The 115,343-nt window shown below is 59.8% G+C and carries 93 protein-coding genes and 15 pseudogenes (1 of these 108 running past the window's edge); 58 read left to right on the forward strand and 50 right to left on the reverse strand.

What is annotated here, in order from left to right; genetic code table 11:
• Together ACNHGR_RS24080 and ACNHGR_RS24085 are read right to left on the reverse strand one after the other, a co-directional pair.
• Positions 1 to 553: alpha/beta hydrolase fold domain-containing protein (locus tag ACNHGR_RS24080; protein WP_475289524.1), on the reverse strand; the 553-nt coding region annotated here is incomplete at its 3' end.
• Positions 550 to 1,740 carry a serine hydrolase domain-containing protein gene (locus tag ACNHGR_RS24085; RefSeq protein WP_449470402.1) on the reverse strand — a complete coding sequence of 397 codons (1,191 nt, stop codon included), beginning with the start codon at positions 1,738 to 1,740 and terminating at the stop codon, positions 550 to 552. The genes ACNHGR_RS24080 and ACNHGR_RS24085, both read right to left, overlap by 4 nt.
• A gap of 112 nt (positions 1,741 to 1,852) precedes the next feature.
• On the opposite strand from ACNHGR_RS24085, the gene ACNHGR_RS24090 reads away from it, so the two are divergent.
• The 3 genes from ACNHGR_RS24090 to ACNHGR_RS24100 all read left to right on the forward strand — a co-directional run bounded on the left by ACNHGR_RS24090 (position 1,853) and on the right by ACNHGR_RS24100 (position 6,787).
• Entirely contained in the window at positions 1,853 to 3,301 is a 1,449-nt protein-coding gene (locus tag ACNHGR_RS24090) for an MFS transporter (RefSeq protein WP_449470404.1), read from the forward strand.
• A gap of 97 nt (positions 3,302 to 3,398) precedes the next feature.
• Positions 3,399 to 5,090, forward strand: a complete 1,692-nt coding sequence (locus tag ACNHGR_RS24095) for an acyl-CoA dehydrogenase family protein (protein WP_449470406.1) — start codon at positions 3,399 to 3,401, stop codon at positions 5,088 to 5,090.
• 95 nt (positions 5,091 to 5,185) lie between these two features.
• Positions 5,186 to 6,787 carry a fatty acid--CoA ligase gene (locus ACNHGR_RS24100; protein ID WP_475289527.1) on the forward strand — a complete coding sequence of 534 codons (1,602 nt, stop codon included), beginning with the start codon at positions 5,186 to 5,188 and terminating at the stop codon, positions 6,785 to 6,787.
• 110 nt (positions 6,788 to 6,897) lie between these two features.
• Here ACNHGR_RS24100 and ACNHGR_RS24105 read toward each other — a convergent pair whose 3' ends face one another.
• From ACNHGR_RS24105 to ACNHGR_RS24115, 3 genes are all read right to left on the reverse strand, one after another.
• Entirely contained in the window at positions 6,898 to 7,659 is a 762-nt protein-coding gene (locus tag ACNHGR_RS24105; protein WP_475289529.1) for an SDR family NAD(P)-dependent oxidoreductase, read from the reverse strand.
• A 135-nt stretch (positions 7,660 to 7,794) separates the two neighbouring features.
• Positions 7,795 to 9,450, reverse strand: a complete 1,656-nt coding sequence (locus ACNHGR_RS24110) for an AMP-binding protein (RefSeq protein WP_475289530.1) — start codon at positions 9,448 to 9,450, stop codon at positions 7,795 to 7,797.
• Positions 9,451 to 9,621: 171 nt separating this feature from the next.
• Complete coding sequence (locus ACNHGR_RS24115; RefSeq protein WP_475289532.1) at positions 9,622 to 11,757, reverse strand: TonB-dependent receptor; 2,136 nt, start codon at positions 11,755 to 11,757, stop codon at positions 9,622 to 9,624.
• Between the two features lie 340 nt (positions 11,758 to 12,097).
• On the opposite strand from ACNHGR_RS24115, the gene ACNHGR_RS24120 reads away from it, so the two are divergent.
• The 3 genes from ACNHGR_RS24120 (at position 12,098) to ACNHGR_RS24130 (ending at position 15,740) form a co-directional block, all read left to right on the forward strand.
• Complete coding sequence (locus ACNHGR_RS24120; protein WP_475289534.1) at positions 12,098 to 13,795, forward strand: AMP-binding protein; 1,698 nt, start codon at positions 12,098 to 12,100, stop codon at positions 13,793 to 13,795.
• Between the two features lie 469 nt (positions 13,796 to 14,264).
• Positions 14,265 to 15,344, forward strand: a complete 1,080-nt coding sequence (locus tag ACNHGR_RS24125) for an IS630 family transposase (protein WP_475289536.1) — start codon at positions 14,265 to 14,267, stop codon at positions 15,342 to 15,344.
• Between the two features lie 45 nt (positions 15,345 to 15,389).
• Positions 15,390 to 15,740, forward strand: a complete 351-nt coding sequence (locus tag ACNHGR_RS24130; RefSeq protein WP_449470414.1) for a hypothetical protein — start codon at positions 15,390 to 15,392, stop codon at positions 15,738 to 15,740.
• A 628-nt stretch (positions 15,741 to 16,368) separates the two neighbouring features.
• On the opposite strand, the gene ACNHGR_RS24135 is transcribed toward ACNHGR_RS24130, so the two are convergent.
• Both ACNHGR_RS24135 and ACNHGR_RS24140 read right to left on the reverse strand, forming a co-directional pair.
• Positions 16,369 to 17,129, reverse strand: a protein-coding gene (locus ACNHGR_RS24135; RefSeq protein WP_464778755.1) for an IS5 family transposase whose coding sequence is annotated in 2 segments (ribosomal slippage) — positions 16,369 to 16,793 and positions 16,793 to 17,129 — 762 coding nt in all. Because the reading frame shifts where the segments join, the coding sequence is not laid out codon by codon here.
• Between the two features lie 483 nt (positions 17,130 to 17,612).
• The gene (locus ACNHGR_RS24140) at positions 17,613 to 19,013 is read right to left on the reverse strand and encodes an NAD-dependent succinate-semialdehyde dehydrogenase (protein WP_460989841.1); all 1,401 of its coding nucleotides are present in this window, start codon (positions 19,011 to 19,013) and stop codon (positions 17,613 to 17,615) included.
• Between the two features lie 332 nt (positions 19,014 to 19,345).
• On the opposite strand from ACNHGR_RS24140, the gene ACNHGR_RS24145 reads away from it, so the two are divergent.
• From ACNHGR_RS24145 to ACNHGR_RS24155, 3 genes are all read left to right on the forward strand, one after another.
• Positions 19,346 to 19,753 carry a carboxymuconolactone decarboxylase family protein gene (locus ACNHGR_RS24145; protein WP_449470418.1) on the forward strand — a complete coding sequence of 136 codons (408 nt, stop codon included), beginning with the start codon at positions 19,346 to 19,348 and terminating at the stop codon, positions 19,751 to 19,753.
• Positions 19,746 to 20,639, forward strand: a complete 894-nt coding sequence (locus ACNHGR_RS24150; protein ID WP_449470419.1) for an NAD(P)-dependent oxidoreductase — start codon at positions 19,746 to 19,748, stop codon at positions 20,637 to 20,639. The genes ACNHGR_RS24145 and ACNHGR_RS24150 overlap by 8 nt, the downstream gene beginning before the upstream one ends.
• 154 nt (positions 20,640 to 20,793) lie before the next feature.
• Positions 20,794 to 21,447: a GntR family transcriptional regulator gene (locus ACNHGR_RS24155; RefSeq protein ID WP_449470420.1), complete on the forward strand. Its 654-nt coding sequence runs from the start codon at positions 20,794 to 20,796 to the stop codon at positions 21,445 to 21,447.
• Between the two features lie 58 nt (positions 21,448 to 21,505).
• Here ACNHGR_RS24155 and ACNHGR_RS24160 read toward each other — a convergent pair.
• Positions 21,506 to 21,736, reverse strand: a pseudogene (locus ACNHGR_RS24160) (integrase core domain-containing protein); the annotation flags it as partial.
• A 478-nt stretch (positions 21,737 to 22,214) separates the two neighbouring features.
• Between ACNHGR_RS24160 and ACNHGR_RS24165 the strand changes: the two are divergent.
• Both ACNHGR_RS24165 and ACNHGR_RS24170 read left to right on the forward strand, forming a co-directional pair.
• Positions 22,215 to 24,506, forward strand: a complete 2,292-nt coding sequence (locus ACNHGR_RS24165; RefSeq protein ID WP_475289538.1) for a TonB-dependent receptor — start codon at positions 22,215 to 22,217, stop codon at positions 24,504 to 24,506.
• A gap of 257 nt (positions 24,507 to 24,763) precedes the next feature.
• A pseudogene (locus ACNHGR_RS24170) lies at positions 24,764 to 25,350 on the forward strand (IS701 family transposase); the annotation flags it as partial.
• A 312-nt stretch (positions 25,351 to 25,662) separates the two neighbouring features.
• On the opposite strand, the gene ACNHGR_RS24175 reads toward ACNHGR_RS24170, so the two are convergent.
• Positions 25,663 to 27,807 (reverse strand): TonB-dependent receptor, encoded by a 2,145-nt coding sequence (locus tag ACNHGR_RS24175; RefSeq protein ID WP_475289540.1) that lies wholly within the window; start codon positions 27,805 to 27,807, stop codon positions 25,663 to 25,665.
• Positions 27,808 to 28,666: 859 nt separating this feature from the next.
• On the opposite strand from ACNHGR_RS24175, the pseudogene ACNHGR_RS24180 reads away from it, so the two are divergent.
• The 4 genes and pseudogenes from ACNHGR_RS24180 to ACNHGR_RS24195 all read left to right on the forward strand — a co-directional run.
• Positions 28,667 to 28,805: pseudogene (locus ACNHGR_RS24180) on the forward strand (IS3 family transposase); the annotation flags it as partial.
• A gap of 13 nt (positions 28,806 to 28,818) precedes the next feature.
• Positions 28,819 to 29,058: pseudogene (locus ACNHGR_RS24185) on the forward strand (transposase); the annotation flags it as partial.
• Positions 29,059 to 29,599: 541 nt separating this feature from the next.
• Positions 29,600 to 29,800, forward strand: a pseudogene (locus ACNHGR_RS24190) (Hsp70 family protein); the annotation flags it as partial.
• Between the two features lie 513 nt (positions 29,801 to 30,313).
• Positions 30,314 to 31,561 carry an SGNH/GDSL hydrolase family protein gene (locus tag ACNHGR_RS24195; protein ID WP_449470424.1) on the forward strand — a complete coding sequence of 416 codons (1,248 nt, stop codon included), beginning with the start codon at positions 30,314 to 30,316 and terminating at the stop codon, positions 31,559 to 31,561.
• A gap of 489 nt (positions 31,562 to 32,050) precedes the next feature.
• Here the strand turns inward: ACNHGR_RS24195 and ACNHGR_RS24200 are convergent, their stop codons facing one another.
• The 6 genes and pseudogenes from ACNHGR_RS24200 to ACNHGR_RS24225 all read right to left on the reverse strand — a co-directional run bounded on the left by ACNHGR_RS24200 (position 32,051) and on the right by ACNHGR_RS24225 (position 37,976).
• On the reverse strand, positions 32,051 to 33,454 hold the full coding sequence (locus ACNHGR_RS24200) for an aminotransferase (RefSeq protein ID WP_475289542.1): 1,404 nt from the start codon (positions 33,452 to 33,454) through the stop codon (positions 32,051 to 32,053).
• Positions 33,455 to 33,800: 346 nt separating this feature from the next.
• Positions 33,801 to 34,868 carry a hypothetical protein gene (locus ACNHGR_RS24205; RefSeq protein ID WP_449470428.1) on the reverse strand — a complete coding sequence of 356 codons (1,068 nt, stop codon included), beginning with the start codon at positions 34,866 to 34,868 and terminating at the stop codon, positions 33,801 to 33,803.
• Positions 34,869 to 35,051: 183 nt separating this feature from the next.
• A complete protein-coding gene (locus ACNHGR_RS24210; protein ID WP_449470430.1) occupies positions 35,052 to 35,600 on the reverse strand; it encodes a cupin domain-containing protein in 549 nt (182 codons plus the stop codon).
• Positions 35,601 to 35,893: 293 nt separating this feature from the next.
• Positions 35,894 to 36,340: pseudogene (locus ACNHGR_RS24215) on the reverse strand (potassium-transporting ATPase subunit KdpA); the annotation flags it as partial.
• A gap of 591 nt (positions 36,341 to 36,931) precedes the next feature.
• Positions 36,932 to 37,426 carry a hypothetical protein gene (locus ACNHGR_RS24220; protein WP_475289544.1) on the reverse strand — a complete coding sequence of 165 codons (495 nt, stop codon included), beginning with the start codon at positions 37,424 to 37,426 and terminating at the stop codon, positions 36,932 to 36,934.
• Positions 37,427 to 37,673: 247 nt separating this feature from the next.
• Positions 37,674 to 37,976: a hypothetical protein gene (locus ACNHGR_RS24225; RefSeq protein ID WP_449470319.1), complete on the reverse strand. Its 303-nt coding sequence runs from the start codon at positions 37,974 to 37,976 to the stop codon at positions 37,674 to 37,676.
• Positions 37,977 to 38,511: 535 nt separating this feature from the next.
• Here ACNHGR_RS24225 and ACNHGR_RS24230 point away from each other — a divergent pair.
• Together ACNHGR_RS24230 and ACNHGR_RS24235 are read left to right on the forward strand one after the other, a co-directional pair.
• Positions 38,512 to 39,543, forward strand: coding sequence for an IS110 family RNA-guided transposase (locus tag ACNHGR_RS24230; RefSeq protein ID WP_475289546.1), 1,032 nt, complete (start codon positions 38,512 to 38,514; stop codon positions 39,541 to 39,543).
• Positions 39,544 to 39,855: 312 nt separating this feature from the next.
• Positions 39,856 to 40,715: pseudogene (locus ACNHGR_RS24235) on the forward strand (IS3 family transposase); the annotation flags it as partial.
• A gap of 7 nt (positions 40,716 to 40,722) precedes the next feature.
• Here ACNHGR_RS24235 and ACNHGR_RS24240 read toward each other — a convergent pair.
• Positions 40,723 to 42,126, reverse strand: a pseudogene (locus ACNHGR_RS24240) (IS30 family transposase).
• Between the two features lie 46 nt (positions 42,127 to 42,172).
• Between ACNHGR_RS24240 and ACNHGR_RS24245 the strand changes: the two are divergent.
• A pseudogene (locus tag ACNHGR_RS24245) lies at positions 42,173 to 42,445 on the forward strand (IS3 family transposase); the annotation flags it as partial.
• Positions 42,446 to 42,729: 284 nt separating this feature from the next.
• Here ACNHGR_RS24245 and ACNHGR_RS24250 read toward each other — a convergent pair.
• Both ACNHGR_RS24250 and ACNHGR_RS24255 read right to left on the reverse strand, forming a co-directional pair.
• Entirely contained in the window at positions 42,730 to 43,761 is a 1,032-nt protein-coding gene (locus tag ACNHGR_RS24250; protein ID WP_475289546.1) for an IS110 family RNA-guided transposase, read from the reverse strand.
• Positions 43,762 to 43,970: 209 nt separating this feature from the next.
• Positions 43,971 to 44,096, reverse strand: a pseudogene (locus tag ACNHGR_RS24255) (DDE-type integrase/transposase/recombinase); the annotation flags it as partial.
• 177 nt (positions 44,097 to 44,273) lie between these two features.
• Here ACNHGR_RS24255 and ACNHGR_RS24260 point away from each other — a divergent pair.
• Positions 44,274 to 44,972 (forward strand): annotated as a pseudogene (locus tag ACNHGR_RS24260) (IS5 family transposase); the annotation flags it as partial.
• Between the two features lie 203 nt (positions 44,973 to 45,175).
• Positions 45,176 to 46,591 (forward strand): ISNCY family transposase, encoded by a 1,416-nt coding sequence (locus tag ACNHGR_RS24265; protein WP_475289678.1) that lies wholly within the window; start codon positions 45,176 to 45,178, stop codon positions 46,589 to 46,591.
• 352 nt (positions 46,592 to 46,943) lie between these two features.
• On the opposite strand, the gene ACNHGR_RS24270 is transcribed toward ACNHGR_RS24265, so the two are convergent.
• Both ACNHGR_RS24270 and ACNHGR_RS24275 read right to left on the reverse strand, forming a co-directional pair.
• Complete coding sequence (locus ACNHGR_RS24270) at positions 46,944 to 48,128, reverse strand: Fic family protein (protein ID WP_449470390.1); 1,185 nt, start codon at positions 48,126 to 48,128, stop codon at positions 46,944 to 46,946.
• 120 nt (positions 48,129 to 48,248) lie between these two features.
• Positions 48,249 to 48,707, reverse strand: coding sequence for an RES family NAD+ phosphorylase (locus ACNHGR_RS24275; RefSeq protein WP_475289548.1), 459 nt, complete (start codon positions 48,705 to 48,707; stop codon positions 48,249 to 48,251).
• A 45-nt stretch (positions 48,708 to 48,752) separates the two neighbouring features.
• Here ACNHGR_RS24275 and istA (ACNHGR_RS24280) point away from each other — a divergent pair, with 45 nt between their 5' ends.
• The 3 genes from istA (ACNHGR_RS24280) to ACNHGR_RS24290 all read left to right on the forward strand — a co-directional run bounded on the left by istA (ACNHGR_RS24280) (position 48,753) and on the right by ACNHGR_RS24290 (position 51,527).
• Entirely contained in the window at positions 48,753 to 50,246 is a 1,494-nt protein-coding gene (gene istA, locus ACNHGR_RS24280) for an IS21 family transposase (RefSeq protein ID WP_011950768.1), read from the forward strand.
• Positions 50,243 to 51,010: an IS21-like element ISSsp5 family helper ATPase IstB gene (gene istB / locus ACNHGR_RS24285; protein ID WP_063142326.1), complete on the forward strand. Its 768-nt coding sequence runs from the start codon at positions 50,243 to 50,245 to the stop codon at positions 51,008 to 51,010. The genes istA (ACNHGR_RS24280) and istB (ACNHGR_RS24285) overlap by 4 nt, the downstream gene beginning before the upstream one ends.
• Positions 51,011 to 51,200: 190 nt before the next feature.
• Positions 51,201 to 51,527 carry a hypothetical protein gene (locus tag ACNHGR_RS24290; protein WP_475289550.1) on the forward strand — a complete coding sequence of 109 codons (327 nt, stop codon included), beginning with the start codon at positions 51,201 to 51,203 and terminating at the stop codon, positions 51,525 to 51,527.
• Positions 51,528 to 51,603: 76 nt separating this feature from the next.
• Here ACNHGR_RS24290 and ACNHGR_RS24295 read toward each other — a convergent pair whose 3' ends face one another.
• Positions 51,604 to 51,966 carry a hypothetical protein gene (locus ACNHGR_RS24295; protein WP_475289552.1) on the reverse strand — a complete coding sequence of 121 codons (363 nt, stop codon included), beginning with the start codon at positions 51,964 to 51,966 and terminating at the stop codon, positions 51,604 to 51,606.
• 15 nt (positions 51,967 to 51,981) lie between these two features.
• On the opposite strand from ACNHGR_RS24295, the gene ACNHGR_RS24300 reads away from it, so the two are divergent.
• Together ACNHGR_RS24300 and ACNHGR_RS24305 are read left to right on the forward strand one after the other, a co-directional pair.
• On the forward strand, positions 51,982 to 52,545 hold the full coding sequence (locus ACNHGR_RS24300; RefSeq protein ID WP_475289553.1) for a hypothetical protein: 564 nt from the start codon (positions 51,982 to 51,984) through the stop codon (positions 52,543 to 52,545).
• A 220-nt stretch (positions 52,546 to 52,765) separates the two neighbouring features.
• Positions 52,766 to 53,305, forward strand: a complete 540-nt coding sequence (locus tag ACNHGR_RS24305; RefSeq protein WP_475289555.1) for a hypothetical protein — start codon at positions 52,766 to 52,768, stop codon at positions 53,303 to 53,305.
• A 732-nt stretch (positions 53,306 to 54,037) separates the two neighbouring features.
• On the opposite strand, the gene yaaA is transcribed toward ACNHGR_RS24305, so the two are convergent.
• A complete protein-coding gene (yaaA, locus tag ACNHGR_RS24310; RefSeq protein WP_475289557.1) occupies positions 54,038 to 54,790 on the reverse strand; it encodes a peroxide stress protein YaaA in 753 nt (250 codons plus the stop codon).
• Positions 54,791 to 55,101: 311 nt separating this feature from the next.
• On the opposite strand from yaaA, the gene ACNHGR_RS24315 reads away from it, so the two are divergent.
• The 5 genes from ACNHGR_RS24315 to ACNHGR_RS24335 all read left to right on the forward strand — a co-directional run bounded on the left by ACNHGR_RS24315 (position 55,102) and on the right by ACNHGR_RS24335 (position 60,349).
• Positions 55,102 to 55,644 (forward strand): RNA polymerase sigma factor, encoded by a 543-nt coding sequence (locus ACNHGR_RS24315; RefSeq protein WP_475289558.1) that lies wholly within the window; start codon positions 55,102 to 55,104, stop codon positions 55,642 to 55,644.
• A gap of 98 nt (positions 55,645 to 55,742) precedes the next feature.
• Positions 55,743 to 57,464 carry a vWA domain-containing protein gene (locus ACNHGR_RS24320; protein ID WP_475289560.1) on the forward strand — a complete coding sequence of 574 codons (1,722 nt, stop codon included), beginning with the start codon at positions 55,743 to 55,745 and terminating at the stop codon, positions 57,462 to 57,464.
• 140 nt (positions 57,465 to 57,604) lie between these two features.
• On the forward strand, positions 57,605 to 58,687 hold the full coding sequence (locus ACNHGR_RS24325; RefSeq protein WP_475289562.1) for a tetratricopeptide repeat protein: 1,083 nt from the start codon (positions 57,605 to 57,607) through the stop codon (positions 58,685 to 58,687).
• Positions 58,688 to 58,993: 306 nt separating this feature from the next.
• Positions 58,994 to 59,398 (forward strand): hypothetical protein, encoded by a 405-nt coding sequence (locus ACNHGR_RS24330; protein ID WP_475289563.1) that lies wholly within the window; start codon positions 58,994 to 58,996, stop codon positions 59,396 to 59,398.
• Positions 59,399 to 59,611: 213 nt separating this feature from the next.
• Positions 59,612 to 60,349 carry an SIMPL domain-containing protein gene (locus ACNHGR_RS24335; protein WP_475289565.1) on the forward strand — a complete coding sequence of 246 codons (738 nt, stop codon included), beginning with the start codon at positions 59,612 to 59,614 and terminating at the stop codon, positions 60,347 to 60,349.
• A gap of 343 nt (positions 60,350 to 60,692) precedes the next feature.
• Here the strand turns inward: ACNHGR_RS24335 and ACNHGR_RS24340 are convergent, their stop codons facing one another.
• On the reverse strand, positions 60,693 to 61,670 hold the full coding sequence (locus ACNHGR_RS24340) for an App1 family protein (RefSeq protein WP_475289567.1): 978 nt from the start codon (positions 61,668 to 61,670) through the stop codon (positions 60,693 to 60,695).
• A 367-nt stretch (positions 61,671 to 62,037) separates the two neighbouring features.
• Between ACNHGR_RS24340 and ACNHGR_RS24345 the strand changes: the two genes are divergently transcribed.
• The gene (locus ACNHGR_RS24345; RefSeq protein ID WP_475289569.1) at positions 62,038 to 62,721 is read left to right on the forward strand and encodes a hypothetical protein; all 684 of its coding nucleotides are present in this window, start codon (positions 62,038 to 62,040) and stop codon (positions 62,719 to 62,721) included.
• A gap of 12 nt (positions 62,722 to 62,733) precedes the next feature.
• On the opposite strand, the pseudogene ACNHGR_RS24350 reads toward ACNHGR_RS24345, so the two are convergent.
• Positions 62,734 to 63,672: pseudogene (locus tag ACNHGR_RS24350) on the reverse strand (IS630 family transposase).
• A gap of 378 nt (positions 63,673 to 64,050) precedes the next feature.
• On the opposite strand from ACNHGR_RS24350, the gene ACNHGR_RS24355 reads away from it, so the two are divergent.
• Positions 64,051 to 64,893, forward strand: a complete 843-nt coding sequence (locus tag ACNHGR_RS24355; protein WP_475289679.1) for an oxygenase MpaB family protein — start codon at positions 64,051 to 64,053, stop codon at positions 64,891 to 64,893.
• Between the two features lie 649 nt (positions 64,894 to 65,542).
• Here the strand turns inward: ACNHGR_RS24355 and ACNHGR_RS24360 are convergent.
• From ACNHGR_RS24360 to ACNHGR_RS24370, 3 genes are all read right to left on the reverse strand, one after another.
• Positions 65,543 to 66,115 (reverse strand): DUF4231 domain-containing protein, encoded by a 573-nt coding sequence (locus ACNHGR_RS24360; RefSeq protein WP_475289571.1) that lies wholly within the window; start codon positions 66,113 to 66,115, stop codon positions 65,543 to 65,545.
• A complete protein-coding gene (locus ACNHGR_RS24365) occupies positions 66,096 to 66,977 on the reverse strand; it encodes an SMODS domain-containing nucleotidyltransferase (RefSeq protein WP_475289572.1) in 882 nt (293 codons plus the stop codon). The genes ACNHGR_RS24360 and ACNHGR_RS24365 overlap by 20 nt, the downstream gene beginning before the upstream one ends.
• Before the next feature lie 78 nt (positions 66,978 to 67,055).
• Positions 67,056 to 67,967, reverse strand: coding sequence for a hypothetical protein (locus ACNHGR_RS24370; protein WP_475289574.1), 912 nt, complete (start codon positions 67,965 to 67,967; stop codon positions 67,056 to 67,058).
• Positions 67,968 to 68,567: 600 nt separating this feature from the next.
• Between ACNHGR_RS24370 and ACNHGR_RS24375 the strand changes: the two genes are divergently transcribed.
• From ACNHGR_RS24375 to ACNHGR_RS24390, 4 genes are read left to right on the forward strand one after another with little or no spacing between them, the layout of a single operon-like run.
• The gene (locus ACNHGR_RS24375) at positions 68,568 to 70,001 is read left to right on the forward strand and encodes a DUF2235 domain-containing protein (protein WP_475289576.1); all 1,434 of its coding nucleotides are present in this window, start codon (positions 68,568 to 68,570) and stop codon (positions 69,999 to 70,001) included.
• Positions 69,998 to 70,822, forward strand: coding sequence for a DNA/RNA non-specific endonuclease (locus tag ACNHGR_RS24380; protein WP_475289578.1), 825 nt, complete (start codon positions 69,998 to 70,000; stop codon positions 70,820 to 70,822). The genes ACNHGR_RS24375 and ACNHGR_RS24380 overlap by 4 nt, the downstream gene beginning before the upstream one ends.
• Positions 70,810 to 71,709, forward strand: a complete 900-nt coding sequence (locus ACNHGR_RS24385; protein ID WP_475289580.1) for a hypothetical protein — start codon at positions 70,810 to 70,812, stop codon at positions 71,707 to 71,709. The genes ACNHGR_RS24380 and ACNHGR_RS24385 overlap by 13 nt, the downstream gene beginning before the upstream one ends.
• A complete protein-coding gene (locus ACNHGR_RS24390) occupies positions 71,706 to 72,068 on the forward strand; it encodes a hypothetical protein (RefSeq protein ID WP_475289581.1) in 363 nt (120 codons plus the stop codon). The genes ACNHGR_RS24385 and ACNHGR_RS24390 overlap by 4 nt, the downstream gene beginning before the upstream one ends.
• Before the next feature lie 525 nt (positions 72,069 to 72,593).
• On the opposite strand, the gene ACNHGR_RS24395 is transcribed toward ACNHGR_RS24390, so the two are convergent.
• The 14 genes from ACNHGR_RS24395 to ACNHGR_RS24460 all read right to left on the reverse strand — a co-directional run bounded on the left by ACNHGR_RS24395 (position 72,594) and on the right by ACNHGR_RS24460 (position 85,674).
• On the reverse strand, positions 72,594 to 73,031 hold the full coding sequence (locus ACNHGR_RS24395) for a hypothetical protein (protein WP_475289582.1): 438 nt from the start codon (positions 73,029 to 73,031) through the stop codon (positions 72,594 to 72,596).
• Positions 73,031 to 73,294 (reverse strand): type II toxin-antitoxin system Phd/YefM family antitoxin, encoded by a 264-nt coding sequence (locus ACNHGR_RS24400; protein WP_475289584.1) that lies wholly within the window; start codon positions 73,292 to 73,294, stop codon positions 73,031 to 73,033. Before ACNHGR_RS24400 ends, ACNHGR_RS24395 begins: the two co-directional genes overlap by 1 nt.
• A 92-nt stretch (positions 73,295 to 73,386) precedes the next feature.
• A complete protein-coding gene (locus ACNHGR_RS24405; protein WP_475289585.1) occupies positions 73,387 to 74,481 on the reverse strand; it encodes a relaxase/mobilization nuclease domain-containing protein in 1,095 nt (364 codons plus the stop codon).
• The gene (locus tag ACNHGR_RS24410) at positions 74,481 to 75,041 is read right to left on the reverse strand and encodes a hypothetical protein (protein WP_475289587.1); all 561 of its coding nucleotides are present in this window, start codon (positions 75,039 to 75,041) and stop codon (positions 74,481 to 74,483) included. The genes ACNHGR_RS24405 and ACNHGR_RS24410 overlap by 1 nt, the downstream gene beginning before the upstream one ends.
• Before the next feature lie 164 nt (positions 75,042 to 75,205).
• Positions 75,206 to 76,090, reverse strand: a complete 885-nt coding sequence (locus tag ACNHGR_RS24415; protein WP_475289589.1) for a ParB/RepB/Spo0J family partition protein — start codon at positions 76,088 to 76,090, stop codon at positions 75,206 to 75,208.
• The gene (locus ACNHGR_RS24420; RefSeq protein WP_475289591.1) at positions 76,090 to 76,824 is read right to left on the reverse strand and encodes a ParA family protein; all 735 of its coding nucleotides are present in this window, start codon (positions 76,822 to 76,824) and stop codon (positions 76,090 to 76,092) included. The genes ACNHGR_RS24415 and ACNHGR_RS24420 overlap by 1 nt, the downstream gene beginning before the upstream one ends.
• Positions 76,821 to 76,976 carry a hypothetical protein gene (locus tag ACNHGR_RS24425; RefSeq protein WP_475289593.1) on the reverse strand — a complete coding sequence of 52 codons (156 nt, stop codon included), beginning with the start codon at positions 76,974 to 76,976 and terminating at the stop codon, positions 76,821 to 76,823. The genes ACNHGR_RS24420 and ACNHGR_RS24425 overlap by 4 nt, the downstream gene beginning before the upstream one ends.
• Positions 76,977 to 77,193: 217 nt before the next feature.
• The gene (locus ACNHGR_RS24430; protein ID WP_426387897.1) at positions 77,194 to 77,517 is read right to left on the reverse strand and encodes a single-stranded DNA-binding protein; all 324 of its coding nucleotides are present in this window, start codon (positions 77,515 to 77,517) and stop codon (positions 77,194 to 77,196) included.
• A 458-nt stretch (positions 77,518 to 77,975) separates the two neighbouring features.
• A complete protein-coding gene (locus tag ACNHGR_RS24435; protein ID WP_475289595.1) occupies positions 77,976 to 78,293 on the reverse strand; it encodes a hypothetical protein in 318 nt (105 codons plus the stop codon).
• Between the two features lie 362 nt (positions 78,294 to 78,655).
• A complete protein-coding gene (locus ACNHGR_RS24440) occupies positions 78,656 to 80,587 on the reverse strand; it encodes a ParB/RepB/Spo0J family partition protein (RefSeq protein ID WP_475289596.1) in 1,932 nt (643 codons plus the stop codon).
• Positions 80,588 to 81,397: 810 nt separating this feature from the next.
• The gene (locus tag ACNHGR_RS24445) at positions 81,398 to 81,802 is read right to left on the reverse strand and encodes a hypothetical protein (protein ID WP_475289598.1); all 405 of its coding nucleotides are present in this window, start codon (positions 81,800 to 81,802) and stop codon (positions 81,398 to 81,400) included.
• 352 nt (positions 81,803 to 82,154) lie between these two features.
• Entirely contained in the window at positions 82,155 to 82,661 is a 507-nt protein-coding gene (locus tag ACNHGR_RS24450; RefSeq protein ID WP_475289600.1) for a zincin-like metallopeptidase domain-containing protein, read from the reverse strand.
• A 44-nt stretch (positions 82,662 to 82,705) separates the two neighbouring features.
• Positions 82,706 to 84,535, reverse strand: a complete 1,830-nt coding sequence (locus ACNHGR_RS24455; protein ID WP_475289602.1) for a reverse transcriptase/maturase family protein — start codon at positions 84,533 to 84,535, stop codon at positions 82,706 to 82,708.
• Between the two features lie 713 nt (positions 84,536 to 85,248).
• The gene (locus tag ACNHGR_RS24460) at positions 85,249 to 85,674 is read right to left on the reverse strand and encodes an ArdC-like ssDNA-binding domain-containing protein (RefSeq protein WP_475289604.1); all 426 of its coding nucleotides are present in this window, start codon (positions 85,672 to 85,674) and stop codon (positions 85,249 to 85,251) included.
• A gap of 315 nt (positions 85,675 to 85,989) precedes the next feature.
• Here ACNHGR_RS24460 and ACNHGR_RS24465 point away from each other — a divergent pair, with 315 nt between their 5' ends.
• Positions 85,990 to 86,340 (forward strand): hypothetical protein, encoded by a 351-nt coding sequence (locus tag ACNHGR_RS24465; RefSeq protein WP_475289606.1) that lies wholly within the window; start codon positions 85,990 to 85,992, stop codon positions 86,338 to 86,340.
• Positions 86,341 to 86,466: 126 nt separating this feature from the next.
• Here ACNHGR_RS24465 and ACNHGR_RS24470 read toward each other — a convergent pair whose 3' ends face one another.
• Complete coding sequence (locus tag ACNHGR_RS24470) at positions 86,467 to 86,856, reverse strand: DUF3768 domain-containing protein (RefSeq protein WP_475289608.1); 390 nt, start codon at positions 86,854 to 86,856, stop codon at positions 86,467 to 86,469.
• 421 nt (positions 86,857 to 87,277) lie between these two features.
• Complete coding sequence (locus tag ACNHGR_RS24475; RefSeq protein WP_475289610.1) at positions 87,278 to 88,528, reverse strand: DUF4942 domain-containing protein; 1,251 nt, start codon at positions 88,526 to 88,528, stop codon at positions 87,278 to 87,280.
• Positions 88,529 to 89,688: 1,160 nt separating this feature from the next.
• On the opposite strand from ACNHGR_RS24475, the gene ACNHGR_RS24480 reads away from it, so the two are divergent.
• From ACNHGR_RS24480 to ACNHGR_RS24490, 3 genes are all read left to right on the forward strand, one after another.
• Positions 89,689 to 90,768, forward strand: coding sequence for a RepB family plasmid replication initiator protein (locus tag ACNHGR_RS24480; RefSeq protein ID WP_475289680.1), 1,080 nt, complete (start codon positions 89,689 to 89,691; stop codon positions 90,766 to 90,768).
• 165 nt (positions 90,769 to 90,933) lie between these two features.
• Positions 90,934 to 92,136, forward strand: coding sequence for an AAA family ATPase (locus tag ACNHGR_RS24485; RefSeq protein ID WP_475289612.1), 1,203 nt, complete (start codon positions 90,934 to 90,936; stop codon positions 92,134 to 92,136).
• Between the two features lie 79 nt (positions 92,137 to 92,215).
• Positions 92,216 to 93,229 (forward strand): ParB/RepB/Spo0J family partition protein, encoded by a 1,014-nt coding sequence (locus tag ACNHGR_RS24490; RefSeq protein WP_475289614.1) that lies wholly within the window; start codon positions 92,216 to 92,218, stop codon positions 93,227 to 93,229.
• Between the two features lie 185 nt (positions 93,230 to 93,414).
• On the opposite strand, the gene ACNHGR_RS24495 is transcribed toward ACNHGR_RS24490, so the two are convergent.
• Positions 93,415 to 93,660 carry a hypothetical protein gene (locus ACNHGR_RS24495; RefSeq protein WP_475289616.1) on the reverse strand — a complete coding sequence of 82 codons (246 nt, stop codon included), beginning with the start codon at positions 93,658 to 93,660 and terminating at the stop codon, positions 93,415 to 93,417.
• The gene (locus ACNHGR_RS24500; protein WP_475289617.1) at positions 93,599 to 94,282 is read right to left on the reverse strand and encodes a hypothetical protein; all 684 of its coding nucleotides are present in this window, start codon (positions 94,280 to 94,282) and stop codon (positions 93,599 to 93,601) included. The genes ACNHGR_RS24495 and ACNHGR_RS24500 overlap by 62 nt, the downstream gene beginning before the upstream one ends.
• A 100-nt stretch (positions 94,283 to 94,382) precedes the next feature.
• On the opposite strand from ACNHGR_RS24500, the gene ACNHGR_RS24505 reads away from it, so the two are divergent.
• A complete protein-coding gene (locus ACNHGR_RS24505; RefSeq protein WP_475289619.1) occupies positions 94,383 to 94,919 on the forward strand; it encodes a hypothetical protein in 537 nt (178 codons plus the stop codon).
• A gap of 287 nt (positions 94,920 to 95,206) precedes the next feature.
• Here the strand turns inward: ACNHGR_RS24505 and ACNHGR_RS24510 are convergent, their stop codons facing one another.
• Positions 95,207 to 96,394: a hypothetical protein gene (locus ACNHGR_RS24510; RefSeq protein ID WP_475289620.1), complete on the reverse strand. Its 1,188-nt coding sequence runs from the start codon at positions 96,392 to 96,394 to the stop codon at positions 95,207 to 95,209.
• A gap of 303 nt (positions 96,395 to 96,697) precedes the next feature.
• On the opposite strand from ACNHGR_RS24510, the gene ACNHGR_RS24515 reads away from it, so the two are divergent.
• From ACNHGR_RS24515 to tnpC, 7 genes are all read left to right on the forward strand, one after another.
• Positions 96,698 to 97,990: a site-specific integrase gene (locus ACNHGR_RS24515; protein WP_460989874.1), complete on the forward strand. Its 1,293-nt coding sequence runs from the start codon at positions 96,698 to 96,700 to the stop codon at positions 97,988 to 97,990.
• A complete protein-coding gene (locus ACNHGR_RS24520; RefSeq protein ID WP_475289622.1) occupies positions 97,987 to 98,517 on the forward strand; it encodes a site-specific integrase in 531 nt (176 codons plus the stop codon). Before ACNHGR_RS24515 ends, ACNHGR_RS24520 begins: the two co-directional genes overlap by 4 nt.
• 124 nt (positions 98,518 to 98,641) lie before the next feature.
• Entirely contained in the window at positions 98,642 to 99,343 is a 702-nt protein-coding gene (locus ACNHGR_RS24525) for a DUF4158 domain-containing protein (protein WP_475289624.1), read from the forward strand.
• On the forward strand, positions 99,337 to 100,962 hold the full coding sequence (locus ACNHGR_RS24530) for a Tn3 family transposase (protein WP_475289626.1): 1,626 nt from the start codon (positions 99,337 to 99,339) through the stop codon (positions 100,960 to 100,962). The genes ACNHGR_RS24525 and ACNHGR_RS24530 overlap by 7 nt, the downstream gene beginning before the upstream one ends.
• Positions 100,919 to 101,329 carry a transposase gene (locus tag ACNHGR_RS24535; protein ID WP_449470492.1) on the forward strand — a complete coding sequence of 137 codons (411 nt, stop codon included), beginning with the start codon at positions 100,919 to 100,921 and terminating at the stop codon, positions 101,327 to 101,329. Before ACNHGR_RS24530 ends, ACNHGR_RS24535 begins: the two co-directional genes overlap by 44 nt.
• The gene (gene tnpB / locus ACNHGR_RS24540; protein WP_449470443.1) at positions 101,326 to 101,682 is read left to right on the forward strand and encodes an IS66 family insertion sequence element accessory protein TnpB; all 357 of its coding nucleotides are present in this window, start codon (positions 101,326 to 101,328) and stop codon (positions 101,680 to 101,682) included. Before ACNHGR_RS24535 ends, tnpB begins: the two co-directional genes overlap by 4 nt.
• 31 nt (positions 101,683 to 101,713) lie before the next feature.
• Complete coding sequence (gene tnpC, locus ACNHGR_RS24545) at positions 101,714 to 103,237, forward strand: IS66 family transposase (protein WP_438860449.1); 1,524 nt, start codon at positions 101,714 to 101,716, stop codon at positions 103,235 to 103,237.
• A 12-nt stretch (positions 103,238 to 103,249) separates the two neighbouring features.
• Here tnpC and ACNHGR_RS24550 read toward each other — a convergent pair.
• Both ACNHGR_RS24550 and ACNHGR_RS24555 read right to left on the reverse strand, forming a co-directional pair.
• A pseudogene (locus ACNHGR_RS24550) lies at positions 103,250 to 103,393 on the reverse strand (IS110 family transposase); the annotation flags it as partial.
• Positions 103,394 to 103,503: 110 nt separating this feature from the next.
• Positions 103,504 to 104,055, reverse strand: coding sequence for a cupin domain-containing protein (locus ACNHGR_RS24555; RefSeq protein ID WP_449470490.1), 552 nt, complete (start codon positions 104,053 to 104,055; stop codon positions 103,504 to 103,506).
• Positions 104,056 to 104,205: 150 nt separating this feature from the next.
• Between ACNHGR_RS24555 and aptA the strand changes: the two genes are divergently transcribed.
• The 3 genes from aptA to ACNHGR_RS24570 are packed head-to-tail and all read left to right on the forward strand — an operon-like array spanning position 104,206 to position 106,833.
• A complete protein-coding gene (gene aptA / locus ACNHGR_RS24560; protein ID WP_475289630.1) occupies positions 104,206 to 105,525 on the forward strand; it encodes an omega-aminotransferase AptA in 1,320 nt (439 codons plus the stop codon).
• Positions 105,526 to 105,576: 51 nt separating this feature from the next.
• On the forward strand, positions 105,577 to 106,623 hold the full coding sequence (locus tag ACNHGR_RS24565) for a hypothetical protein (protein WP_475289632.1): 1,047 nt from the start codon (positions 105,577 to 105,579) through the stop codon (positions 106,621 to 106,623).
• Between the two features lie 51 nt (positions 106,624 to 106,674).
• Positions 106,675 to 106,833, forward strand: coding sequence for a hypothetical protein (locus tag ACNHGR_RS24570; protein ID WP_475289634.1), 159 nt, complete (start codon positions 106,675 to 106,677; stop codon positions 106,831 to 106,833).
• Between the two features lie 83 nt (positions 106,834 to 106,916).
• Here ACNHGR_RS24570 and istB (ACNHGR_RS24575) read toward each other — a convergent pair whose 3' ends face one another.
• Both istB (ACNHGR_RS24575) and istA (ACNHGR_RS24580) read right to left on the reverse strand, forming a co-directional pair.
• Positions 106,917 to 107,684, reverse strand: coding sequence for an IS21-like element ISSsp5 family helper ATPase IstB (istB, locus tag ACNHGR_RS24575; RefSeq protein ID WP_063142326.1), 768 nt, complete (start codon positions 107,682 to 107,684; stop codon positions 106,917 to 106,919).
• The gene (gene istA / locus ACNHGR_RS24580) at positions 107,681 to 109,174 is read right to left on the reverse strand and encodes an IS21 family transposase (RefSeq protein WP_011950768.1); all 1,494 of its coding nucleotides are present in this window, start codon (positions 109,172 to 109,174) and stop codon (positions 107,681 to 107,683) included. The genes istB (ACNHGR_RS24575) and istA (ACNHGR_RS24580) overlap by 4 nt, the downstream gene beginning before the upstream one ends.
• A 146-nt stretch (positions 109,175 to 109,320) precedes the next feature.
• Here istA (ACNHGR_RS24580) and ACNHGR_RS24585 point away from each other — a divergent pair, with 146 nt between their 5' ends.
• The 7 genes and pseudogenes from ACNHGR_RS24585 to ACNHGR_RS24615 all read left to right on the forward strand — a co-directional run.
• Positions 109,321 to 109,584: a hypothetical protein gene (locus ACNHGR_RS24585; protein WP_475289636.1), complete on the forward strand. Its 264-nt coding sequence runs from the start codon at positions 109,321 to 109,323 to the stop codon at positions 109,582 to 109,584.
• A 182-nt stretch (positions 109,585 to 109,766) separates the two neighbouring features.
• Positions 109,767 to 109,985, forward strand: a complete 219-nt coding sequence (locus ACNHGR_RS24590) for an aldehyde dehydrogenase family protein (protein WP_449470526.1) — start codon at positions 109,767 to 109,769, stop codon at positions 109,983 to 109,985.
• Positions 109,986 to 109,990: 5 nt separating this feature from the next.
• Positions 109,991 to 111,358 carry an MmgE/PrpD family protein gene (locus tag ACNHGR_RS24595; RefSeq protein ID WP_449470476.1) on the forward strand — a complete coding sequence of 456 codons (1,368 nt, stop codon included), beginning with the start codon at positions 109,991 to 109,993 and terminating at the stop codon, positions 111,356 to 111,358.
• A gap of 214 nt (positions 111,359 to 111,572) precedes the next feature.
• A pseudogene (locus ACNHGR_RS24600) lies at positions 111,573 to 112,633 on the forward strand (IS630 family transposase).
• 218 nt (positions 112,634 to 112,851) lie between these two features.
• Positions 112,852 to 113,154, forward strand: a pseudogene (locus tag ACNHGR_RS24605) (integrase core domain-containing protein); the annotation flags it as partial.
• A 224-nt stretch (positions 113,155 to 113,378) separates the two neighbouring features.
• On the forward strand, positions 113,379 to 114,248 hold the full coding sequence (locus tag ACNHGR_RS24610) for a MurR/RpiR family transcriptional regulator (RefSeq protein ID WP_475289637.1): 870 nt from the start codon (positions 113,379 to 113,381) through the stop codon (positions 114,246 to 114,248).
• A 71-nt stretch (positions 114,249 to 114,319) separates the two neighbouring features.
• Positions 114,320 to 115,343, forward strand: partial view of a serine hydrolase domain-containing protein gene (locus tag ACNHGR_RS24615; RefSeq protein WP_475289639.1) — the 5' portion only. The gene runs 317 nt beyond the window's last position; 1,024 of the gene's 1,341 nt are visible here — the first part of the coding sequence; the start codon lies at positions 114,320 to 114,322; its stop codon lies off the right edge, out of view.

Below are 115,343 nucleotides of genomic sequence, written 5' to 3' on the forward strand. Positions count from 1 at the left end.
CCTTGAGCGGGTGGGGACCTGTCTCGCCTCTTTCCCTTGCCGCGTCACGCAAGCCGATGGCCGTCGTCGCGGCCAGATTGCCCCCCGCGCTATCGCCTGCGATCACGACCTGCCGGACATCGCCGCCAAGGGCATCGACATTGTCGAGAACCCACTGCGCGGCGGCAAGCGAGTCCTCATAGGCGGCAGGGAAAGGATGTTCGGGGGCGAGGCGGTAGGTGCTCGACACGATTACCGCGGGCAGCGCTTCGCACAGATAACGGATCGTATGGTCCACCGTGTCGAGATCGCCGATCGTCCAGCCGCCGCCGTGGATGTAGTGCAGGGTGATCGTCGTCGGTTTGGTCGGGCGATAGATGCGCAGGGGCACCGGGCCGCCCGGTCCGTCGATGTTCCGCGCGTCCACCCCCGCGACCTCCGTAATGGGTGCCGGACCTAAGATCAGAGGCAGCAGTGATGCGGCATTCGCACGTTGGCCGGGCCAGTCGATCGGCAGTTCCACTTCCGATGGGATGGCCTTCAATATCTCGGCCAGAACGGGGTCCAATGTCATGCCTTGATCCTTTCATCGAGAATATCGTCAAGCGCCTTCACCACGGCATAGACTTCAGGATCTTCGACCCCGCCAGCCGCCATGCCATTGCGAACATAGGCGAAGCCAACTTCTCGCTCCGGCGACGCGAAAGCGAGACTGCCGCCCATACCGTCGTGCCCGAAGCTGGATCCGCCGAGCATGGGCTGCACGCGCCAGGGGATCATGAGCCCTGCGCCCCATGCCGGGCCTTCTTCTTCCAGACCGAATTGCTTGCCGGTCGAGACGGGACGGATCGCATCGGCGATGACCTCGTCGGACAGAAGGCGGATGCCGTCGATCGGGGCGAGGCAGGCCGCGTAAAATGTCGCCAGCGACCGGGCATCAGCCACAAGCGCTGCCCCTGCAAGCTCCATCGACTGCACATGCGGGTCGTTCAGGCTGCCTTTGCCGAAATCCGCCGCGAATGACAGGGCTCCGTTGATCGTCATCACCTGCCACGGCAGCGAGCCGGGCGCCATGCTAGCCTCTATCACGGCGGCTGCCTGCGCGGGATCGCGATGAACGAGCCTCGCGACGCGCTGCTGGTCGGCGCGGGGCACGCCGAAATAGAGCGACAGGTCGAGCGGGGTCGCGACATTGTCGGCGAGCCATTGGCCGACCGTTTGACCCGTCACCCTTCGGACAAGTTCGCTGGTGAACCAGCCGACCGTGACCGCATGATAGATATGCACCGACCCCGGCTCGAACATCGGGGGCTGGGCGGCCAGTCGGGCGGCCATATGCTCGACATCGCCGATCTGCTCCGCGCTGACATCGCCATCGATGAAGGGCACGCCGGCTCGATGCGCCAATGCGTTGCGAACCGTGAGGGCTCCCTTGCCGGCCTGGGCGAATTCCGGCCAGTAACGCGCGACCGGCGCATCGAGATCGATCAGGCCCTGACTCACTAGATGCAGCACGCAGACGGCAGCCACGCCCTTCGACACCGAAAAGACAGGAACGATAGTATCGGCTCTCCATGCAGCGCCACTATCCGCGTCGGCGACACCGCCCCAAAGATCAACGACGGTTTCGCCCTTCACGCGGATCGAACAAGCAGCGCCGACCTCCGCGCCGCCTCGCAGTCCAGTGGCAAAAGCGTCCCGGCAACGTTCGAAACCTGGCGCCACCGTGCCGCTGATCCTCGCAACCTTCTCGCTCTTCATGACCTCTCCTAAACCACCGTGCTGTCGGCTGTGGGCCCTTGCATAGCGGCAAAGCCACTGTTATGCAATGGATTGCAAGAACATCCAGCAAGGCCGCTGGAGAGAGGATTTCATGAGCTCCAGCGCATCTTGCGGCACCGTAAATGTACGGTTGCCGATTCGAACCAAACTCCTGTTCGGGTGTGGTCAGGGCGTGGAAGTATCGGCCACATTCGTCGCCAACACATTCCTCCTGTTCTACCTCACCAGTGTAGCTGGAATTTCGCCCGCAGTGGCGGGCGCAATCATCTTTGCATCCCTCGTCATAGATGCGATCGCGGATCCCCTGATCGGATCCTGGTCGGATCGCTCCCACTCGCGCTGGGGCCGCCGCCTGCCGTTCATGGTGTTCGGACTGCCGGTGATCTGCATCGCTTCGATAGCGTTGTTCGGCATAGCGGTATCGGGAGACACGGTGGCCGCCATCAGCGTCGCCCTCCTTCTCAACGTTTCGCTTCGGGTCGGAACATCGCTCTATGCGCTTCCCTATTCGGCGCTCACCGCCGAATTGACGAGTGACTACGACGAGCGGTCGAGCGTCACTGCTTATCGGATGATTTTCGGGTTCATCGGCACGGTCCTCACCATCGCGCCGGCCTTCGGACTCATCTTCGCGACAAAGGAAGCCTATGCGTCGCGCACTGCCTATATGCAGCTGGGGCTGCTGCTGTCAGCCGTAGTCCTGGTGATGGGACTCATCTGCATCCTTGGCGTGCGTCGGGCGGTTGCTGCGAGCCCAGTCGAGCACCTCACGCCCGCCGCGACGTCCAAGTCCTTTGTCGAAGACCTGCGCGATCTTCTGCGCAACAGGTCGTTTGTCGTTCTGTTCACGTCGGCCCTGATTGCTCTGGCCATAGGTGGCAGCATGAACGCCTTAAACCTCTATGCGTACAGCTATTTCTGGAAGCTGCCCGCTTCGCTTAATCAGGTTCCCATAATGGGATTCCAGATCGGCCTGCTTCTGGGTATTCCCGTCACCGCGCTGTTGCTCAAGCACATGGAAAAGCGCGATGTCGTGATCCTGGGACTCTGCACGATCGCGTTCGGCCAGACCGCTTCCGTCCTGATTGCCCATCAGTTTCTAGGGCCTTTGCCTAACCCGGCGGCCACGGCAGTCCTGGTGGGAGCGAGCGGGCTGTTCGGCGCCTGCAATTCCCTCTTCTTCATCGGATTTCAGTCAATGATAGCCGATGCGGTCGATGAGCATGAAGCCAGGTTCGGCCAGCGGTGCGAAGGGCTATATTATAGTGCGCTTGTCTTCTCGGCCAAGGCGGCAGTCGGAATCGGATCCCTCGCCGCCGGTTCCGTCCTGTCGATGGTTGGCCTCAAAGCCAATGCCGGCGCAGGCGCTGCGCAAATTGCCGATCAGTCCGCAACGTTTCTAGGGCTATTGTGGGGAGCTGGCCATGGCCTAGCCTTCCTCATAGTGCTCCCGTTAATCCTCACATATCGGCTGGATCGGGAACGCCACCGGCAACTTATTCGTGAGCTGGACACCCAGAGGGCTGTCGCGCCAGCCTGAGTTTCGGGCGCTTGCCTAGAAGGGAGTCGCTCAAGAAGTCCTGTAAATTCTCATCACGCCCATCGCCGGACGGGCGTGAAACCGCAAGGGAACCATAATGACCTTTACCAGCCTGATCGCTGAGCAACGCTTTGTCCTCCGCACCTTGGCAGACATTGACAGGCTGAAAATCGAACAAGATGTTATCGACGCGGTCCTTGAAGGTGTCGCCCAGCTTGCCGCAGGTGAGTGGGCGCCACTTCGACGCGTCGGTGACACGATCGGTGCAAAGTGGAGCGAAGCAGGGGTATGTTTGCCTGAGGGCTTTGCCGCAGCCTACCGCGCCTATGTGGAGGGCGGATGGGGCGGCATCGCCGCTCCCCAGGGTTTTGGCGGTCAGAACTTGCCATTCGCGCTGCAGATGGCGGTTCTGGAAACATTGGGAGTGGCGAATTTCGCCTTCGCCTTGCTGCCCATCCTCACCACAGGGTCGATAGAAGCGCTGATCCATCACGGCAGCGAGGAGCAGAAGCGACTCTATTTGCCGCGACTGACATCGGGCGAGTGGGCTGGCACGATGAACCTTACCGAACCGCAAGCAGGTTCGGATGTCGGGGCGCTCCGGACGAGGGCCACACCTCGCCAGGACGGTCGGTGGAACATCACGGGTCAAAAGATATTCATCTCGTTCGGAGATCACGACCTTACGGAAAACATCATCCATCTCGTGCTTGCCCGGACGCCGGATGCGCCGGAGGGAACGCGCGGCATCTCGCTGTTTTTGGTGCCGAAATATCGCCTTGACGAAAGCGGAGCGCCGAGCATCTTCAATGATGTGCGCGCTGTATCGATCGAGCATAAGATGGGCCTTCATGCCTCACCCACCTGCATGCTTTCCTTTGGCGATAACTGCGAGTGTGTAGGGGAACTGATCGGCGCAATCGGCGGCGGCATGCCTGCAATGTTCACCGTGATGAACAATGCCCGGCTGAACATAGGCTTGCAAGGCGTCCAGATCGCCGAAGCAGCGACGGACAAGGCGAGTGCATTTGCCGCTGAGCGTATCCAGTCTGCTCGCGCGGGGAGTGCAAACCGCGCGCCGGTGCCGATCGCCGAGCATCCCGACGTGCGGCGCATGCTGCTGCGCATGAAAGCGCAAACACAGGCTGCTCGCGCACTAGTCTATTATGCGGCTAGTATGGTCGATCGTTCGGCTGGCGGTGACCAGGACGCTCAGATGCGGCTCGAACTGCTTACACCGCTGGCAAAGGCGCATGCGACCGATATCGGGTGCGAGGTCGCGTCCCTTTGCATGCAGGTGCATGGCGGCGTCGGCTATGTTGAGGAAACAGGCGTCGCCCAGTTCTTGCGTGACGTGCGAATAGCGCGAATCTACGAAGGCACGAACGGCATCCAGGCGGCCGACCTGGTCGGACGCAAGCTCGGCCTCGACAATGGCGGGGTTCTTCTCAGCCTGATCAATGATATGCGTCGCGATGCGGAAGGTGCTCCGCTATGCGACCTGATTGCGGTTTGCGACGAAATCGGTCGAGGGATGGCCGGTCTGGGGCATGACGACCGTCTTGCAGCGAGCTATCCTTACCTCACTATGCTGTCGACCGCCGTCTGCGGCTGGCTGATGGAGCGGGAAGCGCGTGCCGCTGCCGACGATGCGTTCGGGCGGACGAAGAAGGTCGTGTGCCGCTTCTACCTCGAACAGGTTCTTCCCGAAGCGATGGGGCTTCGCGCCGCCGCAACGGCGAGTGCGGACCTGCTATATGCTCTAGACGCTGATGCACTAAGGGCCTGACCATGACTGAATTCCGTGATCATATAGCGAGACCTGCATCCTTCATTACCGGTGTAAGGCGGATCGAGCGGACTCCGTCGGCCCATGGCGGTCCCTTGCTGATCAAGCTATTGCTGCAATCCGCCATGGCCCATGCGCCCGACCAGGAGATCGTGTACCGCGACACGGTCCGGCACAGCTATCGCGATTTCAACCGCCGCGTCGCGCAACTGGCGAATGTCCTTACCGATCTGGGCGTCACGCCGGGCCAGACGGTGGGCGTGCTTGACTGGGACAGTCACCGCTATCTCGAAAGCTATTTCGCCGTCCCCGGCATCGGCGCGGTGCTCCATATGGTGAACGTCAGGTTGTCGCCCGAACAGATATTGTTCACGATCAATCACGCCCGCGACGACGTGCTGCTCGTCCACGCGGATTTCCTGCCGCTGATCGAGTCGCTGTGGGATCGGCTGGAGACCGTCGGCACCTTGATCCTGCTCGCCAATGCCGGGGCGTCCCCTGTTACCGCGCTTCCCTCCGCGGGGGAGTATGAGGAGCTGATCACAGCGGCATCTCCCTCCTTCCTCTTCCCGGACTTTGATGAGGATGCCTGCGCGACGACTTTCTACACGACTGGCACGACAGGTTTGCCCAAGGGCGTGTCCTTCAGTCATCGCCAATTGGTCCTGCATAGTCTGGCGGCTGCCACTGCGCTGGGCTCCGCTGCCGATCAGGGACGGCTTCACCGCGGCGACGTCTACATGCCGATCACGCCGATGTTTCACGTCCATGCCTGGGGCTTGCCCTTCGTCGCTACCATGTTGGGGCTAAAGCAGGTGTATCCGGGGCGCTATGAGGCGGAAACGCTGCTCATGCTGCGCCGAAAGGAAGGCGTCACTTTCTCGCACTGCGTGCCGACGTTGCTCCAGATGCTTCTCTCCTGTCCGGACAGCAGCGAAACGGACCTTGGCGGATGGAAGATCGTCATCGGCGGTTCTGCTCTTTCGGCAGGACTTGCGCGCACGGCAATTGAGCGGGGCATCGACATCTTCACCGGTTATGGCATGAGTGAGACCTGCCCGATCCTCAGTCTGGCGCAATTGGGGACCGATATGATGGAGGAGGGGCTAGCGGCGCAGATTGTCGCCCGAACAAAAGCTGGCCGCCCAGTTCCGCTCGTGGAACTCGCCATCATCGACGAGTCCTGCAATTCTCTCCCGCATGATGGAGAACAGTCGGGCGAGATCGTGGCCCGCGCCCCTTGGCTCACTCAGGCCTATGTTGGCGACGCCGCCGCCTCGGAACGGCTATGGGCCACCGGCTACCTGCATACCGGCGATGTTGGGATGATCGACCCCGGCGGTTGGCTGCGGATTACCGATCGGATGAAGGATGTGATCAAGTCGGGCGGCGAGTGGGTGTCATCCCTTGAAATAGAAGACCTGATCTCGCAGCACTGCGACGTTCGCGAGGTCGCAGTGATCGGCATTCCTGACGCCCGTTGGGGCGAGCGTCCACTGGCGCTCATCGTCGCGGCAAGTGAAGCATCATCGGCGATCACCACCGAAGCCATAGCGGCCCATCTGCAACCCTATTGTGACCAGGGGATCATCTCCAAATGGGCGATCCCGGAGGTCATTCAGGTCGATGCCCTTGCCAAGACGAGTGTCGGCAAACTCGACAAAAAGACCCTCCGCGCGCGTTTCGGGCAACTTTGATATTTTGTCCCGCATCTAAGGAGGTCAGTGGTTATCCGGCGGTCGCGCAGTACTGGAGAATAAGATGTCGGGCATGCCACGTGGCGCGCCTTGATGTCGTTTTTCTGCCATTATCGCGGTGCCATTCGGATGGCGCCATCAAGACGTATGACTTCGCCATTGAGCATCGGGTTACGGACGATTGCTTCGACCATTTGAGCATATTCCTCGGGGCGTCCCAACCGGCTGGGGTGAGGAACCTGCGCGCCAAGGGAAACCTGGGCGGGCTGCGGCAGTCCCATCAGCATAGGGGTCAGGAACAGACCCGGCGCGATGCTCATCACCCGGATACGATGCTGGGCAAGGTCGCGAGCAGCGGAAAGGGTGAGCCCTACCACACCGCCCTTTGAAGAGGCGTAGGCGGCTTGCCCAATCTGTCCGTCATAGGCTGCGACGGAGGCTGTGTTGACGATTACGCCTGCCTCCTCCCCTTCTATGTCTGCGGCGATCAGGCGCGCGGCGACCTTCGACAGTATGTTGAAGGTGCCTACCAAGTTGATCTCTACGGCCTTGCGGTAGGTGGACAATGAGTGGGGCTGACCCAGCCTGTCCACAATACGCATCGCAGGAGCGATCCCGGCGCAGTTGACCAGGATACGGACCGTGCCATGGGATGATTCCGCCATCGCAAGGGCCTCCGCCACGCCCTCGTCATCGGTCACATCGACCGGGAGGAATATGCCGCCGATCTCATTCGCAGTGGCAGAGCCGACATCGGCGTTAAGGTCAAAGATGGCGACCCGTGCACCCGATGCCGCTAGCAAGCGCGCGGTCGCGCCTCCCAAACCCGAAGCTCCACCGGTAACGATGGCAGCGCAGCCGTTGATGTCCATGATCAAAATGCTCCTTCAATTCATTTGATAGCGACCGTGATGGCTTAGCCTCGTCGATCCCATGGTCGGGTCGAGCCGGCAATTGACGCGATGAGATTGACCTTCCGATCAGGTGAGGAACACCTTACGCGCCCCTTAACGCTGCTTGGCGATTTCCTCGTTGCGCAGCAGGAAGCGCTGCACCTTGCCGCTGGGCGTCTTGGGCAGTGATTCCACGAACGCGACTTCGCGCGGATAGGCATGAGCGGATAGGCGCGTCTTGACGTAGCGCTGGATCGATGATGCCAGATCCGGCTGGTCCGCACTATAGCCCTGGTTCAGTACGATGAACGCCTTGATGATCTCGGTACGCTCCGGGTCCGGTTTTCCGATCACCGCGGATTCCATCACTGCTTCATGTTCGAGCAGCGCGCTTTCGACATCGAACGGGCCGACGCGATAGCCCGACGTCGTGATGACGTCGTCGGCGCGGCCGATGAAAGAAATGCTGCCGTCCTCATTCTGCTCGACCGTGTCGCCGCTCAAATAATAATCACCGACGAACGCTTTGGTTTCCCGCTCCAGATAGCCCGAAAACCACATCATCGGCGATGCCTTGCGATCCAGCGCGAGTATGCCCGGCTCCCCTTGAGGCAGTTCCTCCCCTTCTGGCGAGATGACAACTACGCGATGACCAGGGGACGCGAAGCCGGCCGAGCCGACATGGATGGAATGATCGATCCCATGATGGTTGCACAGCACCATGCCGAGTTCGGTCTGCCCGTAATGATCATAGATCGGCGCGTTCAAATGCTCGTCAAACCAGCGTATGATCTCAGGATTAAGTGGCTCGCCTGCGCTACTGACGGCGCGAAGCTGGCCCTTGATGCGCGCGGCCTTCTCCGCCCCTCCCGCCAACAGCAACCGATAGGCCGTCGGCGATCCTGCAAGATTTGTGATCCCCAGTTCGGCAATCGTGTCATAAGCGTCGTCAACATCGAACCCGCGCTGGTTGAAGGTCGTCGTCATGCCAAGCGCCAGAGGACCGGTTACCGCATAATATAGGCCATAGGCCCAGCCGGGGTCGGCCAAATTCCAGAATTGGTCGTCACTGCACAGGCCCACAGCATCGCGCATGTAGGCAGCGAATGCCGCAATCGCCTTGATCGGCACCAGCAGCGGCTTGGCGGGCCCGGTGGTTCCGGAGGTGAACATGATGAGGAACGGATCGTCCAGGCCGCAAGGCACTGCCAAATGGCCGTCTTCCTCGCTTTCGATCATGAGCCAGAAGTCCCGCTGGCCGTTGTCCTTATCTGCGCCCACGATGATCTGCTCGACCGACGAAGGGAGATCGGCGATCTTGGGACAATTATCCTGATCCGTTACGATCACGCGGGTGTCCGCCTCTGTCAGGCGATATTCGATCGCCTTCGATCCAAAGGCGGTAAACAAGGGCTGGTAAACCGCTCCCAGCCGCCAGGTGGCGAGGATTAAAATCAGGAGTTCGGGCGAGCGGGGCAGCAAACCGGCGACCCGGTCACCCTTGACCACACCCAAAGACGCCAGCACTGTCGCCAGCCGCGCGCTATCATGGACGAGACGGGCAAAGGTCCATTCCCGCGTCGCCCCATCAAGCCCGCGATGACGCAATGCCACGCGTTCCCGATCAGCAGCATGCCGGTCGCCACACAATATAGCCGCGTTGGTGTGCCCGCTATCGTCGAGATCGAGACAAGAGAGGGCCGCCTTCAGGTCGAACATGGAGACGGCACTGTTATCGTCGCCGCCGCCCCGCGAACATGTACCGTCCATGCCTTCCCACTCCGATTCACAAATGCGCGATCGATGCATTTTACAGCTTCGAATGTCGCTTAAGTTCAAATCATCTTCCCTGCCCAGCGCATGTTCGGCAGAGAGGAAGCCCCGGCACCGGATCGTCCGGTGTCGGGGAACCAAGTGACCGCGCTTCGCTGGCGCAGCTAATCAGAAACCCTTGCGGATCCTGACACCGATCGTACGGGGAACCGGACCGTTGAGAGCGGTAGGCACGAAATAATCCGTCGGTCCTCGCTCGTCTGTCAGGTTTTCGCCAAACAGCGCAATTTCGTAAGGACCTCGCCGGATACCCAGCGTCGCTCCCAACAGATCATAACGGCCTGCCGTGACACCCCCAATCGTGGGACGTGATCCCGTCTCGCTAAAGTTCACGTTGCTGAAAAGTTCGAGATTATTGCTGATCTCGCGAGTGTAGCTGGCGTCGATGCGAAAGTTATAACCTGCAGAATTTACCAGGCGGCGACCTTCGGCCAAGCGAGGAAGTTGAGCCGTAACCTGCGGGTCTACCTCATCATATTTGCTGGAATTGATGTTGGCGACCGCTCCCAATGTCAAACCGGGCACGGGCGTGCGCCAATTTACATCGATATCGATGCCAGTAGAGTGAGCCCGCCCGATGTTCAGGAAACCGCCGATACCCGCAGATGTATTATAGCTCGATTGCAGCCCGTCGAATTTGATGTGGTAGACGTTGGCCGCCAGAGTTAACGTGCGATTGAAGAGCCGTACCCTGGTGCCGAGTTCGTAATTGGTCAACGACAAGGGATCCAGCAAGATCTTGGCTGGGAAGCCATCGGCCTCCAGCAATTGCACCTGAAGCGCGGACTGAATCGTGTTGACACGGAAGCCCGTTGATACAGTGGCGAATGCCGAAATATCGTCATTCGGGAAATATGACAGGTTTGCGCGCCAAGTGGTCTTCTTCAGCGTTGCGGGCAGGCTGGATGTCGCGTCCTCATATTTGCGGCGATCATGATAGTAGCGGACACCAAGAAGCGGCACGAGCTTTCCACCGAACAGATCATAACTGATTTCGCCAAAACCGGCCCAATTTTTGGTCACCGCATTGTTATCGGCTACCTGCTGGACCACCACAAAGTCCAGAGCGTTACGCTGCGGGCCTTCGCCGGCGCTATAGGCGCCGCCTACAACCCAATGGAATGGCCCTGCACCGGTAGATCTCGCTCGAATTTCCTGATTGAAGTTTTTCGGATCGAAGAAGGAGTCGAATTTCCCTCCAGGAATACCCAGCACTCCCAGCGGTGTGCGGTAACCAAACGACCCTTTCAGGTAACTGGTAGAACTCGTTATCGCGACGCCGCCCAGGTCGAGGTCACCGGTCAGGCTGTAAAGCGTATATTTGGATCTGGTGAAACTATCGATACCCGCCGTATTCTCGTAGGTATATGGATCGACACCGCTGTAAATGGATTGAAAACCCTGGGTTGGCCTGAACTGCCAGACTTGCGCGCGGAGCGTGAACCTGTCGGAGGGCTTGAACAAAACCGCGATCCGCCAGTCCCGATTTATTTGGTGATTGACGTCCTTTTCATCGGGCGTGCCGTCATTGGCTCCGTAATAAACGTCGGCATAGCCCTGCTGGCGCGAAATGCCGCCACTCACTCTTATCGCCAGCACGTCCTTGATAATCGGTACCGACAGGGCGCCCGCAACACCCCAGTTCAGGCCGGACGCATCCTTTGTGGACGAGGCGGAGGCTTCGCCCAGCACCTGGACCGCCGATAGATCAGGGTCGCGGGTGCGGAAGATGATAGTGCCGCCTGCCGAACCTTGCCCGTAGAGCGTGCCCTGAGGGCCACGAAGAACCTCAACCCGTTCCAGATCAAGAAACTTGATGGGAGGAGCGATGCCGAAATTTGGAACGACAAAGGGTACATCGTCCAGATAATAGCCGATGGGGGTTTCACCGTTGGTCCCACCGACGCCGACGCCGCGAATATTATAGGATTTGATACCGGCAGCAGTCTCCTGCGCGATGGACGCGCCGGGAATGGCAGTGATCAGGTTGTTGACGTCCTGAACATTCTTTTCCTTGAGGCTTTCGCCTGAGAATGCCTGGATCGCCAAAGGCGTTTTTTGCAGTGACTGCGGCCCGGTTTTGGACGCGGTCACGACGATGTCGGGGACAGAGCTCTGCGTGGCCGATGATTGCGCTGCGACAGTGCTGCTCGCGTCGCCCGATTGCGATGCCGTCTGCCCGTAGGCTTGCCCGCTCAGCGCGTACAACGATACGCACGTCACGAGCGACATTCTTACCTTCATGATCATTCTCCCCACAACAGCAGCCGTCTAATCCGGGCTTGCAATGGTTTGCAAATTAGTCCACCTTGCAATCCATTGCAAGAAAGAATTTTTGGCTGATTTGGAGGGGCGGTAACATCCGCAATGCTCCAGGAGGGCCACGCCATCGCCGGGGGTTGCAAATGGGATGTGCCAAAAGCGGAAGGCGTTGGAAGGACGAGACGGCAGTGCGGGACGGGGTCGGCGGCGGGACCTGACCGCAGTCTACTATACGTGCGTCGCTCGAACCTGAGCAGGATCGCTGGCCTCATGCTGCGGCCAGCAAAGGACAATGTAGATGCAAGAAAAGCAGGATAGGATAATGGAGCAGGATCTTTTCAGTCACGTCGTGGGATCCAGCGAGCGTCCGCTCCTGGACTGGACTGTAGGCCAGGCTCTTGACCACGCGGCGGAGTGTTGGCCTGATGAAACCGCCTTGATCTCGCGCCATCAGGGCCTCCATTTCAGTTGGGCGGCGTTGAGGGATGCCGCGCATGATTTCGCGCTGGGACTGACCGCGCTGGGGCTGGGGCCGGGTGACCGGGTCGGAGTGTGGGCGCCCAATTGCGCCGAATGGATCATCGCACAGTTCGCCACGGCGGTAGTGGGCATCATTCAGGTCAACATCAATCCCGCCTATAGGCTCAGCGAGTTGGAATATACGCTGCACAAGGTGGGCGTTAAAGCCCTCATCTGCGCCGACAGTTTTAAAACCAGCGATTATCTCGCCATGGTGGAGGAACTGGTGCCCGAACTGAGTCAGCATACCGGAAAGATCGCGTCATCCCGGCTCCCCCTTCTGGAGCATGTCATCAAGATTGGCGGCGGGCCGCGACCGGGATGGCTTGATTTTGACACCGTCATGCAGAGCGGCAGCGAGTTGCCGCGCGAGCGGATCGAGGCGATCGGCTCCGCGCTGCGCCCACATGACCCCATCAATATCCAGTTCACCAGTGGCACGACTGGCCTGCCCAAAGGCGCGACGCTTTCCCACCACAATGTCCTCAATAATGCCTATTTTTGCGGGCTGGCTATGGGCCTGACGGCGGGCGACCGGCTTTGCGTGCCGGTGCCGCTCTATCACTGCTTTGGCATGGTGATGAGCAACCTTGCCTGCCTCGTTCATGGGACTACGATCGTCTACCCCTCTGCAGGCTTTGATCCGCTGGTGGTTCTGGAAGCGGTGGAGGCAGAACGCTGCACCGCATTACACGGCGTGCCAACCATGTTCATTGCGGAACTGGAGCATCCGCAATTTTCACGCTTCGACCTCAGCTCCCTGCGCACTGGGCTGATGGCAGGCGCACCTTGCCCTATCGAAATCATTAATCGGGTTATGACGGAAATGCATATGCGCGATGTTGGCGTCGCCTATGGCATGACGGAGACAAGCCCGGTCAGCTTCCAGACATCGGTAACCGATCCGGTCGAGCGCCGCGTTTCCACGATCGGCCATGTCCAGCCTCATCTGGAAGCCAAAGTCATCGATCCCGTGACGGGCAAAATCCTTCCGCGCGGCACGCCCGGAGAATTATGCACGCGCGGCTATTCCGTGATGCTGGGCTACTGGGACGAACCGGAGCGGACCGCTGATGCGATCCGTGATGGTTGGATGCACACGGGTGATCTGGGCATTATCGACGATGAAGGCTATGGCCGGGTGGTAGGCCGCGCGAAGGATATGATCATCAGGGGCGGCGAAAACATCTATCCGCGAGAGATTGAGGAGTTTCTCATCCGTCACGACGCGATAGAGGATGTACAGGTCGTAGGCGTTCCGAGCGAGCGCTTCGGTGAAGAGGTATGCGCCTGCGTCCGCCTGCGTGCTGGCATGCAAATCACTGTGGATGACCTGATTGCCTCCTGTCGCGGCCAGATCGCCCATTACAAGATTCCGCGCTACGTCCGCTTCATGGAAGCCTTCCCTATGACCGTGACGGGCAAGGTGCAGAAGAACTTGCTGCGCGATGTGACGGTAAGCTGGCTGAAGAATGAAGGCACTGACAATCTACCGGACTGATCATGCTGTACTGGACTGCGAGGCTACCCCACCGTACCAATACTTCAACTCTTCGTTAAAGATCATCCATCGAACTGTCGTTACGTATGCGCGCTTTCCGCTCAGTGTAAGGAATTAAAGTCAGTGCTGCGGAATCGACATCAGCCCTGAGCAGGGCCGAGTGCTTAAGGGGGGGGCAGGTGCTGAAAATGCCACTTGCCTCATCAGTTACGAATGTCCGCCAGTCCCGATTCCTGTACTTCGTGATAGTCTCGATGCAGTGGGTCATTGCCATCCACAGGCACATCGCATGGCCGCCGATCCGGCTGCGACGGCGCATCGGGGGGCTCACGGAAGGCAGGATTATCAGTTCTGCAGCGCAAGTTGCCGAACCAAGTTCATTGTCGACCCTAATCGCTAGTGGATTGATCGGAACGAATGAGTCCGTTTGAGGGATTCCCATGCTGTCGGCGGCGTGCGACGATAGAGCATGAGAACGGGTATTGAGATCGAGGTCACTGCGCCGGACACGAAGCGGCTTGAGGCGATCGTCGCGGCGCGCGGTTCGCCGCAGAAGCATGTCTGGCGGGCGCGGATCATTCTCTTGACGGCTCAGGGCTTGGGCACCCAAGCGATCATGGCGGCGACCGGAAAATCGAAGACATGTGTTTGGCGCTGGCAGGAACGGTTCATGGTCGAAGGCGTGGATGGATTGCTGCGCGACAAGACCCGGCCTCCGGGGATCGCACCTCTCGATGCGGCTTTGGTCGACAAGGTCGTGGCGCTGACGCTGGAACCGCCCAGCCACGAGGCCACGCATTGGACGGTGCGTGCGATGGCCAAAACCATTGGTATCGCGGCGTCATCGGTTGTGAAAATCTGGCACGACCACGGTCTGGCGCCCCATCGGTGGCGCAGCTTCAAGCTATCGAACGACAAGGCGTTCGCCGAGAAGCTGCACGATGTTGTCGGGCTCTATGTCTCGCCGCCTGCCCACGCCATCGTGTTGTCAGTCGACGAAAAGAGCCAGATCCAGGCGCTCGACCGCACCCAACCGGGCTTGCCGCTGAAGCCGGGGCGCGGGGCAACCATGACGCACGACTACAAGCGTAACGGGACCACAACCTTGTTCGCCGCGCTCAATGTCCTGGATGGTTCCGTGATCGGCCGCAATATGCAGCGGCACCGGCATCAGGAGTTCATCCGCTTCCTGAACGCCATCGAAGCCGAGATGCCCACGGACAAGGCCATCCACGTCATTCTCGACAATTACGCGACCCACAAGCAGCCCAAGGTCCGTGCCTGGTTGGCCAGACATCCGCGCTGGACCTTTCACTTTGTTCCGACGTCCTGCTCGTGGCTCAATGCCGTCGAGGGCTTCTTCGCCAAGCTCACACGGCGGCGCTTGAAGAACGGCGTCTTTCATTCCGTCGTTGATCTACAGGCTGCTATCAATCGCTTCATCAAGGAACATAACCAGGACCCGCGCCCCTTCGTCTGGAAGGCCGATCCGGACGAAATTATCGCCGCCGTGCGGCGCGGGCACCAAGTGTTGGAATCAATCCACTAGTTCCGCGCCAACGCCGCCGCTCCGGGTGCGATGTGGACCTGCCCGATGCAACCGGAGGTGAGGCAGGATCATCTTGGCCCCTGTCCGATTTGCGGCCTGGCGCTGGAGCCGGAAATGGTCACTGCGAAGACTGGTCCAAACGCCGAGCTCATCGACATGACCCGGCGCTTCTGGATTGCCTGGGCGATAACGATACCGGTGTTCCTGCTGGAAATGGGCAGCCACTTGTTTCCCGCGATTCACCGGGTAGATCCGTCCGCGCTTACGGGTCATCGTGGGCAGGATGGAAAGTTTTGGCTCGCCGCGCAAGCCGGGGCCGGTGCGGGGATAAAGAGGGGATGGCCCGAACTGCAGGGTCCGTTAAGGTCGATGACGATCCCGTGCGGGCGCTGCTGACGCGGCGGTGTCGGTTTTTGGGCCTTCCCGGAACGGAGGGATGGGCGGTACTCCCCTCTGACCTCTTCCGGGCAGCGAGCGATGGCTATGGGCAGGTGACCAGCCGCTAGGGCAGAGATTTGTCGCCGCGCCTCCCGCCGCCGACGTCCCCCTTGTAAAGAATATCCCAGCCCGCCGGCTCTGCGTGGCGCTGATCTCCCTACGCGGGTGCTTGTAATTATTGCCCTTGCCGACCGAAAACACACAGGTCCCCAGGTTCGGCACACGCAGCGGGAGTCTTCCGCTGAACTTTCCGCCATGATGGGTACCGACCATATAGGCCGCCGTCGACATGAAGATGCTGACTCGGAGCATGGCATATGGCGCGTCGCCCACGAGGAGCGTGTCCCGCGCCTGCCCATTTAAGTTCACTTCCCGATCGGAGTCTATACACCGTTCGTCCGTGCGTTGTTTACCTACCGTCTTGGTTTTCATCTGGATCAGGTAAATTTTGACTACCGTGATCATGAACTACTCAACCTTTTCCTCGGTGTGCCAGGCCCCAAATCAAAATGGGTAGTTGCCGGTCTCGCGCGTAACGTGCTGAACCAGAAGCGGATCACCAATATCTCACTAGCGCGTAGACCCATTACGCGTTGCACCAGAGGCGAACGCAGATGAGCTTGATGGCGGCGAGGAAGTTGGCCGGGTCTTTGTCGTAGCGGGTCGCGATGCCGCGGTACTGTTTGATGCGATTGAAGAAGCGCTCGACGAGGTTTCGCTGTTTGTAGAGCCATGGCGAGAAAGCGAAGCGTTGCGTGCGGTTGGATCGATTGGGAATGTTGGCCCAAACGTTCCTGGCGGCAGCGGCCTCACGGATGGCATTGCTGTCATATCCCTTGTCGCCCAGCAGGGTTGCGCCTTCGGGGATGGCCTCGATCAGCGCCTCGGCTTCACAGGCGTCGTGGACCTGCCCGCCTGTCAGTCTCAGGCTGACAGGGCGTCCGTCAGCATCGACAAGAGCATGGAGTTTGCTGGTAAGGCCGCCCCGGGAACGTCCCATGCCACGATCGCAGCCTCCCCCTTTTTGCCCGTCGCACCATTCTGGTGGACGCGCATGCAGGTGGAATCGATCATCACCAGTTCGCCATTATATCCGGCAGAAACCGCTGCCAGCAGCCGGTCCCACACCCCGGCTTTGCGCCAGCGGACGAACCGATTGTAGCAGGTTGTCGAAGGCCCATAGCGCTCGGGCACTTCGGCCCACGTCGCTCCCGAGCGAAAGCGCCACATGATCCCGTTGATAACTCGACGGTCATCCACCCGGGCCACGCCGCGCGACTTGTTGGGAAGCAAGGGCTCGATAATCGCCCATTCCCGATCTGTCAGTTCATACCGCCGCCGTGCCATCAAACCCTCCAAATCTGGAGGCCCCTGAATCATGCAAATGGCCAATCCTCAAGCCATTTTATGAGTTTACGACCTAAGCGGAGGCGGAAAGGGGGCGAAGTCTGTGGAGGGCTCCGCAATCCTTCGTTCGGTCGGCGAGCGCGGGACGTGCGCAGGCACGACATAGAGAAGGCGGGCGCTGGCCCGCCTTCTTCATTTTTGGCCCCGGCGTGGTCGATGCGGACAGACGGCCACTGCATCCTGCGTCCAAGGTGAACGACGTTACTGACGTATGGGTGACGCCGGAGACGGGGCAACTCGGATTCGTCGCGCGTCGGCTCGATCAGTCCAGTCCATTTCTCCGTCCACTCGCAAAATGGTTCGGGTCCTCAGGCTGCGGCCCGGTAGTGATCGCCAGATCGCAACACTGCAAAAATGATCCGTGCGTCCTTATTGGCGATCGCAACGATGAGTTCATGGGGGTTGGGCGACTACAGCAGGCTCTTAATGCCGGTTGATCCAGACGATCTGCGCGTTGGTGAATTCGCGAACGCCGAAGTGCGACAGCTCACGACCATAGCCGCTCTTCTTCACGCCGCCGATTGGAGTGCGCGGGTCGGAAGCGGCGAAGCCGTTGATGAACACGCCCCCGCTTTCGATACGGCGAGCATATTTGCGCGCCTTTGCGACGTTCGCCGTCCAGATCGCTCCCGAGAGGCCGAACTCGCTTTGGTTAGCGAGACGGATCGCGTCTTCGGCATCCTCCGCGATGGTAATCGAGGCGACAGGACCGAACGTCTCCTCCTCAAACGCCGCCATGCCTGGCTCGACGCCCGACAGGATCACCGGCTTGAAGAAGGCCGTGCCATCCGCGCCATCTTGCGGTCCGCCCTCAAGTAGGACCTTGGCGCCTTTCTCGACCGTCCGCTTGACCTGGTCTGCGAGCTCCGCCCGCAGGTCGATACGCGCCATCGGGCCGATGTAGGTATCTTCCTCCTCCGGGTTGCCCACCTTGAGATCTTTCACAGCGGCGACGAAGCGCGTGGAGAATTCCTCTGCGATCGACTCTTCCACGATGATGCGCTTGGCGGCGATGCAGATCTGACCGGAATTCTGGAAACGGGCAAGCACGGCGGCGGGGACGGCGCGATCGAGGTCGGCGTCGGCGAGGACGATGAACGGATCGGAACCACCCAGCTCGAGCAGGGTCTTCTTGATCGCGCGACCTGCCTGCGACGCAACCGCGGAACCCGCGCGCACGCTGCCGGTGAGGGAGACCGCAGCAACCCGATCGTCGTTAATGATCGCTTCGATGTCCTCTTGGGCGACGTTCAGGACCGAGATCAGGCCTTTGGGCACGCCAGCCCCCTCGAAGACCGAAGCGACATTGTAGGCGGTAGCTATACAGTTCGGCGCGTGCTTCAGGATGAACGCGTTGCCCGCAAGAACGACCGGAACAATGCCGCGCATGGCCTGCCAGAACGGGAAATTCCACGGCATGATGCCGAGGATCGAACCGAGCGGCAGATAGGAAACATAAGCGGCCTGCCCCTCAATCTCGGTGGGCTCATCGTCGAGCAGCGAAGCGCCTTTGGCGGCCGCCCACTCACACAGCGTTGCGCACTTTTCGATCTCGGCCTTCGCCTGCGTGATCGGCTTGCCCATTTCACGGGTCATGGCAATCGCGAATTCGTCGGTTCGCTTGCGCAGGACACCGGCGAGCTTGCCGAAGAGCCTCCCCCGTTCCGCCGGCTCCACGTCTCGCCAGATCCTGAACGCAGCGATCGACTGGTCCAGCAGGATCTGAACCTCATCGGGGGTCTGGTGGGGATAGCGGGTGAGCACTTTACCTGTAGCCGGGTTGATCGCGGCTGACTCATTCGGGGCTACTTTGGACTGAGCCATCTCTGCTTTCCTTCTGGCGTTCGCAGCAAATTGCTGCGGAATCGATGAGTAGTCTATGGACCTTCTCGGCGCGCAAGACAGAGCTGGTTTAGCCTCCGCCGCTTCGATCATCCGCCTTCTATATTCACGCTTAACTAGCGGTCAAGCGGATTGACGGACAACTATCGAAGCCCTAGGTCGTTCAGGTGAGGTGCCTTGCACCTCAGGTATCAATCGTTCAGCCGCACGCCGCGGTTGCTTCGGGCGCCACATAGCTGGGCTGGCTTCAGCAAGGCGCTCGTGCATTCGCTGCCTGGGCCCGATCGCCCGTTCAATAAGGAAAGGATCCAAGAGTGATTGATTTGTTCAAGGACGCAGGACCGCAGTTTGAAAAGGGCCTTGTAATCCGCAAGGCGGTGCTGGGCGATGCCTATGTGGAAAATTCGCTTAACGCCGCGACACCCTTCAACATGGAAATCCAGAAGCTCGCGACGGAATATTGCTGGGGCGACATCTGGTCGCGTCCGGGCATTGATCGCAAGGCACGCAGCATGGTCAACTTGGCCATGCTTACGGCGCTGAACCGTCACCACGAATTCAAGGTCCACGTCCGCGGCGCCATCAACAACGGCGTGACCGCGGACGAGATCAAGGAAATCCTCCTCCAGAGCGCGATCTATGTCGGTCTGCCGGCATCGCTCGAACATTTTCGTCTCGCCGCCGAGGTGCTCGTTGAGATGGGCTTGATCAGCAATGACTGACAGCCCGAAAATCGCAGCACCCGCGATCGTCGGATTTGTCGGACTGGGCGCGATGGGCCTGCCCATGGCGACGCGCCTCATCAAGGCAGGCTATCTGGTCCAGGGTTTCGACCTATCCGAAGGCGCCCGCAAGAAGCTTGAGGAAACCGGTGGCAGGGCATGCGAAAGGGCGGAGCTGACAGCGCATGGGGCACAAGCCGTCATTACGATGCTGCCGAACTCAGCGATCGTGAACGAGGTGGCACTGGGCTCGCTGGCCGACCATCTGGACGGCGCGGTGCTGATCGACATGTCTTCATCAAGTCCCACCGACACTCGTAAACTCGGCAAGGAACTCGACAAGCGCGGGTTGCAGATGGTCGACGCCCCGGTTTCCGGTGGCGTTAAACGTGCAGCCGAAGGCTCTTTGGCGATCATGGTTGGCGGCGATACCGCACATGTGGCTCGCGTAAGACCCGTCCTGGAAGCTTTGGGCCAATCCATCTTCGAGACAGGGCCGCTCGGTTCAGGTCACGCCATGAAGGCATTGAACAATTTTGTGTCGGCTGCCGGCCTGACAGCCACGTGCGAGGCGATCGTAGTCGGTAAGAAGTTCGGACTCGACCCCGAGCAGATGGTCGACATTCTCAACGCCTCCACCGGGCGCAACAACAGCACCGAAAACAAGATCAAGCCCTTCATCCTGTCAGGCACCTACCAAGGCGGTTTCTCGCTCGCACTGATGGCGAAGGATCTCGGCGTCGCGGCCGGTTTGTCGGACGCAATGGAGTCCCGTTCGCCCACTTTGCACCTCATGGCTTCGCTCTGGGCCGCCGCTCGAGAGCAGCTTCAGGATGGTGCCGATCATACTGAGATCAATCGGTACTTGGCGACACTCAAGGGCTGACCGGCAACCGAGTGATGAACGTTGACTGTTCAACAGCAGATGGTGCATCGGCATTTATCGGATTGTCTGCAACTATGGCGTGAAGGAAGAGGGGAAAGGCGTGGCGGAACCTAAGACGTTTTTCGGGAGTGGCGCTCCCCGTCGGGTTGAGCCTATGCCGGTACGCCGGCAAGTCGAGGATGCGCTCCGGGACGCGATTGTGACTGGTCATTATCCGCCGGGCACGCACCTGTCTGACCGCGCCCTTATGGAGACGTTTGGAACTAGCAGGCAGATCATCCGAGAGGCAATCCGGCTGCTGGAGGCGGAGGGCCTGGTCGAGCAGCGTCCGCACCGCGGGCCGATTGTTGCGATGTTGACAGCCGACGAAGCCGAGGACGTCTACGCAGTTCGCGCCCAGCTTGAGGGCTTGGTGGTACATGAGTTCGCGCGCAAAGCGATCGAAAGCGATCGAGCGGTGCTGCGCGCAGTGTTCGAAAGGCTCTCTCGCTCAGGGGCAACCGACAACAAAGAGGCGCTCTTGGCCATCAAGCAGCAGATCTACGATGTCCTGCTCGTCGGTTGTGGGAACAGCTACGCGTCACAGATGCTGACGACGATCCTTCATCGCATTCGACAGCTTCGCGCTTACTCGCTTTCGGCACCGGGGCGGCTCAAGCATACGATCGAAGAGGTGCGTGCAATCGTCGATGCGATCGAACGCAGGGATGCTGAAGGCGCCGCCGCTGCGTGCCGACTGCATGTGCAAAAAGCGGCCGAGGCTGCACTTCCTATTTTGCGGGCTCAGGAAACAGAGCAAGCGAGGTAGTCCGAATGGAAAAGGCGGACCTGGACTTGTACCGGTTTTGTGCCGGTCACCTATCTCATTAAGCCACCTTGGCTTCGGAGGCGAGCGGGCTGATGCCGCCTAGATATGAATGGCGGCGACGGGTGTCGTAGAAACCATTGATGTACTGGAATATGGCAGCTTTCGCCTGATGCCGCGTTGGCCAGCGCTGCCGCCAGATGAGTTCCGCTTTCAGGGATTTGAAAAACATCTCGACGGAGGCATTGTCGTAACAATTACCCTTGCCGATCATCGATGGACGCAGGCCATGGGCTGAGGCTGAGGCTATACTGTTCCCGGCGCCGATGCCTGCTGTAATCTCTTGTTCCAGTCTTATTTCGGTAATTCGACATCCTCGTTTCCATCAAATAGCGCGCGTTGCCGGCCTGTGCCACTTGCACTTCTCCGAGTTGCACATCGAGCCTGTCTCGCCCAGACGACCATCGATCTCGTGTAGAATGTAAATTCCTACTATGTGGTTATATGCAATAACGCTTTCATATAAAGAGCAACCTACCCCGGTGGCCCTTGCGCCTTACTCGATTGATCTAATCAATGGGTGGACCTTACCCGAGGCGGGTGTCGATGCGGCATATTGCTTATTGGGGAATATATTTACCATCGTGCCATGGTCAAGTGATTGAATGCGGCGGCAGCCTGCCGGTAACATGAAATCCATTCCATCGAATATGTTGACAGAAACTAAATTCCATTGTATGATAATCTGGTATAAAAGTGGGAGAGGGTTTATGAGATTGCGCACTAGCATCTTATGCGCTGCCGCGGCTGGCACGTTGCTGCCGACTTTTGCAATGGCTGAGCCAATATCTTCGAGTACGGAGGGCGGGGCTTCAGAAGGCCAAGCAGCTACCGCAGCTGAAAATTCCCGCCCGTCTAGTGCAGACATCATCGTGACGGCAAACAGGAGGTCGGAGAGGCTTCAGGACGTTCCGATCACCGTCACCGCCGTCGCCGGCGAGACGCTTCGCGAGCGCGGCGTCAAGAATCCGGAAGATCTGAGCCGCATTTCGCCCAGCCTCGTTACCCAGAATAACGCAGCGAATGCCCAAGGGACCAACTTTTCCATACGCGGTGTCGGCACCTCCAGCTTCCAGAGGTCAGTTGAGCCCAGCGTCGCTGTCGTCTTGGACGATGTGACCCTGATCCGTTCGGAACTGGGTGTCATTAATTTCACCGATCTTGCTCAAGTTGAAGTCCTGAACGGACCGCAAGGCTTTCTATTTGGCAAGAATGCATCCGCGGGGCTTATCAACATCCGAACCAATGATCCGGTGATCGGGACCAATTCTGGCCGCATCTTTTCGGAATATGGCCAGCTGGATAACGCCAACGACACATCATTATTCCGTGTGCAGGGCATAGCCAACCTGGCGCTGTCTGACGACGCGGCGGCAAGAATCAACGGCTTCTACGTCAAGAATTCATCGCTTCAGAAGAATGTCGTGCCCAATTCCGACTTCGATGGTGGCCTGCGGCAGGTCGGCGGATCTGCGAAGCTGTTGTGGAAGCCTACGGATCGCCTGACCGTGCTGCTGGCGGGCGACTATCTGGATTCCCGCGGTGCGGGTGGCGGCGTCGCGAGTTTCCGCAGTGTCGCGTCCGCCAGTCCTCTGGCTCAATTGCTTCCCACGCTCGGCATCACGCCCGGCACCAACAATTCCAAGAGCGCCTATGATGGACCGACCTTCTACAACCTAAAGGTCGGCGGGGTTCAAGCCAAGATTTCCTATGAACTGGATAGCGGCCTGACTATCACGAACATCGCGGCCTACCGTGGGTTCAAGACGTCCCAGCAGTTTGACGCCGACTATAGCCCTTTGCCCCTGGTACAGGTATTCGGCGGCGGCATCACTACCGATCAATTTTCCAACGAACTGCGCCTCGCTTCCCCCGCGGGAGGAAAATTCGACTATCAGGCCGGACTGTTTCTGCTTAAGGCGCGAGTGCGGGAGGACAATCTGCTCGCGGCATCTTTGGGTCAAACGCCACCCCCAGGCTTCGCGACCGTGCTGGGAAGCGATAGCTTCTGGCGCCAGAAGCTTGGCAGTTATGCCGTCTATGGCCAGGGCACCTATCGCTTCACGGACAGGCTGCGCCTGACCGCAGGCGCTCGTCTGACCCATGAAACCATCAATATGCGCTATGAAAATACAGCAGGCGGTGGCGCGTTATCCTTGTATCCGGTCGCTCCTGATCGCCAGCAGGCCCGTAGTGAAACCAACTTGTCGGGGCGCGCAACGCTGCAATATGACTTGAACAACGACTGGATGATCTATGGCACCGCCGCGCGCGGATATAAGGGGCCAGGTTATGCGCAATATTCCTTCTCCTACGTGCGGCCCGAAATTTCGACTCATTTCGAAATCGGGTCGAAGGCCCAGTTTTTCGATCGCAAGTTGACGGTCAACCTGTCAGCATACAATACGGACTTTAAGGATTTCCAGGCCCAGAGCATCGATTTCACGACGCTGTCGTTCCTGTTGCAGAATGCGGGTAAGTTGCGCACGCGGGGCGCGGAAATACAGGTCATCGCACGGCCGACATCCCGCCTTACGTTCAACGCCAGCGTCGCCTATACAGATGCCCGCTTCATCTCCTTCAAGGGGGACACCTGCTATGTGGGACAAGTCGATTGCGTGAATGGCGCGACCGACTCCTCTGGTCGTAGACTGCCGAACGCGCCAAAGTGGAAAGCAATCGCAGACATAAGCTACGAACAACCATTGGGTGACAACTTCGCCGCCATCTTCAATGTTGGCGTGACATCGCAATCCTCCTATAATTTCCTGTCGAACGCAGATCCCAGTTCGATACAGAAAGGCTATACGGCGCTTGATCTGGGCCTGACCCTGACGCCGACCGCGCGCAACTGGAGCCTCCGTGCTTTCTGCCGCAACTGCACCGACCGCCGCTACGTCGCTACAGTTCAGGGCCATCCGTTTTTCGCTAGCGACTATATCCAGAACTTGAGCTATGGGGGCTTCCGCCAACTTGGCCTTGCGCTCGACGTGGGCTTCTAAGCTTCAAGCGCGATTGAACAATTATTATTTATGACCTGCCAGAGCGCGGCGTGCCAGATGGCCGCCGCGCTCTTTTCTTTTTACTCGGTCGCATGCCCATAAGCGGGATTGAACGAACTCGCTGACGCTCGACTAACGCCTTCGGGCTGGCGGGGATGGTCCCTGTGGGAGAAGTTGATTGCTTAGACCCAGGAGTTTGTCCCATGACAGACGATCTGTTCAAAGACCTTGGGGAAGGCTGTGTCATGCTGGCCGACCGGACCTACGACGGCAGTGCCATGCGCGCTACTCTCGCAGCGCGTGGTGCCTGGGCCTGTATCAAACCCATGTCGAACCGCAAGCCCATCTTACCGAAGCGTTGGGTTAGCGATCCGGTAAAGCTTGCCGCGACCCACGTTCAAGAAAATGTAGCCTTTGCCACCGAGCCAGCTTCGGCTCTGGCGGGCAAACCCATGGTTGCCGGTAAAGCGGAGGAGATCGCTAATGCTCTTGCTCACGATGTCTGGCTGCGCCTCTCCGTCCGCGAAGGCACCAAAGGCGCACAGATTTACGACTGAGCTTTACTGTGAACTCGCCGACCTCGAAGCTGATGAATATGATGAAATGAAGTCGGGGTTTGGACCCGCGGCTTCTGATCCGCCGCAATATAGGCGAGGGCGATCTTGCATTCTTCACAACCTGGTGCCCGCAGGGACAGGCATCCAGGCGCTCGTTTCCGTCGAGGTCGTGGCTGGGCAATCGAGACAGCTTCGAGGCCGCCAAGAACGAGCTTGGCCTCGATCACGACGAAACCCGGTCATGTCATGGCTGGCATCGCCACGTCTCGCTCGTGATGCTCGCCTTCTTTGGGTCATGATGCGATGCCTGATCCAGGGTCGCCACCCCGGACCAGGCGGAAGGGGTCGGATCGATTATGCCGGTCGCTGAGGGAGCGAGCCAGAGTGGGCTCTCCCTTTCTTTTCCGTCAGGCCCGAACGGATATCGGGGTGCAAGGCCCGGATGAAAAGTATGGGACGGCGGAAAAGGTGGGCAACAATCTACCGCATACGGTTGGCGTCGCCGCCGTCATACGCCCAGCCCCGGTCACCAAGCGATGCCGCGCAACTGGTGATGTTGCGCGGCATCGGCCCGTCGTCAGCAGCTCGTCCCTACATACTCAGAACGCGAAATCCAGCGCTGCTCCGATCTGTCTGAAGGACTGATAACCCATGCTTTGGGCGTAATCCGTCTGAAATAGCGCGTTACTTGAGACGGAGGTAACAAATCGGGTGTCGGTGCAATTGCGGCAAAAGGCCCTCAATGTCCACTGGTCATCGTCGCTGGTCAGCCCTACCCCCACGTCCAGAGTGGTGTAGCCTTTCTGCACGGTGGCGGGGTTACCGTTCGATGCGAAGTTGATTCCGGACTGAGCGGAAACGGCGGCATTGAATGTCGCCGTCAGCCGATCGGAGACTGGATGCTTGTACTGCATCGCCGCCGTCCCTTTCCACTTGGGCGCGTTCGGAAGGACCCGCCCCGATGAGTCGGTGACGCCACCCACGCAATCGGGTTGGCCAAGATAGCACAGGTCACCAGTGAACGAAACGAAGTGGGCATCGACGTAGGCGACGCCGCCGCTGAGGGTAAGGCCCCGCAGTGGATCGGCAGCGAGCTGCAGTTCCGCGCCCCTGGTCTGCAATTTTCCGGCGTTCAAGACAACGGACGAGATCGTTGCGGGGTTAAGCACTTGCGCCTGGAAGTCACGGAATTTGGTCTGGAATACCGATGCGTTGAGCGTAAGTTTGTGATCGAAAAACTGGGACTTGCTTCCAAGCTCGATGTGGTCGGAAATTTCAGGCCGAACATAGGTCGACGTGTATTGGGAGAAGCCGGGCCCCTTGTAACCGCGAGCCGCAGTCGCATAGATCATCCAGTCGCGAGTCAGATCATATTGCAGCGTCCCGCGCCACGAGAAATTTGTATTGTTGCGGTTGGCGGTCATGACGGGTGACGCCGGGATCAGTTGCATCACCGATCCATTTGCTTCCGAATGGTAGAGCATGTCTATTGTATCATATGTGAGCCTGCCGCCAGCGGTGAAGCGCAATGCATCGGTCAGCCGATAAGAAGCTTGTCCGAATATAGCATAACTGCCGAGCAACTGGCGCTGGTAGCCGGTGCCACCCAATATCGTGGTGAAACCGGGCGGCGGTGTTTGGCCAAGACTGGCTTCAAGATGATATCCTTGGGAGACGCGGCCTTTAAGAAAAAATAGACCAACTTGGTAGTCAAAAGCCCCGCCCACGGGCGATGCGATACGAAGTTCATCGGAAAGCTGCTTGAACTTTTTCGGTTCGCTAAAAAGCTCGGCCAGGCTTATCTGGGTGCCGTCCCCATCAAACGCTTGCTCAACACTGAACGCCCTAGCAGCCAAAATGTTCGTGATTGTGTGCCCGCTGTCGAATTCATATTCGATCTTAACCTGCGCGCCGCCGACTTTCACGTGATTGAAAAGCGGTGCATCGTTGGCGAACTGGGTGTTGCGGGGGCCAGCCTCGATCCCGACGGCGTCGACGATCGCTTGTGCCGGGCTTCCCGGAGCGATCGAACGGAAGCTGGCCAAACCGGCACCCTGTCCGCGCGAGTCCAGATAGTCGGCTCCGAAGAGAATCGAGAGGCGATCGGAGGGCTTCCATGCCCATTTTAGGTTGCCGCCCACCTGCTCCAGCCCGGCCTCCGCGGCGGTGTTCGGACCGAGGTTCTCGAAGATAGGCGTATTCCGAACGTAAGACAGATTTATGCGTGCGGCCGAATTGGGCGAGAGGGCAAGGTTGCCCATGCCTCGTACTTGGAACAGCGAGGTTCCATTTCCGGTATTGAGCAGGCCGTACTCGCTGGAAACGCGTCCTTCTGTGACACCGATTTTCGGATCATTCGTGTGAATGTTGACTAGGCCGGCAGAGGCATTTTTGCCGAACAGCATGCCTTGCGGACCGTTCAGCACCTCCACTTGCGACAGATCGGCAAAGTTGATCACCGCCATCTCCGGGCGGATCAGGGTGACGTCGTCCACAACGACCGCAACACTGGCTTCGATCGTCCGCTGGAAGCTGGACGTCCCCACCCCTCGGATCGAGAAATTGGTGCCTTGTGCGTTCGCGGCGCCATTTTGAGTTGTGAGGGTGGGCGCCAGCTTGGTGAGTTCCTGAGGATTGCTGACCCCCCGGTCCCGCAATGTGCCCGCATTGATGGCGGTGACGCTGATGGGCACGTCCTGAAGCCGCTCCGCCCGGCGGTTCGCCGTGACGATGATGTCGCTCACGCCTACAGCGCTGGACGCTGCAGACGCGGCGTTTGGCGCCGTTTGCGCGAACGCCGCCGTCGCGGTGAACGGGAGCAGAGCGCTCGCAAGAAGGACTGAGCGAAAGCTCCTTTGATTCATCAACATCGACCGGTCTCCCCCAATAGGTAGTTATTCTGCTTGATATAGAACACCCATATCATATGACTGTCAACATAATAAATACGTTCCGCTATTGACGTCGTCATTCTCCGGCTTGACCGGAACTAAGGAAGCCGGGGTTACTCGGCGGTCGCCATCGGCTTGCTCTGCCTGGTGCACGTTGATCGCCTTTGCTTTCAATCAAGGGCGCAACAAGACAGGCGTGCGTTCGGCGGCGCCAAAGCGTCGATCGGGACCACGCCCTTTCGAGAATTCTCACTTCTATGTCTACGAGTGCAATTTCAATTCTAAATAATGTCGTTGGGGGCGGAGCCTCAGTCGCGACCCTACTTTGTAGGCGAGCCCAAACTGGGCGTCCAAACACCCCAGCCGCCGCTGCCGCCCAGGCGGTCGCCTGTAATCATCGCCTCGGCCTGGCCGATGTCACGGATGAACACAGCCGCCTGGTGGGGGCTGGCCGAACCGATATTTGAGAAATAGACCTTGAGCGTGAAGCGGGACCACGTCGCGCAGATCGACCATGGATTGGGCTTGAGGTTACTCTGAGCCGGGTGCGGTCACTGCAACCGCCGCACCCTGGAGCCGCTCTTCGGTCTTGGAGGCCGTGACCATAATGTCCGTTAGGTCCCCGGCTTTCGTATCTGTCGCTTGCCGGCGCTTGTGCCTAGGCGTGCGTCGGCAAAATGGCCGCACCCGCCAGCAAGATGGACTCTGACGTGACCGGAAGAGCATGCGCTACCGGTCACAGCGGGAAAATGATGCCGACCTTCGGTCGAAGCTGCGTGAGCTTGCGCAGCGGCGCCGCCGGTTTGGCTATCGTCGGCTGCACATCCTGCTGCGGCGAGAGGGGGTGGTGATCTCCGCTTGGGCAAGCGCCCCGCTGTCCGCGACCGGATCGAGGCGGCAGGGGCAGCGCTGCGCTTCCTGCCGCCCTACAGCCCCGACTTCAACCCGATCGAGAAGGCTTTCTCTCGCCTCAAGGCCATGCTCCGAAAAGCAGGCGAGCGCACCGTCAGCGGCCTCTGGGGCCTCATCGGCAGGCTCGTCGACATCTTCCAGCCCGCCGAATGTGCCAACTACTTCAGCTCGTGCGGCTATGATCCAGACTGATCGAAAACCGCTCTAGAAGAAACTCCTGAAGGGCCGACCTAAGGTCGGCCCTCTTTTTATTCTTCAGCACCCGCGTTCGGCTCGACCGCATTTGGGGGATCGCGCTTGGCGACGTCCCTCTGCGCAATGCGCAATCGAACCGAGGCACCTTCCGGCTCGTCTATATCGTCGATAAGACCCGCTGGGACCTTCCAGGCAGTGAATGCCTCCAAGGTCGGCGCTGACCGACGCTTCCCTGGCGGCTGAACCATCGCAACGAAGCAACAATGATCGGCAGCCTAAATCAGGGTCGGACGTCGTGTCATCGGATTTGAGTGCCCCGCTCAGGTCGAGAGCGGCCGGAAATCGGAAGATCTGCACCTGAGGCTCGAAAATTGGTCCCTGAACGGCGACAAAGGTGAAGGGTTTCGGGCGCTTGCGTACGAAAGCCTTCCATGCAGGAACCCGCGATTCCAGCAGGTTATCCTATGGGGACTTAGCTTCCGGCTGGTTCGGCGGGATACGAGATGCGCGCTGATGGACGCGCGACATCGGCACGGGTGCGATAGACCATGTCTTCCTGACCGGCGGCTCCTCATTGATCGCCGCCGTCCGCCGCTTGTTTGAGGAACCCTTCGCCGCCAGCCACATTGCGCGTGGCAATGAGTTGACCTCCATCGCCCACGGCCTTGCACTGATCGGTCAGGAGGCCAGCATCGCTGAATGGACCGCAAGCAGTGAAGATGAAATAGCGCAGGGTTGAATAGTGGTCCTGGTTGCGACAGCGCGGATGGCCGCTGCGCGCCATTCCTGGCTCCTGCCGGTCCCCTTTTCCAGTCTAGATGTTCAGCACTGGCGGGTCGCTGTCGTGAATTGCTAGAGGGCAGCCACCTTAGATATGCGGGATGCGCATAGCTAACAACGGTCTTTGCAGCTTTCACCCCGCCAGCCAGTCACTTACCCTGTCATCGGGGCCCGCCCGAAGCTCGATCTTCGCCGACACACGTCTTGGATCGCATTTCTCGGCCATAGGCGGACCCTGAGAGCTAGGTGGCTCCATTAAGATAGCTCCAAGAAGCGGTGCTATTGTAAAGCGGAGAGAGGTCATGTCAGTAGGAACCCGCGCAACGTTAATTGTCGGCATTGCCGCCCGCGCTCACCGCGCCGGCTCTATTTCTATGATCATCTCCTCTCGGGAGCAGCCATCCTGTATGGCTGGTTCCATTTTTTAATTACACAGCGTGACATCATCCCGTTGTATTTTGGAGAGTATCTGATGGGCGGTTTTGAAACCAAACGCGCATTTGCGCTGTCGTTGCTTGCCTTATCGTTCGCCTCTACTGCTTTTGCCAGGCAAGGGGCATGGGTTGATGCTTTTCAATCCAGCCCCGCCGATTATGATCTGAAATTGCCGCCGCACATCGAGCTGCCGGAATCTGCCAAATCATTTCTGACGGAGCGTCCGCCGGTCAGTGGCACGATCCGGGTCCGTTTCGCCGTCGTCGCGGGCGGCAATCAGGTTCGCATCAGGATTTCCAATGAAGAGGGCACATCTCCTCTGTCGCTCACGGCCGCGACGGTGGGACGTGCCGGCGATGGATTCGACATGGTTCAAGGCTCCATGCGTCCGCTGACCTTTGGCGGACGGCGTAGCGCGATGGTTCCTGTAGGGGCGCCGCTGCTGAGTGACCCCGTTGATCTGCCGGTTTCCGAGGGTACGGCTCTGGTGGTTAGCACGATGCTCGCGGAGCCGCTTCAACTCAAACCATTCGGTTCAACCCTGATGAGTGTCGCACCGGGAGACCAGACCGGCAACGAAAGTCTGGAAAATCCTCAGTTTGTTTCTGGGCGGCCCCTTGTTAGCGGAGCGATGGTGCTGTCCAGCCATTCTCATCGCGTCATCGTTGCGCTGGGGGATTCTATCACGGATGGAAATCGTAGCACGCCGGGAGCTACGCGGGGTTGGCCCGAAGAGCTGGCGCGCCGTCTGGACTACAGCAAGTCAGGTGCCGCGCCCGTTATCCTGAACGCCGGATTGGGCGGCAACAGGGTGCTGGCTGCAGGATTCGGTAGATCTGCGCTCTCTCGCCTCGATCGGGATGCTCTAAATATAAAAGGTGTGACGCACATCATATTGTTCGAAGGCATCAATGACATCGGCCTGTCCGGACGAACAATGTACGGCGAAAATCCACCACTGGATGTCGCAGATCTTATTGCAGGCTATCGCCAGATCATCGCCCGGGCACATGTGAAGGGGGTCAAAGTCATTATGGGCACCATCATGCCCTTTGCCGGGGCCGACTATTATACGCCAGAGAAAGAAGCGATCCGCCAAGCTGCAAATCAGTGGATGCGTAGTTCGAACGAACCGGACGCCGTGATCGACTTTGATGCCGCCACCCGCGATCCGCAAAGGCCCTCCTACCTCCGCCAGGATCTGGATTCCGGTGATCACCTTCACCCCAATGCCGCCGGTTACAAGGTGATGGCGGATGCAGTCGCCTTGCCGCTCCTAAATTAGGCAGTTCCGGTGATCTTCGGCAGGAAGCGTCAGAACCCGGCGGGCTCCATGGTCATTTTCTAGCGGCCAGATTGGCCCTTTGAAGAACGCTTGCTGGTCTGGAAGGCGTTAAATCCCATGAGGCTCTCGCTGGACACAAACGGCTGTTTACTGGCCGGGCCGCTGAACGGCTTGAGTTGGGCGGCAGCAGTCAGTGGAATTCATTTCAGCGAGCGGCCGCTTTCCTGCCTCCGCTTCTCCGAATGCGACATTCAAAAGCCGGCCATCTTTGACGTGACCGTTCGAATAGCCGACTATCCGGAGTTGCGCATCGAGAATTGGCGACAGAACGGCAAGGTGGGGTCGTCTCCCCGCGCGCGTCTCCCCCCGCGCCGTTGTGGTCCGGGGGGAAGTGTCATGGGCTTATCAGGATTTGGTCCCGCCACACGCGAGCGAGTAATGGGGCGATCCGTCAGCTTATGGCGCTCATATGCAATCAGCTAGCGCCGCTCAGGCTGGTGCGATTGAACTATCAGCCATGCGCTGCTCCTGGCCAATGCTATTTTCAAAGAGATCCATGGTGCGCTCAAACCGGGCAAAGAGTTCGTCGAGCTCGTCCGACGTTATGACGAGGGGTGGGCAGAAGACGATCGTGTCACCCAGCGCGCGCACGATCAGTCCTTGCGTCAGACCTATGTCGGCAAGGCGGGTGCCAGCCCTCATCGCTGGGTCAAATGAGATGCGGTTTGCAGGGTCGGCGTATAGTTCGATAGCACCGATCAGGCCGATGCCACGTACTTCGCCAACATACTTGCGCCCTTCGTACCCGTGAAGCGCTTCTTGGAATCGGGGCGTCAGAGCCTTCACATGACCAACAACATCATCTTCTTCGTAAATCTTCAATGTCTCGAGCGCGATGGCGCAGCTCACCGGATGTCCCGAATAGGTGAAGCCGTGGCCAAAGATACCGATGCTGCCGCTATTGGCTGCAACTGCGGCGTAGACCTTCTCGTTTATCAGCACCGCAGAAATTGGTGCATAACCAGAGGACAGGCCTTTGGCGGTGGTGAGGATATCCGGCCTAATGCCGTAGGTGTTCGACCCGAACATCTCGCCAGTGCGTCCATAACCGCATACGACTTCGTCTGCGATGAACAGCACGTCATATTTCGCGAGAACTTTTTGCACCTTGTCGAAGTATGTGGCCGGTGGCGGAAGAACCCCACCCGCGCCAATTAGAGGCTCAGCAATGAAAGCGCCAACGGTCTCAGGGCCTTCGTTCAGGATCATCGTTTCGAGATTATTGGCAAGGCGGGTGGCGAAGTCTTCCTCGCTTTCACCTGGTTCGGCATAGCGGAAGTAATGCGGGCAATCCGTGTGCAAGATATTGCTGAGCGGAAGATCGAAGTCGCGATGATTGTTGACGAGCCCACTCAGGCTCGCCGCGGCCACGGTCACACCGTGGTACGCATTGCGCCGGGCAATGATCTTCTTCTTTTCGGGCTTCCCAATGGCGTTGTGATAATACCAGATGAGCTTCACCGCAGTATCGTTCGCCTCCGAGCCGCTGTTGGCGAAGAACACTTTCGACATCGGCACGGGCGCAATTGCAATCAGCTTCTCTGCAAGCACGATTGCGGCTGGGTTCGATCGCCCATTGAACGTGTGGTAATATGGCATCTGGTACAAGGCGTCACTACCAGCCTTGGCCAAGCGGGCGTTGCTGAACCCGAGCGACGCGCACCACAATCCCGACACGCCTTCAAGGTAGCGGTTCCCCTGATCATCTTCCACGAAGACGCCGTCACCACGCGTGACGGTGAATGGGCCCGTTTCCGGATGCGCAGCTAGGTTGGTAAACGAATGTAGATGTGCCGCAATGTCGCTGGCGGCATTCGCTGTGTGGTTGCGCATGTCTGGTCGTCTTTCGGTGATAGAATGTTCAAGGCGGTCGGTGTTGGCTCGGCCCCGCTCACGATGGCTTGTCGATAAAACTAATTGGCAGTGGGGGCGTCGTGTTCGGATTAGCGACGCTTTTTCCCAATGATCAGCGGCAGGCCTCCGGTCGCCGCATACGGGCCGATGGGATGAAACCGGCCTGCCAATGATGGCGCCAACCTGATGAAATCTGCAGCCCTTCATGCGATCGCCGGTCAACGGCTTGGCAAACGGGGGAATTCCCCTTTCTTGCAAAATGCCATTGTACGTCGACCTCCCGGCGCGCCCAAGAGGGCTGCACTTGGAGGTCGAGTTCGATGACTTACTCTGCCGCCATGCCATATTCCGGAGGCATGATCGTGGGCAGGCCCGGATCGTAAATATTGTTCAGCAGCATCGTGAACGCCGGATCGTTCAGCGGATCATTGGGCATCTGGAACGGCTGCCCCTTGGCGCGAAGGTCGGAGATGAAGATGTCGAACACCTGCTCCTGCGTCAGATCGTCGCTGTGGTCGAGCGCAACCTTCATCTCCGTCATGTCCATGTAGATATCCGCGCCCCAGTGGACCAGCAGCCGCGTCTCGTCTGCTGACAGGCGGTGGACGACCTTTTCGTCCGTGGTGATGCGCCATCCATCCGATCCTGGATCACCTTGGATGACCGAATTGATCGCCAGACCATCGACCCGGCGCTGATCTTCCGGACCGCAGGCATTGGCGCCGTGATACATGACTTCGTTTTCCACCACCGCAGCGCGACCCCACATCGGCGCGTATAGCTGCTTGGGCTGGCCCGAAGGGCCATCTGGCCAGTAGGTGAAGCCGCCGCCGATCTGGCCCTTGTAGTACCACGTCAGCACTTGGGCCTTCTTGGCCTGCCAGCGCCGGAACAACCCGGACTTGGTCATGATGCCGATCAGCCACGACGGTGAATTCTGGTAATTGATGCCGCGGAAATCAGTGCCATCGACATGCGGCGGGCCGCCCGCTTCTGTGGGTCCCTGGATATTGACCAGCATCAGGTTCGGCGTAGCGTACTTGGCCTGCCAGTAGCCTCTGACCAGATCGAGAAATTTGGTATTGAGGAAGCAGTCTTCGATCTCGGGATAAAGGCTGGCATGGCCTTGTCCCAGCGTTGCCCGGAATACAGGGCTGAGGAACATGTCCCAGGTGACCTCGACCCCCTCTGGCAGTGAGCCGGACGTGGCGGCGATGACCTGTTCGGGCGAGGTGAATTCCTGCGCAAGGATCAGCGACCAGGGGCCTTCACGGCGCAGGACGTCGAACAGCCTGGTGCGCTGGTCTTCGGTGAAGGCATTCTCGATGATCTGAGGCTCGGCAACCGGTCGAAGAAAAGTGTCATTTCGGCCGTTAGACAGCGATACGTTCATGACTGTGCTTTCGATAAGGCGAGGGAGACGATCCCGCGGTGAGGCATTGATCAGGCGCGCACTATGGATCGTCCATAATTCTCGCCCCCGCAAGATTCCGGTCCGTCGATGGTGATAATTCTCACCGAAAAAGAGCCGTGTTAGACGACTGAGACGGGTTCGGATCGCACGCTGTTCCGCCTCTCAATATGTAGGCGGCGTTACTGCGCTAACGATTTCACTGACGCCGTCATGAACATTTATGAAACGGTGCGGCTCAGTGCTGTCAAAATAGTATCCATCGCCCGCCTTAAGCACCGCCGTTTGTTCACCCACGGTAAGCTCGATCGCCCCTGAAATGATGATCCCACATTCCTGTGCCTTGTGCGAGAAAGTCTCACCCGTATTCGCGCCCGGCGCATATCGCTCGTGCATGACGAGGATGTTGCGATCTGGGAAATCGGCTCCCACGACACGGAATGAAATGTCATCGCCTCTTCCAATTTCCACGAGATCTGCCGCGCGGTAGAAAGGTTGGCGACCGAGTAGGGGCTGAAAGTCGATAAAGAAGCCGCTTAAGGTGGTCCCGAGCGATTCAAGGATTGCATTCAAAGTGTCGACAGAAGGGCTCATGCGGTCCCTTTCGATCAATGAAATTGTCGAGTGTGACAGGCCCGATCTCGCTGCCACCACGCGGATCCCAAGGTTGCGCCGACGGCGCAGTTCGCGCAAATGTTCTCCGATTTTTGGCATGGCTGTTTCCTGCTACGAGACGAAATAGTGCTGTTACACTGCCTTCCTATCTGGATTGCGCGCCGCTTTCGAGCTTCCTGCTCACCACATTCTACTCCCCGCGCAATTTTATAACATCATTTTGCAGGAGCTATTTATTACCTGCCCCGCCCAAGTGAAGCAGGATTGTTGATACGTGGGGGTAAATGTGTCCAATTTGCATCCAGTCAAATAATCAAGTTAAGGGTTCAGCGAGCGCACGGCACCTCCTATTGAATGCGGACATTCGCGCGAGCAGCGGAAGCTGATCCGACGAGGCCGCCCGTTGTCGGGAAGGAGCCTGCGCTTTCCGGCGTGTATTTCTTCGCGGCAAGGCTGCCCGCGATCGCCAGCATCGGCACGATCACGAAGAAGCGCCCCAGCCACATCGCGATACCAAGCAGGCCATTGTAGAAGGGCGTGCCGTCCGTCCGCCCAGCGAATGCAGACCCGTTATTGCCGGTTGCGGAAGTATAGGCGTAGAGCATTTCCGAAAATCCGTGTGGCCCTTTGTTGAGCGGCCCAGCGAGACCTGCGGGCAGAACGGCGCTCACCGCTGTCAGGCCAAGGATGCAGAGCGGTAGTATGGCGATAGCGAGCACAGCCAGTTTGACCTCTCGCGCCTCGATCTTCTTGCCGACATATTCCGGCGTGCGGCCGACCATCAGCCCCGCAACGAACACGGCGAGGATGGCGAACAGCGGGAAGCCGTATAGGTCAGCGTCACTGTCACCAACCCGAGCAATGCGCCGATCCAGAACAGATCCTGCATCGTCTTTTTCCTTCTACCCAGCTGGCGCCAGCGCCGAGCGCAGAAGGGATGGGAGGACTATAATCCTGGTCATGCCGATTTCCCCAAAGATGTGCCGCGCGGATGTCCGCAGCGCTTTCGTGAAGGGTTTCAGATAGGAGCGATGACCATTTCTTATCGAGGTCGAGCAGCGGCCATCTTCATAGTATTTGCATAGGGTTGGCGATATTTCATCAGCTCTGGAAAAGTTCAGAGCCCTTCGGCATTTCGCTGAGCTCAGGCGAACTGCTCCTCCCGGTCATTCCTCATACGGCCAGCCCCGAGTGCCCAAGATTGAAAGGGGCCCTTCCGCACCTGACAATCAAAAAATCGGCCGCTGAACGGCCGTCATGGGTCGAGAAAAGCGAAAAGTTTGCGATCGGCGGCCCATGTACGTCGGCTAAATCTAAGGCGAACAAAAAATGTCCCGGCGGTTATCTTGGAAGGACCACCGGAGGATAAACGGCGACGCAAGAAGGTACTGCTATCTCACCCACGAACTGCGATGCGTCGCAATCTATTTCTATGTATCTAATAACCGTGGGCTAATCACATCCAGCCAACCCGTAATCGCTTTTGGGGGCGCGTGCCCCTCACTGCGGCGACAATCAAAAGTGACCTCACCAGCTATCTCTACGCGGCAGACCGTGAACGCCAAATCTGCGGTTCGGCTGTTGTCGGTGAGAAGTGAGGCATCGGCATGTTTCAGCGCTTCAGCGATTGCCTTTTGCGTGCGGGGAAAACGGCTTCTCAGCTTGGCTTCATCGACGGCGTGACCATGCTCGGCGACGCGAGTTTGAACGCGAAGAATTGAGAGATTTTCGCTGGTCAGGCCGACAAAGATGAGAAGGACGAAATAGCCGGCTGCTTGCATATCCTTGATAAGTGATATTTTGGAATCGACGGTTCCATCTGCGGCGACATGCCAATGTGAAAAGACCGTTTCCATAGCGAACGGTACATTCGCATTCATTGCATGACCGACAAAGGCTTGGACGCCTTGCTGGGCGACACGCATCCAGCTTTCTCCGAATCGCGGAGCGAGATTGCCCATTCAGGCAGTGTGCCGTCGGAGTTGGCTTCCGGCAGGATGGAAAGCATCATCCGGTCGGCATTAACGAGCGGAATTCGTAGCACGTCTGCAAGGCTGCGCCGCCAAAGCGTCGATTTGCCGGACCCATTATGGCCAGCAAGCACGATCGCAAGGGGCTTCTGAGTGGCTTCCTGCGCTTCCCGAATTTCCTGGAGCGCCTCAACAGGGGAAGTTAAGCGATCGCGTGGAATATGCCGTCTACCAATTGACCACGTTCAGTCTTGCCATCGAGAGTCCTGATAACGACATCGGGATTCTCACTATCAAGCGAAAATAGCGGCACGCCCTTTTTGGCGCGAATGACAACACCCGGTTTAGAAAGACGCCGCGCGGCACGGGCCAGCGCCGCAGTGCTTTGAGCGATGTTAGCCTTGATCAGATCGCGCTGCGGTGCGGGCGCAGTGATAACAACGTCACCAAACTTCACCCTGCGTGCGCGCGCTTGGCGCCGGACTTTAACCGTCGTCGTTGTCATGACCCTATCAATCCAACCTCTTACAGCAGACCCCGCTAAGATAGCGAACTGCCTGCGCTTAGGCTAGGGCTGGGAATAACGATTTTCGAGGCCCCGAGGGCAGGAAAAAATCGAACATATCGCGCCCCTGAGGGCTTGCGCGAGATCCCATTGCGGAGCGGGGAGGGCACGGGCGAAACTTTTGAGTATCCTGCGTTGGCGTGCGTACAAATTGTCCTGGATATGTTTTGTAAGGATGTTGCGGATCAAGCCACCCTCGATGCTCTGTCGGACATACCGGAACGCGGATCGGTAGGTTTTCCCCTTCTACAAACTTGATGACGGGGCCCCGGAAGCAATTGTGCAACAAGCTGTTGCACCACCTGCCCCCTACGCCCCATCCTCATGTGAGACTGGTGGTTCACCTTTGTTCGCTCAATCAACGGCTCGGCGCACGATTGCGCTGAAGGATATGGTGGACTTGATGGGGTGGACGCCCCCCGGCGGCATCGATGTGCCATAGTGGAGGTGTTGAACACCACTTGAGGAGGCGTCCATGTTGGAGATTAGCACGATCGGTTTGGACATCGCAAAGAATGTGTTTCATGCTCACGGTGCCGATGCGAACGGGCTTCAGGTTTTCAGCCGACGGATTACGCGTGGTAAATTTCTGTCCTTTTTCGCTGCCCAGCCAAGGTGCCTTGTGGCGCTGGAAGCTTGCGGCGGGGCGCATCATTGGGCGCGGGAGCTGATCCGTATGGGACATGATGTTCGGTTGATTCCGCCAGCCTACGTGAAGCCGTTTGTGAAGCGACAGAAGAACGATGCCGCTGATGCCGAGGCGATTTGCGAGGCAGCGCAACGTCCGAACATGCGGTTTGTGACGGTGAAGAGCGAGGAGCAGCAAGCCTCGGCACTGGTATTCCGGACCCGCGATCTGCTTGTCCGGCAACGCACGCAAACGATTAATGCGATTCGGGGGCACATGGCTGAATATGGCTGGGTTGCACCGAAAGGTCCAAGCTGGGTAGCGCAGCTTAGCGAGTTGATCGATGATGCGGTCACCGCGTCGCTACCACCGGCTGCGCGAGAGATGTTCCACGTCATGCTCGGCATACTTGAGGAGTTTGACCACCGGATAGCGGAACTCGACAAGGAAATTGCGCGGCGAGCCCGTGAAGATGAAGTCGCTCGTCGGCTGATGACCATACCGGGCGTTGGGCCGATAGCAGCGACAGCGATAACGGCACTCGCACCTGCTGCAGCGACATTCAAACGGGGGCGTGACTTTGCCGCCTGGCTTGGCCTTACGCCGCTGCAGAAATCTACAGGCGGCAAAACCAAGCTGGGACGGACATCCAAGATGGGTGAGCGCACACTGCGGCGATTGCTGATCATCGGCAGTAGTGCTGTTGTGCGTCAGGCCAGCAAGCGCGGTGCGGCCGAAGGTTCGTGGCTTGCTCGAATGCTGGCTCGCAAGCCGCGCATGCTGGTGACAGTGGCGCAGGCGAACAAGACAGCGCGGATCGTATGGGCGCTGCTCACGAAGGAAGAGGATTACAAAGCTCCGGTGGCAATGGCGGTATAGCGCGCCAAAGTCACCAGAGGTCGTCGGAAGACGCGGTCGGTCGAAGGAGGGTATGGCACAACAGTCGGCGAGACGGGGTCAAAAAACCAGACCGTTACAATGTGCACAAAGCACGCGGACTTGATTTGGATTTGACCCGCGAACTCCCATACAGGCCTGCAGTACATTCTGCAAAATGAGGCCGGACAGATGGCAGCATCCGACTACGCGCCGAACCCAATTTTCTGCTTGCGTCTGAAGGGGCGTCCACAGATGTAACGGTTTTGTGCCGGTCACTTGAGAGTTTAAGGCTCGTTCAAGGAGACCGACGAAATGATGAAGCATAGTGAAGAGTTCAAGCAGGAGGCGGTACGCATTGCGCTGACCAGCGGGTTGCCGCGCGAACGGGTCGCGTCGGATTTGGGGATCGGCAAGTCGACGCTGAACAAATGGGTTTCGCATTATCGTCCGTCTGACCTGGTGGCAGCGCCGCAGGCAGATCTGGCGCGAGAGAATGAACGGCTCCGCCTGGAGAACCGTGTACTCCGGGAGGAGAGGGAAGTCCTAAAAAAGGCCACCCAGTTCTTCGCGAGCCAAAGGCCGTGAGGTTCGCCTTTGTGCACAGCTGGCGGCACCGTTGGCCGGTGGAGTTGATGTGTCGTGTGTTGCACGTCAGCGAACACGGCTATCGGTCCTGGCGTTCGCGTCCGATCAGTCGCCGGGAGCGGACGGACATGAAGGTGCTGGCCCATATCAGGGAGCAATATAGCCTGAGCCTTGGCAGCTACGGTCGCCCGAGAATGACGATGGAGTTGAAGGAAGCAGGGCTCGACGTCGGCGAGCGTCGTGTGGGGCGGCTGATGCGGATCAACGGGATCAAGCCGGTTCGCACGCGCAAGCACAAGGTTACGACGGACAGCCACCATCGCCTTGGTGTCGCGGCAAACTGGCTCGACGGTGACTTTGCCGCCAATGTGCCCAACCGCAAATGGGCCGGCGACATCACCTATGTCTGGACACAGGAGGGCTGGCTCTATCTTGCCGTCATCCTCGACCTGCATAGCCGCCGTGTCGTTGGCTGGGCGGTCAGCGACAGGATTAAAAAGGATCTGGCGATCCGGGCGCTGGACATGGCGGTGCGGCTGCGTCAGCCGCCCGAGGGCTGCATTTTCCACTCCGATCGGGGCAGCCAAGGCGGATTCAACCGGTCGTCGCAACACCGGCTTCATACTGTGCGACCAGGAACTGGTCGAGGACTTCTGCGGGGGTTCTCCAGCCAAGCGTTTTCCGTGGACGCGTGTTCAGCGCGTGAGCAACGGCGTCGAGTTCGCCTATGGAGTGCCGGCTAAGGTCGGTGCCCTTAGGGAAGTACTGTCGTAGCAAGCCGTTGGTATTCTCATTCGATCCGCGTTGCCACGGGCTTTGCGGGTCGCAGAAGTAGATTTCCAAGCAGCTGTCGATCTTGAGCTTTGCGTGCTGGGCCATCTCTGCTCCCTGGTCCCAAGTCAGCGATTGCCGGAGCTTCTCCGGTAGTTCGCGCATGGATTGGACGATGGCTTTGCGGACAGCTTCTGCCCCATGGCCGGCCAGCGGTTGGCGGTTCCTGATGCCTTGTCCATGTTAATATCCGTCCTCTCGCGGCAAATGCAGCAGCATGGTGAATCTGGAACTTCGTTCGACCAGGGTGCCGATCGCCGAGCTATGCAGTCCGAGGATGAGATCGCCTTCCCAATGCCCGGGAACTGCCCGATCCTCGACTTCCGCAGGACGCTCGCTGATCATGATGGCGTCACCGATGAAGGATTTTCCGCGCCCTCGTGCGCGTTCACGCGGCGTTCGTAGAGCCCGACCCGAGCGCAGACATGCCGTCAACACCTGACGCAAGGCGCCTCGCCCCTGAATATAGAGGGACTGATAGATGGCCTCATGACTGATGCGCATGGCGGGATCCTCAGGGTAATCAATCCGTAGCCGATGAGCGATCTGCTCGGGGCTCCAGGCCACCGACCATCGTCGACTTTGTCGATGTACCGCACGGCGCTTCTTCCATATCACCTGCGGCCCGGCAAAGCCGATACCATCAGCATCCGTGATCTGACCGGTAAGGCGTTCTTCCACGTACATGCGCAATGCCGGATTGCTGGCCAGCTTCCCGGGGCGCGGGCGACGGCCGGCGCGGTGAGCGTGCCACTGTGCGGCGATCGGGCGATATTCCAGATTGCCGCCACGCGTGGCGGCATTGCGCCGCACTTCGCGCGAGATAGTACTGGCTGAACGTCCAAGTTTGCGGGCAATGGCGCGGATCCCGAAACCTCGCGCAAGTTCGAGAGCAATTTCCTCTCGCTCCTGGAAGCTCAGAAATCGACCACTGAGTGCTGGCGCCGATGGCGCCAAATGTGTTGGCGGCATACCTCCCGAACTCCGAAACCAACGTGGCCCCAGCGGTGTCGAAATACCGGCATCCGCAGCAGCATCTTCACTGCTACGCCCTCGAGCGATCGCTTGCCAGAAGCGGAAATGGTGCTCACGCTGCCAGGCAGGTGGGCGCCCCGGGGAGCGCAACCTCTCTCGGGTGCAGCGTTCTGATGCTCGACGGCCTGCCATGTTCACAACCTCCAATTTCTTGGTGTTGCGACGACCGGTTGAATCCGCCCAATATTGCTCCTACGCCTATCAAAAGAAGCTGCAGGCCTACGGCCTGCGTCCATCAATGAGCGGCAAGGGTAATTGCTACGACAACTCTGCGGTCGAGACCTTCTTCAAATCCCTGAAGGCAGAAATGATCTGGCGGCAGAGTTGGCCAACCCGGCGGCAAGCTGAAGCTGCCATCTTCCTGTACATTAACGGCTTCTACAATTCCCGGCGCCGCCATTCATACCTGGGTGGCATCAGCCCGCTCGCCTTTGAGGCCAAGGTGGCATAATGAGATAGGTGACCGGCGCAAAACCGTTACATCTGTGGACGCCCCTTCAGACGCAAGCAGAAAATTGGGTTCGGCGCGTAGTCGGATGCTGCCATCTGTCCGGCCTCATTTTGCAGAATGTACTGCAGGCCTGTATGGGAGTTCGCGGGTCAAATCCAAATCAAGTCCGCGTGCTTTGTGCACATTGTAACGGTCTGGTTTTTTGACCCCGTCTCGCCGACTGTTGTGCCATACCCTCCTTCGACCGACCGCGTCTTCCGACGACCTCTGGTGACTTTGGCGCGCTATACCGCCATTGCCACCGGAGCTTTGTAATCCTCTTCCTTCGTGAGCAGCGCCCATACGATCCGCGCTGTCTTGTTCGCCTGCGCCACTGTCACCAGCATGCGCGGCTTGCGAGCCAGCATTCGAGCAAGCCACGAACCTTCGGCCGCACCGCGCTTGCTGGCCTGACGCACAACAGCACTACTGCCGATGATCAGCAATCGCCGCAGTGTGCGCTCACCCATCTTGGATGTCCGTCCCAGCTTGGTTTTGCCGCCTGTAGATTTCTGCAGCGGCGTAAGGCCAAGCCAGGCGGCAAAGTCACGCCCCCGTTTGAATGTCGCTGCAGCAGGTGCGAGTGCCGTTATCGCTGTCGCTGCTATCGGCCCAACGCCCGGTATGGTCATCAGCCGACGAGCGACTTCATCTTCACGGGCTCGCCGCGCAATTTCCTTGTCGAGTTCCGCTATCCGGTGGTCAAACTCCTCAAGTATGCCGAGCATGACGTGGAACATCTCTCGCGCAGCCGGTGGTAGCGACGCGGTGACCGCATCATCGATCAACTCGCTAAGCTGCGCTACCCAGCTTGGACCTTTCGGTGCAACCCAGCCATATTCAGCCATGTGCCCCCGAATCGCATTAATCGTTTGCGTGCGTTGCCGGACAAGCAGATCGCGGGTCCGGAATACCAGTGCCGAGGCTTGCTGCTCCTCGCTCTTCACCGTCACAAACCGCATGTTCGGACGTTGCGCTGCCTCGCAAATCGCCTCGGCATCAGCGGCATCGTTCTTCTGTCGCTTCACAAACGGCTTCACGTAGGCTGGCGGAATCAACCGAACATCATGTCCCATACGGATCAGCTCCCGCGCCCAATGATGCGCCCCGCCGCAAGCTTCCAGCGCCACAAGGCACCTTGGCTGGGCAGCGAAAAAGGACAGAAATTTACCACGCGTAATCCGTCGGCTGAAAACCTGAAGCCCGTTCGCATCGGCACCGTGAGCATGAAACACATTCTTTGCGATGTCCAAACCGATCGTGCTAATCTCCAACATGGACGCCTCCTCAAGTGGTGTTCAACACCTCCACTATGGCACATCGATGCCGCCGGGGGGCGTCCACCCCATCAAGTCCAGCAGTCGATGTTCGTCAGGCGGACCATGCCTGATAAGGCAGGTTGAGGTCGTCGGCGACCGCCCTGAAGGCGATCTTACCCTTGTATACGTTGAGGCCAGCGGCGAGGTGGTATAGGCATCCATCGCCGCTTCCGCGCCCGGATCGCCAGATCCTTCTTCATCCTGTCGCTGACAGCCCAGCCCACAACGCGGCGGCTGTGTAGGTCGAGGATGACGGCAAGATAGAGCCATCCCTCCTTTGTCCAGACATATGTTCTTTAATTGATCGCTCGCGCTTGGTGATATTGCGGCTGTAGTCGGTCGACTGCAAGGTTCTTTTCGAAGTCTTCTCTGATGAGCGCTTCATCTCGGCAGCCAGGGCTTCGACGTCCCGAGGGTGATATTCGCGATGCACAGGGTGCTCGCACGTAGATCTCACGGGCTGGGTTGACAAGCCGGGACGCCGGGGCCGTCCACGCGAGGTGATCAACGCCGTGCGCTACCTTGTTCGTTCGGGCTGTGGCTGGCGTATGCTGCCGATCCATTTCGGGGCGTGGCAGACAGTCTATGGCTGGTTCCGGGAACTGGCTCGCAGGTTCCTGTTCCAGACAATCCACGACATCGAACTGATGCTCGATCGCGAGCGCCAAGGGCGGGAGGCCAGCCCGAGCGCAGCGGTGATCGACAGTCAGTCGGTCAAGGCACCATCGGCAGAAAAGCGCGGGTTCGACGCAGCCAAGAAGGTTGTCGGGCGCAAACGGCACATCGCCGTCGATACCGATGGCCGGTTGCTGATGGTCAACCTGACCACTGCAGACATTTCGGACAGCGCGGGCGCCCAGGCCATCCTCGATGGCATCCGTAAGCGCTGGCCGTGGGTCAAGCATCTCTTCGCCGATGGCGCTTATGACCGCCTCAAACTCATGGACAGGCCCAGCTATCTGGATTTTGTCGTTGAGGTCATCCGCCGTAGCGATCAGCAACAGGGCTTCAAGGTTCGGCCCCGACGATGGGTCGTCGAGCGGACCTTTGGTTGGATGATCAGATGGTGCCGATTGGTTCGTGACTATGAGAAGCGCATCGACGTCTCCCAGGCCATGATCCTCGTTGCCATGGGCGGCAATCTCCTACGCCGAAACGCTCACCCCTGAATTTCCAAACAGACCTCTCAGAGTGGACACAGGTTACATGGACAGTTGTGGTATTGCTATTAACATAATTCCTATTATCGCGCGTGTTTCATGTAAGCGCCGGATAGAAATGACACCCCTCTGCTGAATAGAAATGACACCCTCAGGCGTCCTTAGCAGAGCTCGGTGGCATGGTCCTCCTGGCAGTTCAGGAGGACGCGCTTATGACGGTGGTGGCGATGAGCCATGGCGAGCTTTCGCGGTTTGACACATTGATGCGCGTGGAGCGCGGCGCGCTTCGGGTTGAGGATGCGGCAACGCTGCTGGGATTGAAGCGCCGGCAGATTTTCCGTTTGCTCGAGCGTCTGCGCGCCGAAGGCGCTGCAGGCCTGGTATCGCGCAAGCGCGGTCGGCCGAGCAACCGGCGTCACAGCGAAGCCTTTCGCGCGCGGATCATATCGCTGGTCCGTGAGCATTATGCGGATTTCGGCCCGACCCTGGCGCGTGAGTATCTATCGGAGCGCCATGATATCGCGGTGGGCTGCGAGACGTTGCGGCAGATGATGATTGAGGCTGGTCTGTGGAAGGACCGCGCCGCGCGTCGTTCTCGCCCCTATCAGCCCCGTCATCGCCGGGAATGCCGTGGCGAGCTCATTCAGATCGACGGTTCGGATCATGAATGGTTCGAGGATCGCGGTCCGCGCTGTACGCTGCTCGTCTATATCGATGACGCGACCAGCGAGTTGATGCATCTCAAGATGGTCGAGAGCGAAAGTACCTTTTCCTACATGGAGGCGACGCGCGAATATATCGAGCGGCACGGCAAGCCGGTGGCCTTTTATTCCGACAAGCATACGGTCTTTCGGAACGCCAAGGCTACGGCGAAGGGCGATGGCATGACGCATTTTGGGCGGGCGCTCGATGCGCTGAACATCGAGATCATCTGCGCCAACTCGCCGCAGGCCAAGGGCCGGGTAGAGCGGGCCAACGGCACGTTGCAGGACCGGTTGGTCAAGGCGATGCGCCTGGAAGGCATATCCTCGCTCGCGCAGGCCAACGTCTTTCTCGGCAGCTACCAGGCGGCCCATAATGCGCGCTTCGCTCGTCCGGCCGCAGACAGTCGCGATCTGCACCGCCCTCTGGCACCGCGGGATGATCTGCACTCCGTCATGGTCTGGCGTGAACAACGCACGGTCACGGCCGCGCTGACGCTGCACTATAACAAGATACTGTTCCTCCTGGAGCCGAGCCCGATCAGCAAGGAACTGGCGCGCAAGCGCGTGGACGTCTGTGAATATCCCGACGGCACAGTAGAGATCCGCCACGAGGGGCGCTCCCTTCCCTATAGCCTGTTCGACAAGATGCCCCGGATCAATCAACCTGCCATCGTCGATAACAAGCATCTCGACGCGGCGCTGGCGCTAGCAAAAGAGATCCAGGCGCTCGCGCCGCATCACCGGCAGCGGAATAACAATGCCCCTGCCCGCCGTGACCAGCCCGCGCATCTGTTCCCTGAGCAAGAGCCACCGGTGAAGATCGATCGGCGCCGCTTGGGCGGTCTCAAACTCAAACGCGGCCCCCGGCTCAGCCAGGCGGAGTTGCGGGCACGCGGCACGCTGGATTTTGTGAAGGCGCGCTGACCGAGCCCACTGCCTTCGCAGCGGGTCCGTGCCCTTCCCCACCAACGTCACGCCATCAGCAGGGGCTGCGCTGCGCTAAACCGATGGCTCCACGCAGCCCCTGCTGTCCTCAAAGGGTGTCATTTCTATCGGGGACAGATAGTGTCTTCTCTATCCGGTGCGAACATTTCAGTGTAAGAGTGGATTCTATCTCGAAGTGCGAAATCCTTGGTTTTATAAGGGTTGATCACTTTTTCAGGGAGGCACGCCATGAACGACTGCTCTATCTGAATGTCGCCGCCACGTCATGGCCCAAAAATGTCTGTTCTGGCCGGGCGGCTATCAAAGCGGAACTGGCGCAGCAGATCGGGATTCAGGGCCTTGGGCCGGGATCGCTGCCAAATGGCCGGTTGACGATCGCTAAGACCTCCCACGCTGTGAAAATCCGGTTGCGGGCGTAACCGGTTCGTTCTGACAGGATACCTGCCTCAACCAGTTGATCGATTGCGCTAAGGGCTTGCGGTCTCGATATGTCGAGCTTGTTTGCCATCCGCTTCGAGGTGACGACGGGATAGTCAATGAGGAGATCAAGCGCCCGCAGCGCTGCGGACTTTGCCCGAAACTTCCGTCGATTGTGCCATTCCGCCTTCAAGGTGTCGAGCGCGCCACGCGTTGCGAGGAGCTCTTCCACAGTTCCAGTTACAGCGTCGGACAGATACCCTATGAGAGGCGCCCATTCCAGTCGCTGCTGGGCCATTCTCAGCCCTGAATAATAGCCTTCGCGACTTGCAGCGATATAGGGCGCGAGGTAAAGCGGCACCTGTCCTTCCGCCGCCATCATCATCGGCAGCAACAGACGACCGACACGGCCGTTGCCGTCGCGGAACGGGTGAACAGCTTCGAAATGCGCGTGAGCAACCGCCATACGGGTTATGAGGCTTTGCGTCATGGCCTGCATACCCTCGCAACGCATATAAGCGGCTGTCTGTTCGAGACAGGCTCTCACATGGTCCGGCGGAGCTGGATTATAAGTGGATGTCGCTATGTGCCCCGTCCCGCCGATCCAGACGACGATTTCCCGCAGAGCGCCAGGCTCATCGGGATAGTCCGGATCGTGCAACATTGCCGCACGGTGGAGTTCCATGATTGTCTGCACAGTGAAAACATCGATGCCTTCAGCTGCCGCGCGAGGCAGCAGGCGATCAAGACTCAGCGCATAATCCCGCACTTGGTGAACCGCGTCACGAGCGTCGTCATCCTCCTCCTCAATTGCCAGGAGCTCATCGAGGGTGCTGTTCGTTCCTTCGATCGCCGAGCTGTCCACGGCTTCGCGTCGGCTCAGAGTTCGGCTAATCATATAAGGGCTCGGCAAGTGCGTAGCCATCGCTTCCACACGTCCAAGCATGATCAACGCTCTCTCATGTGCGGATTGCGCAGCGCCAAGCGATAACGCCACTTCAGGGGGTGCAAGTGGCACGACGCCATAATGGTTGGCGTGAGGTTCGGGATAGCGAGCCAGACGTTCGCGAACCGCCTGGGCCAGATTATTTCTATTCATCAAACCTTACCAAGCATTGTTGATCCGCAGCCTAGGTAAGTGTTATCGCTAAAACCCTAAACAAGGCAACGATTTTTGCCGTCGTTGGTTGGGGTTGTGCAGACTCGTTCGCTCACCATGTTATGCCCCACGGACGAGCCTTGGGTCGTAGGTCCATCTACGAACCTTCCGGCCGCTGATCCGCCCTGCATCCGGATGCGCTGGATTGATCAGCAGGTTGTTCTCCTCTGGCACGATGACCGAGGGTACGAGCATGAGTGCCGTTCGCAAGGATCGCGCCCATTCTGACCCTAAGGAAGTGCTGACGCGGCCTGCCGGTTCGGCATCCCACCCAACGGCTAAGCTTTCAGTTGTGGCAATCTCCGCCGCGCTAAGCAGGTCGTCGGGTACGATGATCTCGACTAGATAGCGATTGAGGGGGAGTCCGCCGGAATTGAGATGAACAACGGTTTCAAGACAGGCAAGCGCCCGGCTGCCGGCGGCATATAAAAGAGCAACGCCGATTGAGAACGGCGGAGCAATATTCGACCACGGTAGCGGCGGGATAGTCCTGCTGCGGGCGGCGTAAAAGTCGTCCACCTTGAAGCCTTTCTGCCGAGTCAGGGAGGTGTGGGGATCTACAGCGTGGAACTTTATCTTCAGGTCCGTCTGGCTTGCGCGGATGGCATGAGCCAACGGGCGGCGGCGAAGCGTTTCAATGTGTCGCGCGAAACGGTACGCAAGATGCTGTCGTTTTCATCGCCGCCGGGTTACCGGCGCCAGTCCGTACCGCAGCGCCCGAAGCTGGACGGGTTTGTGGCGATCATTGATGGATGGCTTGAGGGTGACCGCAGTGTCCCGCGCAAGCAACGCCATACGGCGAAGCGGGTATTCGACCGTTTGCGCACCGAGCATGGTTTCACCGGCGGCTATACGATCATCAAGGATTACATCCGGGAGCGCGAACAGCGCAGCCGGGAGATGTTCGTGCCGCTGGCGCACCCTGCGGGAGATGCGCAGGCCGATTTCGGGGAAGCGCTGGTGGAGATCGGCGGGGTGGAGCAGAAGGCCTACTTCTTCGCGCTCGATCTGCCGCACAGTGATGCCTGCTATGTGCGGGCCTATCCGGCGGCGGTGGCGGAGGCCTGGGTGGACGGACACGTGCATGCCTTCGCGTTTTTCGGCGCGGTACCGCGCTCGATCGTCTATGACAACGATCGCTGCCTTGTGACGAAGATCCTGCCCGACGGCACGCGGCAGCGTGCCACGCTGTTCAGCGCTTTCCTGTCACATTACGTGATCCGCGACCGCTATGCTCGCCCGGGCAAGGGGAACGAGAAAGGCAATGTGGAGGGGCTGGTAGGCTATTGCCGGCGCAACTTCATGGTGCCGATCCCGAAGTTCCCGACCTGGGAGGCGTTCAACCTGTGGCTGGAGGAGCAATGCCGCAAGCGCCAGCAGGACAAGGTGCGCGGGCAGAGCGAGACGATCGGTGAGCGGCTGCAGCGCGATCTCGCGGCCATGCAGCCTCTGCCCGCTACACCCTTCGAGGCCTGCGATCAGAAAGGCGGGCGGGTCTCCTCGCAATCCCTGGTGCGCTACAGGACCAACGATTATTCGGTTCCGGTGGCCTGGGGCCATCAGGAGGTCTGGATCAGGGCCTATGTCGATGAGGTGGTGATCGGCTGCCGCAGCGAAGTCATCGCCCGTCATCCTCGTTGCTATGCCCGCGAGGAGGTTGTCTTCGACCCGCTCCATTATCTCCCGCTGATCGAGCAGAAGATCAACGCATTCGACCAGGCTGCGCCTTTGCAGGGCTGGGACCTGCCCGAAGCGTTCACGACACTGCAGCGGTTGATGGAAGGGCGCATGCACAAACATGGCAGGCGCGAATATGTGCAGGTACTGCGCCTGCTGGAAACGTTCACCCTCGCCGATCTCCAGGCGGCGGTCGAACAGGCCATCGATCTTGGCGCCATCGGCTTCGATGCCGTCAAGCACCTCGTCCTGTGCCGGATCGAACGCGTACCGCCCAGGCTGGACCTGGACGTCTATCCCTTCCTGCCACGCACCACGGTCGAGAAGACCTTTGCCAGAGCCTATCTGAGCCTGCTCTCCGACCGGCAGGAGGCCGCATGAGCGATCAGGCCCCGGAGATCCTTCTCGCTCACCATCTCAAGGCGCTCAAGCTGCCTACGTGCCTGCGTGAGCATCACAATCTCTCGCGGCAATGTGCCGCTGAAGGCGTCGATCATATCCGCTTCCTCGCCCGCCTCGTCGAGATGGAAATGATCGACAGGGAGCGTCGCATGGTCGAGCGGCGCATCAAGGCCGCGCGCTTCCCCGCCGTCAAAAGCCTCGACAGCTTCGACTTCGCCGCCATCCCCAGGCTCAACAAGATGCAGGTGCTCGAGATGGCGCGCTGCGAGTGGATCGAGCGGCGTGAGAACGCCATCGCTCTGGGGCCATCAGGCACCGGAAAGACGCACGTAGCGTTGGGGCTCGGACTGGCAGCATGCCAGAAAGGACTGTCGGTGGGCTTCACCACCGCGGCAGCGCTGGTCAGCGAAATGATGGAGGCCCGCGACGAGCGCCGTCTTCTGCGCTTCCAGAAGCAGATGGCCGGATACAAGCTGCTCATCATCGACGAACTGGGCTTTGTGCCGCTCTCCAAGACCGGCGCCGAACTGTTGTTCGAGCTGATCTCCCAGCGTTACGAACGCGGCTCCACCTTCATCACCAGCAACCTGCCCTTCGACGAATGGACCGAAACCTTCGGATCTGAGCGTCTCACAGGCGCGCTCCTCGATCGCCTGACCCATCACGTCAGCATCCTCGAGATGAACGGCGAAAGCTATCGCCTCGCGCACAGCCGGGCCCGCAAGGCCAAAACCAGACCCTGAAAATTACACCAATGCCGGGGGGAGTGGCCCTCGGGCTACGCCCTCACGCCACTCCCCCCGGCATGTAACACGATGGCCTGGTTTTACGCCGCCGAATGGCCGACTTTTGCTCCGCCGTTGACAGACGGTGGTTATACGCCCGCAGGCGGTCGAAGAAAGGAAGCAGCCGCCACAGCGAACCACAAACCAGGTGCGGGATAGCAAGGAAAAGCCGGACCAGCGCCTCGACCTGGCCGAACGGTTCCGGCGGCAATCGCACGCGGAAAACGCCAAGGATCCCGCGCTTCGGCGCGCGCAGAGCCATGTCGCCCACGCCCTGGTCATCGCGGCGGGCAGGTTCCCGCAGGATGAGGATCGGCAGCGCGGGTTTGTCGACAGGCGCAAGGAAGAAGTGGCGGCCAGGATCGAGCAAGGGGAGCGGATCGTCGGCGTGCAGGTGCGGCAGCAGCAGAATGAACGCATCGGTTCTATGGAGCAGAACCAGATCCTTCAGCGCAACCGAACGCCGAGCCGTTGATCACGTTGACTGGTTCGGAGCGCGCCTGCTTCCGGATGAGCGGGATTAGGGGCTGAGTGTGTCAAACGCCTCGCCGCTACTCGGCTGCTGACCCCTTCCACAATCGTTTCGTGAGCATAGTGTGCCAGGCGCGACGTCGGTCCATTATGGTCTTGCGCATTGCTGCCAGAGACTTTTCCCGCCAGCGCTCATCAAGTCGTTCGTCGTCCTGGAAATAGGCAAATATAGCGGCCGGATCATTCTTCATGACCTTGTGCGCTTTGCGGCCGATCGGATCGGTCAAGAGATAGTCATGCAGCGCCTGCAGCACTGAGGTGACATGTCGATGGCCACCTGCTTTGAGCGTCTCAGCAAGATATTCCCGTAGTACGATTGGCGATGCCTCAAGCTGGCGATGCGCCAGATCCGTATCTCGGTGCAGTGCAACTACGTTCGCCAAGCGACTCTGCATGCAATGGAGCGGGTGCATAATGGGAACGCGCATTTCGCCAGCCCTGATACCGGCCCGAACGGTCATGCGGATCTCCACAGCCTGTTTCTCGAGACTAGCCGTATCGACGCCCTTAACATGCCAAAGGAAGTCAATTTCGACCTCCTGCTCGCCTATTATCGCTTTGACTATGGCGGTCTGAGGCGTGTGGTCGTCGCTCTGCGGAATCAGCAGCGTGCCATTCAGGGCTTTCGTCAGCTTCTCGGCCGCCTGACGCTGACCGAAATAATCGAGATCCTTGGATGTATAAGGCCCATAATCGGCCAGCTCGGCTACAGCGCTATACCGCTCAGCCCAAAGATTGAGCGCCTGCCCTCCAACGATGAAGGCCTTGTCGCTGAGCTGGAGAATGCTTGCCAGATCAAAGACGATCTCAGGCGGCAGAATTGCTTCGCTCAGGCGAAGGCCTCTTGGAAAGAAATCGAAGACTCGACGATCTCGACAGAAGAGAAGAAGCCGTTACGTTCACGCAGCTCAGAGCGCGATATACGACCTTCGCTCAGCAGCAATGCATCGGAAGCGCGCTGACGCTCCTTTTCCTGCTGGCGCTCGGCCGGATCGTAATATCGAACCTGCAACATGCTTGTCTCCACGAAGAGATATAAGCTGTGAGGCATTACCAGTCAATGAAGCGCCCGCTAGCGCTCCGAAGACTCGATGAGGCCTGAATTTGGATAACTAGACGCGTACCACTGCTATACCGGGATGCTCAACCGGTGAACACCTTTCGCAGCCTCAGACCGGCTTGATGTCGGCCAGCCGCCAAGTGCCCAAATATCCAGTCACGCCTGACAGACGCTACTTCGTCGTGCGTGGCCGTCTCTGGCGGATGAGCAATCCTGCTCTTGAAGAGGCCGAGCGGGCCGAATTGGTTCACCAATTGATGATGGCGCGGCGGAAGGTGGGTGAGGCGCTGCGCGCCAAAGATGCCGGTGCTGAACATACCGCGCGCGAGTTGGTCGACGCGATCAAGCGCGAGCTTGGCGAGCGAGGGTCAGTCTGGTGGGACGATGGTGCGCCTGACTATAATCGGCATCTTGCCCGCAACACGCCCTATGCCGCGTGGTTCGAAGCTCAAAGCGATGAGAAAACGCCAATTCCTAATCGGACTGGTCAATTACAATGGCAAAGACAAGCCGTTTCCCCGCCCGCCATTTCCGATCCCACGACGGCCTTGCTGGGCCGGATCAGGGTGGGCCGCACCGAAACCCTCCCGGTAAGGCACCCCATAGTTAAAAAAATGGCCCGGCCGCTCGTGACAAACGGCCGGGTCAGTAGAAGTCTCTGAAAACCAGAGCCTTCGGGTCGCGACTCGTCATTAACATACCGTTCAGATTTGGGGGAGCCGGTTAACTTTGATCCAGGTTTCATGGCCCGGGACTTATGCGGTAAGTGGTTGATTTTGGCGGTTCAACAACCTTGCATTACTTAGTGGAAATGGGGCTTTTTTTGAGACGGACCGGCCGATAGGCCAGCCTTCGGGTCGCCCGGTCCCCCTTCCCGCAAATGTGCCGTCACGAACCTTCGACTGGCACGATAGCGGCTTCCCTGAATGCACTCGGATTATCCCTGTGGCGCGGCAAAAGCTGCATCCGGCGCGCCTTCCTTCGCATTTGCCGGAACACGCGCCTACAGATCGGCTATCTGAGCGCGGATCGCTGTGGCTGGGTGGGCGGCAAGATCCGGCAGGGCCAGGATGTGCGCGCGATCTTCCAACAGGCGACCAGGGATGGCGCGGTGATCCGCGTTCATCTCGATGGGCAGGACCCGACCCTGCCCCCGCGGCCGCCAGAGCCAGTGGCACCGGAACCCGGTGCGGTACCTTACGAGGGTGACCCAGATTCTGTATTTTGGCCCGATTATATCCCGCCCGACGCCTGATGAGTTCTCAGTGGAGATCTGGGTCAACCAGCCGCCATGACAGCATTCTCCCAGTTACCGCCCGGCGATGCCGACCCTTTATGGACGCTCACTGATCGATCTTCCGTGTCGAGGTGCAGACCGTCCGTTTCTGTACCCATCAAGATCGGGTGAAGCGCCAGCGATCAGCGTCACTCTCATCAGGGTCGAATTGATATCCGTCGCTGTCGAAGCCGCGCATGGCCTCCACGTCGGTAATATGATGTTCGCACATCCACCGCGCCATCATGCCCCGCGCCTTCTTCGCGTTGAAGCTCACGAAGCGCGGACCGTCCGGCCCCGGCTCGCGAAAATCAACATCGATCACGCGCAAGCCTGTGAGCTTGCCCTCGACAGCCGCGAAATATTCCTGGCTTGCAAGATTGAACACGACCTCCGATCCCTCTTCCGCGACCTGCGCGCGCAGCAGCGCGGCGATGCGGTCGCCCCACCAATCGGTCAGCTTCTTGTGCCGGGGCGCCCAGCGGGTCCCCATTTCCAGACGATAGGGGCGGATCGCATCGAGCGGCCGGAGTAGCCCATAGAGGCCCGAAAGCATCCGCACATGATCTTGTGCAAAGGCGACGCCAGTCTCCTCCAGCGTATCGACCTCGAAACCGGTGTAGACGTCCCCGGCAAAAGCATAGAGCGCCTGCCTCTCGGGCAAATCGGCAAAGTCTCGGAAACGGTCCGCATTGAGTTTTGCGAGGCGCGGCGAGATATGCATCAGCTCCGCCAACCGCCTTTGCGACAGGTTCGCCGCCGACTTGGCGAGACCGCGCGCCTCCTCGGCAAAATGCGGGATAGTGACCGCGAGTGGGGGTAACGCGCGCTCGAAATCGAGCGTCTTCGCGGGGGAAAGCAGAACAATCATGGCTCAGGCGGTAGCCGTGGCCAACCCAGGCGTCAAACCGTCGATCTTCAGGCTTTGGGCGTGACCCATTCTCCCATTTCCAAGTGAACGTCGCCCAGGGCTTGACCATGCGCCCGAAAGTCATCTTCTGGGCCAGCAGCTTAGCTCGGCCGACCACGCTACGAAGCGAGTGGAAGGTTCGTCGTAAGTTTGCTAGCCCTTCGCCAGTATTGAGGGGGCGTAAGGGTGGATCAGACCGGGGTGGCGACCGCTCTATCAGAGAAGCGCCGGCGACCATCTCGCTGCGGATCTCGGCCGAGGGCGCTTAGGGGATGAGCGATCTGGAACCGCAGCCGGAAGCTCTGGTCTATGCGGCGGTTGGGGGTGATCGCCGGGCGTTCGAAACGCTGTTGAGACACCATTATAACCGCATTCACGCGCTCGCATGGCAGTTGACCGGCTCGCGAACCGACGCTGATGACATTGCTCAGGATGTTTGCTGTACGCTGGTGGAGAAGCTTCACAGCTTCCGGGGCGACGCCAAGTTCACCACGTGGCTCTGCGGCATCGTTTACAATGCCTGCCGTGACATGCGGCGGCGGAGACGGTCGTTCAGCGGCATGATGGAGCGGCTGACAGTCGTAGTAGGACTGGCGAACCCGACCGATGGGCGTGATTTGTTCGACGCTGTCTGGCTCAGGAGCGCAATCGCCCGTCTGAAACCCGCCTATCGTGACACGGCAGTACTGGTCGTGGGGCAGCAGCTCTCTCATGCAGAAGCAGCCTTGTTGCTGGGTGTCAGTGAATCCACCGTCGCATGGCGGATGCATGAAATTCGCCGCCTGCTTTCCGGGGACGAGCGGGAACGGAACTGAGCAGAGAAAATTTTGATCGACGTTCCAAGCTTTCCCGGTCGAGCCGCGTCCAAGTAATTGCGGACGATATCCGCTGCTGCTTTGCAGGGAGAGATTTAATGCGACGCTTCTATCCCATTTTGGCCGCCGGGTTGATGAGCCTGACGCTTATTTCCTGCGCCCAACAGGTTTCCGACAAATTGGGACCCACGGCAACTGCGCCGATGCAGGACATCATCGTTACTTCCAGCCGGGCCGATGGCGCCAACAAGCCGCAAGAGAGACGGGGCTTGGCCCGTGCCGAAGCGGCTGTAAATGCCTACGCACCGGCACCCCAGCCTCTGGCGCCGCCCGCCATTATGGCGCGCGAACGCAGCCCCTACCCGCCTTATTATCGCGACGTTGGGCGCGACCGGTTTGCGAACAAGGAAGAAAATGGCTTCAAGGTCGTGCGCGAAGAGCCGGTGTCGACCTTCTCGATTGACGTGGACACAGCCTCCTATGCCTTTGTCCGCGCCTCGCTCAACCAGAATGTCCTTCCCCAGCCAGCGGCGGTGCGCCCTGAGGAGATGATCAATTATTTCCCCTATGACTATGCAGCGCCCCAAAGCGCGAACCAGCCCTTTACCACCAGCATCGCCGTGCTGCCGAGCCCATGGACGGCGGGCCGGAAGCTCGTCCGGATAGGCGTGCGGGGCTATGCCATCCAGTCGAAGGCGCGACCAAGGGCGAACCTGGTGTTCCTGATCGATACGTCGGGATCGATGAACGCGCCGAACAAGCTGCCGCTGGTGCAACAGTCCCTCTCCATGCTGCTCGACCAGCTTGGACCAAATGATCATATCGCGATCGTCACCTATGCAGGAAGCGCAGACGTCGCGTTGGAGCCGACGCCCGCCAGCCAGAAGCAGAAGATCCTCTCAGTCATCCGTGCGCTCGGCGCGGGTGGAAGTACAGCCGGAGCGGAAGGCATACGGCAAGCCTACGCCCTTGCTGCGGCAAACATGGACCCGCACGGCGTCAATCGCGTGATTTTGGCGACCGACGGCGATTTCAACGTTGGCGTAACCAACACCGATGAACTCAAGGGCTTTGTCGAGCGCGAACGGACCAAGGGCGTCTTCCTGTCCGTCCTCGGCTTTGGCATGGGCAACTATAATGACGCGCTGATGCAGGCGCTCGCCCAGAACGGGAATGGCGCGGCGGCCTATATCGACACCATCGGCGAAGCGCGCAAAACACTGGTCGATGAGGCCAGCTCCACGCTGTTTCCCATTGCAAAGGATGTGAAGATCCAGGTCGAATTCAACCCGGCCGCCGTCGCTGAATACCGGTTGATCGGATATGAAACCCGCATGCTGAACCGCGAAGATTTCGACAATGACCGTGTCGATGCCGGGGATGTCGGATCGGGTCAGACCGTCACGGCGCTTTATGAAATCGTTCCCGTAGGCGGCCCGCGCGCGATCCCGCCGCTACGCTACAGCTCTTCCGCACCGCGCGTCCCTTCGCCCACGGCGGCGGCCAGCGAATATGGCTTCGTCAAAATCCGCTTCAAGGCGCCCAAATCGGACCAGAGCCGGCTTCTCACCACACCGATTAACCGTGCGGCCGAATTTGCCCGGTTCGAAGACGCTCCGCAGGAGGCGCGTTTCGCGGTCAGCGTCGCCGCTTTCGCCGAACTGCTAAGGGCCGGGCGTTACGGCGGATCGATGAACTATGACCAGGTGCTGCGCATGGCCATAGCGGCGCGCGGCCGGGATGAATTCGGCTATCGCAGTGAGTTCATCCAGCTCGTCCGCGCCGCCAAGACGGCATCCTCTATGGCGCCGCTGCAATGATGGGGAGCCGGGGCGCGCAACCGCCCCGGCACCAACAGTCCCCTTCCGAAATGCCGTTATTTCTCCCATAAGATCGCGTCATGATCCTGCATTTCCGCCTTGAACATCTTGTGCCAACCGCGCGCTGCGGGAGGATGTGAGTGGCGGATAGGGACGATCTCTCCCTGTCGTTGCCCGACCCGCCGCCGCCCGCGCCCGTGCGACGCGAGGCGGCGATCAATCTGGCGTTGCGGCGGTTCGACGGGGTGGAGGAGGCTGCGCCCTCAGTCAGAAGGCAGCCCAGCCGGCCGCTGCTGGCCCGGCCCTATCTGGGAACCGCCTTGGCGGTCTCCCTGGTGGCACTTATCGTCACGCCCACATTGTTGATGCGCAGCCAACGCCCGCATCAGGGGGGCGAAAAGGCAGAAGTCGCGCTGCCCGGCAAGCCGGGAGCAGCGGACATCGCCGAGAGGCCGCTTGTCCAATCGAAGCAGGCGCCAGCCGTTGAGCATGCCGAACCTTCGGTGGAGGCGCCCTTGGATCGGGCATCGGCTCCGCCATCGGGAGAAGCCGATGCGGAATTTCAGGGCCCCCCCACGCCTGCCGCTCCGAGCCCACCGCCGCCACCGGTCGCGGAAGCATCAGGGTTCGATCGTCGCGAAGCGCGGGAAGCGCCGCCGCCTGCTCAACTCAGCATGGCCTCTCCAGTCGCACCAGCAGCGCCGCCTGTGTCCAAGGCAGCAGGTCGAGCGGCGCAAAATGCAGATGAGTTTGAGGACATCATCGTCACATCCGCGCGGCGGAATCCTGCACGGCTCGATGGACGCGGCGACTGGAATGCCTGCACCGTAAACGACCCCAAACCGAATCTGGCCGCCTGCAAACAATATGTGAACCCGGCCGGAAAGGGAAAATCAGGCGTGGCGGCAGCGCATCTGGCAGATGGGCTCACCCTTGCCTGGCAAGGCGATACCGATGCCGCCATCGCAGATTTCGACAAGGCCATCGTCGCTGCGCCGCGATCATCTTTCGCCTACCTCAATCGGGGCCTCGCTTTTCAAAAGCGCGGTGATCAGGACAAAGCACTAGCGGACCTGGACAAAGCGGTGAGATACGCGCCCTATGAGGCGCGAACTTACTATAACCGCAGCATCTTGCTTCGCGAACGCGGGGACGTGAAAAGGGCAGACGCTGATCTGCAACGTGCCGTGGGCCTCGATGATCGGTACAGATCTCAGGAATAGGGATCGACCCTTCTTTGCCGTTCAGCGGTTAACTTGTGAGACCCAGCTTCGGACAGACGGGTTTGCCGTTCGGGACGCCCACGCCTGACGAATTGCAAAATGACAGCATGCAGTCGCTGTTGGCTATCCGTCGGGGCACTTGCAACATCTAGGCGGACTGAGGATCGCAGTCCATGGCGGGTCGCGAGTTCCGCTGTGTAAGGGGCCAACCTGATATCGCCGTGGCCCTACAACAGTTCTTCTCTTCGCGAATATTCCGAGGAACGTCGCCCCCTACGGAGCGTTGGCGCCTCTTAGGAGATGATCATGAAACTGCTTCGCTGGTCGTTCATTGGTGCAGCTGCTTACACGCTCTATCAGTTCATAAGGAATGTCGAGCGCGATCAATCACAGGTGACTGCCCCTACTGGCGCCAAGCAGGGTCTTGCCGCAATCTTCTCGACCCGAGAAGGCGCCGATCTTGCGGTCGAACATCTCGTCCAGGAACACCGGGTCGATCCTCTCGCGATCTTTGTCGAAGCGGTTGGTAACGATAATTCGGTGGGGGCGGATCGGAGTGGAGGCGACTCGCCGGCGCCCCGCTCGCCCGGACGTGACGACGCCCCTCTGAACGGCACGCTGCGGGTGACGCTCGCGACGGACGGCAGGCATGTCAGTCAGCTTCGCAAAGTGCTGACGGAAGCGGGGGCCGTAGAGGTTCGGATAATATAGCTGCGACATCCGCGAGCTGCTGCAATCGACCCATGGTGGTCATTCGGCCGGTATTGCAGCCTCTCACAAGCAGACCGGCAGCTGCCCTCTTCGCGCAACGCGATTGCAAGCGAGCAGACGCGGGACCGCCAGTTTCGGATTGAGCGGTCAGCATTCCTTCATGCTCCAAGCGGCATTTTCACGGCTTGAGCCCATTCACCGGAGATGCCGAACATGGACAAGACGTACCTCACGTTGGGAACTTTGTTTCTGGCTGCTTGCGGTCAGCCTGATTATGATCCTCGCGGAATGAAGCATGAGGAGACGTTGCTTTCCGTCAGCGCGACCGGTCAGGCAGACACAAGGCCTGACCAAGCGCAGTTCCAGGCGGGCGTCAACACATGGAGCAAGGATGCACCCGGTGCCAGCGCCGCCAACCGACAAATGATCGCGAAAATCGTAGTCGCTCTCAACCAGGCGGGGATTGCGGACAAGGATATCCAGACGCGCTCGCTGACGGTTCAGCGCCTCGACTGGGGCGATCGCAAGGGGCAATATCAGGCCGGCAACGTCATCAATGTTATCGTGCGCGATGTGGATCGGGCCGCAGCGGCGGTGGAAGCGGCGACGCGCGCGGGCGCCAATATCATGAGCGGGCCAGACTTGCGCCTGTCGGATCCTGAAAAAGCGGCGAACTCCGCTTATGCCGCTGCCTACAAGGCGGCGCACAGCCGAGCGCAGACATATGCGGACGCTGCGGGAATGAGGGTCGCGCGGGTGCTATCCGTCCGGGACGCGGGAGGCACGCAGGGGAACCGCTATCTTCCAGGCGCCGTGCCCTTGGCTCCGCCGCCAGTAGCGGTCGAACAGTCCGCCGCGAACGGATCGATGGCCCGCCTGATGCCCGGTGAAACGGAGAGCGCCGTCGCCATTCAGGTCGATTTTGCGCTCGTTCCAAAAGAAGGGAGCTAAGGCAGGGGTCACGGCGGCAACGACAATGCTTCGGGCATCATTCGCGCTGATTGCGGGACTAGCCCTCGCGCTCGCCTCATCGGCATATGCCGGGCAGGCGCAGGCGCTCCATGCCGAGATCATGGGCTGCGAGCATGGTTGCACTGTGGCGGCGGCGGGATGGCCGCTGCCTTACCTGATCGACTATCCCGGCATTTCCGTGGTGGGTTCAGCGAGCCTGACGGGCGCTCTGACCGGAGAAGATCAGTTCCGGCCATCGTCCTTCCTTGTGACGGCAATTTTCTGGGCGCTTTCAGCCTGGGCTGTCCAGTTATCGTGGAGCCGCAGAAGGAAGCGATAACGGCTAGGCGCTGATCACCTTGGCCGCTTCGAAGGGCCGGTCGATTTCAAGTCGTTCGGCGGCCGCCAGCGCATCGCCGAATCCTGAACCGCAGAAGACTGGAATGCCGCTGGACTCTATCTCCGCCAGCAAGGCAGCCTTGGCGCCCTGTTTGCAGCTTCCTTCGACATCCCGGATAAACACGGCTCCCACACGGTTTGGGAAGTCGCGTACGGCGCGCGCATAAATCTCGACGTCATGCTGGCCATTGTCGCCGATCAACAGGAACCGGAGCTGCGGATAAAAGGCGAGTATGGTTTCGATGGCCGCCAGCTTGTGGCTATCATGCGCCGTCTTGATCAGCTTGCCCGCATCAATGCCATAGTCGGCCAGGAACATGGGGCCGTGGGGTATGCTGTTCAGTTCCATGAATTCGGCTATGAAGCCGTAGAGGTTCCACGGGCTGGAGGACACATAGAAAAATGGCCGGGTCGGCGCACGATGATTATGGGCGATCATCTGGTATAGCTTCGCCGCGCCCGGCACGGCCAACCTGTCCCGAGGCTGGTCTACCAGCACCCGGCGCCAGTTCTTCAAGAAGTTCGTTGCGCCGGTTTCCACCACCGTATCGTCAATATCGGATATGACGCCCCAGTGATTGTCCGCAGCTGGCGCAAGGATAGGCACGGAAATGCTTGGCTGCTGCGCCTCCCGGTCAGGCGATGATATGGCCGCCGCTTCCCATCTGGTGGCATCGGGCAGAGGTTCATCGATAGGCAGTGCAAAACTGAAATAGCCTTCTTCATCCGTCCGTGTTTCGGCTGTCCCCCCGTAGGCATCGCATCGGACACGGACCCCCGGCACTTCCTCGCTATTGTAGATCGCCATCATCGCGCGCAAGCGGGACAGCGTTCCCTCTCCGGCATCAAGTGGCTTCCGGAAGCGCATCACACGTCCCGACAGGCGAAACTCGCGCCCGTTGCGATAGCCGGCATAGGTCAATAGCCGGATCTTGTGCGCAGGATCCTGATCGCTGACGATCAGGTTCGTTATCCGGTCAATGTCTGCTTCAAGGTCGACCGCGATGGCGTGGAGGAATGTGCCGAACAAGGAGCGTTGCCCGTTCATGCTTAGCCAACGTGATGGACGCCTGCCAGTTCCGCACCCGCCAGCTCTTGTCCCTGATGTACACATGGCGGTCTCCGGTGCGACCCATTTGAGACGCTCAGCCGCCGATTTTTCATGTCCAGCTACGGTCAGTCCGGTTTTCTGCGTCGCCCTCCAAGACATGGCGTAGCGCAGCCGCGCCACGGGAACAATTAGGCGGTTCTTGTCTCTAGGTCCCCGGCGCGGCAGAAGCCGTATCACGATGATCGAGTTTCACGCCCCAGCCGCTGACGCCCCGCAGTTGGCGCTATCACCCCTCCATCGAGCGGCCCTGCTCACCTTGCGTCATCTCGCCGAAGCCGGTCCGATCGGCCTCACGCCCAACAGGGCGATAAAGCGCTACTTCGTCACCTGGGCCGCCGCAGCCTTCAATTGGCCTGGCTACACCGCCGAAGAGCTTTATGCGATCAATAAGGTCCTAAACGAACATGACTTCCCGCCACTGGCCATTCTGCATGATTTGCTGCTGGCCGCCAAGCTCGCTTGCCACCGAAAAGGCTTCCTGCACATAACCAAGATAGGCAAGGATCTGTTGGAGCATCCGGGAAGCCTCTGGATTACCCTGGCCCAGCATCTGCTCCTTTCCGCCGGTCACGATGACATGCTGGAAATCGAATGGGTCTCGGTCCTCAACGCCGTGAACGTGGAAGCCCATTCAGGTGTGACTGACAAGCAATTCTGCGCCAGGCTGACGGGCGGCGACGATAAGGACTACCATATAAAATCGCTTGTCTATGCGCATGTCCTTCGGCCCCTTAGCTGGCTCGGCCTATTGCATGAGACCCGGCAAAGCCGGACTGAGCGTTTTTTCACGAAGACAGCACTCTGGCCCCTCACGTTGACGTTCGAAGGCGGCTCGCAGCTGTCATCAATCACGAAACATTAGAGCGGTTTTCGATCAGTCTGGATCATAGCCGCACGAGCTGAAGTAGTTGGCACATTCGGCGGGCTGGAAGATGTCGACGAGCGTGCCGATGAGGCCCCAGAGGCCGCTGACGGTGCGCTCGCCTGCTTTTCGGAGCATGGCCTTGAGGCGAGAGAAAGCCTTCTCGATCGGGTTGAAGTCGGGGCGGGAGGAAGCGCAGCGCTGCCCCTGCCGCCTCGATCCGGTCGCGGACAGCGGGGCGCTTATGGCTCGACAGATTGTCCATGATGACGACGTCGCCAGGCCGCAGCTCCGGTACGAGAACCTGCGCGACATAGGCTTGGAACCAGTCACCGTTGATCGGACCGTCCAGCACCATCGGCGCGACCATGCCGCTCATGCGGAGGCCCGCGACGAGCGTGGTGGTCTTGCGATGGCCATGCGGGTATCCCATCCGCAACCGCTCGCCTCTGGCACAACGGCCGTAGCTGCGGGTCATGTTGGTGGCGGTCCACGTCTCGTCGATGAATACCAAGCGTTCCGGCTCCAGATCGAGTTGGTTCTCGAACCAGTCGTGGCGCTGCCTCAGGACGTCGGGGCGGTCTTGCTCGATGGCATGCCCAGTCTTTTTTTGCGCGTCATGCCTCGTCGGGCGAAGAAGCGGTGCAGCCCGGCAACCGACACCGTCAGGCCCGCTTCGGCCAAGGCAATGCGCAGTTCTTCGAGCGAGATGTCCTTGCGCGCCTCCCACAAGGCCAGGATATCGGCGGCTCGCTCCTCCACTCGGCGGGATCGCATGTCGCCGCCTTGCGGCTTGGGAGCGAAGGCGCCGGTTTCCAGACGCTGCGCCTGCCAGCGAATGGCTGTCGATGGCGCAACCCCAAAGCGCGCCGCCGCTCCTCGGCAACTCAGCCCGCCATCAATCGCCGCCAGAAGCCGCGTGCGCAAATCCATCGACAGAGGGCGACCCATCCATGCCGGCCTCCTTCACCAGCACAGATTCTGAATCACAAATCAGACCGGAGGGAAATCCCTCATCGATTCAAAACGGTCGAAAACCGCTCTAATCGGGCGAACAGCGGCGTCGGGAGCGACCCTTCTTTGTCGTGTTGCGGCCAAACTTCGCGGCCCAGGTCCGGAAGGGCGGCTATTCGAACCACACACCTCAATGGCCGATGGTCGCTATGAGAGCATTTTCAAATTGACCGTTTACGGTCAATGGCTCGGAAAATGCGGCATCAAAGGACAAGAGCGTTTTCGCTCAAAGTCAAAACGCTCTAAATCCCAATGCAAAGCGTCATGCGCGTACCGGAGCGAGGAGCAATCTCGAAGACAAATCGTTTTATACTGATGCCTCAGCCCCTCCCAACACCCGACAGATTCAAGCAGTCCATCAGACGGCAGGTGATCCGCCTATTTAATGATGTTGATCGCGGAGAAACGCCTGTGCGAAGAAGTGCCAACGCGCTTTTCCATCCCCGCTCCGTCGTGTGGCGCGTTCACGGAGACGTAGGCTCGATGATGGTGGGCGGAATCACCAGTCTACTGATGCAAATGCTTCACCCCTCTGTGCTGGCGGGCGTTTGGGATCATTCCAACTTTCGCGCCGACATGCACGGCCGCCTTCGTCGGACCGCGCGTTTCATCGCGACCACAACATTTGACGATCGCGAAGCCGCTTATGTGGCGATCAATCGCGTGCGGATGATCCATGAAAAGGTCACCGGCGTACTGCCAGATGGCACGCCTTATCGCGCCAGCGATCCTGAATTGCTGGGGTGGGTTCATGTGACTGAAACCACAAGCTTCCTCGCGGCGTGGGTCCGCTATGGGAATCCTCTGATGTCTGCTGCCGACCAGGATCGATATTTTGCGGAGATGGCTGCCATCGGGCACGCCATGGGTGCGGATCCTCTGCCAAGGTCGCAGGCGGAGGCACGCGCAATCATCAAGGCGATGCGGCCACAGCTCAAAGCAGATGCGCGCACTGAGGAAGTCGCGAAACTTATCTTGGGCCGACCAGGGATTAGTCCAAAGGATTTGCCGAGAATGCTCGCGATGCAGGCAGCGGTAGATCTGCTGCCAAACTGGGCACGACGAATGCACAAGCTTTCCACGTCGCCGCTCGAGCGGCCGCTTGTGCGGGCCGGGACATTTGGTGTGGCACAAACTTTACGTTGGGCGTTTCGATGACGACGCACGACCCTTATCGGACTCGCAGGCAATTGCGTTCCACTTCCTGCCATTCGTCAATCCACCGAAGACCCGTGATTAGTCAGACCGAGTTGAGGGGACCGAATATTCAATCATATCCTCGCCATCAGCCTGTCGGAAGCCGCCGAGCGGAGGGAACAGTCGTGGGCAGTTCCCACATGGGCCGATTTACGATGATGTACGCCGATCGTGGCCGAGCCAAAGGAAGTCGCGATGCTGCTGATTGCGTTCGGAGCTCTTTGCATGATTGCAGGGGTCCTCGTGGCAACCCTGAATACACTGCGGCGTGGTCGCCTCAGTCAGTTCCGAAGCGTCAGACGCCAAGCTAGACGCGGGACGTTGGAGCCGAGCGGTCAGGGCGATCGGTTAAATCTCATCGGGGATCTGCCGGGCATTGGCTTGATACTTATCGGTGCAGTGCTGATCTTTTTTGGCGCATCGAAGTAGTGCACTCCAATGATCGGCAGCCCCCCACTCTTTCACGACGTTCAGACCATAGTTTTGGTTGCTCAGCTGCAGACCGTCCGGTCATGGTAGTTGAGCAATCAATGTATTCAGTTTCGATGAGGCACTCGGAATGTGGGCCAACACCGGGACCAGCTTTTCGCAAGATTGATTTTTGCAAAACTTATCGAATGCCGTCCCGCTTCAAGGCTGGAGGCAGGAATTTGTCTACTTCTCCATCATTAAAGGTATAATCTTCCAGCTTCTGTAACGCCGTTTGCGCCTTGAGATACGCTCGTGAGGTTGTTCCAGGGGCGGACTTGTAAATTGCAGCGAGAGAAGATTGCAGATTGTCGCGCCGCTCCCGGGCAAGGTCTTGGGAAATAGCTTTTGCCTGCATGTCCGTCAGCAAAGACAGATAGGACTCGCGAATTGCCCATATGTCCGCAGCCGTGTCGCGGTGCTTCTGAGCAGTAGCACCCGGATCGAATCCCTTCATGTAGCCGGAGAGTATCAACGTCACGAGAGACACGAGAGCGGTGATCAGCTTCAGCCAGAAATCCTCCGTGAAGAGGATCGTCAGCGTCCCCGACGTCGTGATTGCGGCGAGCACTATCTGTGCGATCTTGAAGCGCGTCAGAGTGCGTGAGCAGATGTCCGCCTGCTTCTCATGCGTCTTGTGGGTGTAGACCACCCTCGCGAAGCATTCCCTGACCTGCCCGGTCAGAGCATCATCCTCAGGGATAGGTTGGTCCAAAGATCTCTCTCCACTTATTCCGGGCGGTTGTGGGTCGGCTGTTCACCTCATGGTCTATAGCACTAACCGCGGTCACGTATCCTGTGGCTGCGGGTGTCTGGAAGTTTCCCTTCTTGTAAACGTAGGATCCGCTGCCTGGCGCACGCCAGTAGGTCTGCGATTTGTCGATCTGGGAAAGATAGAGGAAGAAGTCCCGCACGAGATAATCATGATAGAGATAGGATTTGTCACGATACTCCCAGTCCGAGATGAACTGGTATGCCAACGTATCTATGAGCATGCCGCTGAGCGGAACTCCGTGCCGATCTCGCCAAATCCGAGCCATCCGGCAAATGGCCTTCAGATTGCCATTCGCCGTGTAGGTGTTTCGGCTGGCGAATGCATCCATCTCCTTGCGGGGATCACAGGTTTTCCACCTGCCTCCGTTATTAGAATCGGCGAAGGTGAAGCTCTTGTCATTGTTCTCGAACACGGAGAGGATTTCAAAACGGATGCCGTCGTCGAAATTGATGGCGACGACCTGTCCATCCGCGCCGGTATAGGTCGTGGGGTAGGTTGTCGCGATCGAGTTCTTGACGGCCTGCAATAGCGCGGACTGACCGTTTGACAGGTAGTCGTCATACTTCTTGTAGACGGAGTATGGCAGAGTGAAAGCGACGTCGAGGTCGCTTACGCCGTGAGCAGCGGTGTCTCGCCCGTAGGAACCGACGTATAGGCTGTGGGAGGTTTCTGATTCCGTATTCCAGAAATCCCTGTTTAGTTGCCTGGTGATCCGCTTGTATCGATACGAGATTGTGCCAATCGTACCCGAAGGGATCAGGTAGTTACTGCGGAAAGCCCTGAAGTTGTCTGCTACGCTCATGCTCCCGACTTTCACAGACCGAAACGAAAATACAGATCAAAAAGCGAACCATCCATAGGTCGTGTCGGTCTAGACATCTTATTGGCCGGGACCAAATTCGATATCGGTGATGGTAGCGGTGGCCTTCCCCTCCGCCCACTCGGACGGCACGCTCTTGGCATTATAGAAGTGACCGTTTTCATTCTGCCAGATGTAGTTCGGACGAAGGGGGGTGTTGTTGTCCGAGGAGTAGCTGTTCTCAACAACCCACACCGGGCTGTATTCCTCCTCTGCGATCGGCTTGCCCTGTTCGTCCTGGAAGACAACCTTGACCTTCACGCGATTCAAGGTTCTGTTTCCGTTGTTCTTGATCTTGAAGTCAACGCCTGGAACCCGACCGTCCAACATGCTGTCGAAATACTTCGTCTCAAGATCATAGAGATTCAGATTGTCTCTGATGTAGGTGGCTTCCTCAGTCGACGGTCCATCCGACTCCGTGCCTGGAATGTTCGCGGCGCTGCCCGAAAACGCGGAAGCTCCGTCGGCCATCGGAATCGCATTGTCGGCAGAAATCCCGCCGAAGCTCTTGAACATCGTCCATCCGATAATGCTAGCCGCGATTACGACGGCAACTGCGGCAACCGTCCTCGCTGGGCCGTCGTCTGTGCCAAACAGCGACTGCTCTGCCGCGCGACGCTCCTTGACGCTGGCGTATATCAGCAGGCCGACACCCAAAGCCAGGATCAGCCATCCCCACTGCAATTGAACTGTTCCGGCGGCAGCCTTTGCAACGCCAGCAAACGGATTCCCTTCGAGATCAGCCATGTTGCTGCGCATCTGTGACAGCCGATACTGGAGGGTGGCGAACTGGTAGGCGAGAACCACGCCCGCTGCGATTCCTGGCCAGAAGACATCTTTTTCGCGGGTGTTGACGGCCATGGCACCGCTGATGACCGCCAACGCCAGGATGGACAGCGCGACCAGGTTGCTTCCGTCATTGAAGAGGTTCACGTTCCCAAGAAATGGCAATGTTACGATGGGACAGAACAGTCCCACTATGAGCAGAGCAGCACCTCCCAGTGCCAAATTCCTATTTGTCATGAATCCCCCAGTCCACTCCGCGGACCAAACAGCGCCGGTCCCTCATTTACTCCCATATTCCATAGGTTTCCATCGATCAATCTGTTGTAGTTGGACCTGTTGCTGCCTACGCTTTAGTCATCCTCAGTGAAGGTCCACTGCGCTGCGGGCCCGAACGGAAGCATTACGCTTGCAAGACCGCCAAAGCCTTCATGTCTGGTCCTTCCGCCTGCCCGCCCACCGCAGAGGAAGCTGGTAAGGCGGCCAACCGCAGCCCCGGTGCTAGCACGGTAGGATTAACGTCGCTCGCCAGTTGTTGCCGTGGTCGCGCCCACATTGACGGTGGGGCCGCCAACGCTATCTCTGCCCTAGGCAGGTTCAAAGCGGGCATCTTATGTGTGCAGAAAGGGCCGAAATACTTGTGAATGGTTCATCATTTGTTCTAGATTTTTCGTTGCACTCATGGAATGCACATCCCGGCGCCTCTGATGAATCAGGTGTCGCCATTAATGCTGACACGGGGGGCCAAGTTTGCCGAAGAACATCGTGATCTACTCGGACGGCACGGGCCAAGACGGCGGCGTTCGACCCGAGCAGCGTATGAGCAACATATTCAAGATGTATCGCGCGACGAGACCTGGCGCGGATAGTGAAGTCGATCCTCGCGAGCAAGTCGTCTTCTACGATCCCGGCCTTGGAACCGATGCCGGGGCCACGGGGCTGACGTCTCTCCGACGCGGCTTCACCAAGCTGCTTTCATCGGTGACCGGGCGCGGTATCACGACCAACATTGCGGATTGCTACGAGTTCATCATCAATCACTATCGTCCAGGCGACCGGATATGGCTCTTCGGCTTCAGTCGAGGCGCTTACACAGCTCGGAGCGTGGCGACCGTACTGCGCCTGTGCGGTGTAGCCACCAAGACGCCGGATGGAGACCTGCCCCGTTTTCGGCTGGGCGTGCGCGAGGTTGCCGAAAGAGCCGTCATCCGTGTCGCCGAACATGGTGCAGGGCATCCGCGCGTAAAGTATGAAGCGGAACGGGAGGAGCTTGCTCGTCGATTTCGGATCGACCACGGTTCGGACCGGGATGGTGAGGCAAATGCCGCACCGTACTTCATCGGCGTCTTTGACACGGTCGCCTCTCTCGGCGCAAAAGGCCCGTTGCGCATCGTTCTGGGAGGTCTCCTCGCTCTGCTCGTGCTCGGCGCTGCCGCATTGATCGCGACGCTTACGCATGAGCTGATCCACTTTGGGTGGACAACCTCATTTGTTATCGCTGCCGCTGTCATCGGGACCGTGGCGGCATGGTCGTATCTGAGGCCATCACTGAAGATCTTCATTCCATCGACGCAGTCTCAGCGCAGGACCTTTCATTTGGCGCAGTGGAGCGGTCGCGATTATGACAAGCTACTCGGCAAGGCTGTCGCATACGCCCGACATGCCATTGCGATCGACGAGAACCGGGCCGACTTCCCGCGTGTGCCTTGGGGGCCGGGCTCAGGGGTGCAGAGCCGCCCCGAGGTTGAAGGCGAACCGAAGCCGTTCGTGCAGATGTGGTTCGCGGGGAACCACTCCGACATCGGCGGAAGCTATCCAGAAGCGGAATCCAGACTGTCCGACATCGCGTTGGACTGGATGCTGAAGGAGGCACGCTCCGTCCCGGATCCACTGATCGTCGACGAGAGACGCATCCGCATCTTCCCGGCCCCGGATGGCGTGCAGCATGATGAGATCGCAGGCATGAGCGACACCGTGCGTCAACGCACGCCCACCTGGCTGCGCTGGCTGACCCGCTCGATCACATGGAAGGAAAGCCCGCGCAGCCCCAGGAACGACGCCACCATGCACCCAAGCGTAGCTGAACGCTTCGCTACGACGAGCGTCCCTCGGCAAGGTGGCGATGGGCCATACCGCCCTCCAGTGCTGCGCGAACATGAGCTCTTCCGGAAATTCTATCGATGACCGTTGTCATCAAGGCGAAGCGCTCGAGAGAAGCGAGAATCTTTAGGCTGCGACTGCTGTCGGCGGCGATCTCAGGAATCATGGCGATGATTCCGACCGCACCGGCCAAATCGAGCCAGGCCGAGCTTCACACGTTCCACTGCCTGCATGGCTGCCCTATCGGGGCTCCCGGGATCGACGACATCGTGGTGCGCGAAATCTACACCTTGGCGTCGAATGACCTAACCAAGTTGGCTGACTGGGTCGCTTATCGCGTCACGCCCTCGTCAATCGGGCCATCGGGCGAGCGAAAGTGGGCGGCGGATCCTTGGCTCGACTTCGAGGAGACGCTCGAACCCAAAGACTATGAGGGCGCCTCGCAAGCCCTTGGGGTAGATCGCGGACACCAAGCGCCGCTTGCCGGGCAGTCGGGCACACCGTTCGCGGCTGACACGAATCTGCTCTCCAACATCACGCCTCAAGGGTCAGCTTTAAATCAGGGTGCCTGGCAGCGACTGGAGGCACAGGAGAACGATCTCGCCCAAGCTAAGAACATTGCAGTCTATGTGCTGACTGGACCCTTGTTCGAGCGCGTTCTGCCACCTCTGCCGGGAGCCGATGAACGCCATCGCGTACCCTCCGCCTACTGGAAGGTGATAGTAACGCAGGACGGTCGGATGGCGGCCTTCATCATGGATACCGGCGTAACTAGGACATTCGACCATTGTGAGGCGCGCGTCACGCTCGAAGACATCGAGTTGAGGTCGCGACTCTCACTTTTTCCGCGCCTGGCAAGTCGATCATTCCGCGACCTTTCCCCAGAACTGGGATGCGCATCGTGATCGCAATCGGTGCCGGGCAAGCTGGGCGATCCATCACCTGCCTCCTGTTCGCCCTAGTTATCAGCGGCTGCGCCTCGACACCGTCCGCCGATCTAACCGGCTTCGGACGAGCCGCATCGATATTGCAGGCCGATGTCGCAACAAGTTTCGCTGAAGCGAACAAGTTGACGCGCTCCGTCGAGGTTGACCGGTTCGTTCGCTCAGGTGCGATTGGCCTGTCGGAACGTCGATTCCCGTCGGCTGTCTCGGCCGACGTGGCTGCTAAGTGGCGCGATGCGCTCGGCGATCTCGCCCGCTACGGCAATTTGCTAGCCACCCTTACGGGCCGCAACCGCGGCAGTGTGCAGACCGATGCCTTCCGAGAGCTTGGCGTGCAGCTAAACTCGGGTCCGACCACAGCCGATCTCGATCCGGGTATCACGGCGGGCTTCGCCGCCTTGGCGGGTGCCCTGGTCGATCTGCGGGCACAAGCTAGCGCGCGAGACATCCTGCGGCGTACCAACCCCGATGTCCGTGCCCTATTGACTGCGATGGCCGATGCCGTCGGCAAAAGCGATCGGGAAGGGCTTCGGGGCACAGTGGCGTCAAACTGGACCACGGCGTTGGCTGTATATCAGCGCGCCTATGCCGAGGCTGCTACTATGAAGGCCGATGCGCGCCAGCGGCAGATTGTTGCCGACTACCTGATGGGCATCGACAAGCGGGACGGGCAACTTGCCGCCCTGGCCGGCCTCCGCGCATCGCTGCTTGGCCTAGCCGACGCGCACGCTGCCGCTGCGAACGGATCGAGGCGGCCATTTGACGAGGTGCTCAAAGACATAAATGATCGGCTGGAAAGGACCGAGGCGACCTATCAGGCTATAGACAAGTCGGGAGAAGCGAAATGAACGACAAACCGCCAACGGGAGCCTCAACGAACCCTGATCTTCAGATGATGCACAGTGATCTCATCGCCTTGGTACGGAGTCTGGAGCAATCTATAGACACAGCGCCTACTGCTGCCGCGATTAACGCCATCACTGAACAGTTGGCTGAGGTCAATGCACGCGTCACCGCAACGGGACGGGTACTCTTCGCACAGCAGACGGATGAGATCGCCCATCACGTGAAGGCCGTCACCGCGGCGCTGCCCGGCATAGAGAGGGAGATCGCCGATCTCCAGAATTACGAGGGTATGGTTCGCAGTGTTACTGCGCTGCTCGGCTTCGTCGATGAGGCAGTCCGCGTGGCCACGCTGGCATGTTGATAAGGTCAACTTGGGGGAGCCGAGAGGCCATCTAACGAAGGCGCCGGCCTTTAGAGGTCGACCCTTTATCGCCACTCAGCCCCCGATCTTCGGGCCTCAGGAGCCGACCTTCTGCTATTGGTGGCTGTCGACCGCTTGCAGACATAAGGTTGGGTGTGCGACAATACCATTAACTGCTGATGGGCTTGATGAAAATTTGGACGTGGATAGTTCGTTGCTTATACGTCGCGCTCGTTGAACCGGACCGCTCCTACTGTGGATACGCAATCCAAGCCCGCTTACAAGCCATTTGTGCCAAACCCCAAGAGTCTGTGCCTGTGTGGATCGGGCGGGCGCTTTCAGAATTGCTGCAAAGGACGCTTGCCAGGATTCAGCAACGGTAAGAAATGGCGTCACGCTGCGGAGCAGAAGCGCTGGGCGGACATGGTGCGCCATCTACGCGCCGACGTCACCCAATATACAATCTGGCACCTCAGCCACACGGCACCCGCGCTTGGTTCGTCCTGTATGGCGGTTTGCACCAGCTCAGGAGGTCCGCTTGACCTGCCTCGCGCGGCCCGCGTCATAGGCAGCAAGCCATTTGGTGCGCACCAAATCGTAGAGGCTCGCGGGCAACATGCCGTAGGCCACAGTGCCGTCCTTGTCGCCGGGCACCGGCCGCAGGTCGGGGCCCGGCCACTGGAATCGATTGGCTTCGGTTAGGACAATCCATGAGCGTGAGTCATCGAGACCGAGGCGCACCTTGGTCCGCGTTGGGATCTCGACCGCAAGGCGATCGTCCGCCGGCGGAGCGTGAGTGATTGGGAGCGCCGTCACGATCTGCTGGCCGTCTTTAGTCGTCGTCGTGAGCAGGACAGCGCACGGCCGATCCTTTCTTCCGTCTTCGACGCCAGCCTTGGCTTCATGGCTCCAGAGAAACGAGTAACGAATTACGAGACCGGGTAACGGGACTGGAAGTGGCATCAATGATCCCGGGTCTCGTCATCGAACTGGGCGGCCTCGGACGGTATGCGCGCGGCGGCGACGGCCGCGCGGTCGTCATCGGTGAAGTCGCTGAGAGTCATAACCTCGCGATCGCGGCTCTTGAGCCGTTGATACTCCGCGTGTGACATGAGGACCAGGCTATCATGGCCGTGATGTGTAATAGTAAGCGGCGCTTCCAGCGCTTGGCGGCTAATGCGACCGAACGACTTCGAGGCTTCGACGGAACTGACAGAATGGGACATGGTGATTCTCCTATCCGGAAAATACGGATTTTCTGGAGAAATTTCAAGCGCGGATTGAACTGCGTCTGAAGGCTCCTCGGTTAGGCGCCTGTCTATCGCATCTTGTCAGGAGGCCCGCGCTCTGGCGAGTTCGGACCTTCCCGACTTTTGCTTTGTTGGTCCCTCGCGATCCGCACTCGCTCGACCGCGTCCTTCAACACGCGATCAGGCACGGTTTCAATGGATGGTCGATCTTTCAGGAACGTTCGCAACTCCCGCGCAAGTTCCTCGTCACGCGGATCTCCGGAACCATCCAGGCGGGCGGCAGCCCCTTCATATTGTTCTCTAATGCTGGCCCAACGCTGCTTCGCCTGAGCAACAAATGGCGGCGGTGTTGCTTTGCCGGTAGCGATCGCCAGAGCTTCCCGAGCCTGACGCAAATCAGCCTCGGTCGGCTGCCGCGACACACCGCGCCGGAGCTTCTCCCGCATTTGCGCGAGCGCCATGCTGGTGCCGGCTCTGCCCTGCCCTCGCGTCCAGCGCGGCGTCGCTTCACATTCGACGCCCCGACTCCGCAGCGCCTCTGCGAAAGCGTCCCGAAATTTGAACAGATCCTCCCGCCGCGGATCGAACCGCTTGCCGTCCATCCCCTCGGCCTCAACCGTCATATGCACGTGGGGCCGTGGTGTGTCGGTGTGGAGCGCCATCAGATAATCATGATTGTCGCCTAGGAGCCGTTCCGCCGTTTCGCGGACGGATTGCCTCACCGTCTCAGGGTCGGTACCCTCCGGCATCGAAAAGACCATGGACACCGCGGAGACCGTCGCACGCTGCCGCCAGTATAAAGGATCAGACCACTCCTCAGCGAGCTGCTGGACATCCGCTTTGTCGGTGAGCAGTTCGCCATCGCGGGTTTCAAGCGCGATCTCACCCTTACGCCCAATATAGGCAAGGTGGGCACCGAGATGGTCGGCTCCCTTTTTGCGCCCCGTCACCTTTACCAGCACCTCAGGCGCCTTGTGAACGACGCGGGCCAGGACGGCACGGGGATCGGCGCGGGGCGCCACCACATGTCCCGCATCCTTGCCGAACCCCTTCTGATTCAGCAGACGCTCGGCATATCTGAGATTAGGGTCCCCAAATACGCGCGGCTTGAAGGTCGGCTTCAGCACGCCCCACAGTTCGTCCTCGCGCTCGCCGAACGACATCAGTCAGCCACCTTCCAATAGCTGAGGTCTCCGCGCAGGGCTTCCCCCAAGGCGGCGATCTGGTCGTTGACCTCCTGACGCATCTCGATGATGCGCCGAAGCTCGCCTTCGATTTGCAGCCCATTGTCGGCCAGTGCGACCGTATTGCCGGCACGCGTGGCCTGATTGAGATTGCGGCCAATGCGTTGCAACTGCTTGCGCACCAGGCCGAGGCTCTCACGGAAGCCTGCATCGACACTTCCCTTCAGACCAAGATGGCGGCGAGTCAGGGCCTTGACCCACCCTGCCCGATCCGTTCCGCGCTCGGCCGCCCGCGTTTCCAACACCGCTATCTCGGCATCGGTCAGGCTGATGGTGACCCGGTTGGTGCTGCGCTCCACTTGGGGTTGCACAAGTGGCGCGTCGCCTGCCTGCCGAAGAACCTGAGCCAGGACGGATCGCAGCAGGGCGCTACGCCCTCCCCTGCCCGCGGCCAGCGCATCAAAAGCGTCGAGCGTGGCCCGATCGAGCCGAATGGTAAGGTGCGCTTTGCCATCCTGAGATGCGTTTGCAGTTGTCATCCTCGTCCCTTGTCCGTGATGCCACTGTGTTACAATTGCGACCCTAACCCCTATCCTGCCATCAAAGCAACCCCTTATAAAACCATGCGAATCTGTGGCCCTGGCCACAGTGCTCTACCATGGCCGGAACGCTTGAGAACGCGGAAAAGAAGGGGCGCTGGGATTTAGCGATCGAAGCGGACAAGGCGCGGCTGGTCTTCGCCCTCGAAGTGGATCAGCGCCTCAACCAGGCGGCCACTTTTGCCGCCGACAACAATAGCGCGTGCACCATCGGGGCACTCCGCTCCCGGGCGGGACCGCTTCGGCTGTAACGGCCCTTCCCGTGTCGCAGATGCGGAGCCGGAGTCATGGGAAACCTGCTGCACCGGAGCGAGGTTGCCAGCTTCAAGATCAGCAAGCGGCATGGGGACGGGGCGCGACAGGCTTTCGCAGCCAGCAACGGTGACCAGGCCAGGAGGCGTGGCATCCAGAAACGCCATCACGGTTTCGGGATCGTTGGCGGCGGCTTTCATCAATGCGACCGCGCCGCGGACCGGAATATCATTGAGGCGGGCGGCTATATAATCAGGTGCCGAGGCGAGGCTGTGCAGACGGGAGAGCCTCGCCCGATCCCGGCCTGTGGCGCGGGCGAGATCGACGATGCTCATGCCCGACGCTACCTGATCGGCAACGAAAGCGATCATGTCCTGTACGGACAGCTGTTCGCGCTGATCGTTCTCGATGAACTGATCGATCCTGATCTGGCCAGCATCCAGAACTTCGCGAAGGATGGCGCGGACGGGCTGGCCGAGCTGGAGGCACGCACGCCAGCGCCGCTCGCCGAACTGAATCATGTAGCGCCTATCATCGTCCGCCGGTGCGACGATGATGGGCTGCAGCTGCCCTCTGGCTCGGATGGTTTGGGCAAGTGCGTCGATCTCTTCCGGGCGGATCGCGCGACGCACATTGTGGGGATCGGGATAGACCTGCTGCGGTTCGAGCAGCAGCACCCTCTCTTGGGCAGCAACTTCATCCTTGGCAGCGAATATGTCGAAGTTGCCGAAATCCATCAGGCGCCAATCCTCTGCAATGCCTCGTCCAGGAACGCCTGCATCGGCGGCAGGGACGATCGTACATCCTTGTCGAACCGCCAGACCGGGACGCCGGCCTGCACGGCCTGGCTGTAATGGGCGCGGTCAGGAAGATGCGTGGAAAACAGATTACGGCCGATCTTAGCCTTTAGCTCAGCCAGCATCGCCTGCTGATTGCGATCATTAGCCTTGACCCGGTTGGCGACCAATCCCGCAATCCGGATCGGCGTTTGGCGACCGCGCTGATTGACGGTCTGGATCGAGTTGGAAAGCTGCTTGGTGGAATCGGGTCCAAACGGTCCCAGTTCGACCGGCACGATCAGATCGTCACAGACCATCAGCGCCGCCAAATTGAGCCAGCTCCATGCCGGCGGCGTATCGATCACGCAATAATCATAGGCAGCCTTCAGCGCCGGGAAATTTGCGCGGAAGCAAGTCAGCGCCTTGCCATAGTCGGCATCATATTCTCCGGCCATACGGTTGGAGAATATGGCTCGCTGCAATCCCTCTGACGGAACATAACCCGGCTCGAACAACGGCTTGCATGAGCCAAGCTGCTCGAAATCGCGCAGCGCGGTCGAAGCGTTGCATTGCCGATCAAGGTCCAGCACGAGAACACGGTGCCTAGCATCGGCAAGGTGCCAGGCGAGATGGCAGGCGATCGTGGTCTTGCCCGCGCCGCCCTTCTCGATGTTAACCGCGATCGTTTTCATCGGCGGTCATTCCACCATGACTGGCGGGCATGCCACCAGGTCTCGGCATCCTCATCGCGGATCCGAGAGCCTCTGCTCTTGCTACCCGCACCAAGAAACATGACGACGAACAGCAGGAAAAAGAAAAGGCCAGCTTGCGCTACACCGCTCATGTCCTTCCACCTCCTCAAGATTGCCCGGCGGCGGCGCGGCCTCGTCGCGCTGCCGCCTATGGACGAGCAATCAGCCGACGATGAGCCGAGCTGGCGCATAGGATAATCTCCCGGCGGCGATAACTCAACGAATCCGGCAAAGGATTCAGAGGCTTAAAGCGCAACCCAGATCGGCTGGGTCAAGCCGGGAGGGGCCGCAAAAAGCGGCCCCGCTCCTTTACCGGTCGTGATTTTCGCTGGCCTTTGCGAGGACCGCGAGGCCGTCGGCGATCAGTTCAACCGTGTAGCGTTTGCCGTCAGCCGTGTCGTAGGAGTTCTGCCGAACTCGCCCGGTGACGTGGATCAGATCCCCCTTGTCGATCTTGGTTGCGCGCTCGATCAGGCGACCGAACAGCGTTACTTCATTCCAGTGGGTGTCGGTGACCCACTCACCATCTTCCTGGCGGTTGTAATTGGCGGCGACCGAAATCTTCGCCACCTTCTCATGCTCCGTGACCTTGTTGACGCGGCCGATAATGCGAAATTCAGCGATGTTCTGCATGGGACATTCCTCTTGCTCGATCAGGCCAATTCCTGATGGGGTCTTCAAGGGAGCAAGGCTGACGCGATCCAGAAAATAAACGGAGGGTCCGCACCGCGGAAGCCGTAGCCCTCAAAAGGGCGGTTATTTTCTTGATCGTAGAAGGCGGCCTGCGACCATACCCCATCGCAAACAGGAATTGCGCGGTTGAGCAAGGGCGATCGACACAGAATATCGTTCAAAAGCATCATCATAGCTCAACACTGGGGTGGATGCGCATCGAGGTGGTAACCGACGGCGCCTGACCACCATCCGGAACACTGGGTGCGCGTCACGGCCAATGTGAATGTGGCAGTCATCCGAAGTGCGTGCGCTTACGCAATCCGACCGGGCACAGAGCCGGCTCCGGCATAATGCCAGCATCTCGTGCGCGGGCTGGAACAAAGAGAACGGACAAATTGCCGTGTGGCGCCTGCCAGTCAAAGGCCATGGACTTGCCGGGCTCGATGCCCGGCCGGTCCAATCGGCGCGAAAAACGGAAAGGAGAGAGCGTCGCCGCCGTCCCGCTGTATCAGTAGCTGTCGTCCCGTTTGCGCAGGTACGGCATGAACGATCCGGCCTCTGATGCAGGACATCCGCTCTCCATAATCGCCTTCGTCGATCGCCGTGAAACCGCCGTCCTCATCACGGATGATATGTTGCGGATAAAAGCTGCTGAGCGCCCTGGTCGCGGCGTGGACGAAAGCCGCGATGGTGGTGGACTGTGCGGTGAAAATGGCGGGATGGTTGATGGTCATATGTGCCTCCTCATCTCGACCCTTTTTGAGGAGCGCCGCGCATGCGGCTCGTGTCTGGGTCAACGACGGCACTGCCGCCGAAGCGGGGAGCGCAGGAGCCGATTTTTTCGCGGCCGGAACGAAGCAAGGCGGAGTGGAGGCCGCGAAAAAATGGGAGGTGCCGCTCATCGTTTTCCCAATCCCGGTGCGCATGACATAATGGGCAGTCTGCAAGACACTTCTTTGCTGATCGGTCCTGCGAGGCGTAGCGGCGTGCGGACCGAAGGGTCTGCGCGGCACGCGAGCGAGCCGGCCAGGGCGTTCTGCTTTCAGCGCAAACGCAAGAGGGGAGCCGCCCCGAGAGGGACGGCTCCAGTGCTGATTCACTCTGCGGCTAGGACGATGTCCGGCAAGGCATCGGCGGCATTGAGGCTTTCCTTGTCATTCTCTTCACCATCGCCACTTTCCTCATGGCTCTTGCCACGCTCGATCTCGACATCAGCATCCACTGCATCGATCTCGGGTTCTTCCGGCGTCACAAGAACCGGCGGGAGCCATCCGCGACCGGGGATGCGCTCCGCACAGCTTTGAGCCAGAGCGTCACGCTTCATCTTAGCGCAATTTTCCGCTGTGTCCGCACCACATGCCTCGGTCAGCGCCGACAGCAGCGCCTTCTTGCTGATCCGGCCGAAAAATTCGACGCCGCCTTCCCAATGCTTGCGCATATCGAGCTTCGCCGCGCGCGCGATCCGGTTAGCGCTTTCGAGCCGTTCACGGGAGCTATATTTACTCTGAGTGGCGTTGAGCAGCGCCCCGGAGCATGCCGCGAGCATGCGCTGCACGTCCTTTTCGCTGAGCGACATGATCCACACGAAACGATGGGCAGGATGCTTGGGGGCCGCTCCGATCAGATCGGCCACACCATCAAAGGCCGACGCCATTTCCATGCTGTTATAATCGAAATGCTGGCATGGCTCCTGCAGGTCCGTCCCAACCCGAAGCTCCACCGCATGTTCGGCAGCAAAGCGTTCCGTCACGATCGGCAGAAGCGCGTCGAGCAACACGGCAAAGGCGAGCGACTGATTGCTGGCAACCTCGCTTTGCAGGGCCATGGTTCGCATCCGGGTCAATTCTTCCGTCATGCGGGCATCATAGAGCGGACGAGGCGCGGGCACGCCGTTGGTGTCATGTGCCACGGCGCGCTGCGCCTTGATGCTATAGTGGCTGATGTTGATCTGCCCCTGATGGCCAAGCACCATGAGGATCCGGCCCGATGCTTTCGCCTCGTCAGAGAAATGATGCTCGACGGTGCCGATCTGCTCGATTTCCTCCTCAATTTCCATGAGGATATCGTCATATTCCGGGTCGAAGTCGGGATCGCTGCCTGCTCCAATCTCGGCAACGCGCGCCTCCCGCTTCGCTGTCAGCTCATCCATCCTCGCCTGCTCGGCCTGCGTGACGCTGCGGGTCGTCTCATCGCTGTAGAGGCGGTGCCAGCTATAGCTGTTATAGGGGGTTTCCATGGCAACGACGACATCGCCCCAACCTTGGGCCCGTGCCTCGTCGGCAAGGCCATCCAGCTTCTCGTCGGCAAGCCGCTCCACCAGTTCGGGATCGTCGGCATAGCCCTCCCCTTCTTCGGCAAAAAGGTCACCCGTGATGGTGCCGCCCGCATCGCGATACGCGTCCATGCCGATGAACTTGAACAGCTTGTGCTGGGTGGTGAGTTTCTGTTCGGTCAGCAGTTCGCGCACCTGATAGGCACTGCTTGCCCGCTTCAAAATTCGTTCCTGGCGGGCATGGTCGTTGGTAAGGGTGAAGGCCTGAACGCAGGCAAGGTCGATCTTGTCCTCCGCGAGCGCGTTCAGCACCTTGGGACTAACACCGGCGAGGGCAAGATATTTGCGCACCTCACGCGGATCATAGCCATAACGGTTCGCGATCGCTTCCTCACTATGTCCTTCCTGATGGAGCTTCCCCATCGCCCGAATAGCATCCGCAGGGTGCATCGCAACGCGCTCCGCATTTTCAGCAAAGCTCATGGACGTAGCGTTCTCAGCTTCCCCGACCTTGCAGGGAATTTCGGCATCCTTCGACCAGATGCCGTCCTTGATGAGCTTGGCAATGGCGCGGCGGCGGCGTTCGCCCGCAATGACCTCATATTTGCCGTCCTCACGCGCGGCGGTGACGACGAGGTTCTGGATGAGGCCGTCATTGGAAGCGATGCTGGCGGCCAGCGTGTCGATCCCGGTCTTGACCTTGCGCACGTTGACCGGGGTCGCAACAAGGAGGTTTGCAGGGATATACTGGATCATGTCATTCACTCCATTGGTTCGTAGTTTGCAGCAGCTGCTGCAAACCCGAGGTCGCGCGGAGCAGCGGGGGTGTGGGGGGCAACGAGAATCTGCGAGGAGTGGTGCGGGCGCAGCGCGCGAAGCGTAAGCGAGCCTCGGTCCTGCTGATTGCCGTTGCAGGGGAGAGGGCGGCGGCGCCCCCTCTCCCCCCAACAACAAAACGGCGGAAAAGCTGCGGTACGCGACTTTGATAGATTTTGGCAGCGTGTTCGCTAGCCAAGGGTTATTGTGTGGCACACATGATTAAGTCGCCGATAATGATCAATCTACCCGGATGGGTTCTTGCCCCAGATCTGATGGTTAGGACCGACTGTTATTCTGCTCGATAGTAGCACAGCAAATCACAACGTCTGCCGATCATGACTTGAATAAGATCGATGACCTGATCACGACGTTGATCGGCAGCGTCAAATGATATGAACATTCCGCCGACAAGGCGAAATCTACAGTGATCCAGCGATCCTCTACCGAGCTCGCGGCGGGCACTCTGCCGTGAAGCTACTTCAGCAAACCAGCCGGAGCCTGGGAGGGAAGCCCGATGATTTTGGGTCGGCGGACAAATGACCCGCATTCAGTTCTGATCACGCTTCACGAGGCGCATTCCCCGAAGTGGGGGGCGTTGCGGGGGTGTCCCCCGCATCAGGGGGTAGTGAGAGACGCGGAACGCGGCTCGCGCTCAGGGGGAGCCGTCCCCCCTCTACCCTATATGGTTAGGTCTATTAGATTTTGGCGACCTTCAAGCTCCCGCCGGCTGCCAGGCGCTCGTAAGTCCTAATCCCCCTGCTGAAATTCCGCCGGTTCCTCGCCCTCGCTGCCTTCCCAGACGATCTTTCCATCTTGCCAGATGGTGACGAAGCCACGGGTGCGGCATTGCGCCGGATCAGGATCGGGCTTGCGCTCGAAATTGAAACAGCGGTTGCGTCCCATGGTCCCCGCAAAGGCGGTCGGCCCGCCCTGCCGGTGCATCACGCGAAAGCAATGACCGCTCGGTTCCCTGACGCGGCGGCCATAGCCGCCCTGCCATGCGCGATGGTCGGACTCTTCCCGTTCACTGGGCGGATGCCAGTGAACACAGCGAAAACATGCCGCATCCGCAGGCAAGCGGGGCGGCTCCGCTGCCGCCGCGCCATCATCGAGCGGCGGCCCGCCATTGTGGCGGAGGCCCGAGGCGCTCATGGCTGCACTTCCTTCGGTCGGACATCGCCCAGTGTGATGGTGAAACCGGCGCGGGCGAGTTCGTCGCACAAGGCGCGCTTGCGTGTCGCGCCCTCCCCTTGGGGCGCGATGTATGAGCAGCGACGATGATGAAAAGCAAAGCCCGCACGTTTCAAGCAGCCGCGAAAGCGCTGCTGGGTTTGTTCGCTCCAATCTCAGGTTCCGCCATAGTTGCGGAAGGCGGCAACGGCATGGACAGCGCCATAACTTTCGTCACGCCAGCGAAGTTCGATCTTGGGGGCAGCTTTGGGCATCGGTCAATCTTTCAGAAGAAGCGAAGAAACGGGCGGCGCGGTCGGCCGCCCGATCGGGGTCAAGCGGCGCGCGCGATGTCGGGCGCGGCCATCCGGGCAAGGATGAATTCGCTGGCCGCCTGCGCGGCGGTCGCGGCGCGGAAGATGGCACGCTTATCGTTGCGAAGGGCGGTCAACCACGAGGCAATATAGGCGGCATGGTCGTCGCGCTCGGTCGGCTCCATACCAAGCTGTGCGCAAAGCATGGCTGCGCCGACCTCCGCGACCAACTCTTCTGCCGCGCGGATTTCCGTCGATTTGCCATAACCATAGAGGGTTTCACGGTCGAGCCGTGACCTATGGCCGCTGCTGTGAACGGCCTCATGTCCAAGCGTGGCGTAGAAAGCGTTGCCGCTCACGAAATCCGCAAAGGCAGGCATGCGGATGCTGTCGGAGGCCGGATTGTAGTAGGCGCTGTTACCACCCTCGCTGTAGGGGACACCATAGCGGGCAAAGGCTGCCTCCAGTTCCGGGTCACGCTGGTCGCGGTTTTTCACTTCGACACGCGGAACAGGATATTTCGCCATGTCGAGGCCATCGATCTGCTCGAGTTGGGTAGGCCGGCAAAGTCTCAGAGAGAACATTGCTCGGCCCCCCTCCGAACCGGACGTGCACCTTTCAGCGCATCCGGCTCTCCACGACTGCGTGCTATCCGCCGTTGGCGGTCGGTTGGTTGACCGGCGTGGATGCTATTGTGGCAAGCGACGCAGAGGACCGCACGCTTGCTCTGCCGTGCCGACCGCATGTAGCGCGACAGCCCGGCATATTGCATCTCCGCGACCCGGCGGACGTGATGGACCTCACACGGAAGGTCATCCCGACCACAACGCTCGCACTGGCGGGCGTTGAGTCGTTCGACCAGCTCCGTTCTGCTGAACACGAACTGGGTGGAGCGGGGATTATCGATCCCGCCCCACGTTCGGACATGTCGTCGCAGGTCCTTCAACTGCCATAGCTTGATCGCGCGGGGTTCATCTCCCACCTCGAAGCGGATGAAGAAGTCCATCCCACGCCGCAGTCTGGCGAAGACGCTGCGAGCTGATGTCCTATGCTTGGCGGCGATGGTTTTGACGCAGGAGAACAAGGCGAAGTAACCGGCCTTATTCAACTTGCGCTTCACGTCGTCAGCTAGGGCATAATAGTTCGCAAAGCCGCGCCATTCGGCATTGTAGGCAAGGACGATCTCCACGTCGCTTGCGAAGCGCAGCGCGGGCCGATGACGCGGGCGGAAGGCTTCATAGTCGCCCCAGCCCTTATCATTGACGAACCGGACCACCCGGTCCCTTGGCACTCGGAGCCGCAGCCGGTCAGCCAAGCCGCGCCGCAAGGTGGATCGACCATAGAAGATCGCCTTGTGCGGATTGCGGTTGGTGCTGGTGCAGACCTCGTATCCTAAGAACCGCGCCCCGTCCGTGGCTTTTCGGATTCCACTTTTCTCGGCAGACATTTCCAGCTTCAGGGTGTCGGTCAGGAAGACCCTGACCTCGTCCATCAACTGGCGTGCATCCGCCTTGCTGCCGGTCACGCCGATGAGGAAGTCATCAGCATAGCGGCAGTACCGTAGTCTCCTATAGTTGGGATCAAGGGCGTCGTTGGCCGGAACGGTCGCCCGTTCTGCCTTGAGCCGACCGATCTCCTCCAGCATGGAGGCGATCTTTTGGGAGTCTGCGGACCCTGCGGCCCGCATCGCATCCACTTTCTTCCGAAGGTAGCAGACCTTTAGACCCAAGCGCCTCGCATCTTTCGATGGCGCGCGCTTGTTGCCTCTGGTGAAGCTGGCGATCCTATCCTGCATGAACATGTCAAGTTCATGCAGATAGATGTTCGCCAACATCGGGGAAACGACCCCGCCTTGCGGTGTACCGCTGTAGGTCCGATGATAGACCCAGTCCTCAATATAACCTGCCTTGAGCAGGCCTTGGATCAGACGCACAAAGCGACGGTCCGCGATCCGCTTTTCCAACAGACCGATCAGGACATCATGATCGATATTGTCGAAGAACCCGACAACATCAACGTCGATCAGCCACTTCACCCCCGTCCATTTGGCGCGTATGGATTCTAACGCCGTATGGCACGATCGCTCTTTCCTAAATCCATGTGAGTGCTGCGAGAACAGCGGCTCATAGATTTGCTCAAGGAGCGTCCGCACCACTTCCTGGACGAGCTTGTCCTCCGTGGTCGGCACGCCAAGCGGCCGTTTCTTGCCGTTGGCTTTCGGGATATACACCCGACGTACCGGCTTGGGCCGATAGCTTCCGTCCGCCAACCGGTCGATGATCGACCTGACCATCTCGGGCGAAAAGCCGTCGAGTGTCTTGCCGTCAACGCCGGGCGTCATCGCACCCTTGTTGGGCGCGATCTGCTGATAGGCATGCTCCCAAAGAAGCGGGCTTTTCATGAGGCGGAAGAGTCCATTGACCCGCCGACCCGACCTGATGATGGTCGGGAGTGATCTGACGGCCCTCTCGACGGTAACTGGCAGCATTAGCACACCTCCTCGTGAGATTGTCTGATCGCAGTCGCTGCCGCCCTTCCCCCGAGCGGTGAGGCTTTTCACACGGGTCGCCCCGCACTTATGGCCGCGCTCGTTCCCCATCAGAGTGGAGACTGTCCCGACCATTACGTCGGGCATTTGAGTACTATGGCGGCTCCGTCGCCATGCAGGTCCGGCAAGCCGTCCTGTTTAGGCGATCCCGTAATTACGGAAGTCGGAGTTCCGACGTGGTTAGGTGCCCCGTTCGTTCACTTGCCCCTCCCTACAGAGGGTGCGCCGGAGAAGCTGGCAGGCTCGCGGTATGACCGCTTGCTCGGGAGGAACTCAACGCCCTTTCCTCCATTTCTCCGATGTGCCGCGTCAACCATTCTGCGACACCGCTCCGTTATTAGCCGCTGCAAACTGGGGTTCAGGCAGTATAGCTTTCACCATACACGTCTTGCCCTGATCCATGACGCCGCAAATGGTTCTGGCGCTTCCGGACCTTTTCTGAACATGCTACTTTCCCCTGTCCCTTTCGGGATTTCAGCTATTCCTAGCCAAGGTTGGTCCAGTGGGCATGATCTATAACCAGCAAGATCATCTACTCATGGTAGAGCTCCTTTTTACTTCCGCCTTTACGGCGCACCGTTGAACACGACATATTTTTTCAGATAGCTGCGGGTGCGGTCTTCGCTCTCGCCCTCCCCTGCCCCGACCTGTTCGGCTTCCGCCTCCTTGGGCGTGAAGCTTCCTGCGTGGACGACAAGGTTGCCCTTTTCGCCCTTCCTGACCTGCCCGCCCAGTTCGCTGGCCTGTCGATAGGTCATCCAATAGGGATTGGTGTAGCCCCGCGCCATGGACGCGGACCACAACAGCAGGATATTGATGCCGCGATAGGCGGTTCCCTCATGGCGCAGCGGCAGCGAGGATGCGCCAGACGCCCAGCGTGGCGACCATGGGCGGGTGCCAGCTTCCAGCATGGCGATGATCTGGTTGGTGACTTCCTCGTAAACATCGATGCGCTCGGCCTTGGTGCGGGGTACTGCGGTCTTGCGGGTCATGTCGTCTATCCCTTGTCTGAAAAAATGGAGCCGAAGGCGATGGCGCGCCATCGGCTTCTGCCTGCTGGCGAAGCGGGTCGGGGAATGGCGCAATTGAGGGCTGATCGCGGCGGAGGGGCATCACCCGCCTGCACGGAGCGCAGCGCAGGAAGGTGGGGAAACCGACGCGATCACCAAGCGGGGCCGCGTAGCGGAACCGACGGCCAGGCCCTTGCGCCAGGGGGCCGGAACAGGCCCCGAAGATTACGATGAGGCGCGGCGGCCATGCCGCCTCCGCTTGTCGCGGATCGATCAGCCGCCTAAACTGCCGGGCCTATGAACCCTATCGATCGCATCTTCCCCCATTGGTCCACCAGCTGGAGCGACCTCTCGCGATCCAATGCGCTGGTCCGCTCGCAATGCCGGGCATGCGGCCTGCAATTGCGGGTCGATCCCGCCATCCAGGCGCTGCGCTTTGGCGCATCCGCCTCGCCCGTCGACCAGCTCGACCAATGCCAGGTGGTGGGCTGCCACGGCCAGCTCTTCTTCATGGTGGCGCGCAGCTATGGTCGCCAATGGCTCACCATGGTCTCGCGCGACGATCTGCGCGCAACATTGGAGCGCGCGGCCCCGGCGGCCAATGCGGTGTCGCTCGATCTGGTCGGCACAGGTCGCGCGCACCGATAAAAAGGAAATCCACCACCCAAGCGCGCCCGTCGCTTGCGGCGGGCGCGCCGTTTTTGTGGGTGAGAGCATGGATCGTCCTGACGCTGTCCGGCGCGACGGCCTTGGCCGTCGCGCTCGGTGCCGGGATCAATATTCGTCGGCGCGAAGGATGGTGAGGACGCGGGCCGTCTGCGCGGGATCGGACGGGTCGCTCGATCCCCATTCGAGCTTGGGATCATAATAATCGATCTTCCAATAGCAGCGGGTTCCTTCCCAATCGAAGGCGCCAAAATCGCGCTCGCCATGGGGATCGTTATCCTCGGAAAAACCATTATATTCCCGCACGAGGCGGAGCAGATCGCGCTGGCGGCGGAAGGCGGTCCAATTGGCGACATCGCCAATCATGGCAGAAATGCCTGCGGTCACGGCGATCTGGTTGAAGCCCTGCATCCGGTGGATATTGTGGCGCATGGCATCATTGAGGGCGGCGATGGTAGCGACCTTGGCGGATTGGTCCGCTGCGTTTTCGTGGTTCATGACATCTGTTCCTTTTGAAAATGGAGCCGAAGGCGATGGCGCGCCATCGGCTTCTGCCTGCTGGCGAAGCGGGTCGGGGAATGGCGCAATTGAGGGCTGATCGCGGCGGAGGGGCATCACCCGGCTGCACGGAGCGCCAGCGCAGGAAGGCGGGGATACCGCCGCGATCACCAAGCGGGGCCGCGCAGCGGAACCGACGGCCAGGCCCTTGCGCCAGGGGGCCGGAACAGGCCCCGGTGATCGAACCGGCGCGGTGGATTGCCGCCTCTGCTTTGCCGTTGGAATGGCTGTTCGCAAAGGATCGGCTTCTTGCGGTGGGAAGGGAGCTTCGTGCCCCCTCCCCTACCGGCATAACTCGGATGGATCTCCCGTGCGGGAAGGATGCCTCCCATCGGATTTGTCCGATGGGAGGCCTGGTCAGCTATACGGCTTCCGAATGGCCAGGATGACCGTATTCACGTTCGTGCCTGCGTGCGCGAAGGACCGTGCTGGCAAGTCGTGCCATTTCATCCAGCCATAGGCTGCGCTGCATTGATCGACGAGCTTGTGCAGCGCCTTGTGCCACTGATCGTCGCCAAACTCCGCCCGCGCACTCATCACCGCGACCAGCACACCGCCGGGCTTCAGAAATTGAAAAGGCATGGCGGACATGGTCGCAATCACGGCCGCGATCAAATGGCGGGTTCATCATGATCTTGTCGACCTGCGGGAGCTCCCCCGGTTTGATCGTGAGAAAGTCGCGGTTGATGACTTGCGGAAACTGATGCAGCACCGAAAGTTCGTGGGCGAGGCCGGGCTGGAGCTCAACGCAGATAACATCGGCGCCGCGCTCACGCGCTATCTTGGCCAGCATGCCCGTGCCCGCGCTGGGTTCCATGATTGTCTCGCCCTTCTGGACCTCGGCACAGCGGGCAACCTGCTCGGCCACCGCCTGGGATGACATGAAGGCCCCGAAATCCTTTGCTGGGACGACATGATAATCGGGCGTTTCGTCGGCCCGGGTGCTGTCGAAGCCGTCCCCAATCACCTCGCCATAATATTCTGCGAGCAGTTTGTTGACCTCGACCAGCAGATCCTTGCGCTCGAACCAGACATGGAGATTGCCGTTATTGAAGACGCGGACCCGGAAATAATCACCCTGGATGACATAGGGAAGTGCCCTGTCCCGATGCGCGCCCGTCACCTGGGTGACGATGCTCTCGGATTCCGGGCAGGCCCCCTGCCCGTCCAGCTCGCGAAACACCCGTTCGACATCGCGCAGCGTATCCCGGCGCTGATAGCTGCTCCACGAACCATAGTCGCTGATGGCGCGATCAAGGATCAGGCGGGCGCCGATCTTGAAACCATCATGCGACCTGAACCGCCGGTCCAGTTCGGCGAAGCTGTTCGCGATGCCGCGCAGATAGATTTCCCGCTGGTTATCCCACAGATTGCCAAAGGTGGCCGAACAATTTTCGGTGGTGAAGGCGGGCGGACTGTCACGCAGACCATTGTTAAATTCCTCGCGGGCCTGCCTGTCCATGAGTTGATCGAATTGCAGCACTTTGAGTAGGTGCGACCAGCAACGGCGATCGACCTCCTGCGTGATCAGGGTTTCGAAGCGATCACGCGCCGCCATGGTGGAGCGCTCACGGGTTCCGCGATCGTAAAGCTCAATCTCGCCGGTTGCCAAAAATGCCTTGGTCAGCGGGTCGTCATCATAGCGGGATGATCCGATGGTCAGGCCGACCTTGCCCCCGATCGATGCTTCGGCCGCCGCCTTGGTTGCCCCATGGAATTCGTCATAGGCGCGCAGCCAATGCGCTATTGCAGTGCTGCGCCCGCCCGTGATCTCGTCCACCTGAACGCGCTGCATGATCTCTGCGGACATTTGCATTTCCTTTCCCGTAGAGCCAAAGGCGATGGCCTCACGCCATCGGCTTCTGCCGGGTGGCGAACCGGGTCGGGGAATGGCGCAATTATGGGCTGATCACGGCGGCGGGGTTCACCCGATCTGCACGGAGCGTAGCGATGGAAGATTGGGGAAACCGCCGGGGTCACCAAGCGAAGCAGCGCAGCGGCGGAGACGGCCAGGCCCTTGCGGCAGGGGGCCGGAACAGGCCCCGGTCTGGCTATGATCATGAACCGGAAGGAAACGAGAAATGCGAGTCGGCTCTCAAAGCGCTGTATCCAGGAATGCTGTTATCCAGGCATCGACGCGGCATTGCGCAATGCAGATTTGTAGACGCCCTACATTCACCTCTCCCTACCTTCCACGTAGGGGTTATCGAAATGAGGAGGAGCTTGGCTGGTGCGCAGACAAAAGAATCATTTTTGAAAACGCCGCTGCTTGCAGCGGAGGTGATTCCTGATTCTAAGGGATTCAGATTCAATCCTACAAAACGTCGTAATGTCAGCATGTTAGATCGAATTACCTGACCTGCCGGGGGATCTTACCTGACTTATTGGGGGCTTTTGCCTGTCTTCGCGGGGGATCTTACCTGCCCTGTCGGGGGCTTCCTGACTTGTTGGGGTGGGGGCGGAATGAACGTATTTGCGCCACCTACCACCATGTCGCGCTCAATATTTTGAACGTTTGAAACTCCTGAGAATGGACTATGTGCGACTCGGCTGTTTTGCTGTCTCTCTGGAGCGTTGGAGAAGGATTCTATCCTGACCTATTGGGGGACCAACTGCGGGTTATCCTGACCTGACTTGACGTGAAAGGTCAGGTCAGGCAATTTTCCGAATCTTCTGAGACTCCTGAAAATCTGGTATGACATGAAATCCGAGACCGACAAAATATCGGACAATGCGGAACTAGAAGAGTCTCCTGAAGCCCCTGGCCGGGCGATGCGGGTTGCGGCAGCCTTGCGCGCAAAGGGCGGTGACGAGTTTGCAAAGCCAGGAAACATCATCGAAGTTAAGTTCGTCAAAGGCGAGTCTCTGAGCCTTACGGCGTCACGCCTGCTGGCCTTGATGATCCTGACTGCTGGCGGTGACGCTTGGGAAGATAAGCCACATAGAATGCGGAAGGCAGATATTCGACGCGGCCATAAGGGGAATGAGCGGATTACCGACATGCTCCAGGAATTGCACCGCACACTTTTTGCCGTCGATGATCGTTCCTGGCGGGGGAAGAAAGCCACTACGCTCTTTTCGCTAATCTCCCGGTCGCGGGAAGAAACTGAAGAAAATGGTGGTGAGGCAGGATGGATCGAATGGGAATTTACTCCAGACGCTCGTAAGATGATTCAGGCATCGGAAACGTACGCTGTCCTTAACAGACAAGCGGTATTGGGCTTTCGCTCCAACTATGCGTTGAAGCTTTACGAACTTGGGGCACTGCGCCTTCATAGACGACAGGCCACATGGAAGGGCGACATGACGGCCTTACGTGCAGCCTTGGGAATTCCGCCTGATGTATATACCGACTTTGCACAGTTGAGGCGCAAGGTTCTTGAAAAGGCGAAAGCCGAAATCGACCAGCTTGCGCATTTCAGAGTGGAATGGCGGGAGATACGCCAAGGTCGTACAGTCGCGGAAATCGAATTCCGGTTTGAGCCCAAAGGGGCACCTGAGGTAATCGAAACAGTCGATGAACTCGACAGGCATTCGAGTGGCAGGAAGGAACGACGGGACGGTACGGTCGAGCAGGTGGTATCGACCGATGGAGGCAAGTGCATTACCGCGAAATCATCGCGGGCTAGGAAAATTGATGAGCCTCTGTTTCCTCGTGGGTCAATCAGCTTCGGCCATGACGAGATCGTCGGCATCGCGCGGCAGTTTGGAGGCGGTTGGGATGTAGAGCTGATCGCCCAGAGCTTCAGGGATCATATGGGGTCTCGTCTCGATAAGTTGCGTGGCGCCAAACTGGCCGCAGCTTGGAAGGGTTTTTGTGAAAGCTGGGTCACGCGTCGAGGTCGTGCCTGAGTAAAAATTGCACGCGTGCAATTTCCTCTCCCCCACCGAGTCAGGAATGACGTTTTCGGGTACCGCAGATACAAAAATCGGCACGCCAACTTTCGAAATTTTTGAAATTATTGACCAAAAAGCGCAAGCTGGTGTACCACGTGCTCGATTTCGAAAGGACTGCATGTGTCGAACGCTCTTGAAATTGATGGGGTGGAACGCCTTGTTTCGGTAGCCACCCTCGCAAACCGAACCTCATCAGTGCTGGAGAAGCTTCGAGACTCCGCCAAAAATGCGCGGTCGAATGATCGACGCGAGCCTACATTTACGATTAGCAAAGCCGCTGAACTCGTAGGGAGAACACCCGCTGCTATTCGGGATGCAGAGAAGGATGGAAGACTTCCAGAGCCCTCTCGCAATGATAACAATCGCCGGGAACGGTACACGCTGGCACAATTGAATGACATGCGGGGTGTCTTTGGAACGCGCCCATATCGCAGTCCAGAAGATCCCTGCTGCGTCGTCGCAGTCCAGAATTTCAAAGGTGGGGTCGGCAAATCAACGCTTTCCGTGCATCTCGCGCAATATTTAGCCATTCGGGGGTATCGCGTCGCGCTGATCGACTGTGACAGCCAAGCTTCAGCCACCACATTGTTCGGCTATGTTCCCGACCTCGATCTGGACGAGAATGACACGCTGTATCCTTTCCTTCGGGAAGGAGAGCGCACGTCGCTCGATTACGCTCTGCGCAAGACGCATTTCGATGGCCTGGAACTTATCCCGGCCAATCTTCGCTTGTTCCAGTCGGAATATGAATTGGCGGCCCGTATGGCGCGGGGCAGTGGGGCCTTATTAGATCGCCTGCGTGAGGGCATCGAGAGCATCTCGGATCGTTTTGACGTTATTGTCATGGACCCGCCACCGGCCCTGGGTGCGATTTCACTCTCCGTTTTGAGAGCAGCCAATGCGTTGGTGGTTCCCACACCGCCGACGGTCATGGATTTTTCGTCAACCGCGGCCTTTCTCTCAATGCTCGACGAGACGATAGAGGAACTTGCTGAGCGAGGTATGGCGCCCGAACTCCAGTTCCTGCGATTTGTGGGGTCGAAGGTTGACGAGAATAAGTCGATGCAGAAAGAGCTTTTGCAACTGATGCGGACATTGTTCGGCCACGCGATGGTTCGCACGCCGCTTAAGGACTCCGCTGAAATCGACAACGCGACTGCGCGGCTGATGACCGTCTATGAGCTGGATGGACCCGCAACCAGCTCGTCGGTTCGCAATCGATGCCTGAATTATCTCGACGGAGTGAACAGCGAAATCGAAGTGGATATCCGGTCAATGTGGCCCAGCCATCAGGCGCGGCTTCGGAACGAGGCGCTGGCATGACGGGGGAAAATTGCACCCGTGCAATTCGACATAATATTGGAAATTGCACGCGTGCAATTTTGGCTGAAAGGAGGTTTCGGTGAGCAGAAAGAACAGCGGTTTCGCAGCCGATCTGGCAGCAGGGATCGACCTGACCGAAGAGTCTGCACCCACCAGGCGACCGAGCATAGCCGCGAACGTCCTCACGGGTCGGTCGAACCGGCTTGCTGATCTTGCTTCTGGCGCAGTCATCAATCGAGTCCATGAACTCGTTGATCCCGCACGCTGTCGGATGTGGGAAGGTCACAATCGGGACTATGCTCTGCTAACCGAGGAGCGTTGCGCCGATCTCATTGAGAGTATGAAGGCGCAAGGTCGGCAGGAAATGCCAGCTATCGTACGCCGCGTCACCGGTGACAGCCAGTTCGACTTTGAAGTGATCTGTGGAGCCCGTCGGCACTGGTCGATCAGTTGGCTACGAGCGCACAACTATCCCGATTTCAAATTTCTCGTCGATGTCCGTGAAATTGGAGACGAGGAAGCCTTCAGGCTGGCAGACATCGAGAATCGCGCTCGAGATGATCTAACCGACTATGAGCGAGCAAGAGACTATCTCCGTGCATTGACCACCTACTATGATGGTCGTCAGAGGACGATGGCGGAGCGCTTAAAGGTTACTGAAAGTTGGCTTACCCGTTATCTAGATTTGGCACGTCTTCCGCGCGAGTTAACCGTAGCTTTCGTAAATGTCCAAGAGCTTGGCATCAGAAACGCAATCGCGCTCAAGGGGTTTCTGAAACCTGATGATAAGCGCGAAAAGGCGTTTGCAGAAGCAGCGCGCCTGGCCGCCGAGCAGGCGGAGGAGGGGAGGGCACTCCCAGTGCTCGACGTCATCAAAGCGCTGACCATCGCGGTTGAGACCCCCAAGAAGTCAGGTTCCCCCAAAAAGTCAGGAAAGCCCCAAACAGTTTCGAGCCCAGGCGGGAAGCCCATCCTGAAAATTTTGGGATCGGACCGTAAAGGCATCCACCTCACCTTGCTCAACAAGGGGGGCGCATCGCGAGACGATGTTGAAGCGGCAATCAAGGATATACTCGACGCCCATTGGGGCTGATTGCCAGGCGGCAGCGGGAAATGAGGACGAGCTTGATCGGAACTCTCAAAGCGAAACTTCCAGTGTACCGATCGTTATCTCAAGGCCAGTGCAGCTGTTCGGTGGATCCTTTGCATCGTGGGAATGGAAGGAGAAATTGGCGCTCAGAGAGGCTCTGAGGGGACGTCATTTTCGCCCCCTATGTCTCAAATTGTGGGTTCAAAGAGGTCCGCAGCGGATGAGCGGCGCCGAGCAGGGGAGGGGGCAACGCCGCTGACCGGAATCGTGTAGCTGCGAAAGCTTGCCCGCCCCGTCCGCTCGACAAGCAGCCCTGTGGCCTCGGCAGTGGTCAGCAGCTTGATCGCGTCGGCCGACGTCAGCCCGAACTGCTTAGCGACCTGGCTGCTGGTGATGGCGGGACGCGCCATGGCGAAGAAGATCAACTCCTTCAATCTGCCCGTCCGTCGCCGATCGCGGATATGACCGGCGGCGCGGTGGCGTAGGCGCGTAATCCGAGCCCAGTTCGAGGTGCGCGTTGGCGCCGGCCAGGATGGCACCGAGCCAGAGATGATCAAGCTCGGCGCCCTGGGCGATCTTCCATCGGCCACCCACCAGTTTAAGACCCAGCGCTGTCAGTCCGCCGTGGGACCCTTTCCAGCGTCCGGGACCCCCGCGATCGCCGATCAGCAAGCTGGCGACGGCATCGCCGCGGGCGAGGGGAGCAAGCTGGCGCCACAGCGCGGCGATCCGTCCCGCGTGGAGCAGGGGAGGGGAGGGGGAAATAGCTTTGCATGCCTTGCTCCAAGCCTCGATCGCGGGAACCAGCTCCCAAACCGCACGACGGCTCGGGACACGTTCCTCATGCCGATCGCGGTCCGCGCCGAGCCAGGCCAGCAGGGCGGTGGGATCGGCCATCAGCGCTTCCACGCTGATGGCCGTGCCGATGGCGTGCTTCCAATGGGTCAGGTCATAGGCACCCGTCACGACCCGTCCCCGCGCATCGACCGTCACCGCCTCGTCAGGCAGTTCATAGGCATCGATTACGGCGAGCGCCTGCCGTTCGGCCAGCGCCATTCGGGCTTTCCACGGCCCCCGAACCGAGACGGTTCCGCCGCGCTATTGGGCGACACTGGTTCGCAACCGCTTCCATTATGCGTCGGCGCGCCATCTGCTTGTGGCAGCCGCTCACAGCAAGGAGGGGCTGGAAGCCGGGCAGTGGGAGCAGATTTTCCGCTTCGCGACGCAGCCCGCGCGCGTCGCGTCACCCACCAAAGTGCGCCGCGGGGTCGAACCCAAATTAGCGGACCTGGTGACGGCGATCGCAAGGATCGGCTTGCGGCAGCTTGAGGGCAAGCGATGGATGCTGGACGCGGTCAGCCAGCAATTGGAGCGGGCCAGGTGGGACTACGCTTTTGTGTATGCGCGCAATATGGTGCGCAAGTCGCGCGTGGCGCTGGCGCGCGAGGTGCGGCTCCGTCGTGCGGCTGCCAGTGTCGGCGCAGAGACCTTGACGCAGACCTGCTTGCGAGGTTTCCAGGAGGCGCTGTTCTATCTCAAGGAATCCGGGATGGCGGACGATGTGACTTTGGTCCGGCGTTGCGATGGTGATCCTTGGGAAGGTTGCTACGATGACGTTGATCTTTTGCGGTCGCGGCTCATCGAGCGTTTTGCTGATCCTGTCTTTCATATCCCGCTCGATTTGCGCAGGTAATGCACTGGTACTGACCGGAAATGGGCCATTAGTCGCTATTTTGCCCTCAGAAGCCCGTAGAGCGCATTAACGGCCTCTCGGTACCCACACCTATCCGAGGCGCGGTTTTCGCGCTCCAAGGGGCTTTTGCGGGCACTTTTCTTTTCTCGTTCAAAATCAACATCTTGCTGGCATTCTCGGGCCGATCGTTGGGGGGCCTGCCTAAATAGCCGGTCCAGCGGGTCAAATTTCTCTTTCACCGGGCGTGTCGCCGATGCGACGCTCGCATTGCTGTAAGATCGACCGGGTCATTGCCTCGATGAATCCGAGCGGGCCAGCAGGCGATCGATATCGGCCATAGCCGAGTCATGTTCGGCATAAGGGTTATCGGGCACGTCTTCATGCTCTGTCGGCGTGACGATGGGCGCACGCCGGGGCGGCAGGGCGCGGACGACCGTCTGGTGGCGGTGCAGGCTTGTTTCCGCCAAACCCGCTTGAACGAGGGTGGCCACGAGATCGCGTACGCCATTTTTCGAGACGGCGAGGGCCTGCTCGATCTGGAGCGGGCGCAGCGGCCCAAGGCTGGCGAGCAGCCGGTACAGCAGTGGGGCGCGCGAGGTCGAGCGCAGGCCGGATAGGGGGTGCTGTATATCCTGCACGCGCGCATGGGCCGCATCCAGCTGATCGCTCAGCCGCTGCGCGGCTTGCCCGGCGGCCTCGGCGACGAGGATCGCGCGCTCACGGGGCCACAATTCGGGCCGCAGCGCTTCCGCGCGCACGGATCCGGGCAAGGGGAGGGGGCGGGCGCCAGGGTTGGCGCGTGCGATCAGGGGACCGATCACGAGATCCAGCGGCCACAGCCCCATGCCAGGCCTGGTCTGCTCGAACACCATCGGTCCAGAGGGCAGGGCGAGCAGCTGGCGACTGCGCTCGGCGGGCGCGAAATGCGGCGAGTCTGCGGCCGCCGCATGCAGATGATCGAGCGCGGCGAGCGGCCAGTCGCCTTCGGTGGGCGGGGTAAGGGGCTCGGCCAACCCGGCTGCCTCGGCGACAGCGAAGGCGGGCAGGATTTCGGCGGCTTCGGCCCGGTCGGTCCGGTCGAAGCGCGCCGCGGCGCGGATCTGCGCGGCCGCTTGCGCCAGTGGCGTCCATGCAGACAAAGAGAGCTCGGACAGCAGCGTTTCGGCCACGAGCGACGCGGGTGCTGCGATTGAGGCTGTCGTGTCAGGCGCCGGCTCAAGGCCGGAAAACCACGCTGAAAACCAGTCCCCGGTGCCGGAAAAGCCAGAGTGCGCGAGGGCGTCGATTAGCAGCAGGCGGATCAGCGCGGCGCAAAAAGCATGCGCCACGGGGGCGGGCACATGGGCCAACCGACCTTGAAGGAGGCCCCAGGCCAGCGCGGCGCGCGCCCGCGCCACCATGAGCGCGTCGAGGGGCGCGTCTTCGTCCGACTGGAGCGGATGCATGACGGTCGATGGCGCTGAAAGGTCCTGCATCTCTTAGGTCTAGTTAAATTGATTTAACTGCACCAGCCCTAGCATGCCATTTTTCGAACTATCGATAATAGAAATTTATCGATAGTGACATCGATATTTTCGCTGCTATGCTCCCGCCATGCGTGTCGTTTTCCCAATAAGACCGGACTCCGCGCTGTCCGCGGTTTTAGGCAGGTCACTTTTCCCAATAACCCCGGATTCTGAGCCAACAGCCAGACGGAACGGCGAAAGGGCGCTGACTCGCACGGATCGCCAGCGCAGTCTTGCGTCCGCGCAGGCCGGGAATATGCTCGAAACGACACCATGAGCGCAAAATCAGCCTTGCGAAAGCGGACGCAGACACAGCACCTTCCTGCGCCAAAAGCCGCGGTCTCCGCGGAGATTGTGACGGTCCTGGCACCGGGCGAGGCCAGACTGCCGCACCGGCGGTCCGGTTCCGCGCAGGATCGCGAAGCCCAACTCGTCGCCTTGCTCCAGGAGCTGACGGGCGAAGACACTGCCCTGGACGCGCTCGCCTTCCGGAAGAGTCTGGAGGCGCGGGCACGCGCCAGCATCAAGGCGCTCGCGGTCGATCTCGACTGCTACGCGCGCTTTTCGGAGAAACAGGGTGGGATTGGCTTGCCTGCCAGCGAAACGCGGCTCGTGGCCTATGTCGAGTATTGCGAGGCGCGTCGGCTCAAGCCTGCGACCGTTTCCCGGCGCCTGTCCTCGCTGGCGGTGGCCCATCACTTCCTGGGCATTCCCAACCGCGTGGGCGCGGGTGTGGTTCGCGATGCGCTGCGTGGCCTGCGGCGCCGGGTCGGGGTCAGCCAGCGCCAGGCCGGTCCCTTGCGCTTCGGTGAAGGCATCGGGCGCGAGGCGGTCAAGGGGTTCACGCTGTCGGTCCTGCTCGAAGCGTGCTCGGGCGATGTCGTCGGGCTGCGCGACGCGGCCCTCCTGTCGCTGGGCTATGATGCGGGTCTACGCGTGTCGGAGCTGGCGGCGGTGGAATTCGACCGGATCGAGCCTCAGGACGACGGTTCCGGTTTACTCCAATTAGCGCGTTCGAAAACCGACCAGGAGGGGCAGGGGGCCTTTGTGTGGCTCTCGCCCGATACGATGCGGCGCGTGAGCCTATGGATAGAGGCTGCCTCGATCCGTACGGGCGTCCTGTTCCGCAGGGTGGCGGTGACCCGGACCAAGGCGCGTGAAGCGCGGCGCGAGCGCACCATCGGCGATCTTGCCCTGCACGCGCTCGTCGATCGCGAGCGCATGGCGGCCCAGCCCGCGCGTTCGGCGACCGCGACCTACAAAATTGGCGAGGACGCGCTCACACCCGCCGCCGTGCGGCTGATCATCAAGCGGACCGCGCTGGCCGCGGCCGATCAGGGTCTCGTCGATCTCATGGGCGCGAATCTGGCCCAAGCAGTCAAGGCGCTCAGTACGCATTCGCTGCGGGTCGGCCTGACCCAGGACCTGTTTGCCCATGGCGAGGATGCGGGGCCGATCGCGCAGGCGTTGCGCTGGACCTCCACCGCGACCGCGCTGCGATACGGTCGCAAGCTTGCGCCCTCCTCGAACGCGGCCGCCCAGATGCTGAAAGGTGTGAGAAAATGATGCCGTTGCGACGAAATCTGTCAGTCAGACGAAAGGGCCATTGGGCACCCGATGCAGTCTTCTTTGTCCGTTCACACAAGGGCGACCAGGAAGGGGAGGGGGCGACCGCTTTTCTGTCGATGCGCAGCGTGCTGGCGATTGAGGCGTGGATTGCGGCAATGGCCGAGCTGCTCAAAGTTCCTGATATGTCGGAGGGGCCGCTGTTTCGGCGGCTGTTCGTCAAGCGTCTGCCCCCGGTTGACCCCACGGTCGTCAAAGCCGCAGCGCGGCGCCATGCGGCGGCGCTACATCTCGGGCTGCAGCGCCTGCTGCCCGACGCTGTGGTTCCGAGGCGCTGGGGCCGCGATCCGCTGACGGTGGTGACGCTCGGGACAACGGCACTGCGACCGCAGGCGGTGAGTGCAATTTTTAAGGCGCGGGTGCAAGGCGCGTGGGAGAAAGGTTTGCTTCCCGATCTTACCGCCGAAGAGGTGGCAGAGTGGGTCAAGGGGGGGTCCACGGAACCAAGAAGCAAAAAGTGCCGCTAAGCAACGCACTGATTTCTTTTGGGAAAAAGCAGGATACGGCGCTAAGTGACTGATATGATTGGGGCGTGAGGTTTCTCGACCTTTCCCGCCGGGTCTGTACCCTTCTTACAGGGAGGGCCGAGTCGTGGATGCGCCGTTTCGACAATATATTGGATGGGAGCGGTTCCCAGACCTGACTGCTCACGAAATTGCCGGTTGTTTCACTCTCTCCGATCTTGCGCGGAGAGCGGTCCTACGCCGACGACGCGCGCTCAATCGCCTTGGCGTCGCGTTACAGATAGGTTTTCTGCGGCTCACCGGAGCCCCGCTCAATTCCTTCGAGATCATCCCGCCACGGATCTTGGCCCACCTCGGCAACGAACTCGGCCTCCCCGCGCCCCGCCTTGCTTCCATCCGCGCCCTGTACCGCCGCCGGCGCACATTATTCGAACATCAGGCGGCGGCGAAGGAGGTCCTGGAATTACTCAATCTGACCGAACACGCGGAACGAGCACTCAATGGCTTTCTTCGGCGAGAAGCGGGCGAGAAATTCTCGCTGGAAGAACTGGAACAAGCCGCTCGCGCCTGGCTGGTGGAACATGACTATATCCAATTGCCCGGACGCCGACCGAGAAGTTTGGCAGTGGCGGCACGTCGTCATTGTGATGAAGTGCTCCTCACTCGCGCCGTGAGCGCGGTCGGCCTGGAACAGACAAAGGTCTGGCAAAGTGAGCTGTCGCAGACGATGGAAAACGGCAAGACTCGTCTCTGGAATGGTTACGGGATGGGCCTACGAGCCGAAAAACGAAAGGCCTCGCAGACCATATCGCCAAGATCGATTTGCTGAAGAAGCTGGGTGCCGAAAAGCTCAATCTAGGCTTGGCGACCGGAATGCTGAAGGCTCAAGCCCGTTCAATGCTTTATCGCAAGTCCTCCACTATTTTGCGAATGCGAGGCGAACGCAAGAGCCTTGAGATCGCCTGCTTTCTACGTCTGCAGCTGCTCCGTCTCACCGATAATGGCCTCACCATGATCGACTATCGGATTGCCAACCTCTGGCGCCAAGCCAAATCGCGCGCCGAGGCGACGGTCGAGGATGAGCTCCGCCGTCATCAAGCTCTGGTCTTGCAGCTCAACAGCCTTCTTGAAGATCAGAATCTGTCAGATGCCTCTGCTCGCGAGCAAATGCACGCAAGTTTGTCGCCGTTCCTTCCGACCGGGATTCATGGTCCGGCCACGAAGGTCGACCGTATTCGACGGGAATTGGCCACCGCGGGCAAGGCTACGAGGGAACTGCTAAACGCTGCGACGTCGATCAGTCTCAATGTTCCGCCTGCCCATCCGCTTGAACAAACGTTGGCAATTGTGGGTCGAGTAGCCCACGCGGAAAAGCCGCGCTTACCCGAAGGCACGCCCAATCCGTTTGGTCGGACATGGGCTTTTCTGATCGATCAACCCGATCGCGAGGCCGCGTTCAAGGCGTACCGGGCCGCAACGCTGATGCGTCGCATTGAAGCCGAAGGTCGATTACCAGCGGCGAACCCCGTCATTCTGGATCATTTTAGAAACTTGCCGGTCACCGGCCTGTGGGGTGGCGGAACTCAAGCATCGGCTGACATGATGAGCCTTGATGCATCCCGTCGTCTTTGGAATGCTCGGCATGACCCGCGGCGTCGCACGCCTGCGATCGGAACCTATACCCACGTGCTCGATCAATGGGCTATCCTGCATGATCAGGCCGTGGTGCTGAACCGACGACAAGCCGGGGCTGCTATCGAGGGAGCGCTTCGCCATGAAGCCGTTGATCTTCACCGCCTCGCTGTCGACACCCATGGTCACACCCATTTCGGGATGGCGTTGGCCAAACTGGTCGGATTTGATCTAGCGCCAAGGTTGGCTCGCCTGCACAAACGCAAGCTATACCTTCCCCGAGGCATCGATGTCCCTGTCAGCCTGCGTTCCGTCGTCAGCGAGACGGTTTCAATTCGGGCAATAACCCGAGGATGGGATGCGCTTCTTCGCATTACGGCCTCGACCAAGAACGGGTGGTGTTCGGCAACATATGTGCTGGATCGTTTTGGCAGTGCAGCTCGAGGTGACGAAGCCTTTCAGGCAGGTGGTGCCTTCGGCAGGCTTCTCCTCACCCGCTTTCTTGGCACCCACCTCGGCAATCCTGCCTTCCGGGCCATGAACGATGCACTCCTTAGCCAGGGCGAGTCTGTCCACACCCTGCAAAGGGCAATTTATTCTGGTCCAATTGGTCCTGGCCACGGACGAACGCCCGAGCAAATGGCGACGATATCGTCATCGCTGACGCTGCTGACCAATGTCATTATGACGTGGAACGCAAATCGGATCGGCGAAGTCAGTGCGCAAATGCCGGAGATGTTTCCCGATCACCAAATTAGACGGATTGCTCCCAATGCGCACGAGCACATCAACACCAAAGCCAGTTCGACGGGTTGAAGTTCTCAGCGGGATGGCCGGACGACGGCGTGCCTGGACGCTGGAGCAGAAGCTGGCGCTGGTTGCGGAGATGGAGCGTTGCGACAATGTCGCTGCCTTTGCACGCGAGCGGGATGTCAGCACTGCGCTGCTATACACATGGCGGCGGGAGCTGCGTTACGCGGTAGAGGCCAGCAAGATTCCGCCCCGTCACGAGCCGATGTTCGTGCCCGTGGTTGGCGAGACATCGCCGCCGGGTTCGCACGATGGGGTTGTAGAGGTCGAGGTCAGTGGTGCCGTTGTCCGGATCGGGCAAGCGGCCCGGACCGATCTGGTGGTAGCCGTTATCCAAGCTCTGCAGGGCCCAGGAATTGATGGTGATCGATGATCGGGATAGGGCCTGGTACGCGGGTGATGGTGGCGACGCGCCCGGTAGATTTTCGCAAGGGTGCAGATTCGCTTGCGGCGCTGGTTGGTGCTGAGTACGGCGGTGATCCTTATTCGGGCGTGATCTACGTGTTCCGGGCGAAGCGCGCCGACCGGATCAAGCTGGTCTGGTGGGACGGCACCGGCCTGTGCCTGATGGCCAAGAGGCTGGAGTCCGGCGGTTTCAAGTGGCCCGGCATCCAGGACGGCGTGATGCGTCTTACGGCGGCGCAACTGGGCGCTCTGCTGGAAGGTCTGGACTGGCGCCGAGTGCATGGCGGGCGGCGCCCGATTGCTCCGCAGATTGCCGGTTGACGGGGCTTTCGTCTGCTGATTCACTGCCCTCATGCTTATGGAAGCGGACCTTCCCAACGACGTCGAAGCGCTCCGTGCGCTCGTCCTCGAACAGGCCCGCGAGCTTGATGCTCTCAAGGTTTTCCAGGCCGAGGTCGAGCGCCTGAAGGCCATCATCGATGCCTTGCAACGCCACCGTTTCGGCCGCCGTTCCGAACAGCTCGATCCCGACCAGTTCGAGCTCTCCCTGGAAGAAGTCGAGACAGCATTAGCTCAGGCCGAGCAGGCCCGCGACAAGGCGAAGCGGACACCGGCGGATCGGCCGCGCAAGACCAACCGCGGATCACTGCCTTCCCATCTCGAACGGATCGAACAGGTTGTCGATCTCGAGGACAAGGTTTGCCCTTGCTGCGAGGGTTCACTCCACCAGATCGGCGAGGATGTGGCCGAGCGTCTCGATGTCGTGCCCACCACCTTTCGCGTGCTCGTCACGCGCCGTCCGCGCTACGGCTGCCGTTCGTGCGAGAGTGCCATTGTGCAGGCCCCGGCGCCGGCACGGATCGTCGAGGGCGGCATTCCTACCGAAGCGCTGATCGCGCAGGTGCTGGTCGCCAAGTACGCTGATCACCTGCCGTTGTACCGACAGGCACAGATTTACGCCCGCCAAGGCATCCAGCTTGATCGCTCGACGCTGGCCGACTGGGTGGGACGGGCGGCTTGGTACCTGCGCCCACTGCGCGACCATATCCTGGAGCGATTGCGGCGATCCGAGCGGCTGTTCGCCGACGAGACCACCGCACCAGTGCTTGATCCCGGTCGAGGGCGGACCAAAACCGGGCAATTATGGGCCTATGCTTGCGATGATCGCCCGTGGAGCGGCGATGATCCGCCGATGGTTGCCTATGTCTATGCTGCCGATCGCAAGAGCGAGCGGGCGGAAACGCACCTGGGCGACTTCGTCGGCATCCTGCAGGTCGATGGCTATGGTGGCTACGCCGCGCTCGCCCGGCGGCGCAACCAGATCCACCTCGCCTTTTGCTGGGCCCATGTGCGCCGCAAATTCTACGAACTGGCCGACAGCTCGCCAGTCGCCACCGAAGTGCTGCGCCGGATCGCCCAGCTCTATGCCATTGAGGACGAGGTACGAGGGCTGCCTGCCGAACAGCGCCGGTTGATCCGCAGTGGACGCAGTCGCATCATCGTCGATGACCTCCACCAATACCTCGGTGCGCGGAACCGCCAGGTAAGCGCCAAGAGCAAGCTCGGCGAGGCAATCCGATACGCGCTCACCCGTTGGGATGGCCTCTCCCGCTTCCTCGATGATGGCCGCATCGATCTCGATAGCAACACCGTCGAACGCTCAATCCGACCCCTCGCGCTCAATCGGAAGAATGCCCTGTTCGCCGGCTCCGATGAAGGCGGCGACAACTGGGCGGTCATCGCCACGCTCATCGAGAACTGCAAGATATCCGGTATCAATCCGCACACCTGGCTGACCGAAACGCTCGGTAAGCTGGCTGCGGGTCATCCGGCCAGCGCCGTCGGCGAACTCATGCCATGGACCGCCGTGGCCTGAGAACACCGGTTACGGTAAGTCGAGTGCGGCGAAGGCATCGATTAAGGCAGCGGGGTCGCTCGACGCGCGAAGTTCGCGTTCGATCTTGCCTACCTCATCGACGATACAGATCGCTGTCTCTTCCAACGAAACATCCAGTCCGGCATAGTAGCGCATGGTTGCTCCTCCTTATGGTTGTGGCCGCTCAACACGGACCACGTCTTACCATTTTGCGAGGAGCAGCCACCCAAGCGATTCAGGGTCGGCCCCAATCACCCCATCTGATCTTAGAAGTTAGGGGGGGTACACGCACTAATGCAGCGAGCTGGTTCATCCCCGACGCAGCGGACGCGATGAGGGCGCTTGCTGTCGAAGCTGTAAGCGTCGCCGGGCCCCAATATGCATCTCTCGCCATCGACGGTCAGTTCGAGAAAGCCGGATATAACGATCCCGCCTTCCTCGCCCTCATGAGTGAGGTTGATCTTCCCCGTATCGGCGCCGGGTTGGTAGGTTTCGGACAGGATTTGCAGCTGGCGCCCCACCAGGCTGGGTCCTACTTGACGTAAGGATACGGAGCCTTTGCCAATTTCCGTTAGTTCGGAGGCCTTGTAGAAAGTTCGGGGACGATCCGTCTCGTCCGTCGCGAAAAAGTCAGCTAAACTGACCGACATCGCATCAAGCACGCGCTTCAGAGCGCCGATCGATGGATTGGTGCCGTCCGATTCCATTAATGAGATGGTGGAATTGGTGATGCCGGCACGCTTGGCCAGCGCACGTTGAGAAATGCCAGCCTTCTCCCGCGCACGGCGTAGGCGCGATCCGATTTCCACTTCCGGCATCAAAACTACTCGTCCTGTTTCATATGTTTGATATATCGAACGTTTATCAGCACATCCTACTGTAAATCAAGAATTTTCTGAAGGTCGGAAAACGTCTTGCGGGTTGCCTGAGTAAACGGTCAACATGTCGCTAAATTAGCGGATGATCAAATGAAGAGTCTTAATAACAGCGTTGCACTTGATGCCTATTGGATGCCGTTTACTCCCAACAGGAAGTTCAAAGCGGCGCCTCGAATGCTGGTCGAAGCAACGGGAATGCACTATCGCAGCGACGACGGACGCGAGATTCTCGACGGTACGGCCGGCCTGTGGTGCGTCAACGCAGGACATGGCCGTACGGAGATCGCCTCAGCAGTCGCCGCCCAGTTGGAAAGCCTCGATTACGCACCAAGCTTTCAGCTGGGCCATCCTCTCGCCTTCCGCTTTGCAGAACGCCTTTCCGAAATCGCGCCCCCCGGTCTCGACCGGATATTCTTCACCGGATCGGGCTCGGAATCCGTGGACACGGCGCTTAAGATCGCGCTCGCCTATCAGCGCGCGATCGGCCAGGGCACGCGCACTCGGCTGGTCGGGCGTGAGCGTGGCTATCACGGCGTGGGTTTTGGCGGCATTTCGGTAGGCGGCCTTGTCAATAATCGTCGCGCCTTCTCCACCCTGCATGGCGCTGACCACATGCGGCACACTCACGATCCCAGCCGCAACCTGTTGTGCAAGGGCCCGCCCGAACATGGCGCCGAGTTGGCTGACGATCTTGAGCGTCTCGTCCAGCTGCATGGGGCGGATACTATCGCGGCCGTCATCGTAGAACCCGTCGCTGGCTCGACAGGGGTGCTGCTGCCGCCGCAGGGTTATTTGAAGCGGCTGCGCGAGATAGCGACGCGGCATGGCATCCTCCTCATTTTCGACGAAGTGATTACCGGCTTCGGCCGTCTTGGTAGTCCCTTCGCGGCCCAGCACTTCGATGTCGTCCCTGATATTATCACGACAGCGAAGGGGCTGACCAACGGCGCCATGCCAATGGGGGCCGTATTCACGTCGCGCGACGTGCATGATGCCCTGATGCAGGGGCCTGAAGCCGCGATCGAGCTTTTTCATGGGTACACCTATTCCGGTCACCCGGCTGCTTGCGCGGCGGGCCTTGCAAGCCTCGACATCTATCAGCGCGAAGGCCTTTTTAGCCGCGCTGCGGAGCTTGAAGAGCATTGGCAGCACAGCCTGCTGTCATTGCAGACCGCGCCGCACATTGCCGATATCCGGGCCATGGGCCTTATCGCGGCAATTGAACTTGCCCCTCGGCCAGATGATCCAGGATCACGCGGATTTGAAGCATTTGTGGACTGCTTTGAAAAGGGCCTTTTGGTCCGCGCAAATGGCGACACCATCGTGCTCTCACCCCCGCTTATTATCAGTCGTGACCAAATCGATAGTCTTACACAAACTTTGCTCGACGTACTTAAACGAACGGCTTGAGATCGTTCTGAAATTTGCTTCGCACTTTTTTTGTTCTGAGAGGAAGTCGTTATGAATACTCATTCGTTTCTACGCCCAATCGCCGAGCCCCAACTCCTGGAAGGCGCGTTCAGCGAAGATCAGCGGCAGCGGCTTTTTTCCGTTCTTCGCGAGCAAGGGCCATGGACCACTATCCTTTCGCAGGAATTCAGTTCCCCTGAAGAGGTGATTGGTGCGACATCCGGAACACTCCCAGAAGGCTTCGTTCCCACATGGGACATGTTTTTGAGCCCTGTTTTCCGCGCCTTTCTCGGACGGGGCTATGCAAGCCTTTACCCGGAAATCGAGGACTGTTTCTACCACAGCAAGTTTCTTGAGCTGGCCCGGGGTTATTGGGGTGCCAGATATGCAGCCCCCAACCTAATGCTTTGCAACATTCAGGGTCCGGCCGGTGCAGGCGGCCCACCACATGTTGATGGCGCCGATTATCGTGGCGTGAACATTCAGAACACCCCGTCCTGGCTGATCGGCCTCATGACAAAATCCGGGTTGTTCCGCCAGTGGCAGGTAAAGAAAACGCAGGTGCTGACCTGGTATTACAAGGGGCAGATCGGCGGCGGCTTTACCTATTGGCCGGATGGCCCGGACGGGCAGCCCAAGCAGCTTTATGCCCCGATGTGGGGCCGCGCCGCGGTGGTCGAGAATGAGGTCATGTATCACGGCGCGAATGCCTGTGGGCCGGAAGATATGCGCAAGCCGGAGGGCCTGGCGATCAATTCGGTGATCGCTGCAGATCCGAATTCGGATGGCTGGCAGGTCATGACCGATGGCAAGGTCGTCCAGCAGCTTCCCGCTGATGAAATCCGCATGCTGTTCCATTGGGGCGCGGATATGTACATGGATCTGGATGAGATGACGGTCGCGCTCGATCATAGCGATGATCTGTCGCATGAGCAGGTCTTCGACATCTTCCTCTCGGAACTGCGTGCTCGCGGCATAGCGTTCAAGACGCCGAGCGATCCGCTCCACGACCCTGAATTCATCCAGTTCCTCACGAGCGTATTCGAGCCAGGGCCACCCACGATCATGCCTGCAATATATGATCTGGCAGCGGCATAAGAGGGATATGCATCATTCTGGCAGAAGAAAAACCTAATAGATGATCGCTGAATGCGCGCGCCCGCGCGTCAGCATCTTCTGCCAGAATACATCACTTTGCGAATAATTGAACAAACCAAGACAAAAGCTTGGCAGACGATATCGTTAAAAGAGGGAGGCTATGACATGGCTGTCAACGGCGGAGCAAAAGTCGGCCATTCGGCGGCGTAAAACCAGGCCATCGTGTTACATGCCGGGGGGAGTGGCGTGAGGGCGTAGCCCGAGGGCCACTCCCCCCGGCATTGGTGTAATTTTCAGGGTCTGGTTTTGGCCTTGCGGGCCCGGCTGTGCGCGAGGCGATAGCTTTCGCCGTTCATCTCGAGGATGCTGACGTGATGGGTCAGGCGATCGAGGAGCGCGCCTGTGAGACGCTCAGATCCGAAGGTTTCGGTCCATTCGTCGAAGGGCAGGTTGCTGGTGATGAAGGTGGAGCCGCGTTCGTAACGCTGGGAGATCAGCTCGAACAACAGTTCGGCGCCGGTCTTGGAGAGCGGCACAAAGCCCAGTTCGTCGATGATGAGCAGCTTGTATCCGGCCATCTGCTTCTGGAAGCGCAGAAGACGGCGCTCGTCGCGGGCCTCCATCATTTCGCTGACCAGCGCTGCCGCGGTGGTGAAGCCCACCGACAGTCCTTTCTGGCATGCTGCCAGTCCGAGCCCCAACGCTACGTGCGTCTTTCCGGTGCCTGATGGCCCCAGAGCGATGGCGTTCTCACGCCGCTCGATCCACTCGCAGCGCGCCATCTCGAGCACCTGCATCTTGTTGAGCCTGGGGATGGCGGCGAAGTCGAAGCTGTCGAGGCTTTTGACGGCGGGGAAGCGCGCGGCCTTGATGCGCCGCTCGACCATGCGACGCTCCCTGTCGATCATTTCCATCTCGACGAGGCGGGCGAGGAAGCGGATATGATCGACGCCTTCAGCGGCACATTGCCGCGAGAGATTGTGATGCTCACGCAGGCACGTAGGCAGCTTGAGCGCCTTGAGATGGTGAGCGAGAAGGATCTCCGGGGCCTGATCGCTCATGCGGCCTCCTGCCGGTCGGAGAGCAGGCTCAGATAGGCTCTGGCAAAGGTCTTCTCGACCGTGGTGCGTGGCAGGAAGGGATAGACGTCCAGGTCCAGCCTGGGCGGTACGCGTTCGATCCGGCACAGGACGAGGTGCTTGACGGCATCGAAGCCGATGGCGCCAAGATCGATGGCCTGTTCGACCGCCGCCTGGAGATCGGCGAGGGTGAACGTTTCCAGCAGGCGCAGTACCTGCACATATTCGCGCCTGCCATGTTTGTGCATGCGCCCTTCCATCAACCGCTGCAGTGTCGTGAACGCTTCGGGCAGGTCCCAGCCCTGCAAAGGCGCAGCCTGGTCGAATGCGTTGATCTTCTGCTCGATCAGCGGGAGATAATGGAGCGGGTCGAAGACAACCTCCTCGCGGGCATAGCAACGAGGATGACGGGCGATGACTTCGCTGCGGCAGCCGATCACCACCTCATCGACATAGGCCCTGATCCAGACCTCCTGATGGCCCCAGGCCACCGGAACCGAATAATCGTTGGTCCTGTAGCGCACCAGGGATTGCGAGGAGACCCGCCCGCCTTTCTGATCGCAGGCCTCGAAGGGTGTAGCGGGCAGAGGCTGCATGGCCGCGAGATCGCGCTGCAGCCGCTCACCGATCGTCTCGCTCTGCCCGCGCACCTTGTCCTGCTGGCGCTTGCGGCATTGCTCCTCCAGCCACAGGTTGAACGCCTCCCAGGTCGGGAACTTCGGGATCGGCACCATGAAGTTGCGCCGGCAATAGCCTACCAGCCCCTCCACATTGCCTTTCTCGTTCCCCTTGCCCGGGCGAGCATAGCGGTCGCGGATCACGTAATGTGACAGGAAAGCGCTGAACAGCGTGGCACGCTGCCGCGTGCCGTCGGGCAGGATCTTCGTCACAAGGCAGCGATCGTTGTCATAGACGATCGAGCGCGGTACCGCGCCGAAAAACGCGAAGGCATGCACGTGTCCGTCCACCCAGGCCTCCGCCACCGCCGCCGGATAGGCCCGCACATAGCAGGCATCACTGTGCGGCAGATCGAGCGCGAAGAAGTAGGCCTTCTGCTCCACCCCGCCGATCTCCACCAGCGCTTCCCCGAAATCGGCCTGCGCATCTCCCGCAGGGTGCGCCAGCGGCACGAACATCTCCCGGCTGCGCTGTTCGCGCTCCCGGATGTAATCCTTGATGATCGTATAGCCGCCGGTGAAACCATGCTCGGTGCGCAAACGGTCGAATACCCGCTTCGCCGTATGGCGTTGCTTGCGCGGGACACTGCGGTCACCCTCAAGCCATCCATCAATGATCGCCACAAACCCGTCCAGCTTCGGGCGCTGCGGTACGGACTGGCGCCGGTAACCCGGCGGCGATGAAAACGACAGCATCTTGCGTACCGTTTCGCGCGACACATTGAAACGCTTCGCCGCCGCCCGTTGGCTCATGCCATCCGCGCAAGCCAGACGGACCTGAAGATAAAGTTCCACGCTGTAGATCCCCACACCTCCCTGACTCGGCAGAAAGGCTTCAAGGTGGACGACTTTTACGCCGCCCGCAGCAGGACTATCCCGCCGCTACCGTGGTCGAATATTGCTCCGCCGTTCTCATCCAGACCGCCTATACGATCAAGCGCATGGTCGATCAGGGCGCGCGGACGTTCGAACCGACCGAGCAGGCGCAGGAAAGCTGGCTCGGCGTGCTGTTCTCGCATCTCACGGGGAGCGCAAAATTTTCCACCGAATGCACGCCTGGCTTCTACAATAATGAAGGATCGATCGGTGATCCCAAAATGGCGCGCAACGCGCCCTACGCCGGGGGCACCATGAGCTATTTCGAAGAACTGACGAAATGGCGGGAGAAGGATCAGCTCGAAGGGCTGGAGATTTCTAAGCCATAGGCAGTGATGGTCAAACGGGTACGGCGTCGGTTCGGCTGGCAATCGACGCCTGAAATCATGGGCGATACAGTGATCCGCCGTAACCCGGCGGAGGATATTATCCTCACGATTGCCCGTTTATCAGAATGGCGACCGAAAGCGATTTCAGTGCGATCTCAAAGACCTGATACGAGCGCAAAAATCTGAAGCGGACTGTCTTTACGACGACGGCACGCGTTGAGGCAGGCAAGGTCTGGATCAACACCTATCGCGCGGTCAGCTTCATGGCACCTTCCGGTGGGGTGAAGCGCAGCGGCATCGGCCGCGAGAACGGGCAGGAAGCGATGGATGAATATCTCCAGACCAAAAGCGTCTGGATCGACCTTGGTTTGCCTGTTTCCAATCCCTTTGTCATTAGGTGATACAGATGAAAATTACAGAAAGTCTGGCAGAATTTTGCGCCACCGTCTCGGTCGACACCCTTCCGGCCGACGTCGTGGCGCGCACCCCGCTTCTCCTGCTCGATTTGGTCGGCAGTATCGTGCGGGCGCGGAGCGAAGCGGCGGTCGCTCCGGCCTTGCTTGCCACTGTATCCGCCATGGGCCTGGGAAATGGAGCGGCCTGGGTATTTGGCGACGCGGCAGGCTATGCCCCGGCGGGCGCGGCGCTGCTCAATGGAGCGCTTGGCCATGCGCTCGACTTTGACGATACTCATGCGGCAGGGACGTTGCACCCCGGAGCGCCGGTCATTCCGGCCGCGCTCGCCGCGGCGGAGATAGTGGGAGCGCCCGGAGCGGACATTCTCGCCGCGATCGTCGCTGGTTATGAGACGTGCTGCCGGATCGCGGTGGCGCTGCCAGCGGGAGACCATTACGCGCGTGGCTTTCATCCCAGCGCGACCTGCGGCGTGTTTGGCGCGGCTGCCGCTGCGGCGCGGATATTCGGCCTTGATACGGCAGGGATCGTCTCGGCTCTCGGCATTGCGCTGAGCCAGAGTGCGGGCAGTCTCCAGTTCCTGGCCGATGGCGCGCAGACGAAGCCGTTTCAGGTCGGATGGGCGGCGATGGCTGGTTTGACCGCTGCAACCTTGGCGCGCAACGGCTACAAGGGGCCCGCCGAAGCGATCGAGGGGCGCCATGGCTTTCTTCAGGGTTACGCGCCCTCCCCCCGGCCAGAGCGGGTCGTGCAGGCCCTCGGTTCGGTTTTTGAGCTGATGAATACCGGCATCAAGCCCTATCCATCCTGCCGCTACGGCCATGCCGGTATCGACGCCGTGCTGGCGCTGCGGGAGGAGCAAGGATTGCAGCCAGATGAGGTGGACAGCATCACCTATGGACTGTCGAACGCGGGCCTGTTGCTGGTGGGCGCGCCGATCGGGCATAAGCGCAACCCGAGCAATATTGTGGACGCGCAGTTCAGCGCGCCGTTCGTGCTGTCCTGCGCTCTGGTCACGGGCGCGATGGGGTGGGACAGCTACGAGCGGCTGAACGACCCGGTAATCCGTTCGATGCTGCCCAAGGTCGACTGTATCCACGACCCGGAAATCGAGGCGGAATTCCCTACCAACATGTCGGGAAAGATCACCATCGCAGCGCGTGGCCGGACATTCAGCCGCAAGGTGGTCGTGCCGCTTGGCGAACCTTCCAACTTCCTCGCCACGGATGCACTGCTTGCGAAGTTCCTGGCGCTTGCTGCTCCCATACTTGGATCAGACAAAGCGAACGCGCTCGCCGTTGCTGCACTAGACCTTGCCGCTTTGCCCGGAGTTGAAAAACTGACGGGCCTCGCGGTGTAAATCTCGTCTCGCGCCCGCCAGCCTGTCGAGCTGGCGGCGGGCATTCCGCGCGAAGAGACGATGCGCCGCATCTATGCGAACCGCACGCAATGGCTGGATTCCGCGCTGCACCGCATTCCATTCTAATACCAACGCTCGCGGAGGCAGACTCACGCCAGGGATTTCCAAAAGCCTGAAATTATGATTCGAGATTGCAAGCAGAAGGAGGCTTGCGATGGCGGCGGCGATTGGGGTTCGAACTGACTACACATCAGTGGAGTTACGTGGGTTTTCTCGCCGATGCGGAGACGCCGATCAGGTTCGGCGGTTATTGGCAGTTGCGGTGATCCTGGATGGCGGGAGCCGGAGCGATGCAGCCAAGGTTGCCGGTGTGACGCTACAGATCGTGCGCGACTGGGTCTTGCGGTTCAACAAGGATGGTCCTGATGGCTTGGCGACGCGCAAGGCGCCAGGGCGGGCTTCGATCCTCAACGACGAGCAGCGTACCCGGCTTGCCGGACAAATCGAGGTCGGTCCTATCCCGGCAGCGCATGGCGTCGTACGCTGGCGGCTTGCCGATCTGGCCCAGTGGATATGGGATGAGTTCGGCCTCTCGGTCACGCGTCAAACCCTTGGGCGCGAGCTTCGCGCAATGGGCTACCGCAAACTCTCCGCGCGGCCGCGCCATCGCGGTCAGAAACCCGATGATGTTGCTGATTTTAAAAAAACTTCGCAGCCCGTTTGGCGCAAATCACCCGATCGCTCCCAAAGGGAACGGCGGTAGAACTATAGTGGGCAGACGAAGCAAGGGTCGGGCAGCAGACCAAGCTCACCCGGCGCTGGGCGAAGCGCGGCACGAGGCCATCAGCGCCCAAGGATCAACGGCGATCGTCGGCATGGATTTTCGGGGCGATCTGTCCGGCCGAAGGCAAGGCCGCGGGTATCGTCATGCCCAAGTGCAACAGCGAAGCGATGAGCATGCACCTCGAGGAGATCGCCTTCCACGTCGCCCCGGGCGCCCACGCGGTGCTGCTACTCGATCAAGCCGGATGGCATGGCTCGGCCGAACTGGTCGTTCCGCCCAATATCACTTTGATGCCGCTACCCCCCAGATGTCCCGAGCTCAATCCTGTCGAGAACCTGTGGCAATTCATGCGCGACAACTGGCTGTCGAACCGCATCTTCAAATCGTACGACGATATCGTCGATCACTGTTGCTACGCCTGGAACAAGCTGGCTGATCAGCCTTGGCGCATCATGTCCATTGGACTGCGAAAATGGGCGCATGGGTTCTGATCAATGCGCCTTGGTATTAGGTGATTCTATGAAAATTCGCTAACTTTTTGCATATCGCGGCCGCCTCGTGATCTGCCGCCACCTGCTTGGTTGGACGTTATCCCCTTGGCCATCATGGCCACTGGAGATGTGTCATGGGATTATCAGAATTTGATCCCGCCGCTCGTGAGCGGGTGTCGTGGAACGCTGGACGCAAGGTCGGCGCAAAGCGCGCGCTCAAGCCGATGCAGAACGGCTACGTCGAGAGCTTCAATGGTCGCATGCGCGACGAGCTGCTCAACGAGACTCTGTTCCTGAGCCTCGACCATGTCCGCGTGGTGATCTCCGCCTGGGCAGAGGACTACAAATCAGGAGAGGGCGCACTCATCCCTGGGACACGAGACCCCACAGGCGTCCGCCGCTGAATAGATAAGCAATGGCCTGCTTCGCTACGCCCTACGAGCTCCGCGTTCGAGAATGACGAAAGGCATAATAAGGAACTTGTATGTAGCGCGTGGAAGCCATCGGGAATGCGCAATTGACTGAGAGAGAATCGCTATACTTTTCCGTCGTTTTAAGGAGCGGCGCCTGTCCTCCCGGTTACTCAGCTGATCCCTCGCAGCGCCATAGGTGGTGATCGCTTCAGGTAAAATTGTTTTTTTGCGATCGAGAATTTGTGTTCTAAATGAGGCGGAATGCCAGAGGGATTGGTTCTCTCCCCTCTTGCCGCTGGTCCCTATCTTTGTATCCCAGAAGGAAAACCTAGATGTTGGAAAAAGTTTCACAACCCCGCGATCTGGACGAGTTTCTGGATGTGATCCGTGCGCGCTACGATGATCTCAGTGACCGGCTGCAGCGCATCGCCCGACACATTCTGGACGAACCGAACGACATAGCCTTTGAAACCTTGGCTGTGGTGGCGGAGCGCAGCGGCGTTCAACCGTCTGCCATCGTCCGCTTTGCCCAAGCCTTTGGCTTTTCAGGTGCCACCCCGATGCAGCGCCTGGTGCGTGATGGCCTGCTGCGTGAAGATCGCTCCGTCGGCTATGCCGAACGGATCCGGCAGCATCGCTACGGGACTACCGGGGAAGCTGAAGGCCCGCGCCAGCTGCTTTCGGAATTCGTCGAAGGAAATATTCTTGCCTTGGAAAATTTAAATCACGCGGTAGGCTTGCGCGAACTGTCCGAAGCGATTGAGATGCTTCACGAGGCGGAGACCGTTTTCGTGGCGGGGTTTCGTCGTTCATTCCCTGTCGCGACTTACCTCGCCTATATGCTGGGACAGGGGGGCAAGCGAACCGTCCTTGTCGATGGACTAGCTGGGCTTCAGATCCAGCAGGTCGGCGGGCTTGGTGCCGGCGACGTCATGCTGGCAATCAGTTTTTCGCCCTACAGTCACGAAACGTTGAATTTGGTCGAGACGGCAAAGGGTCGCTGCCCGGTCATCGCAATCACCGACAGCGTCATCGGCCCGATAGCCAGAGACGCGAATCTGATCCTTCAGGTGCGCGAGTCCGAAGTGCGCGGCTTTCGCTCGCTTGCCGCATCGATGTGCCTGGCCCAGTCGCTCGCCATTGGTGCGGCTGCCCGCCGTGATGAAGCGGCATCGGATCAGGAGCAGATAAAAAGCACCTAGCTTCCGATTGAGCTATTGCACTGAACGTTCTGATCCAATATATCATGGAATGTAATTTCCAGAGGAGAGGGATGGTGGGGCAGCTGCCGGGCCAATGCACCGATATTGCGAAAGACGCTCTAATTCACCCGGCACAGGACTGGTTCAAGGTGGACGCGCTTCTGAGCGATGCAATCGAGCGCGGATTGCTGAGCGGTGCGGCGACGGCTATATGGCGGGGCGATGCCGCCGTGCACGGTTCAGCGATCGGTTGGCGCGACGCCGCTGCGCGCGACCCGATGCAGGAAGATTCTATCTTCAGGCTCTATTCGATGACCAAGCCGGTAACGGCGGTCGCGATGATGATCCTCTGGGACGAAGGTAAATGGTCGCCGTCCGACCCGATTGCCGATCACCTGCCCGAACTCGCCAACCTGCTGGTGCTTGAGCAGGGCCTGTTCCCCGACACCTTGCCGCTCGTTCCCCCCGCCAGTCCGCCGACCCTGCAGCATCTGATGACGCACCAGGCCGGTTTCGCCTATGGTTTTACCGACGAGCCGGTCGACCGCCTTTTTCGTGCCGCCCATGTTCCGGCAATCCCCCATGACATCAGTGCGCGGGAGTATTTGAAGCGTTTGGCGCAGGTGCCGCTTGCTTTCCATCCGGGCACCGGGTGGCGATATGGCGCATCGATGGACGTGCAGGGCATCATCGTCGAGCGCCTGAGCGGCATGAGCCTGCGGGACTTCATGCGCGAACGCATTTTCGATCCGCTCGGCATGGTCGATACCGACTTCATCGTGCCCGAAGAAAAGCGCCACCGTCTCGCCACGCTTTATTCGCTGGCGGGCGACACGCTGATCGAAGTGAGCCGCGATGACGAGGAACTCAACTATGAGAATATCTCTGGCCTGACGCCTCGGGACGTGGTGCTTCCCTATGACAGCGCGCCCCTCCTCGCGTCGGGCGGGGGTGGCCTGGCGTCGACCGCTGGCGATTATCTGCGCTTTGGCCGCATGCTGCTGGGTCAGGGGGAACTGGATGGCAAGCGGATCATCAGCCGCGAAGCCGCCGCCCTGATGATGCACAGCCATACGCCCGATCATCTGCTCATTG

It is taken from the genome of Sphingobium sp. RS1 (assembly GCF_056156825.1).

Bases quoted from the DNA above. Each gene is read 5' to 3' on its own strand.
- ACNHGR_RS24085 (WP_449470402.1), bottom strand. From the start codon at position 1,740: ATGAAGAGCGAGAAGGTTGCGAGGATCAGCGGCACGGTGGCGCCAGGT.
- ACNHGR_RS24090 (WP_449470404.1), top strand. From the start codon at position 1,853: ATGAGCTCCAGCGCATCTTGCGGCACCGTAAATGTACGGTTGCCGATT.
- ACNHGR_RS24095 (WP_449470406.1), top strand. From the start codon at position 3,399: ATGACCTTTACCAGCCTGATCGCTGAGCAACGCTTTGTCCTCCGCACC.
- ACNHGR_RS24105 (WP_475289529.1), bottom strand. From the start codon at position 7,659: ATGGACATCAACGGCTGCGCTGCCATCGTTACCGGTGGAGCTTCGGGT.
- ACNHGR_RS24110 (WP_475289530.1), bottom strand. From the start codon at position 9,450: ATGGACGGTACATGTTCGCGGGGCGGCGGCGACGATAACAGTGCCGTC.
- ACNHGR_RS24115 (WP_475289532.1), bottom strand. From the start codon at position 11,757: ATGAAGGTAAGAATGTCGCTCGTGACGTGCGTATCGTTGTACGCGCTG.
- ACNHGR_RS24120 (WP_475289534.1), top strand. From the start codon at position 12,098: ATGGAGCAGGATCTTTTCAGTCACGTCGTGGGATCCAGCGAGCGTCCG.
- ACNHGR_RS24125 (WP_475289536.1), top strand. From the start codon at position 14,265: ATGAGAACGGGTATTGAGATCGAGGTCACTGCGCCGGACACGAAGCGG.
- ACNHGR_RS24130 (WP_449470414.1), top strand. From the start codon at position 15,390: ATGCAACCGGAGGTGAGGCAGGATCATCTTGGCCCCTGTCCGATTTGC.
- ACNHGR_RS24140 (WP_460989841.1), bottom strand. From the start codon at position 19,013: ATGGCTCAGTCCAAAGTAGCCCCGAATGAGTCAGCCGCGATCAACCCG.
- ACNHGR_RS24150 (WP_449470419.1), top strand. From the start codon at position 19,746: ATGACTGACAGCCCGAAAATCGCAGCACCCGCGATCGTCGGATTTGTC.
- ACNHGR_RS24155 (WP_449470420.1), top strand. From the start codon at position 20,794: ATGCCGGTACGCCGGCAAGTCGAGGATGCGCTCCGGGACGCGATTGTG.
- ACNHGR_RS24165 (WP_475289538.1), top strand. From the start codon at position 22,215: ATGAGATTGCGCACTAGCATCTTATGCGCTGCCGCGGCTGGCACGTTG.
- ACNHGR_RS24195 (WP_449470424.1), top strand. From the start codon at position 30,314: ATGGGCGGTTTTGAAACCAAACGCGCATTTGCGCTGTCGTTGCTTGCC.
- ACNHGR_RS24200 (WP_475289542.1), bottom strand. From the start codon at position 33,454: ATGCGCAACCACACAGCGAATGCCGCCAGCGACATTGCGGCACATCTA.
- ACNHGR_RS24205 (WP_449470428.1), bottom strand. From the start codon at position 34,868: ATGAACGTATCGCTGTCTAACGGCCGAAATGACACTTTTCTTCGACCG.
- ACNHGR_RS24210 (WP_449470430.1), bottom strand. From the start codon at position 35,600: ATGCCAAAAATCGGAGAACATTTGCGCGAACTGCGCCGTCGGCGCAAC.
- ACNHGR_RS24220 (WP_475289544.1), bottom strand. From the start codon at position 37,426: ATGCGTGTCGCCCAGCAAGGCGTCCAAGCCTTTGTCGGTCATGCAATG.
- ACNHGR_RS24225 (WP_449470319.1), bottom strand. From the start codon at position 37,976: ATGACAACGACGACGGTTAAAGTCCGGCGCCAAGCGCGCGCACGCAGG.
- ACNHGR_RS24230 (WP_475289546.1), top strand. From the start codon at position 38,512: ATGTTGGAGATTAGCACGATCGGTTTGGACATCGCAAAGAATGTGTTT.
- ACNHGR_RS24250 (WP_475289546.1), bottom strand. From the start codon at position 43,761: ATGTTGGAGATTAGCACGATCGGTTTGGACATCGCAAAGAATGTGTTT.
- ACNHGR_RS24265 (WP_475289678.1), top strand. From the start codon at position 45,176: ATGACGGTGGTGGCGATGAGCCATGGCGAGCTTTCGCGGTTTGACACA.
- ACNHGR_RS24270 (WP_449470390.1), bottom strand. From the start codon at position 48,128: ATGAATAGAAATAATCTGGCCCAGGCGGTTCGCGAACGTCTGGCTCGC.
- istB (WP_063142326.1), top strand. From the start codon at position 50,243: ATGAGCGATCAGGCCCCGGAGATCCTTCTCGCTCACCATCTCAAGGCG.
- ACNHGR_RS24300 (WP_475289553.1), top strand. From the start codon at position 51,982: ATGGAGCGGGTGCATAATGGGAACGCGCATTTCGCCAGCCCTGATACC.
- ACNHGR_RS24305 (WP_475289555.1), top strand. From the start codon at position 52,766: ATGTCGGCCAGCCGCCAAGTGCCCAAATATCCAGTCACGCCTGACAGA.
- yaaA (WP_475289557.1), bottom strand. From the start codon at position 54,790: ATGATTGTTCTGCTTTCCCCCGCGAAGACGCTCGATTTCGAGCGCGCG.
- ACNHGR_RS24315 (WP_475289558.1), top strand. From the start codon at position 55,102: ATGAGCGATCTGGAACCGCAGCCGGAAGCTCTGGTCTATGCGGCGGTT.
- ACNHGR_RS24320 (WP_475289560.1), top strand. From the start codon at position 55,743: ATGCGACGCTTCTATCCCATTTTGGCCGCCGGGTTGATGAGCCTGACG.
- ACNHGR_RS24330 (WP_475289563.1), top strand. From the start codon at position 58,994: ATGAAACTGCTTCGCTGGTCGTTCATTGGTGCAGCTGCTTACACGCTC.
- ACNHGR_RS24335 (WP_475289565.1), top strand. From the start codon at position 59,612: ATGGACAAGACGTACCTCACGTTGGGAACTTTGTTTCTGGCTGCTTGC.
- ACNHGR_RS24345 (WP_475289569.1), top strand. From the start codon at position 62,038: ATGATCGAGTTTCACGCCCCAGCCGCTGACGCCCCGCAGTTGGCGCTA.
- ACNHGR_RS24355 (WP_475289679.1), top strand. From the start codon at position 64,051: ATGCCTCAGCCCCTCCCAACACCCGACAGATTCAAGCAGTCCATCAGA.
- ACNHGR_RS24365 (WP_475289572.1), bottom strand. From the start codon at position 66,977: ATGAGCGTAGCAGACAACTTCAGGGCTTTCCGCAGTAACTACCTGATC.
- ACNHGR_RS24380 (WP_475289578.1), top strand. From the start codon at position 69,998: ATGACCGTTGTCATCAAGGCGAAGCGCTCGAGAGAAGCGAGAATCTTT.
- ACNHGR_RS24385 (WP_475289580.1), top strand. From the start codon at position 70,810: ATGCGCATCGTGATCGCAATCGGTGCCGGGCAAGCTGGGCGATCCATC.
- ACNHGR_RS24390 (WP_475289581.1), top strand. From the start codon at position 71,706: ATGAACGACAAACCGCCAACGGGAGCCTCAACGAACCCTGATCTTCAG.
- ACNHGR_RS24395 (WP_475289582.1), bottom strand. From the start codon at position 73,031: ATGCCACTTCCAGTCCCGTTACCCGGTCTCGTAATTCGTTACTCGTTT.
- ACNHGR_RS24400 (WP_475289584.1), bottom strand. From the start codon at position 73,294: ATGTCCCATTCTGTCAGTTCCGTCGAAGCCTCGAAGTCGTTCGGTCGC.
- ACNHGR_RS24405 (WP_475289585.1), bottom strand. From the start codon at position 74,481: ATGTCGTTCGGCGAGCGCGAGGACGAACTGTGGGGCGTGCTGAAGCCG.
- ACNHGR_RS24410 (WP_475289587.1), bottom strand. From the start codon at position 75,041: ATGACAACTGCAAACGCATCTCAGGATGGCAAAGCGCACCTTACCATT.
- ACNHGR_RS24415 (WP_475289589.1), bottom strand. From the start codon at position 76,090: ATGGATTTCGGCAACTTCGACATATTCGCTGCCAAGGATGAAGTTGCT.
- ACNHGR_RS24420 (WP_475289591.1), bottom strand. From the start codon at position 76,824: ATGAAAACGATCGCGGTTAACATCGAGAAGGGCGGCGCGGGCAAGACC.
- ACNHGR_RS24425 (WP_475289593.1), bottom strand. From the start codon at position 76,976: ATGAGCGGTGTAGCGCAAGCTGGCCTTTTCTTTTTCCTGCTGTTCGTC.
- ACNHGR_RS24430 (WP_426387897.1), bottom strand. From the start codon at position 77,517: ATGCAGAACATCGCTGAATTTCGCATTATCGGCCGCGTCAACAAGGTC.
- ACNHGR_RS24435 (WP_475289595.1), bottom strand. From the start codon at position 78,293: ATGACCATCAACCATCCCGCCATTTTCACCGCACAGTCCACCACCATC.
- ACNHGR_RS24440 (WP_475289596.1), bottom strand. From the start codon at position 80,587: ATGATCCAGTATATCCCTGCAAACCTCCTTGTTGCGACCCCGGTCAAC.
- ACNHGR_RS24445 (WP_475289598.1), bottom strand. From the start codon at position 81,802: ATGAGCGCCTCGGGCCTCCGCCACAATGGCGGGCCGCCGCTCGATGAT.
- ACNHGR_RS24450 (WP_475289600.1), bottom strand. From the start codon at position 82,661: ATGGCGAAATATCCTGTTCCGCGTGTCGAAGTGAAAAACCGCGACCAG.
- ACNHGR_RS24455 (WP_475289602.1), bottom strand. From the start codon at position 84,535: ATGAAAAGCCCGCTTCTTTGGGAGCATGCCTATCAGCAGATCGCGCCC.
- ACNHGR_RS24460 (WP_475289604.1), bottom strand. From the start codon at position 85,674: ATGACCCGCAAGACCGCAGTACCCCGCACCAAGGCCGAGCGCATCGAT.
- ACNHGR_RS24465 (WP_475289606.1), top strand. From the start codon at position 85,990: ATGAACCCTATCGATCGCATCTTCCCCCATTGGTCCACCAGCTGGAGC.
- ACNHGR_RS24470 (WP_475289608.1), bottom strand. From the start codon at position 86,856: ATGAACCACGAAAACGCAGCGGACCAATCCGCCAAGGTCGCTACCATC.
- ACNHGR_RS24480 (WP_475289680.1), top strand. From the start codon at position 89,689: ATGCGGGTTGCGGCAGCCTTGCGCGCAAAGGGCGGTGACGAGTTTGCA.
- ACNHGR_RS24500 (WP_475289617.1), bottom strand. From the start codon at position 94,282: ATGGCGCTGGCCGAACGGCAGGCGCTCGCCGTAATCGATGCCTATGAA.
- ACNHGR_RS24510 (WP_475289620.1), bottom strand. From the start codon at position 96,394: ATGCAGGACCTTTCAGCGCCATCGACCGTCATGCATCCGCTCCAGTCG.
- ACNHGR_RS24515 (WP_460989874.1), top strand. From the start codon at position 96,698: ATGAGCGCAAAATCAGCCTTGCGAAAGCGGACGCAGACACAGCACCTT.
- ACNHGR_RS24520 (WP_475289622.1), top strand. From the start codon at position 97,987: ATGATGCCGTTGCGACGAAATCTGTCAGTCAGACGAAAGGGCCATTGG.
- ACNHGR_RS24535 (WP_449470492.1), top strand. From the start codon at position 100,919: ATGCGCACGAGCACATCAACACCAAAGCCAGTTCGACGGGTTGAAGTT.
- tnpB (WP_449470443.1), top strand. From the start codon at position 101,326: ATGATCGGGATAGGGCCTGGTACGCGGGTGATGGTGGCGACGCGCCCG.
- tnpC (WP_438860449.1), top strand. From the start codon at position 101,714: ATGCTTATGGAAGCGGACCTTCCCAACGACGTCGAAGCGCTCCGTGCG.
- ACNHGR_RS24555 (WP_449470490.1), bottom strand. From the start codon at position 104,055: ATGCCGGAAGTGGAAATCGGATCGCGCCTACGCCGTGCGCGGGAGAAG.
- aptA (WP_475289630.1), top strand. From the start codon at position 104,206: ATGAAGAGTCTTAATAACAGCGTTGCACTTGATGCCTATTGGATGCCG.
- ACNHGR_RS24565 (WP_475289632.1), top strand. From the start codon at position 105,577: ATGAATACTCATTCGTTTCTACGCCCAATCGCCGAGCCCCAACTCCTG.
- ACNHGR_RS24570 (WP_475289634.1), top strand. From the start codon at position 106,675: ATGCGCGCGCCCGCGCGTCAGCATCTTCTGCCAGAATACATCACTTTG.
- istB (WP_063142326.1), bottom strand. From the start codon at position 107,684: ATGAGCGATCAGGCCCCGGAGATCCTTCTCGCTCACCATCTCAAGGCG.
- ACNHGR_RS24585 (WP_475289636.1), top strand. From the start codon at position 109,321: ATGGTCGATCAGGGCGCGCGGACGTTCGAACCGACCGAGCAGGCGCAG.
- ACNHGR_RS24595 (WP_449470476.1), top strand. From the start codon at position 109,991: ATGAAAATTACAGAAAGTCTGGCAGAATTTTGCGCCACCGTCTCGGTC.
- ACNHGR_RS24610 (WP_475289637.1), top strand. From the start codon at position 113,379: ATGTTGGAAAAAGTTTCACAACCCCGCGATCTGGACGAGTTTCTGGAT.